Source organism: Streptomyces sp. MMG1121 (assembly GCF_001280015.1).
In the GTDB taxonomy this organism is placed as follows: Bacteria; Actinomycetota; Actinomycetes; order Streptomycetales; family Streptomycetaceae; genus Streptomyces.
This window is the reverse complement of the sequence record NZ_LGDV01000001.1, coordinates 343109-455756: the sequence shown is the minus strand read 5'-3', so window position 1 is coordinate 455756 and position 112648 is coordinate 343109. Positions and strand designations below refer to the sequence as shown.

At 72.1% G+C, this 112648-nt stretch carries 103 protein-coding genes, 1 tRNA gene, 1 other RNA gene and 6 pseudogenes (2 of these 111 cut by a window edge); 57 read left to right on the top strand and 54 right to left on the bottom strand.

The window, feature by feature from the left end:
- Positions 1-1466: the 3' portion of an MFS transporter gene (locus tag ADK64_RS02075; protein WP_053654270.1), read on the top strand. It extends 154 nt beyond the left edge of the window; the window shows 1466 of its 1620 coding nt (coding positions 155-1620); the start codon falls outside the window, past its left edge; its stop codon occupies positions 1464-1466.
- Between the two features lie 178 nt (positions 1467-1644).
- Here the strand turns inward: ADK64_RS02075 and ADK64_RS02070 are convergent, their stop codons facing one another.
- On the bottom strand, positions 1645-2466 hold the full coding sequence (locus ADK64_RS02070) for a potassium channel family protein (protein WP_078992440.1): 822 nt from the start codon (positions 2464-2466) through the stop codon (positions 1645-1647).
- A gap of 91 nt (positions 2467-2557) precedes the next feature.
- Entirely contained in the window at positions 2558-5305 is a 2748-nt protein-coding gene (gene aceE / locus ADK64_RS02065; RefSeq protein ID WP_053654268.1) for a pyruvate dehydrogenase (acetyl-transferring), homodimeric type, read from the bottom strand.
- A gap of 406 nt (positions 5306-5711) precedes the next feature.
- Between aceE and ADK64_RS02060 the strand changes: the two genes are divergently transcribed.
- The 6 genes from ADK64_RS02060 to ADK64_RS02035 all read left to right on the top strand — a co-directional run bounded on the left by ADK64_RS02060 (position 5712) and on the right by ADK64_RS02035 (position 10250).
- Positions 5712-6137, top strand: a complete 426-nt coding sequence (locus tag ADK64_RS02060) for a DUF3052 domain-containing protein (RefSeq protein WP_053654266.1) — start codon at positions 5712-5714, stop codon at positions 6135-6137.
- Between the two features lie 111 nt (positions 6138-6248).
- Entirely contained in the window at positions 6249-6707 is a 459-nt protein-coding gene (locus ADK64_RS02055) for a peroxiredoxin (RefSeq protein WP_053654264.1), read from the top strand.
- Positions 6708-6846: 139 nt separating this feature from the next.
- On the top strand, positions 6847-7422 hold the full coding sequence (locus ADK64_RS02050; protein ID WP_053654263.1) for a TerD family protein: 576 nt from the start codon (positions 6847-6849) through the stop codon (positions 7420-7422).
- Between the two features lie 115 nt (positions 7423-7537).
- Positions 7538-8116 (top strand): TerD family protein, encoded by a 579-nt coding sequence (locus ADK64_RS02045; RefSeq protein WP_053654261.1) that lies wholly within the window; start codon positions 7538-7540, stop codon positions 8114-8116.
- Positions 8117-8286: 170 nt separating this feature from the next.
- On the top strand, positions 8287-9426 hold the full coding sequence (locus ADK64_RS02040) for a DUF475 domain-containing protein (RefSeq protein WP_053654259.1): 1140 nt from the start codon (positions 8287-8289) through the stop codon (positions 9424-9426).
- Between the two features lie 89 nt (positions 9427-9515).
- Positions 9516-10250 carry a TerD family protein gene (locus ADK64_RS02035; protein ID WP_053654257.1) on the top strand — a complete coding sequence of 245 codons (735 nt, stop codon included), beginning with the start codon at positions 9516-9518 and terminating at the stop codon, positions 10248-10250.
- 18 nt (positions 10251-10268) lie between these two features.
- On the opposite strand, the gene ADK64_RS02030 is transcribed toward ADK64_RS02035, so the two are convergent.
- Positions 10269-11060, bottom strand: a complete 792-nt coding sequence (locus ADK64_RS02030; RefSeq protein WP_053654255.1) for a TerD family protein — start codon at positions 11058-11060, stop codon at positions 10269-10271.
- A gap of 185 nt (positions 11061-11245) precedes the next feature.
- Here ADK64_RS02030 and ADK64_RS02025 point away from each other — a divergent pair, with 185 nt between their 5' ends.
- The 3 genes and pseudogenes from ADK64_RS02025 to ADK64_RS46935 all read left to right on the top strand — a co-directional run bounded on the left by ADK64_RS02025 (position 11246) and on the right by ADK64_RS46935 (position 15660).
- Complete coding sequence (locus tag ADK64_RS02025; RefSeq protein ID WP_053654253.1) at positions 11246-12412, top strand: HpcH/HpaI aldolase/citrate lyase family protein; 1167 nt, start codon at positions 11246-11248, stop codon at positions 12410-12412.
- A gap of 26 nt (positions 12413-12438) precedes the next feature.
- Positions 12439-14851, top strand: a pseudogene (locus ADK64_RS02020) (phosphoribosyltransferase).
- Positions 14851-15660: a hypothetical protein gene (locus tag ADK64_RS46935; protein WP_053654251.1), complete on the top strand. Its 810-nt coding sequence runs from the start codon at positions 14851-14853 to the stop codon at positions 15658-15660. The pseudogene ADK64_RS02020 and the gene ADK64_RS46935 overlap by 1 nt, the downstream one beginning before the upstream one ends.
- On the opposite strand, the gene ADK64_RS02010 is transcribed toward ADK64_RS46935, so the two are convergent.
- Positions 15657-15866, bottom strand: a complete 210-nt coding sequence (locus ADK64_RS02010; RefSeq protein WP_053654249.1) for an FmdB family zinc ribbon protein — start codon at positions 15864-15866, stop codon at positions 15657-15659. The genes ADK64_RS46935 and ADK64_RS02010 overlap by 4 nt on opposite strands.
- Positions 15867-16159: 293 nt before the next feature.
- Here ADK64_RS02010 and ADK64_RS02005 point away from each other — a divergent pair, with 293 nt between their 5' ends.
- The 3 genes from ADK64_RS02005 to ADK64_RS01995 all read left to right on the top strand — a co-directional run bounded on the left by ADK64_RS02005 (position 16160) and on the right by ADK64_RS01995 (position 20888).
- Positions 16160-18262, top strand: a complete 2103-nt coding sequence (locus ADK64_RS02005; RefSeq protein WP_078992449.1) for a transglycosylase domain-containing protein — start codon at positions 16160-16162, stop codon at positions 18260-18262.
- 51 nt (positions 18263-18313) lie between these two features.
- Entirely contained in the window at positions 18314-19600 is a 1287-nt protein-coding gene (locus tag ADK64_RS02000) for a hypothetical protein (RefSeq protein WP_053654247.1), read from the top strand.
- Between the two features lie 175 nt (positions 19601-19775).
- A complete protein-coding gene (locus ADK64_RS01995; RefSeq protein WP_234384432.1) occupies positions 19776-20888 on the top strand; it encodes an amidase domain-containing protein in 1113 nt (370 codons plus the stop codon).
- On the opposite strand, the gene ADK64_RS01990 is transcribed toward ADK64_RS01995, so the two are convergent.
- The 3 genes from ADK64_RS01990 to ADK64_RS01980 form a co-directional block, all read right to left on the bottom strand.
- Positions 20876-21427, bottom strand: coding sequence for a DUF4383 domain-containing protein (locus ADK64_RS01990; protein ID WP_053654243.1), 552 nt, complete (start codon positions 21425-21427; stop codon positions 20876-20878). The two genes, ADK64_RS01995 and ADK64_RS01990, sit on opposite strands and share 13 nt — an antisense overlap.
- A gap of 86 nt (positions 21428-21513) precedes the next feature.
- Positions 21514-22905: a hypothetical protein gene (locus tag ADK64_RS01985; RefSeq protein WP_053654241.1), complete on the bottom strand. Its 1392-nt coding sequence runs from the start codon at positions 22903-22905 to the stop codon at positions 21514-21516.
- 72 nt (positions 22906-22977) lie between these two features.
- Positions 22978-23748, bottom strand: a complete 771-nt coding sequence (locus ADK64_RS01980; protein WP_053654239.1) for a DUF4097 family beta strand repeat-containing protein — start codon at positions 23746-23748, stop codon at positions 22978-22980.
- Between the two features lie 217 nt (positions 23749-23965).
- Between ADK64_RS01980 and ADK64_RS01975 the strand changes: the two genes are divergently transcribed.
- Positions 23966-24037: transfer RNA gene (locus ADK64_RS01975), tRNA-Val, on the top strand.
- A gap of 44 nt (positions 24038-24081) precedes the next feature.
- Here ADK64_RS01975 and ADK64_RS01970 read toward each other — a convergent pair.
- Both ADK64_RS01970 and ADK64_RS01965 read right to left on the bottom strand, forming a co-directional pair.
- Positions 24082-24417 carry a hypothetical protein gene (locus tag ADK64_RS01970; RefSeq protein ID WP_053654237.1) on the bottom strand — a complete coding sequence of 112 codons (336 nt, stop codon included), beginning with the start codon at positions 24415-24417 and terminating at the stop codon, positions 24082-24084.
- 62 nt (positions 24418-24479) lie between these two features.
- A complete protein-coding gene (locus ADK64_RS01965; protein WP_053654235.1) occupies positions 24480-25388 on the bottom strand; it encodes a ketopantoate reductase family protein in 909 nt (302 codons plus the stop codon).
- A 93-nt stretch (positions 25389-25481) separates the two neighbouring features.
- Here ADK64_RS01965 and ADK64_RS01960 point away from each other — a divergent pair, with 93 nt between their 5' ends.
- From ADK64_RS01960 to ADK64_RS01950, 3 genes are all read left to right on the top strand, one after another.
- Entirely contained in the window at positions 25482-25694 is a 213-nt protein-coding gene (locus ADK64_RS01960) for a DUF2277 domain-containing protein (RefSeq protein WP_078992448.1), read from the top strand.
- 179 nt (positions 25695-25873) lie between these two features.
- A complete protein-coding gene (locus ADK64_RS01955; protein WP_078992446.1) occupies positions 25874-27820 on the top strand; it encodes an FAD/NAD(P)-binding protein in 1947 nt (648 codons plus the stop codon).
- Between the two features lie 85 nt (positions 27821-27905).
- The gene (locus tag ADK64_RS01950; RefSeq protein ID WP_053654229.1) at positions 27906-28373 is read left to right on the top strand and encodes a DoxX family protein; all 468 of its coding nucleotides are present in this window, start codon (positions 27906-27908) and stop codon (positions 28371-28373) included.
- A gap of 81 nt (positions 28374-28454) precedes the next feature.
- Here ADK64_RS01950 and ADK64_RS01945 read toward each other — a convergent pair whose 3' ends face one another.
- Positions 28455-28982: a superoxide dismutase family protein gene (locus tag ADK64_RS01945; protein ID WP_053654227.1), complete on the bottom strand. Its 528-nt coding sequence runs from the start codon at positions 28980-28982 to the stop codon at positions 28455-28457.
- A gap of 227 nt (positions 28983-29209) precedes the next feature.
- On the opposite strand from ADK64_RS01945, the gene ADK64_RS01940 reads away from it, so the two are divergent.
- A complete protein-coding gene (locus ADK64_RS01940; RefSeq protein ID WP_053654422.1) occupies positions 29210-29824 on the top strand; it encodes a DedA family protein in 615 nt (204 codons plus the stop codon).
- A 60-nt stretch (positions 29825-29884) separates the two neighbouring features.
- Here the strand turns inward: ADK64_RS01940 and ADK64_RS01935 are convergent, their stop codons facing one another.
- Positions 29885-30529 carry an HNH endonuclease family protein gene (locus ADK64_RS01935; protein ID WP_053654224.1) on the bottom strand — a complete coding sequence of 215 codons (645 nt, stop codon included), beginning with the start codon at positions 30527-30529 and terminating at the stop codon, positions 29885-29887.
- A gap of 386 nt (positions 30530-30915) precedes the next feature.
- On the opposite strand from ADK64_RS01935, the gene ADK64_RS01930 reads away from it, so the two are divergent.
- Both ADK64_RS01930 and ADK64_RS01925 read left to right on the top strand, forming a co-directional pair.
- Positions 30916-31497 carry a TMEM165/GDT1 family protein gene (locus ADK64_RS01930; protein ID WP_053654221.1) on the top strand — a complete coding sequence of 194 codons (582 nt, stop codon included), beginning with the start codon at positions 30916-30918 and terminating at the stop codon, positions 31495-31497.
- A gap of 158 nt (positions 31498-31655) precedes the next feature.
- Positions 31656-32324, top strand: coding sequence for an HAD family hydrolase (locus ADK64_RS01925; RefSeq protein ID WP_053654220.1), 669 nt, complete (start codon positions 31656-31658; stop codon positions 32322-32324).
- A gap of 583 nt (positions 32325-32907) precedes the next feature.
- Here ADK64_RS01925 and ADK64_RS01920 read toward each other — a convergent pair.
- Positions 32908-33822 (bottom strand): peptidoglycan-binding domain-containing protein, encoded by a 915-nt coding sequence (locus ADK64_RS01920; protein ID WP_053654218.1) that lies wholly within the window; start codon positions 33820-33822, stop codon positions 32908-32910.
- Positions 33823-33975: 153 nt separating this feature from the next.
- On the opposite strand from ADK64_RS01920, the gene ADK64_RS01915 reads away from it, so the two are divergent.
- Positions 33976-36018, top strand: coding sequence for an MDR family MFS transporter (locus ADK64_RS01915; RefSeq protein WP_053654216.1), 2043 nt, complete (start codon positions 33976-33978; stop codon positions 36016-36018).
- Between the two features lie 3 nt (positions 36019-36021).
- Here the strand turns inward: ADK64_RS01915 and ADK64_RS01910 are convergent, their stop codons facing one another.
- The gene (locus ADK64_RS01910) at positions 36022-36519 is read right to left on the bottom strand and encodes a GNAT family N-acetyltransferase (RefSeq protein ID WP_053654419.1); all 498 of its coding nucleotides are present in this window, start codon (positions 36517-36519) and stop codon (positions 36022-36024) included.
- Positions 36516-36935 (bottom strand): DUF1992 domain-containing protein, encoded by a 420-nt coding sequence (locus ADK64_RS01905; RefSeq protein WP_053654215.1) that lies wholly within the window; start codon positions 36933-36935, stop codon positions 36516-36518. Before ADK64_RS01905 ends, ADK64_RS01910 begins: the two co-directional genes overlap by 4 nt.
- Positions 36936-37039: 104 nt before the next feature.
- Between ADK64_RS01905 and ADK64_RS01900 the strand changes: the two genes are divergently transcribed.
- Positions 37040-37432 (top strand): FHA domain-containing protein, encoded by a 393-nt coding sequence (locus tag ADK64_RS01900; RefSeq protein WP_053654212.1) that lies wholly within the window; start codon positions 37040-37042, stop codon positions 37430-37432.
- A gap of 18 nt (positions 37433-37450) precedes the next feature.
- On the opposite strand, the gene ADK64_RS01895 is transcribed toward ADK64_RS01900, so the two are convergent.
- The 6 genes from ADK64_RS01895 to proP all read right to left on the bottom strand — a co-directional run bounded on the left by ADK64_RS01895 (position 37451) and on the right by proP (position 46235).
- The gene (locus ADK64_RS01895) at positions 37451-38122 is read right to left on the bottom strand and encodes an O-methyltransferase (RefSeq protein ID WP_053654210.1); all 672 of its coding nucleotides are present in this window, start codon (positions 38120-38122) and stop codon (positions 37451-37453) included.
- A gap of 119 nt (positions 38123-38241) precedes the next feature.
- A complete protein-coding gene (locus tag ADK64_RS45760; protein ID WP_159046141.1) occupies positions 38242-38673 on the bottom strand; it encodes a hypothetical protein in 432 nt (143 codons plus the stop codon).
- Between the two features lie 74 nt (positions 38674-38747).
- Entirely contained in the window at positions 38748-42341 is a 3594-nt protein-coding gene (locus tag ADK64_RS01885) for an ALF repeat-containing protein (RefSeq protein WP_053654206.1), read from the bottom strand.
- A gap of 179 nt (positions 42342-42520) precedes the next feature.
- On the bottom strand, positions 42521-44080 hold the full coding sequence (locus ADK64_RS01880) for a S1 family peptidase (RefSeq protein WP_053654204.1): 1560 nt from the start codon (positions 44078-44080) through the stop codon (positions 42521-42523).
- A 49-nt stretch (positions 44081-44129) separates the two neighbouring features.
- Positions 44130-44654 (bottom strand): hypothetical protein, encoded by a 525-nt coding sequence (locus tag ADK64_RS01875; RefSeq protein ID WP_234384428.1) that lies wholly within the window; start codon positions 44652-44654, stop codon positions 44130-44132.
- Positions 44655-44858: 204 nt separating this feature from the next.
- The gene (gene proP, locus ADK64_RS01870; RefSeq protein WP_053654203.1) at positions 44859-46235 is read right to left on the bottom strand and encodes a glycine betaine/L-proline transporter ProP; all 1377 of its coding nucleotides are present in this window, start codon (positions 46233-46235) and stop codon (positions 44859-44861) included.
- A 391-nt stretch (positions 46236-46626) separates the two neighbouring features.
- Here proP and ADK64_RS01865 point away from each other — a divergent pair, with 391 nt between their 5' ends.
- Positions 46627-48663, top strand: coding sequence for a bifunctional glycosyltransferase 87/phosphatase PAP2 family protein (locus ADK64_RS01865; protein ID WP_053654200.1), 2037 nt, complete (start codon positions 46627-46629; stop codon positions 48661-48663).
- 71 nt (positions 48664-48734) lie between these two features.
- Here the strand turns inward: ADK64_RS01865 and ADK64_RS48875 are convergent.
- Positions 48735-48983, bottom strand: a pseudogene (locus tag ADK64_RS48875) (ATP-binding protein); the annotation flags it as partial.
- Positions 48984-49126: 143 nt separating this feature from the next.
- Between ADK64_RS48875 and ADK64_RS01855 the strand changes: the two are divergent.
- The gene (locus ADK64_RS01855) at positions 49127-49954 is read left to right on the top strand and encodes a helix-turn-helix domain-containing protein (protein WP_053654196.1); all 828 of its coding nucleotides are present in this window, start codon (positions 49127-49129) and stop codon (positions 49952-49954) included.
- Positions 49935-50060 (top strand): annotated as a pseudogene (locus ADK64_RS01850) (DUF397 domain-containing protein); the annotation flags it as partial. The gene ADK64_RS01855 and the pseudogene ADK64_RS01850, both read left to right, overlap by 20 nt.
- A gap of 34 nt (positions 50061-50094) precedes the next feature.
- Here ADK64_RS01850 and ADK64_RS01845 read toward each other — a convergent pair.
- Positions 50095-51264 carry a steroid 3-ketoacyl-CoA thiolase gene (locus ADK64_RS01845; RefSeq protein ID WP_053654193.1) on the bottom strand — a complete coding sequence of 390 codons (1170 nt, stop codon included), beginning with the start codon at positions 51262-51264 and terminating at the stop codon, positions 50095-50097.
- Positions 51265-51495: 231 nt separating this feature from the next.
- Here ADK64_RS01845 and ADK64_RS01840 point away from each other — a divergent pair, with 231 nt between their 5' ends.
- Entirely contained in the window at positions 51496-52731 is a 1236-nt protein-coding gene (locus ADK64_RS01840; RefSeq protein ID WP_053654191.1) for a cytochrome P450, read from the top strand.
- 38 nt (positions 52732-52769) lie between these two features.
- Here ADK64_RS01840 and ADK64_RS01835 read toward each other — a convergent pair whose 3' ends face one another.
- The 7 genes from ADK64_RS01835 to ADK64_RS01805 all read right to left on the bottom strand — a co-directional run bounded on the left by ADK64_RS01835 (position 52770) and on the right by ADK64_RS01805 (position 59967).
- The gene (locus ADK64_RS01835) at positions 52770-53465 is read right to left on the bottom strand and encodes a YoaK family protein (RefSeq protein ID WP_053654189.1); all 696 of its coding nucleotides are present in this window, start codon (positions 53463-53465) and stop codon (positions 52770-52772) included.
- Between the two features lie 207 nt (positions 53466-53672).
- Complete coding sequence (locus ADK64_RS01830) at positions 53673-54089, bottom strand: transglycosylase SLT domain-containing protein (RefSeq protein WP_053654187.1); 417 nt, start codon at positions 54087-54089, stop codon at positions 53673-53675.
- A gap of 291 nt (positions 54090-54380) precedes the next feature.
- Positions 54381-55280, bottom strand: a complete 900-nt coding sequence (locus ADK64_RS01825) for an ECF transporter S component (RefSeq protein WP_234384427.1) — start codon at positions 55278-55280, stop codon at positions 54381-54383.
- Positions 55277-56959 (bottom strand): ABC transporter ATP-binding protein, encoded by a 1683-nt coding sequence (locus ADK64_RS01820; protein ID WP_053654185.1) that lies wholly within the window; start codon positions 56957-56959, stop codon positions 55277-55279. The genes ADK64_RS01825 and ADK64_RS01820 overlap by 4 nt, the downstream gene beginning before the upstream one ends.
- Positions 56956-58107, bottom strand: coding sequence for an energy-coupling factor transporter transmembrane component T (locus ADK64_RS01815; RefSeq protein WP_107092895.1), 1152 nt, complete (start codon positions 58105-58107; stop codon positions 56956-56958). The genes ADK64_RS01820 and ADK64_RS01815 overlap by 4 nt, the downstream gene beginning before the upstream one ends.
- Entirely contained in the window at positions 58094-58756 is a 663-nt protein-coding gene (locus ADK64_RS01810; RefSeq protein WP_053654183.1) for an SCO2322 family protein, read from the bottom strand. The genes ADK64_RS01815 and ADK64_RS01810 overlap by 14 nt, the downstream gene beginning before the upstream one ends.
- Positions 58753-59967, bottom strand: a complete 1215-nt coding sequence (locus ADK64_RS01805; RefSeq protein ID WP_053654181.1) for a prenyltransferase/squalene oxidase repeat-containing protein — start codon at positions 59965-59967, stop codon at positions 58753-58755. Before ADK64_RS01805 ends, ADK64_RS01810 begins: the two co-directional genes overlap by 4 nt.
- Positions 59968-60311: 344 nt before the next feature.
- Here ADK64_RS01805 and ADK64_RS01800 point away from each other — a divergent pair, with 344 nt between their 5' ends.
- Positions 60312-60983 carry a phosphotransferase family protein gene (locus ADK64_RS01800; RefSeq protein ID WP_053654179.1) on the top strand — a complete coding sequence of 224 codons (672 nt, stop codon included), beginning with the start codon at positions 60312-60314 and terminating at the stop codon, positions 60981-60983.
- A gap of 99 nt (positions 60984-61082) precedes the next feature.
- On the opposite strand, the gene ADK64_RS44695 is transcribed toward ADK64_RS01800, so the two are convergent.
- Positions 61083-61967: a hypothetical protein gene (locus tag ADK64_RS44695; RefSeq protein ID WP_053654176.1), complete on the bottom strand. Its 885-nt coding sequence runs from the start codon at positions 61965-61967 to the stop codon at positions 61083-61085.
- A 253-nt stretch (positions 61968-62220) separates the two neighbouring features.
- Between ADK64_RS44695 and ADK64_RS01790 the strand changes: the two genes are divergently transcribed.
- Genes ADK64_RS01790 through ADK64_RS01775 form a run of 4 tightly spaced genes read left to right on the top strand, consistent with a single transcriptional unit; the run spans position 62221 to position 66086 of the window.
- Positions 62221-62823, top strand: coding sequence for a helix-turn-helix domain-containing protein (locus ADK64_RS01790; RefSeq protein ID WP_053654174.1), 603 nt, complete (start codon positions 62221-62223; stop codon positions 62821-62823).
- A complete protein-coding gene (locus tag ADK64_RS01785) occupies positions 62820-63467 on the top strand; it encodes a hypothetical protein (protein WP_234384426.1) in 648 nt (215 codons plus the stop codon). The genes ADK64_RS01790 and ADK64_RS01785 overlap by 4 nt, the downstream gene beginning before the upstream one ends.
- Positions 63467-64678, top strand: coding sequence for an MAB_1171c family putative transporter (locus tag ADK64_RS01780; protein ID WP_053654172.1), 1212 nt, complete (start codon positions 63467-63469; stop codon positions 64676-64678). Before ADK64_RS01785 ends, ADK64_RS01780 begins: the two co-directional genes overlap by 1 nt.
- Positions 64671-66086: an FAD-dependent oxidoreductase gene (locus ADK64_RS01775; protein WP_053654170.1), complete on the top strand. Its 1416-nt coding sequence runs from the start codon at positions 64671-64673 to the stop codon at positions 66084-66086. The genes ADK64_RS01780 and ADK64_RS01775 overlap by 8 nt, the downstream gene beginning before the upstream one ends.
- On the opposite strand, the pseudogene ADK64_RS01770 reads toward ADK64_RS01775, so the two are convergent.
- Positions 66079-66537: pseudogene (locus tag ADK64_RS01770) on the bottom strand (nuclear transport factor 2 family protein). The gene ADK64_RS01775 and the pseudogene ADK64_RS01770 sit on opposite strands and share 8 nt — an antisense overlap.
- 41 nt (positions 66538-66578) lie before the next feature.
- Positions 66579-67607: an MBL fold metallo-hydrolase gene (locus ADK64_RS01765; protein ID WP_053654412.1), complete on the bottom strand. Its 1029-nt coding sequence runs from the start codon at positions 67605-67607 to the stop codon at positions 66579-66581.
- A gap of 178 nt (positions 67608-67785) precedes the next feature.
- Between ADK64_RS01765 and ADK64_RS01760 the strand changes: the two genes are divergently transcribed.
- The gene (locus ADK64_RS01760; protein ID WP_053654168.1) at positions 67786-69237 is read left to right on the top strand and encodes an aldehyde dehydrogenase; all 1452 of its coding nucleotides are present in this window, start codon (positions 67786-67788) and stop codon (positions 69235-69237) included.
- 3 nt (positions 69238-69240) lie between these two features.
- Positions 69241-69474 (top strand): ferredoxin, encoded by a 234-nt coding sequence (locus ADK64_RS01755; RefSeq protein WP_053654165.1) that lies wholly within the window; start codon positions 69241-69243, stop codon positions 69472-69474.
- A 130-nt stretch (positions 69475-69604) separates the two neighbouring features.
- On the opposite strand, the gene ADK64_RS46510 is transcribed toward ADK64_RS01755, so the two are convergent.
- Positions 69605-70066, bottom strand: a complete 462-nt coding sequence (locus ADK64_RS46510) for a hypothetical protein (protein ID WP_199829453.1) — start codon at positions 70064-70066, stop codon at positions 69605-69607.
- Between the two features lie 142 nt (positions 70067-70208).
- A complete protein-coding gene (locus tag ADK64_RS01750) occupies positions 70209-70862 on the bottom strand; it encodes a TetR family transcriptional regulator (RefSeq protein WP_053654164.1) in 654 nt (217 codons plus the stop codon).
- Between the two features lie 220 nt (positions 70863-71082).
- Here ADK64_RS01750 and ADK64_RS01745 point away from each other — a divergent pair, with 220 nt between their 5' ends.
- The 4 genes from ADK64_RS01745 to ADK64_RS01730 all read left to right on the top strand — a co-directional run bounded on the left by ADK64_RS01745 (position 71083) and on the right by ADK64_RS01730 (position 75000).
- Entirely contained in the window at positions 71083-72510 is a 1428-nt protein-coding gene (locus ADK64_RS01745) for a glycosyltransferase family 4 protein (RefSeq protein ID WP_053654161.1), read from the top strand.
- A complete protein-coding gene (locus ADK64_RS01740; RefSeq protein WP_053654159.1) occupies positions 72504-73250 on the top strand; it encodes a class I SAM-dependent methyltransferase in 747 nt (248 codons plus the stop codon). Before ADK64_RS01745 ends, ADK64_RS01740 begins: the two co-directional genes overlap by 7 nt.
- Positions 73247-74317 (top strand): prenyltransferase, encoded by a 1071-nt coding sequence (locus tag ADK64_RS01735; RefSeq protein WP_053654158.1) that lies wholly within the window; start codon positions 73247-73249, stop codon positions 74315-74317. The genes ADK64_RS01740 and ADK64_RS01735 overlap by 4 nt, the downstream gene beginning before the upstream one ends.
- A gap of 110 nt (positions 74318-74427) precedes the next feature.
- Positions 74428-75000 carry a hypothetical protein gene (locus tag ADK64_RS01730; protein ID WP_053654156.1) on the top strand — a complete coding sequence of 191 codons (573 nt, stop codon included), beginning with the start codon at positions 74428-74430 and terminating at the stop codon, positions 74998-75000.
- Here the strand turns inward: ADK64_RS01730 and ADK64_RS01725 are convergent.
- The 5 genes from ADK64_RS01725 to ADK64_RS01705 all read right to left on the bottom strand — a co-directional run bounded on the left by ADK64_RS01725 (position 74997) and on the right by ADK64_RS01705 (position 80524).
- Positions 74997-76007: an LLM class F420-dependent oxidoreductase gene (locus ADK64_RS01725; RefSeq protein WP_053654154.1), complete on the bottom strand. Its 1011-nt coding sequence runs from the start codon at positions 76005-76007 to the stop codon at positions 74997-74999. The genes ADK64_RS01730 and ADK64_RS01725 overlap by 4 nt on opposite strands.
- A 105-nt stretch (positions 76008-76112) precedes the next feature.
- Positions 76113-76958 carry a hypothetical protein gene (locus ADK64_RS01720; protein ID WP_053654152.1) on the bottom strand — a complete coding sequence of 282 codons (846 nt, stop codon included), beginning with the start codon at positions 76956-76958 and terminating at the stop codon, positions 76113-76115.
- Between the two features lie 85 nt (positions 76959-77043).
- Positions 77044-77985: an N-acetylmuramoyl-L-alanine amidase gene (locus ADK64_RS01715; RefSeq protein ID WP_199829452.1), complete on the bottom strand. Its 942-nt coding sequence runs from the start codon at positions 77983-77985 to the stop codon at positions 77044-77046.
- A 22-nt stretch (positions 77986-78007) separates the two neighbouring features.
- The gene (locus tag ADK64_RS01710; RefSeq protein ID WP_053654150.1) at positions 78008-78661 is read right to left on the bottom strand and encodes a class I SAM-dependent methyltransferase; all 654 of its coding nucleotides are present in this window, start codon (positions 78659-78661) and stop codon (positions 78008-78010) included.
- Between the two features lie 108 nt (positions 78662-78769).
- A complete protein-coding gene (locus ADK64_RS01705) occupies positions 78770-80524 on the bottom strand; it encodes an MFS transporter (protein ID WP_053654148.1) in 1755 nt (584 codons plus the stop codon).
- A 161-nt stretch (positions 80525-80685) separates the two neighbouring features.
- Here ADK64_RS01705 and ADK64_RS01700 point away from each other — a divergent pair, with 161 nt between their 5' ends.
- Positions 80686-81870 (top strand): thiolase C-terminal domain-containing protein, encoded by a 1185-nt coding sequence (locus ADK64_RS01700; protein ID WP_053654146.1) that lies wholly within the window; start codon positions 80686-80688, stop codon positions 81868-81870.
- A 47-nt stretch (positions 81871-81917) separates the two neighbouring features.
- Here the strand turns inward: ADK64_RS01700 and ADK64_RS01695 are convergent, their stop codons facing one another.
- The gene (locus ADK64_RS01695) at positions 81918-82550 is read right to left on the bottom strand and encodes a response regulator transcription factor (protein WP_053654408.1); all 633 of its coding nucleotides are present in this window, start codon (positions 82548-82550) and stop codon (positions 81918-81920) included.
- Positions 82551-83195: 645 nt separating this feature from the next.
- On the opposite strand from ADK64_RS01695, the gene ADK64_RS01690 reads away from it, so the two are divergent.
- Positions 83196-84707 (top strand): alpha-L-arabinofuranosidase B, encoded by a 1512-nt coding sequence (locus ADK64_RS01690; RefSeq protein WP_234384425.1) that lies wholly within the window; start codon positions 83196-83198, stop codon positions 84705-84707.
- On the opposite strand, the gene ADK64_RS01685 is transcribed toward ADK64_RS01690, so the two are convergent.
- Entirely contained in the window at positions 84685-85959 is a 1275-nt protein-coding gene (locus ADK64_RS01685; protein ID WP_053654144.1) for a sensor histidine kinase, read from the bottom strand. The genes ADK64_RS01690 and ADK64_RS01685 overlap by 23 nt on opposite strands.
- Positions 85960-86283: 324 nt before the next feature.
- On the opposite strand from ADK64_RS01685, the gene ADK64_RS01680 reads away from it, so the two are divergent.
- Genes ADK64_RS01680 through ADK64_RS01670 form a run of 3 tightly spaced genes read left to right on the top strand, consistent with a single transcriptional unit; the run spans position 86284 to position 89268 of the window.
- Positions 86284-87198, top strand: a complete 915-nt coding sequence (locus ADK64_RS01680; RefSeq protein WP_053654404.1) for a MaoC/PaaZ C-terminal domain-containing protein — start codon at positions 86284-86286, stop codon at positions 87196-87198.
- A gap of 43 nt (positions 87199-87241) precedes the next feature.
- A complete protein-coding gene (locus ADK64_RS01675) occupies positions 87242-88318 on the top strand; it encodes a Zn-dependent alcohol dehydrogenase (protein WP_053654142.1) in 1077 nt (358 codons plus the stop codon).
- 11 nt (positions 88319-88329) lie between these two features.
- Complete coding sequence (locus tag ADK64_RS01670) at positions 88330-89268, top strand: 3-oxoacyl-ACP reductase (protein ID WP_053654140.1); 939 nt, start codon at positions 88330-88332, stop codon at positions 89266-89268.
- Between the two features lie 69 nt (positions 89269-89337).
- Here ADK64_RS01670 and ADK64_RS46505 read toward each other — a convergent pair whose 3' ends face one another.
- Together ADK64_RS46505 and ADK64_RS01665 are read right to left on the bottom strand one after the other, a co-directional pair.
- Positions 89338-89496 carry a hypothetical protein gene (locus ADK64_RS46505; RefSeq protein ID WP_199829451.1) on the bottom strand — a complete coding sequence of 53 codons (159 nt, stop codon included), beginning with the start codon at positions 89494-89496 and terminating at the stop codon, positions 89338-89340.
- Positions 89497-89592: 96 nt separating this feature from the next.
- Positions 89593-90837: a hypothetical protein gene (locus tag ADK64_RS01665; protein WP_053654138.1), complete on the bottom strand. Its 1245-nt coding sequence runs from the start codon at positions 90835-90837 to the stop codon at positions 89593-89595.
- 188 nt (positions 90838-91025) lie between these two features.
- Here ADK64_RS01665 and ADK64_RS01660 point away from each other — a divergent pair, with 188 nt between their 5' ends.
- The 3 genes from ADK64_RS01660 to ADK64_RS01650 are packed head-to-tail and all read left to right on the top strand — an operon-like array spanning position 91026 to position 93990.
- On the top strand, positions 91026-91862 hold the full coding sequence (locus ADK64_RS01660) for a Nif3-like dinuclear metal center hexameric protein (RefSeq protein ID WP_053654137.1): 837 nt from the start codon (positions 91026-91028) through the stop codon (positions 91860-91862).
- Between the two features lie 18 nt (positions 91863-91880).
- Complete coding sequence (locus ADK64_RS01655; RefSeq protein ID WP_078992437.1) at positions 91881-92624, top strand: zinc ribbon domain-containing protein; 744 nt, start codon at positions 91881-91883, stop codon at positions 92622-92624.
- 19 nt (positions 92625-92643) lie between these two features.
- Complete coding sequence (locus ADK64_RS01650) at positions 92644-93990, top strand: bifunctional RNase H/acid phosphatase (RefSeq protein WP_053654133.1); 1347 nt, start codon at positions 92644-92646, stop codon at positions 93988-93990.
- Here the strand turns inward: ADK64_RS01650 and eda are convergent.
- Positions 93962-94642 carry a bifunctional 4-hydroxy-2-oxoglutarate aldolase/2-dehydro-3-deoxy-phosphogluconate aldolase gene (gene eda, locus ADK64_RS01645; RefSeq protein ID WP_053654131.1) on the bottom strand — a complete coding sequence of 227 codons (681 nt, stop codon included), beginning with the start codon at positions 94640-94642 and terminating at the stop codon, positions 93962-93964. The two genes, ADK64_RS01650 and eda, sit on opposite strands and share 29 nt — an antisense overlap.
- An 81-nt stretch (positions 94643-94723) precedes the next feature.
- Positions 94724-95506, bottom strand: coding sequence for a peroxide stress protein YaaA (gene yaaA / locus ADK64_RS01640; RefSeq protein WP_053654129.1), 783 nt, complete (start codon positions 95504-95506; stop codon positions 94724-94726).
- A 74-nt stretch (positions 95507-95580) separates the two neighbouring features.
- Here yaaA and ADK64_RS01635 point away from each other — a divergent pair, with 74 nt between their 5' ends.
- A complete protein-coding gene (locus tag ADK64_RS01635) occupies positions 95581-97014 on the top strand; it encodes an RNB domain-containing ribonuclease (RefSeq protein ID WP_053654127.1) in 1434 nt (477 codons plus the stop codon).
- Positions 97015-97199: 185 nt separating this feature from the next.
- On the opposite strand, the pseudogene ADK64_RS48870 reads toward ADK64_RS01635, so the two are convergent.
- Together ADK64_RS48870 and ADK64_RS01630 are read right to left on the bottom strand one after the other, a co-directional pair.
- Positions 97200-97298: pseudogene (locus ADK64_RS48870) on the bottom strand (MerR family DNA-binding transcriptional regulator); the annotation flags it as partial.
- A 33-nt stretch (positions 97299-97331) separates the two neighbouring features.
- Positions 97332-98909 (bottom strand): FAD-dependent monooxygenase, encoded by a 1578-nt coding sequence (locus ADK64_RS01630; RefSeq protein WP_053654126.1) that lies wholly within the window; start codon positions 98907-98909, stop codon positions 97332-97334.
- 47 nt (positions 98910-98956) lie between these two features.
- Here ADK64_RS01630 and ADK64_RS01625 point away from each other — a divergent pair, with 47 nt between their 5' ends.
- The 4 genes and pseudogenes from ADK64_RS01625 (at position 98957) to rnpB (ending at position 101812) form a co-directional block, all read left to right on the top strand.
- Positions 98957-99580 (top strand): TetR/AcrR family transcriptional regulator, encoded by a 624-nt coding sequence (locus tag ADK64_RS01625; RefSeq protein ID WP_053654124.1) that lies wholly within the window; start codon positions 98957-98959, stop codon positions 99578-99580.
- An 85-nt stretch (positions 99581-99665) separates the two neighbouring features.
- Entirely contained in the window at positions 99666-100490 is an 825-nt protein-coding gene (locus tag ADK64_RS01620; RefSeq protein ID WP_053654122.1) for a helix-turn-helix domain-containing protein, read from the top strand.
- A gap of 22 nt (positions 100491-100512) precedes the next feature.
- A pseudogene (locus ADK64_RS48865) lies at positions 100513-101292 on the top strand (DMT family transporter); the annotation flags it as partial.
- A gap of 118 nt (positions 101293-101410) precedes the next feature.
- An RNA gene (gene rnpB / locus ADK64_RS02240) (RNase P RNA component class A) lies at positions 101411-101812 on the top strand.
- Between the two features lie 34 nt (positions 101813-101846).
- On the opposite strand, the gene ADK64_RS01610 is transcribed toward rnpB, so the two are convergent.
- From ADK64_RS01610 to ADK64_RS01595, 5 genes are all read right to left on the bottom strand, one after another.
- On the bottom strand, positions 101847-102092 hold the full coding sequence (locus ADK64_RS01610) for a hypothetical protein (RefSeq protein ID WP_053654119.1): 246 nt from the start codon (positions 102090-102092) through the stop codon (positions 101847-101849).
- 7 nt (positions 102093-102099) lie between these two features.
- On the bottom strand, positions 102100-102399 hold the full coding sequence (locus ADK64_RS01605) for a hypothetical protein (RefSeq protein WP_078992435.1): 300 nt from the start codon (positions 102397-102399) through the stop codon (positions 102100-102102).
- A gap of 43 nt (positions 102400-102442) precedes the next feature.
- Entirely contained in the window at positions 102443-102724 is a 282-nt protein-coding gene (locus ADK64_RS48585; RefSeq protein WP_324614354.1) for a thioesterase domain-containing protein, read from the bottom strand.
- 211 nt (positions 102725-102935) lie between these two features.
- Complete coding sequence (locus ADK64_RS01600; protein ID WP_053654117.1) at positions 102936-103274, bottom strand: MazG-like family protein; 339 nt, start codon at positions 103272-103274, stop codon at positions 102936-102938.
- Between the two features lie 39 nt (positions 103275-103313).
- Positions 103314-103859, bottom strand: coding sequence for a DoxX family membrane protein (locus ADK64_RS01595; protein ID WP_053654402.1), 546 nt, complete (start codon positions 103857-103859; stop codon positions 103314-103316).
- A 177-nt stretch (positions 103860-104036) separates the two neighbouring features.
- Here ADK64_RS01595 and ADK64_RS01590 point away from each other — a divergent pair, with 177 nt between their 5' ends.
- Both ADK64_RS01590 and ADK64_RS01585 read left to right on the top strand, forming a co-directional pair.
- Positions 104037-104363, top strand: a complete 327-nt coding sequence (locus tag ADK64_RS01590; protein WP_053654115.1) for a nuclear transport factor 2 family protein — start codon at positions 104037-104039, stop codon at positions 104361-104363.
- Between the two features lie 361 nt (positions 104364-104724).
- Positions 104725-105948 carry a D-alanyl-D-alanine carboxypeptidase family protein gene (locus ADK64_RS01585; protein ID WP_199829450.1) on the top strand — a complete coding sequence of 408 codons (1224 nt, stop codon included), beginning with the start codon at positions 104725-104727 and terminating at the stop codon, positions 105946-105948.
- A gap of 218 nt (positions 105949-106166) precedes the next feature.
- On the opposite strand, the gene ADK64_RS01580 is transcribed toward ADK64_RS01585, so the two are convergent.
- Positions 106167-106925: an SDR family oxidoreductase gene (locus tag ADK64_RS01580; RefSeq protein WP_053654111.1), complete on the bottom strand. Its 759-nt coding sequence runs from the start codon at positions 106923-106925 to the stop codon at positions 106167-106169.
- A 155-nt stretch (positions 106926-107080) separates the two neighbouring features.
- On the opposite strand from ADK64_RS01580, the gene ADK64_RS01575 reads away from it, so the two are divergent.
- The 5 genes from ADK64_RS01575 to ADK64_RS01555 all read left to right on the top strand — a co-directional run bounded on the left by ADK64_RS01575 (position 107081) and on the right by ADK64_RS01555 (position 112240).
- Complete coding sequence (locus ADK64_RS01575; RefSeq protein WP_053654109.1) at positions 107081-108400, top strand: multidrug effflux MFS transporter; 1320 nt, start codon at positions 107081-107083, stop codon at positions 108398-108400.
- Positions 108340-109521, top strand: a complete 1182-nt coding sequence (locus ADK64_RS01570) for a serine hydrolase domain-containing protein (RefSeq protein WP_199829449.1) — start codon at positions 108340-108342, stop codon at positions 109519-109521. The genes ADK64_RS01575 and ADK64_RS01570 overlap by 61 nt, the downstream gene beginning before the upstream one ends.
- A gap of 274 nt (positions 109522-109795) precedes the next feature.
- Positions 109796-110791, top strand: a complete 996-nt coding sequence (locus tag ADK64_RS01565) for a small ribosomal subunit Rsm22 family protein (RefSeq protein ID WP_053654107.1) — start codon at positions 109796-109798, stop codon at positions 110789-110791.
- A gap of 26 nt (positions 110792-110817) precedes the next feature.
- A complete protein-coding gene (locus ADK64_RS01560) occupies positions 110818-111447 on the top strand; it encodes a TetR/AcrR family transcriptional regulator (protein ID WP_053654105.1) in 630 nt (209 codons plus the stop codon).
- 64 nt (positions 111448-111511) lie between these two features.
- On the top strand, positions 111512-112240 hold the full coding sequence (locus ADK64_RS01555) for a bifunctional DNA primase/polymerase (RefSeq protein WP_053654103.1): 729 nt from the start codon (positions 111512-111514) through the stop codon (positions 112238-112240).
- 7 nt (positions 112241-112247) lie between these two features.
- On the opposite strand, the gene ADK64_RS01550 is transcribed toward ADK64_RS01555, so the two are convergent.
- Positions 112248-112648, bottom strand: the end of a protein-coding gene (locus ADK64_RS01550) for a hypothetical protein (RefSeq protein ID WP_078992433.1). Its footprint extends 592 nt past the window's final position; the window shows 401 of its 993 coding nt (coding positions 593-993); its start codon lies off the right edge, out of view; it ends in the stop codon at positions 112248-112250.

The window sequence follows — 112648 nt, the reverse complement described above, 5'->3', positions numbered from 1 at the left end:
CCATCGTGGCCATCGCGAACCCCGCGATCCAAAAGGACCTCAAGGCGAGCTTCGCCGACGTCCAGTGGATCACCAACGGGTACTTCCTCGCCCTCGCGGTCTCCCTGATCACCGCGGGCAAGCTCGGTGACCGCTTCGGGCACCGGCAGACCTTCCTGATAGGCGTGACCGGCTTCGCCGCCGCCTCCGGCGCCATCGGGCTGTCGAACAGCATCGCCGCGGTCGTCACCTTCCGCGTCTTCCAGGGCCTGTTCGGCGCGCTGCTGATGCCGGCCGCGCTCGGCCTGCTGCGGGCCACCTTCCCGGCCGAGAAGCTCAACATGGCGATCGGCATCTGGGGCATGGTGATCGGCGCGTCCACCGCGGGCGGCCCGATCCTCGGCGGTGTCCTCGTCGAGCGCGTCAGCTGGCAGTCGGTGTTCTTCATCAACGTGCCGGTCGGTGCCCTCGCCCTCATCCTGGGCCTGCTGATCCTGCGCGACCACCGCGCCGAGAACGCCCCGCGCTCCTTCGACATCCTCGGCATCGCGCTGCTCTCCGGCGCGATGTTCTGCCTGGTCTGGGCGCTCATCAAGGCCCCGGCGTGGGGCTGGGGCGACGGCAAGACCTGGACCTTCATCGCCGTCTCGGTGCTGCTCTTCGTGGTCTTCGCCGTCTGGGAGAAGCGGGTCGCCGAGCCGCTGATCCCGCTGAGCCTGTTCCGCTCCGTGCCGCTGTCGGCGGGCGTGGTCCTGATGGTCCTGATGGCCATCGCCTTCATGGGCGGCCTGTTCTTCGTGACGTTCTACCTCCAGAACGTGCACGGCCAGAGCCCGATCGAGGCCGGTCTGCATCTGCTGCCGCTCACCGGCATGATGATCGTCGGCTCGCCGCTGGCCGGCGCGGCGATCACCAGGTTCGGCCCGCGCATCCCGCTGGCCGGCGGCATGGCCGCGACCGCCGTCGCGATGTACGGCATGTCGACGCTCACGGCCGACACCGGCAGCGCCGTGATGTCGATCTGGTTCGCGCTGCTCGGCCTCGGTCTCGCGCCGGTCATGGTCGGCGCCACCGAGGTGATCGTCGGCAACGCCCCCATGGAGCTGTCCGGGGTCGCGGGCGGCCTCCAGCAGGCGGGCATGCAGATCGGCGGCAGTCTCGGTACGGCCGTGCTGGGCGCGGTGATGGCCTCCAAGGTCGACAGCGACCTGGCGGGCAACTGGACGGGGGCGGGGCTGCCGAAGCTGACCCCGGAGCAGCTGGGCAAGGCCTCCGAGGCGGTCCAGGTCGGCGTGGCTCCGGTGGCCAAGGGCACGCCGGAACCGGTCGCCGCGAAGATCACCGAGGTCGCGCACCACACGTTCATCTCCGGTATGAGCCTCGCCTCCCTGGTCGCGGCGGGCGTGGCGGCGGTCGCCATCCTCGTCGCGCTGCTCACCAAGCGGGGCGCGAACGCCGAGGCCGGTGCGGGCGTGGGCCACATCTGAGGCCTCTGTGCGGCGGAGTTCCCCTATCAGGGTGACTCCGCTCAAGATCCCTCGCTCCGAGCGTGCGCCGCAGGTCACAGTGGGTCAAGTCCTCCGCAGGACATGGGGGATGGCCGGTCTGCGGCGCGCGCTGCGGAGGGGGCAGCGCGCGTCTGCCGGCGGCGCTTCGGCCGGGCGGCTACGGGGGTGGGGCCGCGGTTTCGCTGCCGGGTGCGCCGTGGCCTGTCGCGCCCACGTGGCGGAGCCGCACGTCGGCACAGCCCCGCGCCCCTTCCGGCACGGTGGCCAACCGGGCCACCTCCGCCCGCAGCAGGCGGACTTCCTCGGTCAGGACCGCGATCGCCTCCGTCTGGCGGCGTTCCTCCACGTCGTCCTTCTCGAACCGCGAGATGAACCACGCGGCGATGTTCGCGGTCACCACACCCAGCAGCGCGATCCCGGACAGCATCAGGCCGACGGCGATCATCCGGCCCAGACCGGTCGTCGGCGCGTGGTCGCCGTATCCGACCGTCGTCATCGTCGTGAAGGACCACCACACCGCGTCACCCAGCGTGCGGATGTTCCCCTTCGGCGAGTCCCGCTCCACGGACAGCACCGCCAGCGAGCCGAACATCAGCAGCCCGATCACCGACCCGCCGACGTACGTCGTCAGCCGGATCTGCGAGGCCATCCGCGCCCGCCGCCCCACCAGGAGCAGCGTCGACACCATCCGCAGCAGACGCAGCGGCTGCAGCAGCGGCAGCACCACCGCGCACAGGTCTATCCAGTGTGTGCGGACGAACTGCCGGCGCCGCCGGGTGAGCGCGAGGCGTATCAGGTAGTCCACCGCGAACACCCCCCACACCGCCCACTCCGTGGCGGTGCAGACCAGGGTCAGCGGCGGACTCGCGGGGTTGTCCACGATCGGCACGGCGTAGGCGACGGCGAACACCACCGCCAGCGCCAGCAACGGCCGTTGGGTACGCCGTTCCCAACGCGCCTGCGCCGACTGATCGTTCATGCCCGCATCGTAAACGCGCCCCGAACGGGCGCGGGGGCCGTGCGACCGGCCCCACGCGCCCGCAGCCGACTACCGGCCTACCCGCGGAGCACTACGCGTCGCCGCCCGCCGCCCCCGGATGCGCCGCCGTGACGTCCAGCAGCTGGTACCGGTCGATGGCCTGCTTCAGTACGGAGCGGTCGACCTTGCCCTCGCGTGCCAGCTCGGTCAGTACCGCGACGACGATCGACTGCGCGTCGATGTGGAAGAAGCGACGCGCCGCGCCCCGGGTGTCGGCGAAGCCGAAGCCGTCCGCGCCCAGCGACTGGTACGTGCCCGGCACCCACCGCGCGATCTGGTCCGGAACCGATCGCATCCAGTCGGACACGGCCACGAACGGACCCTCGGCGCCGCTGAGTTTCCGCGTCACGTACGGCACCCGCTGCTCCTCCTCCGGATGCAGCAGATTGTGCTCCTCGCACGCCACCGCCTCGCGGCGCAGCTCGTTCCAGGAGGTCGCCGACCAGACGTCGGCGCGCACGTTCCACTCCTCGGCGAGGATCTGCTGCGCCTGAAGCGCCCAGGGGACCGCCACGCCCGACGCCATGATCTGCGCCGGGATCGTGCCCGCCGTGCCCTCGCCGATCCTGTGAACGCCCCTGAGGATGCCCTCGACGTCCACGTCCGCCGGCTCGGCCGGGTGCTGGATGGGCTCGTTGTAGACGGTCAGGTAGTAGAAGACGTCCTCGCCGTGGGGGTGCTCGGCGTCGCCGCCGTACATCCGGCGCAGGCCGTCCTGCACGATGTGCGCGATCTCGTACGCGTACGCCGGGTCGTAGGCCACGCACGCCGGGTTGGTCGAGGCGAGCAGCTGCGAGTGGCCGTCGGCGTGCTGGAGACCCTCACCGGTCAGGGTCGTACGGCCGGCGGTCGCGCCCAGGACGAAACCGCGCGCCAGCTGGTCGGCCATCTGCCAGAACTGGTCGCCGGTGCGCTGGAAACCGAACATCGAGTAGAAGACGTACACCGGGATCAGCGGCTCGCCGTGCGTGGCGTAGGCCGAGCCCGCCGCGATCAGCGAGGCCGTGCAGCCCGCCTCGGAGATGCCGTCGTGCAGCATCTGGCCGGTCGGCGACTCCTTGTAGGCGAGCAGCAGCTCGCGGTCCACCGACTCGTACTGCTGGCCCAGCGGGTTGTAGATCTTCGCGCTCGGGAAGAAGGAGTCCATGCCGAACGTGCGGTACTCGTCCGGCGCGATCAGTACGAAGCGCCTGCCGATCTCCTTGTCCCGCATGAGGTCCTTGAGGAGCCGGACGAACGCCATCGTCGTGGCGATGGACTGCTGACCCGAGCCCTTCTTCACGCCCGCGTACGTCTTGTCGTCCGGCAGCGCGAGCGGCTGGGAGCGCACCACGCGCGTGGGGACGTACCCGCCGCACTGCTTGCGCATGTCGTGCATGTACTGGATCTCGTCCGTGTCCCGGCCCGGGTGGTAGTACGGCGGCGCGCCGGACTCCAGTTCCTTGTCGGAGATCGGCAGGTGCAGACGGTCCCGGAAGCGCTTGAGGTCGTCGACCGTCAGCTTCTTCATCTGGTGCGTGGCGTTGCGGCTCTCGAAGTTGGGGCCCAGGGTCCAGCCCTTGATCGTCTTGGCCAGGATGACCGTGGGCTGGCCCTTGTGCTCCTTGGCCGCCTGGAACGCCGCGTAGATCTTGCGGTGGTCGTGACCGCCGCGGCCCAGGTGCAGGATCTGGTCGTCGGTCATGTTCTCGACCATCGCGCGCAGCCGGTGGTCGTCGCCGAAGAAGTGGTCGCGGATGTACGCGCCGGACTCCGTGGCGTACGTCTGGAACTGGCCGTCCGGGGTCGTGTTCATCCTGTTGACCAGGATGCCGTCGCGGTCCTGGGCGAGCAGCGGGTCCCAGGTGCGGTCCCAGATCAGCTTGATCACGTTCCAGCCGGCACCCCGGAAGATCGACTCCAGCTCCTGGATGATCTTGCCGTTGCCGCGCACCGGGCCGTCGAGCCGCTGGAGGTTGCAGTTGACGACGAAGGTCAGGTTGTCCAGGCCCTCGCGGGCGGCGATGGACAGCTGGCCGAGCGACTCCGGCTCGTCCATCTCGCCGTCGCCGAGGAACGCCCAGACGTGGGACTTGGAGGTGTCCGCGATACCGCGCGCCTCCATGTAGCGGTTCATCCGCGCCTGGAAGATCGCGCCGAGCGGGCCGAGGCCCATGGAGACGGTCGGGAACTCCCAGAAGTCCGGCATGGAGCGCGGATGGGGGTAGCTGGACAGGCCGTTCGGGTACTTCGACTTCTCCTGGCGGAAGCCGTCGAGCTGGTCCTCGGTGAGCCGGTCGAGCAGGTACGCGCGTGCGTAGATGCCGGGGGAGGCGTGGCCCTGGAAGAAGACCTGGTCGCCGCCGTCGCCCTCGTCCTTGCCGCGGAAGAAGTGGTTGAAGCCGACGTCGTAGAGCGAGGCGGAGGAGGCGAAGGTGGCGATGTGGCCGCCGACGCCGATGCCGGGGCGCTGGGCGCGCGAGACCATCACGGCCGCGTTCCAGCGGGTCGCGTTGAGGATCTTGCGCTCGATCTCCTCGTTGCCCGGGAAGAACGGCTCGCTCTTGGTCGGGATCGTGTTGACGTAGTCCGTGCTGCGCATCTCGGGCACGGCCACGCGCTTCTCGCGGGCCCGCTCGATCAGCCGGAGCATGAGATAGCGGGCCCGCTCCCGGCCGCGTTCGTCCACGGCGGCGTCGAGGGAGTCGAGCCACTCCTGGGTCTCTTCGGGATCGAAGTCAGGAACCTGACTCGGAAGGCCGCCAATGATGATCGGGTTGCGATCGGATCCGGAAGCCACGCTGTTCCTTACCTGTCAGAGGGCCAGTTTCTGCACCTGCCTACACCGTCCCCATCGTGTACCTCGGGGCGGCGCACGTCATCTCCACCGGTAGCTCCATCAGTCAAAACGCAACGATACGCCCGGGGTGTGACATGTTTGGCAAGGGCGTTCGAGAGACGTATCGCCGGATGATTCAGAGATGATTCCAAGCGTTACAAATCGGGCAAACTGGTGTGATGTGGGCAACGCTGGATCGCGATACGGTGCCGGGAGTTGCGGTGACAAGGTCGGGATCGTCACCGTTTCGGCGGTCCGGAGGGCCGGGTACTTGCGCGATCCGCCCCGCCCGTGTGGACTACGGCCAAGCACCACGCGCACGCGCGTGGCTGAGTTATTCCCTAAAGACATGATCAGGAGGCAGACCGTGAGCGCGACCGCGGACCACGCGGAGACGAGCCTGGCCGTCAGGCTGGGTTTCCAGCCCGACCAGGTGGTCCAGGAGATCGGCTACGACGACGACGTCGACCAGGAACTCCGTGAGTCCATCGAGCAGGCCACCGGCACCGAGCTGGTGGACGAGGACTACGACGACGTGGCCGATGCCGTGTTGCTGTGGTTCCGTGACGAAGACGGCGACCTGACGGACGCGCTGGTCGATGCCATCGGGTTCCTCGAGGAGGACGGCCACATCGTCCTGCTGACGCCGAAGACCGGGCGGGACGGGTACGTCGAGCCCAGCGACGTCAACGACGCGACGCAGACGGCCGGCCTGTCGCAGACCAAGAGCATCAGCGCGGGCAAGGACTGGAACGGCAGCAAGCTGTCGACTCCGAAGAGCGCCAAGCGCTGACGGTCTTCCGCAGGTGAGCGAGGCGGGGACGGCGGTCCCTCCGGGTGACCGCCGGCCCCGTCGCCGTAGGCTGTTCTCCTCCGAACAGCCCACCGAAAGGGAGATATCGCGATGGCGATCCAGGTCGGCGACAAGGCCCCCGACTTCGAGCTCAAGGACAACCACGGCAGGACCGTGAAGCTCTCGGACTTCCGGGGCGAGAAGAAGGTCGTCCTGCTCTTCTACCCGTTCGCCTTCACCGGCGTGTGCACCGGCGAGCTGTGCGAGCTGCGCGACAACCTGCCGAAGTTCGCCGACCGCGACACCCAGGTGCTCGCCGTCTCCAACGACTCCATCCACACCCTGCGCGTCTTCGCCGAGCAGGAGGGCCTGGAGTACCCGTTGCTCAGCGACTTCTGGCCGCACGGCAACGTCTCGCGCGCGTACGGCGTCTTCGACGAGGACAAGGGATGCGCCGTCCGGGGCACCTTCATCATCGACAAGGAGGGCGTCGTGCGCTGGACCGTGGTCAACGGCCTGCCGGACGCCCGTGACCTGGACGAGTACGTGAAGGCGCTCGACACCCTGTAGGCCGACCGTGGCCGACACCTGTGCGTCTTCGGGTCCAGGGTCTGCGGGGTGCGGGAACCCGTCACTAGGATCGGCACGTTGATCCCGTATCCGAAGCACGACGGGGGCGCCCCGCCCCTGGACACCACATGGAGGACCCGTGGGAGTCAGCCTCAGCAAGGGCGGCAACGTATCGCTGACGAAGGAGGCCCCAGGCCTGACCGCCGTCATCGTCGGTCTGGGCTGGGACGTGCGCACCACGACCGGCACCGACTTCGACCTCGACGCCAGCGCGCTGCTGCTGAACAGCTCCGGCAAGGTCGCGAGCGACCAGCACTTCGTCTTCTTCAACAACCTCAAGAGCCCCGACGGCTCCGTCGAGCACACCGGCGACAACGTCACCGGTGAGGGCGAGGGGGACGACGAACAGATCAAGGTCAACCTGGCCGGCGTCCCGGCCGACGTCGACAAGATCGTCTTCCCGGTGTCGATCTACGACGCCGAGAACCGCCAGCAGTCCTTCGGTCAGGTCCGCAACGCCTTCATCCGCGTCGTGAACCAGGCGGGTGAGCAGGAGATCGCCCGCTACGACCTGAGCGAGGACGCCTCCACCGAGACCGCCATGGTCTTCGGCGAGCTGTACCGCAACGGACCGGAGTGGAAGTTCCGGGCCATCGGCCAGGGCTACGCCTCGGGCCTGCGCGGTATCGCCCAGGACTTCGGCGTCAACGTCTGAGGGCCGGCGACCGGCCTTCGGGCAGTCCCCGCATCTGTCCGGCGCCGCACCGTTTACGGGCGGCGCCGGACGCGCAGGACAACCAGAGAAGCACCACTAGGGGAGGACCAGCATCATGGGCGTCACGCTCGCCAAGGGAGGCAACGTCTCCCTCTCCAAGGCCGCACCGAACCTCACGAACGTCATGATCGGGCTCGGCTGGGACGCGCGCTCGACCACCGGCGCCCCCTTCGACCTGGACGCCAGCGCGCTGCTCTGCGGCGCCGGCAACCGCGTGCTGGGCGACGAGTGGTTCGTCTTCTACAACCAGCTCAAGAGCCCCGACGGCTCGGTCGAGCACACCGGTGACAACCTCACCGGTGAGGGCGAGGGCGACGACGAGTCGATCCTCGTGGACCTCGCCAAGGTGCCGGCGCACTGCGAGAAGATCGCCTTCCCGGTCTCCATCCACCTGGCCGACGAGCGCGGCCAGACCTTCGGCCAGGTCTCCAACGCCTTCATCCGCGTGGTCAACCAGGCCGACGGCCAGGAACTGGCGCGCTACGACCTGAGCGAGGACGCCTCCACCGAGACCGCCATGATCTTCGGCGAGCTGTACCGCTACCACGGCGAGTGGAAGTTCCGCGCGGTCGGCCAGGGGTACGCGTCGGGACTGCGCGGCATCGCACTGGACTTCGGGGTGAACGTCTCGTAACGAAGCACCTCCCCATAGGCCTGAGCTGTGGCTTTTGCGTGAGGGTTGCCCTGAGCGGTACGGCGGGCAGGGTGCCCCTCTACACTCGTGGTCAACGTTTAGCAAAGCCGAGTACGGCGCGGGGGAGACCCTCCTCTGGGAGGTGCCCCCAGAACACGATTGGGTAGCCAGTGCTTCTGAAAACCTTCGGCTGGTCGTTCGCGGTCACCGCGCTCGGCCTCGTAGCCGCCGTCTTCTACGGAGGGTGGGAAGGCTTCGGGGTCGTGGCGATCCTCGCCGTCCTCGAGATCTCGCTGTCGTTCGACAACGCCGTGGTCAACGCCGGAATCCTGAAGAAGATGAATGCCTTCTGGCAGAAGATCTTCCTCACCGTCGGCGTCCTGATCGCCGTCTTCGGCATGCGGCTGGTCTTCCCCGTCGTCATCGTCGCCATCACCGCCAAGCTCAACCCGTACGACGCCGTCCACCTGGCCCTGACCGACAAGGACCAGTACCAGCAGCTGGTCACCGACGCCCACCCGGCGATCGCCGCCTTCGGCGGGATGTTCCTGCTGATGATCTTCCTGGACTTCATCTTCGAGGACCGGGACATCCAGTGGCTGCGCTGGATCGAGCGGCCGCTGGCCAAGCTCGGCAAGGTCGACATGCTGTCGGTCTGCATCGCGCTGATCGTCCTGCTGATCACCTCCTTCACCTTCGCCACCCACGCCCACCAGCACGGCGGCGCCCACATCGACAAGGCGCAGACGGTCCTGATCTCCGGCATCGCCGGCCTGATCACGTACATGATCGTCGGTGGTCTGTCCGGCTACTTCGAGGACAAGCTGGAGGAAGAGGAGGAGCGCGAGCACGAGGAGGAGGAAGAGGCCGCCCGCACCGGCAAGAAGAAGTCGGCCGTGCTGCTGGCCGGCCAGGCCGCGTTCTTCATGTTCCTCTACCTGGAGGTCCTGGACGCCTCCTTCTCCTTCGACGGCGTGATCGGCGCCTTCGCCATCACCAACGACATCGTCATGATGGCCCTCGGCCTCGGCATCGGCGCGATGTACGTCCGGTCGCTCACGGTCTATCTGGTCCGCCAGGGCACCCTCGACGACTACGTCTACCTGGAGCACGGCGCCCACTACGCCATCGGCGCCCTGGCCGTGATCCTCATGGTCACCATCCAGTACGAGATCAACGAGGTCATCACCGGCCTGGTCGGCGTCGTCCTGATCGGCTTGTCCTTCTGGTCCTCCGTCCGCCGCAACCGCGCGCTCGCGGCCACCGGCGAGGGCACCGACGAGATGGCCGAGATCTCCTCCGGGGTGTGACACCCCGGCCGGTGAGGAACGCTCTGAGCGGGGCGGCCGACAGGGTCGGCCGCCCCGACGGCGTTCACAAGAGCTACCTGGGGGCGGGAATGGGCTTCTTCGACGGGCTACGGGGCGCCAGCGCTGCCGATTTCGACTCGGGCAGCGCGTCGAGCAACGCCATCGAACTCACCAAGCGGCACCAGGCGGTGTCGCTCACCAAACAGGGCGCGTCCACCGGAAACCTGCGCGTCAACCTGACCTGGCGGATGCGCACCTCCGACTTCGACACCACCCAGCGCACCAGTCTCTTCCGCCATCCCTTCAAGGCCCTCAAGCCGCCGGAGGTGCTCGGCCACGGCCAGAGCATGGTCAACGTCGACCTCGACCTCGGCTGTCTGTACGAGCTGGCCGACGGCACGAAGGGCGTGGTCCAGCCGCTCGGCGGCTACCTCGGCGACGTCAACGCCCCGCCGTACATCAAGCTCAGCGGCGACGACCGGTTCGGCTCGGCGTCCGGCGAGACGATGTACGTCAATCTCGACCACCGCGACGCCATCAAACGCCTGCTGGTCTTCGTCTACATCTACGACCAGACCCCGGCGTTCGACCGTACCCACGCCGTCGTGACGCTGTACCCCAGCAACGGCCCCCGCATCGAGATAGGCCTCGACGAACGCCATCCCCAGGCCCGCTCCTGCGCGGTGGTCATGATCGAGAACGTGAAGGGCGAACTGGTGGTGCGCCGCGAGGTGAAGTTCGTCTACGGCTTCCAGGGCGAACTTGACCGCCTCTACGGGTGGGGACTGCAGTGGGGCAGGGGCTACAAGACCGTCGACCGGTGACCGGCCTCGTGTCCGGCCTCAGCGCCCGATGAACTGCGGACCCTGCGGCGGCAGCCGAAAACCCGGGTCCATGGGCCCCACGGACACCGGCACGGGCTGCGGGTACCCGTAGGCGGGCTGCCCCGACGCCGGCTGCGGATAGCCGTAGGCGGGCTGCCCCGAGGTCGGCTGCGGATAGCCGTAGGCGGGCGGCTGCTGCGGTACGGCGGCCGTCGGCTGCTCGGGCGGCAGCGGCTGGGACTGCCAGGGTTCCTGCGGCTCCGCCGCCTCCGACTCGTCCACCGAGATACCGAAGTCCGTCGCGAGCCCCCTCAGTCCGTCCTGGTACCCCTCGCCCAGTGCGCGGAACTTCCAGCCCTCCCCGCGCCGGTACAGCTCACCGCAGATCAGCGCCGTCTCCGCGCCGGTCTCCGGCTTGATGTCGAAACGGGCGAGCGGCTCCCCGTCGGCGGCCGCGTCGTACAGCAGGATGCACAGCGCCGGGACCTGGTCGAACGTGGTGCCGTCCGCCGAGGCGACCAGCAGGATGCGGCCGACACCGGGCTCGACGCCGGGAAGATCTGTCTGGATCGTGTCGGTCAGCCCCTCGGTGACCCGCTTCTTGCCGAGCCGCCACACCTTTCCGGACGGATGCCGGGGCTGGTTGTAGAAGACGAAGTCCTCGTCGGAGCGCACACGGCCGGCGGGGCCCAGCAGCAGCGCCGAGGCGTCCACGTCCGGGACCCCCTGCCCCGGAGTCCAGCGCAGCACGGCGCGGACCGTGGTGGCTTCCAGCGGGACGTTCGACCCCTTCGACATCGCGTGCGTCATGCGGTCATCCTGCCTTCTCGGTCCTGGTCACGACAATGCGGGGTGGTGCCGTCGAGGGCCGTCGACACAAGCGAGTTACCGGAAATTCATGCCCGTCGGGAACCCCGGACATGGATCCCTACGTACTATTACCGGCCACCTTTTACCGAACACACAGACTCGGGCCCGCGCCCATAGGGAGTCCTATGCGTCATTTCGGGCACATCGCCCCCGAGATGCGGCAGCGTCTTTTCCACCGGGAGCCCGGCGCGTTCACCGCCGGCTCTCCGGCCCGGCTGCTCGCCGCCGCCCTCGGTGCCACCCTGTACAGCCCGGCCACCCGGCCGAGGCTCGCCGACGACATCGTCAAACAGGCCGGGAACGGCGTGGTCTCGATGGTGCTGTGCCTGGAGGACTCGATCGACGACGCGGACGTCGCGGCCGGCGAGGACAACCTCGTCCGCCAGTTCGCCGACCTCGCCGCCCGACCCGGCCTCGAACCGCCGCTGCTCTTCGTCCGGGTGCGCGCCCCCGAGCAGATCCCCGACCTCGTGCGCCGGCTCGGCCCGTCCGTACGGCTGCTGTCGGGATTCGTGCTGCCCAAGTTCACCGAGGAGCGCGGCATCCCGTTCCTGGAGGCCCTGACGGCCGCCGAGGCCGGGAGCGGCCGCCGGCTGTTCGCCATGCCCGTCCTGGAATCCCCCGAGCTGCTCTACCGCGAGTCCCGCGTGGACACCCTGGAGGGCATCGCCCGCGCCGTCGACAAGTTCCGCGACCGCGTGCTCGCCCTCCGCCTCGGCGTCACCGACTTCTGCTCCTCGTACGGCCTGCGCCGCGCCCCCGACATGACCGCCTACGACGTCCAGGTCGTCGCCTCCGTGATCGCCGATGTCGTGAACATGCTGGGGCGGGCGGACGGCACCGGGTTCACCGTGACCGGCCCCGTGTGGGAGTACTTCCGGGTCTCCGAGCGCATGTTCAAGCCGCAGCTCAGGCAGAGCCCCTTCCTGGAGGTGCAGGCCGTCGAGCTGCGCGAGAAGCTGATCGAGCACGCCATGGACGGACTGCTGAGGGAGATCTCCCTCGACCAGGCCAACGGCCTGCTCGGCAAGACCTGCATCCACCCCTCCCATGTGCTGCCCGTGCACGCGCTGTCCGTGGTCAGCCACGAGGAGTACAGCGACGCCCAGGACATCCTGCGCCCGGAGCGGGGCGGCGGGGGTGTACTCCGGTCGGCCTACACGAACAAGATGAACGAAGTGAAGCCGCATCGCGCCTGGGCCGAGCGGACCCTGCTGCGTGCCGAGGCGTTCGGCGTGGCCCACGAGGACGTCGGCTTCGTGGAGCTGCTGGCCGCCGGTATCCGCGGTTGATCCTTCCCATTTCGTCCAAGGAACGCATGAAGAACGCAGTGAACGACGGGGTCTGGTCCGGCACCTGGGTCGCGGAGCGGCTCGGGGTCGAACTCGTGGGTGACGACGGGCTTCGGGCCATGCTCGGGCTCGCGCTGCGGCGCAACCCCAAGCGGGCCCACCTGCTCGTCTCGAACGTGCTCGGCAAGCACGTACCGCAGTCGCCGTCCGTGGTCTACGGACACGGGTTCCGGCTGGGCCGTAAGGTCGCCGAGCTGCTGGGCGAGGAGGCGGCCACCGCTGTCGTCCTCGGCTATGCGGAGACCGCGACGGGGCTCGGCCACGCGGTCGCCGACGGGCTCGGTGCCGCGCCGTACCTGCACTCCACGCGCCGGCCGGTGGCCGGGGTCGCCCGGGCGGGCGGGTTCGAGGAGTCGCACTCCCACGCCACGTCGCACCTGCTGCTGCCGGAGGATCCCTCGCTGCTGGCGGGCGAGGGCCCGCTGGTGCTGGTCGACGACGAGTTCTCCACCGGCAACACCGTGCTGAACACCATTCGCGACCTGCACGGACGGCATCCGCGCGGGCGGTACGTGGTGGTCGCGCTGGTCGATATGCGCTCCCCGGAGGACGTTGCGCGGATGAAGCGGTTCGCCGAAGAGACCGGCGCGCGGGTGGATCTCGTCGCCGCCGCGTCCGGGGCCGTACGACTGCCGGAGGGCGTGCTGGAGAAGGGGCAGGAACTGGTCGCACGGCATGACACGGCCCAGGAACCGTACGAGCGGTCGTGCGGAAACGGCCGCGTCACCCGCGTCGGCCTCCACTGGCCCCACCGCCTTCCCGACGGCGGCCGGCACGGATTCACCCCCGCCCACCGCGCCCGCCTCGAAGCGGCGCTCCCTGCCCGCCGATGCCCACCGCGTCCTCGTCCTCGGCTTCGAGGAGCTGATGTACGCCCCGCTGCGGATCGCCCGTGAGCTGGAGCAGGTGAGCCGGGCCGAGGTGCGGTTCTCCACCACGACCCGTTCGCCCGTTCTCGCGCTGGACGATCCCGGCTACGCGATACGCACCCGCCTGGTCTTTCCCGCCCACGACGACCCGGCCGACGGACCGGGCGAGCGGTACGCCTACAACGTCGCCGGCGCCGGTTTCGACGCCGTCGTCGCCGTGGTCGACTCCGTCGCCGACACCCCGGCCCTGCACGCGCCCGGCGGACTGCTGGCCGGCCTCGCCGCACACGCCCCGCACGTCCTGCTCGCGGTCATCCCGTCGTACGTCCCGCACGCTCCCGAAAGGCCGGTCATGCTGCCCGAGCCCCTCCGCGGCCCCGCATTCTCCTCGTACGCGCCCGAGGAGGTCGGCTGGCTGCTCCAGGACCTCTCCGAGGTCACCCTGGAGGCGCCGACCGAGGAGCGGGAGGAGGCCATCCAGAGCGGCGGGGCGCACTACGCCGAGTCGCTGCCGGTGGAGTACCAGCCCAGCGAGCAGTACCAGGAGCTGTTCCACACGGCCCTCGACGCGTCCGCCGGACGGATCGCGCAGGCCGTCGGGGTGGTGACCGAGACGGTGCTCGCCGAGCGGTCGCCGCGTCCGGTGCTGGTGTCGCTGGCCCGGGCCGGTACCCCGGTCGGCGTCCTGATGCGCCGCTGGGCGCAGTTCCGGCACGGTCTCGACCTTCCGCACTACGCCGTCTCGATCGTGCGCGGCCGGGGCATCGACGCCAACGCGCTGCGCTGGCTGGCCGCGCACCACGACCCCCGGGACGTCGTCTTCGTGGACGGCTGGACCGGCAAGGGCGCGATCACCCGTGAACTCGCCCAGGCGGTCGAGGAGTTCGAGAAGAGCGAGGGGGTCACCGGGTTCGATCCGGAGATCGCCGTCCTCGCCGACCCGGGTTCCTGTGTGCGCACCTACGGCACCCGCGAGGACTTCCTCATACCCTCGGCCTGCCTCAACTCCACGGTCTCCGGCCTGGTCTCGCGGACCGTCCTGCGCGCAGACCTGGTCGGTCCGGACGACTTCCACGGCGCCAAGTTCTACCGCGAACTCGCCGGCTCCGACGTCTCCGCGGCCTTCCTCGACGCGGTCTGCGCCCGCTTCCCCGAGGTCGCCGACACCGTCGCCGCCGCCGTCAAGGAGCTGATGGGCGAGGACCGTACCCCGACCTGGGCGGGCTGGCGGGCGGTCGAGCGGATCAGTGAGGAGTACGGCATCCACGACGTGAACCTCGTCAAGCCCGGCGTCGGCGAGACCACCCGGGTGCTGCTGCGCCGGGTGCCGTGGAAGATCCTCGCGCGCCAGGGGGCCGGTGCCGACCTGGACCACGTGCGACTGCTCGCCGAGCAGCGCGGGGTGCCCGTCGAGGAGGTCGGCGAACTGCCGTACACCTGCGTCGGGTTGATCCACCCCCAGTACACCCGGGGTGCGACGGGCGCCGACGGCCGGGCGGTGAACGTCTGATGCCGGTGCTGGTGGCGAGCGACCTCGACCGCACGCTGATCTACTCCTCGGCGGCCCTCGCGCTGACCATGCCGGATGCCCGGGCGCCCCGGCTGCTGTGCGTGGAGGTGCACGAGGCCAGGCCGCTGTCGTACATGACGGAGACGGCCGCGCAGCTGCTGACCGACCTCGGCGACGCGACCGTGTTCGTGCCGACCACGACCCGGACCCGCAAGCAGTACCAGCGGATCAACCTGCCGGGGCCGCCGCCCAAGTACGCGATCTGTGCCAACGGCGGCCATCTGCTGGTCGACGGGGTCACCGACGCCGACTGGCACACGGGGGTGCAGGCGCGCCTGGCGGACGAGTGCGCGCCGCTGGCACAGGTGCGTGAGCATCTGGAGCGTTCCGCCGACCCGGCGTGGGTGCGCAAGCACCGGGTCGCGGAGGATCTGTTCGCCTACCTCGTCGTCGAGCGCGAGCTGCTGCCCGAGGACTGGGTCAAGGAGCTGGCGGTGTGGGCGGAGGACCGGGGCTGGACGGTCTCGCTCCAGGGCCGCAAGATCTACGCCGTCCCGCAGCCGCTCACCAAGAGCGCGGCCGTCCGCGAGGTCGCCCGCCGCACCGGCGCGGAACTGACCCTGGCCGCCGGTGACTCCCTGCTGGACGCCGACCTCCTCCTGGCCGCCGACCGGGGCTGGCGCCCGGGACACGGCGAGCTGGCGGACACGGACTGGACGGCCCCGGCGATCAGCGCCCTGCCGGAACGGGGGGTCATGGCGGGGGAGCGGATCGCACGGGAGTTCCTGAGGGCGGCACGGCAGGGCTAGCCGCAGCACCCTCCACCGCAGCACCCGCCCCCGCCGCCCCCACCCGCGGCGGGGGCGGCCGTTCCGCCCACGGCGACGGCCGACAGCAGCTTCACCGTGTCGGCGTGTCCCGCGGGGCAGTTCGCGGGGTCGGCGGACTGCGCCATGGGGCGGCTGAGTTCGAAGGTGGCGCCGCAGGTCCGGCAGCGGTACTCGTAGCGAGGCATGGGCCCAGGTTAACCGTCGTGGCCGGGAATCCGGTGCGCCAATCCCTGTCGAACGACCATCCTCACAGACACATGTGTGAGGGTTTCGAAAATGCGGCTGATAGCTTGTTTCCGCCGTTGTGAGAACGCTCAGCTCACCGCGCGAGCAAGAGCGAGTGCGGAGGGGAGACGCCGTCTTGAGTGACGCGTCGGGGGGACAGGACCGTTCCCAAGAGGGAGACCGTGGCGAGGAGTTGCCCGATGCCGAGGAGACCCTGCATCTGAGGGTCGGTGACGTCCGGCCGGACGAGACCATGCAGCTGCGGGTGCCCGCGCCGCCGGAGCCGCGGCCCGGGCAGGGCGGACGGGCCGAGCGGCGGCGCGATGCGCGCCCCTCCGGGCGGCAGCGTGCCGTGGAAACGGCCCGCCGGCTGCTCGCGCCGCTCGCCCCCCTGGCGCCCTACGCGCGCCGCCTCGCGCCCTACGCACGCCGGCTGAAGCCCGTCTATCCCCGTCCGGGCCGCACGGGCTGGCGGCGCTGGATGCCCTCCTGGCGCCAGTGGATCGGCGGTGTCCTCGCCTCGTTCGGTCTGCTCGGCGCCTTCCTCGTGACCGCGTACGCGATGACCGACATACCGAGCAACCTGAACTCGTACGCCACCCAGCAGGACAACGTCTTCTTCTGGTCCGACGGCACGCCCATGGCCCGTACGGGCTGGGTGCAGCGGCAGGCCATGCCGCTGAAGGACATACCCGTCAACGTCCGTTGGGCCGTCCTGGCCGCCGAGAACGAGAGCTTCTACTCGGATCCCGGCATATCCGTCAAAGGCATCACCCGGGCGCTGTACCGGACCGTGGGCGAGGGGGACACCGAGGGCGGTTCCACCATCACCCAGCAGTACGTCAAGAACGTCTATCTCACCCAGAACCAGACCGTCAGCCGCAAGTTCACCGAGGCGATGATCGCCCTCAAGCTCGACAACAAGATGAGCAAGGACAAGATCCTCGAGGGCTATCTCAACACCAGCTGGTTCGGCCGGGGCACCTACGGCATCCAGCGCGCCGCCCAGGCCTACTACGGCAAGGACGTCAGCAAGCTCAACGTCTCCCAGGCGGCCATGCTCGCGGGCCTGCTCAAGGGCGCCGGCCTGTACGACCCCACCCTCGGCAAGGCCAACCACCAGCGGGCCGTGGCGCGCTGGAAGTGGATCCTCGACCGCATGGTCAAGATCGGCAAGCTGTCGCCGCAGGAGCGGGCCAAGTACACGACCTTCCCGGAGCCGCTGAAGACCAACCCGCTGTACAACACGGGTGAGCAGAGCGACTACCTGGTGGAGCTGGCGTCGAGCTACGCCAAGAAGGCCGGGCATCTGACCGACAAGCAGTTCGACCTGGGCGGCTACCAGATCTACACGACCTTCGACCGCAAGCGCGAGAAGGACCTCACCGACGCCGTCGCCAAGGCCCGCAAGCAGGCCGCGCACAGCACCCCGGACGCGGCGAAGAACGCCCACTACGGCGCCTCCTCGGTGGCCGCCGACGGCCGGATCCTCGCGGTCTACGGCGGCCCGGACCACCGTACGCAGGGCTACAACGAGTCCAACGCGGCCACCGTCCCGGCCGGCACCGCCTTCCTGCCGTTCGTCTACGCCGCCGGGCTGGAGCACGGCGTCCACACGACCCGCGGCGGGCCCGCCACCCCGGTGACCCCGCAGAGCGTCTACGACGGCGACGACAACATTCCCGTCACCACCCCCGAGGGGCCGTACTGGGACCGCAGCGGCAAGAAGGTCGCCGCGCGCAACGACGGCGGCAAGTCGTACGGGAAGATCACCCTGCGCCAGGCGCTCGCCCGGTCGGTCAACACCCCGTTCATGCAGCTCGGCATGGACACCGGCCTGGACCAGGTGCGACAGACCGCCGAGGCCTCCGGGCTGCTGTCCGACAGCATCGGCCCACAGGTGCCCGCGCTGTCGATGGGCAACTCGACGCCCAGCGCGATCCGGATGGCGAGCGGGTACGCCACGTTCGCCGCCGGCGGCAACCACACCGAGCCGTACTCGGTGGGCCGGATCACCCGCAACGGCGCGCCGGTCGCCCTGGCCACTCCGCACCCAAGGCGCGCGGTCGGCGCCCAGGTGGCCCAGGAGGTCACCGACGCGCTCACCGACTCCTTCCGCGCCGCCCACCCGACCACCGCCGCCGGCCGGCCCGGGGTGGCGGGGAAGGCCGGCACCACCGCGGACGACACCGCCGCCTGGTACGCCGGTACGGACGACTCCGTGTCCACCGCGGTCGTCGTCTACCGGATGGACCTGGCGAAGTCCCTGGAGCCGCTGCCGCTCCAGGGGCTGGCCGGAACGTCCGCCGACAGCGTGCCGTACCGCCTCTGGTCGGCCGCCATGGGACTGGGCTGACCCGGCCCACCGCACCCGCACCCGCCGCCCCCTTCGCAGATTGAGCCGCGCATGTCCCGCAAGAAGTCGCCGCGCCGCCGACAAGCACCCGCCCCGGCCCTCATACGCCGGCCGCAGGTCCTGACGCTGGCCGCCTTTCTCGTCGTCGCCTCACTGGTGGCCGGGTACCTGGCCCTGACCCGCACGGACCGCACCAGCCCGACCGCCTCCGCCGACCCGCAGCCGAAGCAGACCGCTTCCCCGGGGCCCAGCCCGAGCGCCTCCTGGGACGGCAGGACGAAGATCCTCGGGGACGGTTCCACCTCCTACACCGGCCCGCAGAAGGGCACGTTGAAGCCGGTGCCGCTCAAGCCCGGCGAGAAGCCGCCCCAGTTCGTCGTCTTCTCCTGGGACGGCGCCCTGGAGGGCGACGACCATCTCTTCTCGCACTACCGGGAGATGGCCCAGCGGTACAACGCCCACATGACCTTCTTCCTCACCGGCATCTACCTGCTGCCCAAGAGCAAGAAGGACCTGTACCACGGCCCGATGCACAACCCCGGTGACGCCGCCATCGACTACCCCACCGACGAGCACATCCGCACCACGCTGGAGCAGCTGCGCCTCGCCTACGAGCAGGGCAACGACATCGGCACCCACTTCAACGGCCACTTCTGCGGCGCCAAGGGCGGCGGCGACTGGAGCGTCGAGCAGTGGAAGAGCGAGATCGACCAGTTCTACTCCTTCGTGGAGAACTGGAAGACCAACACCGGCTACAAGGACATCCCCGCCCTGCCCTTCGACTTCAAGCAGGAGGTCACCGGCGGCCGCGCCCCCTGTCTGGAGGGCCAGCCCAACCTGCTGAAGGCCATCAAGAGCTACGGCTGGCGCTACGACGCCAGCTCCCCGGGCGACTTCCAGATCTGGCCCGCCAAGAAGAACGGTGTCTGGGACTTCCCGCTCCAGATGCTCCCGTACGAGAACGGCAAGTTCCAGGGCCTCTCGATGGACTTCAACTTCCTCTACAACCAGTCGAACGGCGAGACCGACGGCGACCCGGCCAAGTACTCCCAGTGGGAACAGCAGACCGTCGACTCGTACATGGCCGGCTTCAACCGGGTCTACTACGGCAGCCGCGCCCCGCTGTTCATCGGCAATCACTTCGAGCACTGGAACGGCAGCATCTACATGAAGGCCATCGACCAGATCATCCCGAAGATCTGCACCAAGAAGGGCGTCAAGTGCGTGTCCTTCAAGGAGCTGGCCGACTGGATGGACGTACAGAAGCCGGCGACGCTCGCCGCGCTGCGCGGCCTCGACCCGGCCCAGTCGCCGGACTGGTCGACGGTCGTCAAGTGACAAGCGGATAACAGCGGTTCCACTTGTGCAGCCCCCTTCACACCCGTCACACGTTTCATGCGAGGATGCCTAACCCCCGGTAGGTGTACCGGCATAGAGGGGAACATCATTGAGATCGAGAAAACTGAGCCGTAAGCGGCGCCGCGCCACCATAGTCGGCGCCGCGGCAGCCTCGCTGGTCGCCGGCGTGGCCCTGGTGCCCAACTGGAGCGCGGGCGCCGCCGTCACCGACGACCCGACGGTGGACGCGGCCACCAAGGCGACCTTCCAGCGGCTGGCGGACGCGGTGTTCACCGACCGTACGCAGGCCCTCGTGGACGGCGCCGGAAGCGCGGGCACGCGGCACACGTCCGGCTTCTCCGGGTCGGTGCGCCTGTCCGGCGGGCAGACGCACGAGCAGACCTCCGCCCTGACCACGCTGCGCGCCCGCAAGAGCCTGCTCGCCAAGCTCGGCGAGAAGTACAAGGCCGGCAGCACGAAGGTCACGCTGGACGCCACGCACGTGGCCGGCCGGCGCGCCCAGGTCGCCGTCACCGAGACGACGACGCTGACCTACGACAAGGCGACGGCCAAGGGGCCGAAGACCACCGGCTTCCAGGCCCACCACGAGCTGACCTTCAAGGCGGACCGCCAGGGCGACTGGCAGCTGACCGGCATCAAGGACACCGACGACGGCTACCTCGCCGTGAACCAGGTGGCCACGCCGTCGGTCGCCAAGGCGAAGACGACCGCCGACGACGGGCCGCCGGACGCGCCCCGCGCCTCCACCAGCCGATTCGGTGCGGCCAACCCCAAGAACTTCTCCGCCTCCGGCTACGACTACCAGGCCATGGTCGCGTACGCGCAGGAGTACTGGAACAACTACAACCCGGCCTACCCGGACTACAACGGGCAGGGCGACGGCGGCGACTGCACCAACTTCGTCAGCCAGGTGCTGAAGGCGGGTGGTTGGAAGCACGTCCCGGGCTACACGAACGACTTCCACAAGTGGTTCGGCACCGCCGACATCCAGTCGGACTCGTTCGTCGGCGTCAACGAGTTCTCCTGGTTCGCGCTGTCCTCCAAGCGGGTCACGCCCCTCGCCAACGTCTACCAGCTGGACGTCGGTGACGTGCTCCAGATGGACTTCAACCGGGACGGGTCCAAGGACCACTCGATGATCGTCACCTACCGCGACCGCTACGGCGTGCCGTACGTGACGTACCACTCGACCAACACCTACAACCGGTCGGTGGCCAGCCTCGTGGCGTCCTACCCGAACGCGTACTACTACGCCTACCGCACCTGATCGCCCTGGTCGGGCTCGCCCTGTCCCACCCGCTGCCCCGCCTCGGGGTGCCGGTAGCGCCAGTACGGGTTGTCGTGGGGCAGGGTCGAGCCGACCCGGCCGTACATGCCGAAGGTCATCAGCAGCAGGCCCACGACGAAGCTGAAGAACACGTTCTGGATCTTGAACGCCAGGAAGTTGTGCGTGGTGTCCAGCAGACCGAGGAACAGGAAGCCGGCCAGCAGGAACAGCACCCCGAACACCATGTTCAGCGTGGACGCGACGTTTCCGCCGACGGCCATGCCCGCGATGAGGATCGCGCCGACGACGATCGACAGCACGCTCAGCGAGCCGTTGGCGTTCAGCCCCGCGACGGTCGCCCCGCCGGTGTTGAAGAAGCCGATGTGGTCGAGCAGGCCCAGGATCCCGAAGACGACGAGGAACGCGCCGATCAGACCCGCGCCGATCCGGTAGACCGTGTTCAGCCGGTGGTCGACGGGCAGATGCTGATCGAACCTCATCCGCTCCCGCGGCTTCGTGTGCACTGCGTGTGTGGCCATGTCCGCCTCCCTCAGGCGTGTAGCGGAGGCCGTGCGCTCCCCTCAATATCCGCCCGCCCCAGCGGATCCGGCAACAGCAGCGCCCCTCAGTGCCCCCCGCCCCGCTGCTCCCGGATCCCGGTCACCACCCGCGCCACCGCCTGCCGGACGGCGTCCGTCTCGGTCAGGAAGTGCCAGTAGTCGGGGTGGCGCCCCTGAAGCGTGCCGATCGCCCGTTCCAGCCGGGCCACCGCGTCGTCCAGGGGCCGGGCGTGCCGTGGGTCGGGGGTCGTGCGGCCCGTCATGGCCAGCCGCTGGGCGTCCCGGATCGCGAACCGGGTCCGCTCGATCTCCGCCTGCGGATCCTTCTGTACGGCGTTGAGCCTGGCCAGCCGGTCGCCCGCGGCCGACACGGCCTCGTCGGTGGTGTTCAGCAGCGCCCGTACGGTCGACAGCAGCGACGTGGCGTCCGGCCAGCGCTGGGCCTCCCGGGCGGACTGCGCCTCGCGGAGCTTCAGCTCGGCCTGCTCCACGTTCCTGGCGGCCTGCTCGGGCACGTGCTGGAGGTCCTGCCAGCAGGCCGCCGCGAACCGGCGCCGCAGCTCGCTCAGCACCGGGTCCACCTGTCCGGCCCGTGTGGTCAGCGCCTGCGCCCTGGTCCGCAGCGAGACCAGCCGGTGGTCGATCTCGGCTGCCAGCTCCGGCAGCCGCTCGGCCTCGGCCCGGATCGCCCCGGCCTCCCGCTGCACCCGCTCGGCCCGCTCCAACGTCGCCGCGACCCCGTGCTGCCCGGCGCCCTGGTTCAGCCGCGTCAGCTCCGGGGACAGCGCGGCGAGCCGGCCGGCCAGGTCATCGGCCCTGAGCCCGCGCTCGCGTACGGAGTCCAGGCCGTTACTCGCGGCCAGCAGCGCCTGCCGGGCCCGCTCCACGGCGGGTGCCAGCCGGGCCAGCTGGGTCTCGGCCGTGCCGAGCAGCGGCCCGAGCGAGCTGCCGAACCGGTCCAGCTCCTGCTTGGCGCGCAGCAGCTCGTCCTTGGCGGCGGTCAGCTCGGAGCGCGCGCGGGACGCGGCCGAGGCCTCCAGGTCGTCCCGGTCGAGGTCGTGGGCGTCGACGGCCTGGATGTAGCGCTGGCTGACCTCGTCGATCCGCCGGCCCAGCGCCTCGAAGTCGCTCGCGGCACGCCGGGCGGCGGGGGAGTCGTCCACGGCCGTGATGGTCTCGACGGAGATCCTCAAGTCCCGCTGGGCGCTGTCCAGTTCGTAGAACGCGGCCGCCGCGGCGTCCTTCGCGGCCTGCGCCTCGGCCCGCTGGCTCTCCGCCCGGCCGCCGAACCAGCGCCGGGTGCCGCCGCCGGCGAACGCGGCGGGCAGCGCGAGCGCGGCCAGCACCGGCAGGGTCAGCAGGGTAAGGGTGTCGCGCAGCGCAGCGGACCCGTTCCGGGCCCCTGCGGTCGACGGCGGGTACGTCCGCGTCGCTGGCGTGCCCGGTGTCGCCGTCACATCCCTCTCCCGTACTGGTCCGCCGTGGGTGGTCTCATTCTCCCACCCGTGGAGGACGAACACACGGGCCGGTCAGTTCGCCGTACGGACCGTGACCTTCCCGTTCGAGGACCCGGCCGACACGGTGTGCGGGCTCCTGTCGTCCCGGGGCACGGACACCGAGACGGCTCCGTTGTCCGAGTGGGCCTTCACGTGGTACGTGGCGCGGGGCAACGCGATGGTCACCGCGCCGTTGTAGCTGGTGGCGTCCACCTGATCCGGTACGCGGCCGAGGGTGAGGCCGACGGCGCCGTTGGCGGCCTCGGCGTGCACCCGCTGCGCGGAGACCTCCGCGCGGAGCGAGCCGTTGTCGGAGCGCAGGTCCAGCGGACCGGTGGAGTCGGTGACGTGCACGGCACCGTTGCTGGTGTGGATGCCCAGGGCGTCGGCGAACCCGCGCGCCCGCACGCTCCCGTTCCCGTCGTCGACGTTGACCGCGACCCCCTGGGGCACCTCGACGCGGTACTTGGCCGCGCAGTCGGCGATGAACCCGTTGCAGTGCATGCGCAGCTTCAGCCGGTCGCCCTGGAAGGACCAGCTCACCCCGGGGCTGCCCCCGACGACGACCCTCCCCTTGAACCACCGCGTGACCTGGACCGTCCCCGCCTTGTTCCCCCGCGCGGCGACGATCTCCAGTGCCGCGTCGTCGGAGTCGACGGTGAGCGTGCGGCCGTGCAGTGCGAAGGACCGGTGGTCGGGGTGCTTGTCGTCGTCGGCGGAGGCGCCGCAGGCGCTCACCCCCGCGACGAGTACCCCGGTGACCACGGTCATGGCGGCGGCGCGGGCAGGAACGGAACGGGCCATGCGATCTTTCTCCCCCTGGGCCGGACCGCCGGCTGCGGCGGCCCGAGTGTGTCGGTCGGCGACGACGCTAATTGATCTTCGCGCTGCCGGGAATCCGGAAGGCTCCCGGCCCGGGGGTGGGGTTAGCCCCCCTGTGGCCCGCCGGAACGGGTTTGCGATACACCGGCCCCGGCAAGGTAGGCTGTCGACTCGTCCTGGGCGTGAGCCCGGGTGTTCGGGGTGCGTAGCTCAGGGGTAGAGCGCCTGCCTTACAAGCAGGATGTCGGCGGTTCGAAACCGTCCGCGCCCACCGGCGAGAAGCCCCCGGCCGCACGGCCGGGGGCTTCTCCTTTTCTACTCCTTCGTCCGTTCGCGGGCGTGCTTCAGCCGGGTGCGGGTCTCCACCCGGTCCGCCGCCGCGACCTCGGCCCAGAAGCGGTGGGTGCTGACGAACACCGCCAGCTCGTGCTCGCGTCGGCGCAGCTTCTCCACCTCGGCCTGCTCGTCCTCCGTCCAGCCCGGGGACGCGGGCCGCTCCACCTGGCGCCAGCCGGTGTCGTCGCTGAACCCGTCCATCGGCTCGACCGACCAGGGCAGCCGCTTGAGCAGGGCCGACAGCTCTGCCCTGACCTGATGCAGCTCCTCCTGCCCGGCGAGGAGGTCACTGGGGAATTCATGGGTCGTAGCCACGCGGCAATGCTACGCCTGTTCGATTTTGGGAGGCGAGCTCCTTCGGGGGGTCCGGGGGAGGTTCAGCCGAACGGGTGGCCGGCCGCCCGCAGCTCGTCGATCAGGCGGGCCGCCACCGGTGCCGGGACCCCGTGCCGGCCGGCGGCGCGCAGCAGCGCCCCGCCGATGGCGTCGAGTTCCAGCGGGCGGCCCGCCTCGGCGTCACGCTGCATGGACGACTTGGCGCCGGGCGGGAAGGCGTCGTACCGGGCCAGCGCCTGGGCCGGGTCGGCGGGGGCACCGCAGGCGCGGCTGACCGCGGCGGTCTCGGCGACCAGGGCCTCCAGTTCCGCGCGGTGCCGGGTGCGGACCTCGCCGAGCGGAAGGCCGTACCGGGTGGTGAGCAGTGCGAACGGGGCCAGGAACGCCATCTTGGCCCACAGTGCCGCCGTCTCGTCCTCGACCACGCGGGCGGTCGTACCGGCGGCGGTCAGGTCGGCGGCGAAGGCGTCCAGACGGGCGCGGGGTACGCCGTCCCCGGCGAGGTCGATCTCCGTGAACGGGCTGCCGTGCTCGATCACACCGGGGCAGACCCGGGTGGACTCCACGCGGATCACCGCCGGGGCGACCCGGTCGGGGCGGTAGCGCTCGCGCAGCGCGGCGGGGTGTTCGACGCCGTTCAGCAGCGGTACGACCAGGGCGTCGCCGAGCACGGCCGGCGGCACCCGCGTGAGGGCCGCGTCGAGCGCGGTGTGCTTGACGGCGATCACGCAGGCGTCCACCGGTTCGCGCAGCTCGGTGTCCGCCCCGACGGACGCGGTGAACTCGCCGAACTGCGCGCTGCGGACGGTGATTCCGGTACGGCGCAGGGTGTCGGCCGTGGAGTCCTGCGCCAGGCAGACGACGCGGTGGCCGCAGCGGGAGAGAAGGGCGGCGAGGAGACCCCCCGTGCCGCCCGGGCCGAGGATGGCCACGGTGCTCTTGGTTGCCATGAGGCTGTTCCTTTCGACGGTCGGCCCCGGGAGTCGGTGGCCGCCTTCACCGTGATCATCGCAGGCGTGCGCCGGGTGCGGGAGACTGAGGACATGTGCCGGAGTATCAAGACGCTGCGCCCACCCGTCCTGCCCGGCGAGGCCACGGACGAGGACATCCACGCCGCCGCGCTGCAGTACGTACGCAAGGTCTCGGGCTTCCGGGCCCCCGCCGCCCACAACCGCGAGGTCTTCGACAGGGCGGTGGCGGCGGTGGCGCAGGCGACGGCGGAGCTGCTCGGGGGCTTGGAGGTCCGGGGCAGGTAGCGCCTTGAAGGGCCGCGGGGCTGTACCGATATGCGGCTCCGCCGCGTGATCGATGTGCGGCTCCACCGCGTGGGCGCGAGCGACCACAATGCACCCGCAGCCCGACAAATCCGCGCACCACCTCCCACACTCCGCATCACTCGGTCCACAGCCAGGGCCGTTCGACCACACCGGGCATGATGAGGCGCCCCGTCCGCTTGACCGGCGGACGCCAACCGCCCGGGAGTCAGTCCTTGTCTGCACCGACCCAGGAATCCCCCACGGTCTCCGTCGCCCTGGTCGGAGCCGGTCCGCGCGGAACCAGCGTGCTGGAACGCCTCTGCGCCTCCGCGCCGGAGCTGCTCCTGCCCGGTGTCCGGCTGACGGTCCACGTGATCGACCCGGCACCGCCCGGACCCGGCCGGGTCTGGCGCACCGCGCAGCCGGCCGAGCTGCTGATGAACACCGTGGCGAGCCAGGTGACGCTGTTCACCGATGCCAGCGTGGACTGCGCGGGCCCCGTCCGGCCCGGCCCCAGCCTGCACGAGTGGGCGGACGGCGAGTTGGGTCCGGACGCGTATCCGAGCCGCGCGCACTACGGCCGTTATCTGGAGTGGGTGTTCGCCAGGACCGTCCGCGAGGCCCCGGACCCGGTGGACGTCCGCGTCCACCGGGCCCGTGCCGTTCGCCTGGACGACGCCGAGGACGGCCGCCAGGTGCTCACCCTCGACGACGGCCGGGTCCTGTCCGGTCTGGCCGCGGTGGTGCTGGCGCAGGGGCATCTGCCCGCCGCCGGCACCGAGGAGGAGCGCCGCACCGCCGCGTACGCCGCCCGGCACGGCCTCACCCATGTCCCGCCCGCCAACCCGGCCGACGTGGACCTCGACGCCGTCCGGCCGGGCGAGGCCGTGCTGCTGCGCGGTCTGGGGCTCAATTTCTTCGACCACCTGGCCCTGTTCACCAGCGGCCGCGGCGGCCGCTTCGTCCGGCGCCCGTCCGGCGGGCTGCGCTATCTGCCCTCCGGCCGTGAACCCCGCCTCTACGCCGGCTCGCGGCGCGGGGTGCCGTACCAGGCGCGCGGCGACAACGCCAAGGGCCCGTACGGCCGGCACACCCCGCTGCTGCTCACCCCGGAGGTGATCGAGGGCTTCCGCGAACGCGCCGACTCCGGCGAGGCGCCCGACTTCCTCGCCGAGATATGGCCGCTGGTCGCCAAGGAGGTGGAGACGGTGTACTACGGCGCGCTGACCGGCCGTACCGACCTCGTCGAGCGCTTTCTGGCCGTACCGCACGGTGACCCCCGGGAGGTGGCGCTGCTCGACGAGTTCGGGGTCGGCGCGGGCGAGCGGTGGTGCTGGGACCGGATCGCCCGGCCGTACGGGGAGCGGGAGTTCGCGGATCCGGGGCAGTGGCGGGCGTGGCTGCTGGAGTACCTGCACGAGGACGCCGAGCAGGCCGCCCTGGGCAATGTGCGCGGCCCGCTCAAGGCGGCCCTCGACGTGCTGCGCGACCTGCGCAACGAGATACGGCTGGTGGTCGACCACGGCGGGCTGAGCGGTGCCTCCCGGCGTGCGCATCTGGACCGCTGGTACACCCCGCTCAACGCCTTCCTGTCCATCGGGCCGCCCCGGCGCCGTATCGAGGAACTGACCGCCCTGCTGGAGGCGGGCGTGATGGAGGTGCTCGGCCCGCGGCTCGACGTGCGCGACGGGCCCGCGGCCTGGGTGGCGTCCTCGCCGGACGTGCCGGGCTCCGACGTGCGTGTGACGACCCTCATAGAGGCGCGGCTTCCGGAACCCGATCTGCGGTGCACGGCCGACCAGTTGCTCGCGCGGCTCCTCGCGGAGGGCGGCTGCCGGCCGCACACGGTGGACGGTTACGAGACCGGCGGGGTGGACGTGACGCGGCGGCCCTACCGGCTGATCGACCGTCAAGGAGCCGTCCATGCAAGGAGGTTCGCGTTCGGGGTGCCCACGGAGGGCGTGCACTGGGTGACGGCGGCGGGCGCCCGGCCGGGGGTGGACTCGGTGACGCTGTCGGACGCCGACGCGGTCGCCCGGGCCGTTCTGCGGGTGGCCGGCGCCGAAGCGGAACCGTCGGCGGACGCGGAGGAGCGGCCTTATGTTGAACTTGCAAGCATTGATTAGGTTCGCCTAACCTGGACCCCTCGTTCGGTATGACACCCCCCCCACGACCGGCCCGTCCCCGGCCGGCACCGAAGAGGAGAACCCCATGTCCGCTCGCCTCAACTCCGCCCAGCCCTACGCCCTCGGGCTCTTCCGGATCGTCGTAGGCCTGCTCTTCGCCGTGCACGGCGCCGCGTCCCTCTTCGGCGTACTCGGCGGCGCCGCGGGCACCAACGGCGGCACGATCCCGTCCGGCACCTGGCCCGGCTGGTACGCGGCCGTGATCCAGCTGGTCGCCGGCGCTCTGGTGCTTCTCGGCCTCGGCACCCGCGGCGCCGCGCTGATCGCCTCGGGCTCGATGGCGTTCGCCTACTTCGACGTGCACCAGCAGGCCGCGCTGTGGCCCATCCAGAACGGCGGCGAGCTGTCGGTCCTGTTCTGCTGGGCGTTCTTCCTGCTCGTCTTCACCGGCTCCGGCGCCTTCGGCCTCGACCGGCTGGTCGGCCGGGCCGCCGGCCGGGGAACGGCCGAGGGCGCCGAGCCCGTCGCCGAGCAGACCCCGATAGCGGCCTGATCCGCACGCGCCCGGCACAGGGCGGCGCCCTTCCCCGCCACGAGGGGGAAGGGCGCCGCCCTGTGTCCGGCCGGCCGCTGCCTACGACGCGCTGTCGAACGGCACGGTGAAGCAGGCCGCCCTGCTGCCCTTGGTGCCCTGCACGCTGTGGATGACGACCGAGCCGGCCTCGCCCTTGCGGAAGGCCCAGCTGTGCTGTGCCTTCACGCTGGCGTTGCCGTCCGCGTCGGCCTTGAAGTCCAGCCAGACCTCGTTCTTGTCGTTGACGTGGGCGGCGTCCATGCCGGGCTCGTTCTGGTAGTGCATGCCGGCGTCCTTGGGGTTGGCGCCGCAGGCCTTCTGGTGGATGTGGACCCCGTAGGCGTGACCGGCCTTGACGCCCGCGACCCGCAGTTCGACCGTCGTGGCGCCACCCGCCTCGGTCCGCTGCCGGACGTGGATGGAGGAGCCCGTCGGAACGAGGTTCTGGTCGTACGTCACGGCCTGCGACGCGGCGATACCGGCCGGCGCGAACACGCCGTCGGTGTTCCGCGAGAAGACGTCCGTGCTTCCGCATCCGGTCGCGAACAGGGCTGCGGCCAGTGCGCCCGCGTATACGGCTGACACCATGATGTGCACCTTTTTCCGCGCATATGCGCTGCTTCGTTCGAATGTGGGTCGGATGTCCGTGGACAGGCCTCTCTCCGTTGCTACGACACCCGGGGCGGCTTCGCCGCACAGGACGCGCCGCACGGGTGAACGAGCGCCCGAACAGCCCCATCGGCCCCCCTGGAACCTGCTGTCACACCCCCGGCGTACGCTGTATGGCTGTCAACGGGGGAGCAACGGGAGTCGTGGTGTTCGAGAGTGTGGGGTCACTGGCCGACGGGCCGTGGATCTACGCCGTGGTGGCCCTGTCCGTGCTGCTCGACGTGTTCGTCCCGGTGCTGCCGAGCGGTGTGCTCGTCATCGCGGCGGGTACGGCCGCGGCGGCGGGCTCGGGCGCGGCGGCCGGCCGGGTCCCGCACGACGTGCCGGACCTCCTGGTCCTGATCCTCTGCGCGGCGGCCGCCTCGGTCCTCGGCGATCTGGTCGCCTACCGCCTGGCCTGGCGGGGCGGGGAGCGGCTGGACCGGGCGATAGCCCGCTCCCGGCGGCTGACCAGCGCACAGGAACGGCTGGGCGACGCCCTGGCCCGGGGCGGCGGCGCGCTCGTCGTGCTGGCCCGCTTCGCCCCCGCCGGCCGCTCGGTCGTCTCCTTCTGCGCCGGTACCGCCCACCGGCGCGCCCGTGACTTCGTTCCCTGGTCCGCGCTGGCGGGCCTGTCCTGGGCCGCGTACAGCGTCGCCCTCGGCTACTACGGCGCCCAGTGGCTCGGCGCGACCTGGCTCGCCACGGCCGTCTCCCTGGCCGCCCTCTTCGGCGCGGGCGCGGCGGCGGGGTATCTGATGCGGCGCAGGCCCGCTTCCTGAGGCGTCGCCCGGCCGGCCGGGAAGCGGCCGGCCGAGCGGATCAGCGGCCCGAGCGGCCGGTCAGCACTTCGCCAGGTCGTTCGTCAGTGCCGTCTTCTCGGCGGAGTCGACCGAGAGGTTGTAGTAGTACTTCACCTGCACCCAGGCGCGGACGTAGGTGCACACGTAGGCGGACCGGGAGGGGACCCAGGTCGCCGGGTCCTGGTCGCCCTTGGACTGGTTCACGTTGTCCGTGACGGCGAGGAGCTGCGGGCGGGTGACGTCGTTGGCGAAGGCCTGCCGCTGGGCGGTGGTCCACTTGCTCGCGCCGGAGTCCCAGGCCTCGGCCAGCGGGACGAGGTGGTCGATGTCGACGTCGGAGGGGGAGGCCCAGGTCGCGCCGTCGTACGGGGAGTACCAGCTGCCGCTGGTCGCGGTGCAGGCGGAGTTGGTGACGACGTTCTCCCCGTCCCGCTTGAGGATCCACTCGCGGGTGTTGCAGGTCCCTTCGATGGTGATCCAGGTCGGGAACTTGTCGCGGCTGTAGCCGGTGCGGTCCTCGGTGGCGACGGTGAGCTGGGACAGGTAGCCGCGGGCGGTGGCGGCGCTGACCGGGGTGGGCAGGGCGGCGGAGGCGCTCGGGGAGTTGAACAGGGCGGCGGAGGTCATGACGCCCGTGAGGGCGGCGAGTATGCTCAGCCGTCGACGCGCGTAGAACTTCGGCATGCGAACTCCCTTGTGGGGTGGGGGTGGTGGAGCGCGAGCGAGGGAATGCTCGCGGTGCCGTGTTGCCGGAGGGTGAGCGCTCGGTAAGAAGCTAATGACGCGTTCATGACACGACAAGGTTCGCGGCTGAACTTTCACATCCCGTACGATGGGGAGCGCAGAAGGGGAGTAGCTCTTCGCCGGACCGTCGACATACTGCTCAGCGAGCCTGAGCCGGCGCCCGGAGGCGGACCGACGCATCTCGTCGAGGCCCGCCAGCGAGACCTTCGGCAAGCAGTGCACGCCCGTGCCCACCGGCGCGGGCGCCCAGTGTGCTGCCATGCCGAGGTGTCAGCGCGTGACGTACCACACACTCTCGGCGGGGCGGCCCGACCGATTGAGGAACCTTGATCAGCATCACCGTGACGGCGCTCGTCTTCGGCGTCATCTTCCTCGCCGAACTGCCGGACAAGACCGCGCTCGCCGGCCTCGTCCTCGGCACCCGCTACCGGGCGAGCTACGTCTTCGCGGGCGTCGCCGCCGCCTTCCTGCTGCACGTCGTGCTCGCCGTCGCGGCCGGCAGCGTGCTGACCCTGCTGCCCCAGCAGATCGTGCACGCGATCACCGGTGTCCTCTTCCTCGGCGGCGCGGCCATGCTGCTGCTGCAGAAGGGCGAGGACGAGGAGGAGATCAAGAAGCCCGCCGACCAGTCCTTCTGGAAGGTCGCGGGTACGGGCTTCATGCTCATCCTCGTCGCCGAGTTCGGCGACCTGACCCAGATCATGACCGCCAACCTCGCCGCCCGCTACGACGACCCGATCTCCGTCGGCCTCGGCGCGACCCTCGGTCTGTGGGCCGTCGCCGGGCTCGGCATCGTCGGCGGAAAGGCCCTGATGAAGCGGGTGCCGCTGCGGCTGATCACGCAGATCGCGGCGCTGCTGATGCTGGGGCTCGGCGTATGGAGCCTGTACGAGGCGGTGGCGGGCTGAGCTGAACGGCGGGTGAAGCCTCGGCGGTGGCGCTGGCGGGATGGCGACCGGTTTTGTACCGTGGAGGAACAAAGTGGCTCCCGTCCGTTCACCCTGACCGGCGGGCGGGGCCACCTTGTCCCTTCCGACCTCGGGGTCTTTCGCCTTTGGAGCTGCCGATGACGGCCACCGCCGCGCCCACCGTCCTCACCGCCCGTGCCCTCCTGCTCGACATGGACGGCACCCTCGTCAACTCGGACGCCGTGGTCGAGCGCATCTGGCGGCGCTGGGCCGAGCGGCACGGGCTGGTGGGCGACGAGGTGATGAAGGTCGTCCACGGCCGCCAGGGGCACGCCTCCATGGCCGTCCTGCTGCCCGCCCGGCCCGTCGAGCAGAACCTCGCCGACAACGCCCGCATGCTCGCCGAGGAGACCGCCGACACCGACGGAGTGGTGGAGATCCCCGGCGCGGCCGCCTTCCTCGCCTCCCTCCGCGACCTCCCGCACGCCCTGGTGACCTCCGCCGACGTCGCGCTGTCCACCGCCCGCATGAACGCCGCCGGGCTGCCGCTGCCGGAGGTCCGCGTCACCGCCGAGTCGGTGGGCGCGAGCAAGCCCGACCCCGAGGGCTTCCTGAAGGGCGCCGCCGAGCTGGGTGTGGACCCGGCCGACTGCGTGGTCTTCGAGGACTCCGGGGCCGGCATCGCGGCGGGGCGCTCCGCGGGGATGACCGTGGTGGGAGTGGGCCCGCGCGCCGGCCGGCACGAACCTGACGTGGTCGTGCCGGACCTCACGCACGTACGGGTCGAGGCGACGGCGGACGGGACGGTTCGGTTGTACGTCGGCTGACGGGGCGGCCCGGCCGCACATCGGCCGACGGGGGCGGACCGGCTCCACATCGGCCGACGGGGGCGGACCGGCTGCACATCGGCTGACGCGGGGGCTCCGCCTCCCGGTCCCCGGGGCTTCGGCCCGCGCGACGCGCGCCGCGCGGCGCGGTCGGTCGAGGGGCTACGTGTCACCCGGGCGGGTCGGTCGGAAGCAGGTCCGGGTGTCGGCTCCGGTGGCTGCGCCTCCCAGGCCCGGGGGCCTTGCCCACGCGCCGGCCGCCGCCTGGCTCGGCCCTCGGGAGCCCACGTGCCAGCCGGGCGGGTCGGTCGCCAGGGGGTGCGGGGCATGGCTTCGACGTCTGCGCCCCCTGGTCCCCGGGGCCTTGCCCACGTGCCGGCCGCCGCCTGGCTCGGCCGGTCGAGAGACTGCGGGTCGGCCGCGCGGGCGGGTCGGGTTCCACGCCAGCCGGGGGCGGGCCGGTCGGAAGCAGGTCCGGGTGGCTGCGCCTCCCGGCCCGCAGGGCCTCGCCGCCGCCTGCCACACCCGGTCGGTCGAGCGCCCATGTGTCACACGACCGGGGCCGGCGAGAAGCGGGGCCGGCTCACGGTGCTGTCGTTTCCGTCTCCAGGCTCTTCCGGGTCGTCGGGCCGTACTCCCCGTACGGGTCGCCGATGAGGCCCCGGGCCAGTTGGTACGTGCGTACCGCGTCCTCCACGGAGCGGGTGAAGACGCCGTTGATCTCGTCGCTGTAGAGGTTCAACTGCCTTAGCCGCTCCTGGAGTTCGGTGACCTCCGGGCCCTTGTCGCCGCGGCGCAGCACCGGCACCGCTGCGGGTGTGGTGCGTGGGCCGGCCGAGACGGTCGAGGAGGGGGAGGCGGTGGCCGGGCGGGACGGGCGGGGGGACGGTGTCGCAAGGGACGGGGAGGGTGCGGTCGATGCGGTCGGGCTCGGCGGGGTCGAGGGGGAGCGCGTCAGCGACCGGGACACGGGGGCAGAGCCCGCTGTCGTCGGGGGCGCCGATTCCGGTGTGCTCACGTCCGGGACGCTCGCCCTGACCTCCTGGGCGGACCGGTCCCGGGAGGACGGGGCGTCGTAGGAGAACAGCCCGCCGGCGAACCCGGCCGCCGCCACGACCGCCGCTCCCACGCCCGCGACGGACAGCAGGACGGCACGCCCGGAACGTCGTCGCCGTCGTCGCGGCACCTCGTCGCCACCCACGGGCTCCGCCGCCCCGGCCCCCTCGGGCATCCGCGGGCCGGCCGTGCTCGGCCCCGGGACCGGGCGCAGCGGCAGGGTGGCCTCGACGGGCGGCACCGGACGGGTCTCCTCGGCTCCCTCGATCTCCACATAGGGCCGTATCCGCAGCGGATCGAAGTCCTCCGCCGCTGCCGCCTCCGCCGTACGCGTCTCGCGCAGGGCCTCGGCCGCCCGCTCGGTGCAGTCGCAGGACGGGCTGCGGTCCGGGCCCCTCGGCGCCCCGCACTCGGGGCAGGTACGGCCCTCGGATCCGCTCACGTGTGCGCTCCCTCCCCTCGTGTCTCCTCACGAACTACCGAGACTATGCGCATCTTCTCCGCATCCGCTCCCGGAAACGCGGGACTCGACAGGCCATAAACGGCCACACCGACGACGATGGAAGAGGTGCACGCGAGTCTCCGGGAGGTCTCCATGGCCGTCGACACGCACGGTACGGAGAAGGACGTGAAGGACGGCGAACACGTCCCCGGCAATGTGTTCGTCCCGATCGGCGCCCTGCTCCTCGGGCTGCTGCTCGCCGCGCTCGACCAGACCATCGTGTCGACCGCGTTGCCGACGATCGTGAGCGAACTCGGCGGTCTCGAGCATCTGTCCTGGGTGGTCACCGCCTATCTGCTGGCCTCGACCGCGGCGACCCCGCTGTGGGGCAAGCTCGGCGACCAGTACGGCCGGAAACGGCTGTTCCAGACGGCCATCGTGATCTTCCTGATCGGCTCGGCGCTGTGCGGCATGGCGCAGAACATGGGCGAGCTGATCGGGTTCCGGGCCCTGCAGGGCCTGGGCGGCGGCGGGCTGATGGTGCTGTCGATGGCGATCGTCGGCGACATCGTGCCACCGCGTGAACGCGGGCGCTACCAGGGGCTGTTCGGCGCCGTCTTCGGTGCGACCAGCGTGCTGGGCCCGCTGCTCGGCGGGGTGTTCACCGAGCAGCTGAGCTGGCGCTGGGTGTTCTACGTCAACCTGCCCGTCGGCGTCGTCGCGCTCGCCGTGATCGCCACCGCCCTGCACATCCCGCGCCGCGCCGCCCGCCACGTCATCGACTATCTCGGCACCTTCCTGATCGCCGCCGTCGCCACCTGCCTGGTCCTGGTCGCCTCCCTCGGCGGTTCGACCTGGGCGTGGGGCTCGGCGCAGATCATCGGGCTCGCCGTGCTGGGCGTCGTGCTGGCCGTGGCCTTCGTGGCCGTCGAACGCCGGGCCGCCGAACCGGTCCTGCCGCTGAAGCTGTTCCGCATCCGCACCTTCACCCTCGCCGCCCTGATCAGCTTTATCGTCGGCTTCGCCATGTTCGGCGCGATGACGTATCTGCCGACCTTCCTCCAGGTCGTGCACGGCGTCTCGCCGACCATGTCCGGCGTGCACATGCTGCCGATGGTGTTCGGGCTGCTGCTGTCCTCCACGATCTCCGGGCAGATCGTCAGCCGCACCGGCCGCTGGAAGGTCTTCCCGGTCACCGGCACCGCCGTCACCGCCATCGGCCTGCTCCTCCTGCACCGGCTCGACGAACACAGCTCGACCGCCGAGATGAGCGTCTACTTCTTCGTGTTCGGCCTCGGCCTGGGCCTGGTCATGCAGGTCCTGGTGCTCATCGTGCAGAACGCGGTCTCGTACGAGGACCTGGGCGTGGCCACCTCCGGCGCGACCTTCTTCCGCTCCATCGGCGCCTCCTTCGGCGTGGCCATCTTCGGCACCGTCTTCTCCAGCCGTCTCGGCGACCAACTGGCCGCCGCCTTCCGGGGCCTGAGCCTGCCGCCGGGCGCCTCCGCGAACGCCCTGAAGTCCGACCCCCGGGGCATCGCCGCCCTGCCGCCCGCCCTGCGTCCCGCGGCCCTGCACGCGTACGCGTCCTCCATCACGGACGTCTTCCTGTACGCCGCCCCGGTCGCCGTCCTCGGCTTCCTGCTGGCCTGGTTCCTGAAGGAGGACCGGCTGCGCGGCTCGGTCACCGCACCGGACGCCTCCGAGACCATCCCGCCCAACCCGGTCCAGCGCTCCTCCTACGACGAGGTGTGCCGCGCGCTGTCCGTGCTCGGCACCCGCGAGGGGCGCCGGCAGATCTACCGGGAGATCACCGAACGCGCCGGCTACGACCTGCAGCCCGGCGCCAGCTGGCTGCTGCTGCGCATCCGCAGATACGGCTCGGTCGAGCCGGGCGTGCTCGCCGAGGGCGGCCCCGTCCCCTTCGAGGTCGTCCTCGCCGCCGCCCGCCAGGTCGAGGAACGGCGCCTCGCCGAACGCCGGGGTCTGGACCTGTACTTGACCGACTCGGGCCGCGAGACCGCCGAACGGCTCGCGACGGCCCGCGAGGAGTCCCTCGCCGAACTCCTCGGCGACTGGTGGCAGCTGGGCCGCTCGACCGATCTGACGCAGCTGGTGAAGGAGCTGACCGGCGAACTGTGCGGCTCGGAGCGGGAACAGCCCCGCGACGTCGCGGCGGCGACGCGGTTCGCCTGAAGGTCAGCTCACGGCCAGCTCCTTGCGGAACCAGTGGTCGGCGTAGACGCCGTCGTTGTGCGGGCCGGTCTCGCGGTAGCCGAGGCGGGCGTACAGGGCGCGGGCCTCGACGAGGTCGCTGCGGGTGTCGAGGACGAGCCGCCGGGCACCGAGGGCGCGGGCGGCCTCTTCGGCGGCGGCCACGAGGAGCGGGGCCCCGCCCCTGCCGCGCAGCTCCTCGCTGACGAACACCCGGGTGAGTTCGGCCGTGTCCGCGTCGAGCAGCCGCACGCCCGCCGAACCGCCCGGCGTGCCGGCGTACCGGCCGATGAGCAACTGGCCTGTGGGCGAGGCGAGTTCGGCGCCGATCTGGGCCGCGATCTCCCGCTCCAGCTCATCGGGGTCGGTGCGGTGCCCCTCGTGCAGCACGTACCAGCGGTCGCTGACCTCCGTGTAGTACGCCCGCCACAGCGCGGCGGCGACCGGGGAGTCGTGCGGTTCCGGGGCGATGGTCCACGTCATGCGGGCCCACCGCGGCCCGCTCCGCGCCGACGCCACTCCCGGACGACCTCCTCGACGTCGTACGGCTTCTTGCCCAGCGGGGGACCGGGCGGCGGCTTGAACATCATGTCCTTGATCTTGACGTTGACGTCCTCGATGATCTTCCGGGCGATCCGCTCCGAAGGGGCCGCGTACGCCGCCGCGAGCGCGTCCTCGGCCTCCTTGCGCAGGGCGAGGGCGGGCGGCAGCACGGACAGCCCCTCGCGCGCCATCTTCCGCTTGATCCACCACAGTTCGTCGTAGGTGGCGTCGACCTCGGCGGGCAACGGCTCGCCCGCGCCCGGCAGTTGCGCGAACTCACCGCGCCCCTCCGCGTCGCGGATCTGCTTGTCGACCCAGTTCTCGAACGGCACACCCGGTGGCTTTCGCTCGGTCATGGCTCCATTGTGCCGGACGCGGCCTCGCGGGGCGTTTTATCATGCGGCGGCGGCCCGGCAACCCGGCTGCCGTGCGGACATCACACGTCACAGGGGGAACGCGCGTGCTCGAACTCACCATGGCCACCGTCGCCGGGGCCGACTCGGGATCCACGGCCGGCATGACGATGGCCGACGCGCCGAGCGAGCCGGGCGCCGTGCTCCGGGTCGGCCGGGACGCGTCCGTGTGCCGGCTGGTCACCCCGGAGGACTGGCTGTTCGTCTCCCGGGTGCACCTGGAGTTCCTCTGCGGCCCGGACGGCGGCTGGCAGGTGACGTGGCTGCGCGGTTCGCAGAACGAGCCGTCCGCCGAAGTACGCCTGACGGCAGGGGAGTACGCGCAGCCGCTCGCCTACGGCACGACGGTGCGGCTGCGACACGGCGGGTCCGGCGAGATCGTCGTCCAGGACCGCACCGCGCCGCGCAGCGTCAACGTGGGCTTCTACCACGAGGTGTGAGCCCCGCGCCGGGGCCGGTCAGCCGAGCACGCGGGCCAGTGCGAAGCCGTCGTACCCCTTGGCGCCGACCGTCTGGATCGCCGTACCGGTCAGTCGCGGGTGGGTGGCGATCAGCTCGATCGCGGCACGCGTGCCGACCACGTCCGGCTCGGCGCTCTTCGCGTCGGCGACCCGGCCCTCGCGGACCACGTTGTCGAGCACGATCAGGCTGCCCGCGCGGGTGAGCCGCAGCGCCCACTCCACGTAGTGCGGGTTGTTGACCTTGTCGGCGTCGATGAAGACCAGGTCGAAGGGGGCCGGGTTCTCGTCGGCGAGCTTGGGCAGCGATTCCAGGGCAGGCCCGACCCGCACCTCCGCGATCCGGTCAAGACCGGCCCGGGCGATGTTCCGTACGGCGACCTCGGCGTGCCTGGCGCTGTACTCCAGCGAGATCACCCGGCCGTCCTCGGGGACGGCACGGGCCAGCCAGATCGTGCTGTACCCGCCGAGGGTGCCGATCTCCAGGATGTTCCGCGCGCCCTGTACCTGGGCGAGCAGCTGGAGGAACTTGCCCTGGGCGGCCGTCACGGCGATGTGCGGCAGCCCGGCGGCCTCACTTTCCCGCAGCGCCGCCTGCAGCGCCTCGTCGTCGGGCGATAGCCGGCTGATGAAGTAGTCGTCGACGTCGTCCCAGAGCTGCGACCCGCTCATGCTGCTGCCTTTCCCGAGTGCCGTTCGGTGCCTGCCGGGGCTACTCTCGCATGATGTCCACCGCCCGGACGACGACCTCTCGTGGACCGGGCGGCAGAGTGGGCGGGCGGTGCCCGTGATCAGTCCGAGGCGTCCTCGTCCGCCTCGGAGTGGGCGATGATCCGCGCACGTTCCGCTTCCCACGCGGCCTCTTCCTCGGAGTCCAGGAAGGGGGTGCGCCGCCAGCGGTCGTGGTCGTAGCCGTCGTGGAGCCCGTTCCAGCGGCCGGCCAGGCTCGCCAGCCGGTTCCACTCACGCCGGACGCCGCGGCGGTGAACCAGCGATTCGGGGTGCTTTTCCCGCAGATTCAGTTCGATTTCAAGGGACATGTTGATATCGCTCACCAGGCTCATGAGACCGTAGGCCGCCGCCCACTTGTCCTGATTTCCTTCGGCATCATCCACATGGGGCTGCAATCGAGCGTCGATGAATTGACGGATCGAGTTTTGGTCGGCGCGGGTGATCTCGTCGGCATAGCGCAAAGTGCGGTCACTGGTCGGATCTGCGATCATTGGTCTTTCCTGTTCCGCTTCGGGGCGGGGGACCGCTCGAAAGGCGAGCGGTCCCCCTGGGCTCTCGGCTCAGGTCACTTCCAACCGGCGTCGGGGAAGTGCGGAGCGGTGAACTTTTTGATCGTGTCGTAGTGGTCGGTGGTCCACCCCATGACCGTCCTGCCGTCGGGCAGGAACTTCATGAGGATACGTGTCTTGGTCGGGTCCTTCGAACCCGGCACTTCGAATTCCAGAGAACCGGCCCATTGCTTTTCCCAAGGCCTCTTCGGGTTGTCGCCCCTGAAAATCTTCTGCACACCGTTGTCGTCGAGCCGCGGCTGGCCCTGGCCCATCTTGATGTCGTCGTACGCCTTGAGGAACGGCTTCGACAGTTGCTTGTCCGGAAGCGGGTCCGACAGGCGGCCGCTGCCGCCCGAGGTGGCCCGTTCGGCGCGGGCCTCGCGCAGGGCGTTCTCGATACCGTCGCTGAAGCGGCTCGCGCCGTCGCCGATGCCGTAGATACCCGCCCCGACCATGGCCGTGCCGCTGACCACGGCGCCTCCGGCGGCCAGGCAGCCCAGCCCCCCGGTCTCGGGACACAGGAGCAGTCCCGCGCCCCCGCCGACGATGCCGTCGAGCAACCCCATGTCGGTGAGCCAGCCACTGCCGATGCTCTCGACGAGACCGGACAGGATCTGCGGGCTGTTGTCCCAGAACGCGTTGGCGTAGGTGCCGACCGTGTCGAGGCCGTTCTGCAGCCAGTCGGGCACCCAGCTGTCGTCGTCGTCCTTGGTGTTCTGCTCCTGCCAGGCCTCGTAGGCCTTCCAGCGGTCGGCCATCTCCCTCTGCTGTTTGGCGATGGTGACCTGGTAGGCGACGGTCTCGGCCTGGGCCGCCGCGGTGGCGTCCTTGCCCGCCGCGGTGGCCGAGGCGCGGGCCTGCTTGGCGGAGGTCCACGCACCGGCGGCGGACGTCGATGCCCAGTTCGCCGAGTCGTGGGCGGCGGTGGCCGAGTTGAGGGCGTCGGCGGCGGCCTGCTGGGCCTGGGCGTCCGCCTGGCGGGCGGCCTTCGCGGACTGCGCCGCACGGGCGGCGGAGGCGTCGGCGTCCTTGGCGTAGCCGGCGGCCTGGGCGGCGTAGTTCTTGGCGTCGGCGGCGTGCTGCTTGGCCTGCTGGGCGTAGCCGGCTGCCTCGGTGGCCGCCTTGGCCGCGAGGGCGGCGGCCCCGGCTGCCTCGGCCGCGTCCTGCTGGGCGGTGGCGGCGACATTCGCGGCCTGCGCGATGAGCTGCTGTACCTGGGAGACGTGCGTGGCGTCGAGCAGGTCCTTGCGCTGGGCCTGGTACTGGCCGACCTGGATGAAGCTGTGCAGCAGGTCCGACGGGCCCTCGAGCGCGATACGGGCGGCGGACTTCAGCTCCGGCCCGCCGCTGTCGGCCAGCTGCGCGGCGCGGACGCGTTCGTCCTGGATCCGGGCCTGGGACTGGCCGGCGGTGATGAACCGGCTCATCGTCTGGGGCGAGTCGGAGTCGAGGGCCTTCCTGCCCTCCTGCTGCACCACGGGGCCGCCGCCGCTGATGATCTGGGCGATGGAGACCCGCATCCGCTGGGACACGGCCTGGTACTGGCCGGTGGACAGGAAGGCGCTGATCGCCGCGGCGTCGCCGCTGAGAGCGTCGCCCGCAGCCTTGCGGACGTCCGCCGAACCGGCCGTCAGGGCCAGCTTGTCGACCTGGGCGCGGTCGTCCTGCTGGGCGGAGAGCTTCCAGGCGGTGCGGATGTAGGCGAGCGTGTCGTCGTCGGAGCCGGCCAGCGCTTCCTCGGCGGCGGCACGGCTCCAGGGCCTGCCGGTCTTGAGGATGCCCAGCGCCACCTTGCGGATCTGGGGAGCGAGGGTCTTCGCGTCCGCGTCCGCCGTGGCCTGTTCGCTGAGGTGCTGGGCCTGCGCGTCGAGATCCTTGGCCTGCTGGACGGCGGCTGCCCGGTCGGCGTCGTGCTGCTCTTCCTGCCCCTTGAGATCCAGGGCGTGCGCGATGCCCGCGTTGGTGCGTGCCGTCAGCTCCTCCGCGTCGACGCGGCGGGCCAGATCGAAGACCTTCTTGGCCTGGTTCACCGCCGTGGTGGCGGCGTCGGCGTCGTGCTGGGCGGCTTGGGCGTGGACCTTGGACTGGGCCGCGGCCTTCGCCGCCTCTCCCGCGTGCTCGGCCGCGTCGTCGGCAGCCTTGGCGGCGTTCTCCGCGTGGTCGGCAGCGGCCTCGGCGGCGTCGTGGGCGTCGTTCGCCGCGGACGCGGCCTCGCGGGCCAGTGAGTCGGCGGCGTTCGAGGCGCGGGTCGCCTCACGGGCGTGGCGATGCGCCGCGGCCGCAGCGCTCGCCGCCGCGTCGGAGTGGGCGTGGGCCTGGTCGGCGTAGGTGTTGGCCTGGTCCGCCGCGTCGGCCGCGGCGTCGGCGTCGGCACCGGCCTTCGAGGCGTCGCGTGCGGCCGCCGACGCGTCGGTGGCGGCCGCGCCCGCCGCGGCGGCCGCATCGGCCGCGGCGCGGGCACCCTTGGCGGCGTCCCGTGCGTCCTGCGCCGCCTTGCGGGCCGCGCCGGCCTGGTCGGAGTGGATGGCGGCGTCCGCGGCGGCCTTGCCCGCGCGGGAAGCCGCTTGCGACGCCGCGACGGCGGCGCTCGCAGCCTGCGAGGCGGCACTGGCGGCGACACGGGCCGCGGAGTCGGCCGCCTGCGCCGCGGCGATGGCGGTCTGCGCGGCCGTGGCCGCCTGGCTGGCGGCGCTCGCGGCCCGGGCCGCGTCGGCGGCGGCGGTCTGCGAGTCCGACTTCGACTTCTGAGTCTCCTCGGCGGCCTTCTCCGCCGCCGCCTTGGCCAGTTGGGCCGCGTTCACCGCACGCTTCGACGCGTCCTTGGCGGCCTCGGTCTGCTGCCGGGCCATTCTGCCCGCCCGCTGCGCCTGGTCGGCCAGTTGCGCGATGGTGGCGTGTTCCTGGTCGTGGGCGCGGGCCACGTACTGGCCGACCTGGAGGAACTCGTGGATCTCGGCGGCGGTGCCGTTCAGGGCCAGACGGCCGGCCGCCTGCACGTTGGATCCGCCGACGGAGATGATCTGCGCGACTTCGACCCGCTCGTCCTGCTCGCGGGTGTCGAACTGACCGTTGGCGAGGAAGTTCCGGATGTCGTCGGGCGTGCCGTCGAGCGCGGCGCGGCCCGCCTTCTGGACCTCGGGGCCGCCCGCGTCGATGATCTGGGCGACCCGGACCCGCTGGTCCTGTGCCAGCGGTGCCTCCCAGCCGTCCTTCAGGAACGCCTTCAGGACGTCGGGCGAATCGCTGTCGAGGGCCTTGCGGGCGGCATCCTGGAGACTGAGGCCGCCGACGTCGGCGACCTGGGCGGCGGCGACGCGGTCGTCCTGGAACTGGAGGCCCGAGGCCTGGTCCAGGAACTTCTTGACGTCGTCGTCACCGCTGACGAGTGCGACTTCGGCGGCGGCTTTCACGCCGGGTCCGCCGGTCTCCCACAGTCGTACGACCTTGGCGCGGTCGGTGTCGGGAAGAGTGGTGCCGATGCCGGTGGTGTCCGTCGGTGCCGGGTCGTCGGCCCGGGCGGGGGTGGGTCCCAGCAGGCCCAGGACGAGCGCGCCGGGCAGCAGGCCCAGACACAGCGCGCGGATCGCGTGCCGTGTGCCTGCCACCACGCGCCGTGGGCGTCGTGGATGTGTCACTGCGGACTCTATTCGTGTGTGATGGTTCTAAGGTGTGCGCCGGCCGGGCCGCGAGCCTGGTCAGGGGCCGGGCGGGCGCGGTGGGATGCCCGAGGGGCGGCCCGCCGGGGTGTCCCGGGGCGGGCCGCTCCTCAAGGGCTGTGCCGGACCGGTCAGTTGGCCGGAGCGAGTTGGATCTCGTCGTGCAGACCCTTGGCGTCGACGCCGGTGAAGTAGCTGAGGTGGCCGTCGTTCCAGCGGACGAGGATGTCGTTGGCGGTGGTGTTGGTGGTGAAGGCGCCGATGGTGAGTGCGGCCGCGTTGGTCCAGTACGACTTGGCGGGCCGGACCTTGATCTCGCCGGGCAGGGCTTTGCCGGTCATGCCGGGGTAGATGGTCGTCTCGCCGTCGGTCCAGCGCACCAGCAGGTCGTCGGTGTCCTTGCCGGTGAAGGAGCCGGTGGCGAGTTTCTCGGCGTAGGGCCAGGTGTTGTTCTTGGCGACGGTCTGGGTCTGCTTCTTCAGCCCGTTGACCGCCAGGTCGCTGAAGACGGAGACGTGGCCGTCCTTCCAGGTCACCAGCAGGTCGTCACGCCGGCCGTTCGCGGTGAAGCGGCCGCCGGTCAGCTGCTGGGCGTCGTCCTTCCACACGGCGGTGTTCGGCGCGGCGAGCTGCTTCTCGCCGTGGAAGCCCTTGGCATCGACCGTGGTGTAGAGGGTCATCTCGCCGTCGGACCAGCGGACCACCACGCCGTCGGTGCCGCCGCCGGTGTTGACGCCGGTCACGTCGACGGCGTGGGTCCAGATGCTCTTGCCCGGCATGAGCTGGTGTTCCGCGGCGAAGGGGCGGGCGGGGTCGTTGCCGTAGCCGCCCTGGTAGAGGGTGACCTCGCCGTCGTCCCAGACGACGATCAGGTCCATGTGGCGGGTACCGCCGGCGGAGTCGCCCGCGTAGTAGCCGGCCGTCAGCTGCACGGCGTGCTTCCACGGGGCGGCCGCGAAGACGGGGGCGTAGGCGACCTGCTGGACCCAGGAGGCGAGGTCGTCGACCCGGGCGGCCACCGCGCCGGTGCGGGTCTCGGCCGGGTCGCTGCCCAGGCAACCGCCCTGCCAGGACAGGCTGCTGACACCCACGACCGCTCCGGTGGCGGTGAGGACGGGACCGCCGGTGTCGCCCTTGCAGATCGCCGCGCCGTCCGCTTTGGCGGCCAGATCGAGGGTGGTGGCGGCGGTGTTCTGGACGGTGAAGGCGGCCGCGTGGACCTGGTCGGGCACCCACTCGTCGTGGGTGCGCCCGTACCCGGCGGCCTGGACCTCGTCCCCGGCACCAGGCGCGGCGGCCGCTACCGGGACGGGGGTGATACCGGTGACGGGTTTGGCGAGTTGGGCCATCACCACGTCGCGGTCCGTGCGCGGCACCAGGTTCACCACCTGCTGGGCGCTGCCACCGAGGGCGGCCGTCGTCTTCGATTTCGGTGCGCCGGGCGTGAGCGTGGCGCCGGGGGTGTCGGTGAAGCAGCTGGCGGCGGTCAGCAGCCACTGCGGGGCCACCAGGGTGGCCGAACAGCCGCGCTGTCCGCCGATGTCGAGCCGGGCGGTGGCGGCGGACACGGTGTCGGGGGCCTGCGGGCCCGATACGGCGGTCGCGGGGGCGGCGGTCAGGGCGGCGGCGGCCAACGACGTGGCGGCGAGAAGGCCGCCGGTCCACGCGGTGCGCGGACGTGAGCCGGACATGAAGTTCCTCATGGTCGTGCGAGAACGGGAAGAGTCGGGGCGGGCGGGGTCAGCCGGTGACGCGCAGCTGGAGCAGGACGCTCGGTGCGCCACCGGCGGCCCCCTCACCCACGCTCTGGTAGCCGTTCTTGTCCACGGTGACTGTCTTGGCGGGCGCCGTGGGGTCGGCCTGCGGCCGAAGGTCGGCGCTGATGGGGTGGTCGGCGGTCTCCAGGGCGAAGATCCGCGAGAGTTCGAGCGTGAGATAGCCGCTCTTGCCGCTCGCCCTGAAGCAGTAGGCGCCCTGCGGGTTGCCGCTGGGGCCCTGCACGGTCATGACCTTGATCTGCGAGCCCGAGTCGTCGCACGCGGCGAGGGTGATGTGCCCGTCGCCCTTGATCAGCTTGATGCCCTGAGCCTTCTGGATCTGATCCGCGTCCGGATAGGCGTAGTCCTCCACCGCGGACGGCGGCGTGGCCCCTGCGGTTCCCCCGGTCGGCTGCGGGTCGGCGCTCGCGAGCACCGGAGTGCCCGCGAGCGCGACGATGGCAGCGATCCCCGCGACGGGAAGCATCCTGCGTATGCCAGGAGTCACCCGAATTCCTTTCCCGGCACGGGTGACGGCATGACGAAAGAACATCTGCAGTCCCCCATGCACAGATGTAAAGCAAAAATAAGTGGTCGGGCGCGAGGCTAGCGCGACATCAGAAACGAAGACAACGTGATCATCTTCATCGGCCGTTCACGGAACCTCCGTGACTGAAACACAGTCACATGTGCACAGACGGCACACAGCCGCTTACCGCTGCTCCACCGCCGGCGCCGAACCGGGCAGCGGCCGCCCGGCCGACTCCGACATCCGCCACACCGCGAACCCGCCCACGACAGCCGCGGCCATCATGTAGTACGCGGGCATCATCATGTTCCCGGTCGCCCCGATCAGCGCGGTCACGACCAGCGGAGTCGTCCCGCCGAACAGGGACACCGACACGTTGAAGCCGATGGACAGGGAGCCGTACCGCACCCGGGTCGGGAAGAGCGCGGGCAGCGCGGCCGGCATGGCCGCCGTGAAGCAGACCAGCAGCAGGCCCAGCGCGCCCATGCCCAGCGCGACGGCGAGCAGGCTGCCCTGGCGAATGAGCAGCAGGGCGGGGACCGACAGGAACAGGAAGCCCGCGCAGCCCGCCGCGATCACCGGACGCCGGCCCACCCGGTCGGTCAGTGCGCCCGCGAACGGCTGGACGATCATCATCAGGGCCATCACGCCCAGCACGACCAGCAGCCCGTGCGTCTCGTCGTACTTCAGCTCGCTGGTCAGATAGCTCGGCATGTACGACAGCAGCATGTAGTCGGTGACGTTGAAGACCAGCACCAGGCCCATGCACAGCAGCAGTGCCTTCCACTGGCCTGCCACCATCTCGCGCAGCGGCACCTTCGGCCGTTCCGCCTCGGCCTTCTCGACCTCCGCCGCGAACGCCGGGGTCTCCTCCAGCCGCATCCGCAGATACAGGCCGATGATGCCCATCGGGCCCGCGATCAGGAACGGGATCCGCCAGCCCCAGGACAGCAGGTCCTCGGACGAGAGCAGCGCGGTCATCAGGGTGACCAGGCCCGCGCCGCCGATGTAACCCGCCAGCGTGCCGAACTCCAGCCAGCTGCCGAAGAAGCCCCGGCGCTTGTCGGGCGCGTACTCGGCGATGAACGTCGACGCGCCCGCGTACTCACCACCGGTCGAGAAGCCCTGCACCAGCCGGGCGGCCAGCAGCAGCAGCGGCGCGCCCACGCCGATCGAGGCGTACGACGGGATCAGGCCGATCGCGAACGTGCCCGCCGCCATCATGATCATCGTGACGGCGAGGACCTTCTGCCGGCCCACGCGGTCGCCCAGCGGACCGAAGACCATGCCGCCCAGCGGACGGACCAGGAACGCCGCCGCGAAGGCGCCGAACGTCGACAGCAACTGCGCGGTCGGGTTTCCGGACGGGAAGAAGACCTTGCCCAGGGTGACCGCGATGTAGCTGTAGACGCCGAAGTCGAACCACTCCATCGCGTTGCCGAGCGCCGCCGCCTTCACGGCGCGCTTGACGAGCGCGGGGTCGGTGACGGTGGCGTCGGTGGGGGCCTTCGCGGCCCGCGGGGTCTTCAGGTGCGGGGTGACAGCTGTGGCGCTCGCCAAAACGGGGCTCGCCTACCTCTCGACGGGAACGGGGACGCGGTCCGTCCGGCGGCGCTGCCGGGAAACGGGCCGAAAAACGACCATAGGTGGGTTTCAGTCCCTTACGTACCGTACGCGCATCGTTGCACAGTGCAGCTAAATGGTGCGTACGCAGGGACGTCTGCCCGCTCGGGGCCGTTCATGCCACCCCGCCGCTGTGATCCTTCTCGCGCCCCGCCCGCGGAACCGCATGGACCCCGGACTAACGTCATCCGGACAAAAGTAGGACGGACGTCAGGTGAATCGGGGGTTGCCCGCGTCTCTGTCCGAGGGGTCTGCGAGCCTCATAGGGTTCACAGAAGAACGTGGCGTATACGGCGCCGGTACGAACGGGGCGGGAGGCCGACGAGGCGTGGCGAACGTGGAGCACAGCGGGCGACCGACGGATGCCTTCGGGCAGGCCACGACCGGAGCACGGCTGCGCGCCGCCCGGCTGGGACTGTGGGCGGTGGCCGCGATCCTCGCGGTACGGCAGGTGGCCGTGGTCCTCAGCACCCCGAGCGGAGAGCGGCTCACCGACCTGGAGACCTGGGTCGGCCCGCACGGCGTCCTGCATGTGAACGGCTCGATCTACGACTCCACGCGGTTCACCGGCACCCCCTTCGGAGGGCTGGTCCTCAAGCCCCTGACCCGCTCCGCGCAGGCCGCGCTCGGCTGGGGCTGGACCTTCGGCACCCTGCTGCTGGTCGTCGCCCTCGGCCTGCTCGCCGCCCGCGCGCTGCCCCAGCCGGTCAGCCGCCGTACGTCCCTGCTGGCCGCGCCGGTCGCGGTCAGCCTGCTCATGCTGTCGCTGCCGGTCCGCAACGCCCTGTGGCTCGGCCAGACCAGCATCATTCCGGTGCTGCTGGTCCTGCTCGGCCTGTTCGCCGTGCGCGGGGAGCGCGCCAGCGGCCTGTGCATAGGCCTGGCGGCGGCCCTCCAGCCGACGATGCTGCTGTTCGCCCCGCTGGTGTGGTTCACCGGCCGGCGCCGGGCCGCGCTCAGCTCGGCCGGCACCTTCGCCGCCTGCACCGCGCTCGCCTGGGCCGCGCTGCCGCACGACTCGTACGCGTACTGGGTGCACCACATGGCCGGGGTGGGCCTCGGCGGCAAGGCCGACGCCCTCGGCAACCAGTCGCTGCACGGTGCCCTGCTCCGCCTCGACCTCACCGGTCCCCTGGAGATCGCGGTCTTCTTCCTCCTGAGCGCCGCCGTCGCGGCCCTCGCCATGCGCCGCGCGGTCCACTACGCGGCCGACGGCCAGCTGCTGCTCGCCGTCGCGATCACCGGCTGTGCCGCCATCGCCGTCTCGCCCACCGCCTGGCAGTACCAGCTGCTGTGGGTGCTGCTCGCGGTGGTCGGCCGGGTCGGCAAGCGGGTCTCGGACCGTTATGTCTGGCCGGTCGCGGTCGTCCTGGTGACCACGCTCCCGGCGAAGATGATGCTGCCGAACATGTCGGTGGTGTACCCGCTGCGGGACAACCTGGTCCTGCTCGCGGCCCTGGCCGCCGCGACGGCCGTCCCCTTCCTGTCCCGGACGTCCCCCTACTACCAGACCGCGATCCCGACGGAGTACGCGCAGCGGGTGCCCACCCGTTTCCGGCGCGTCCCGCTGATCCCCGTCCTGCGCCGGGTCCTGACCCGGCCGAACCTGCTGCTGGAACTGCTGCTCATCCGAGTCGTCTACGCCGCCTACCAGCAGGTCCGGCTCGCCGCGACCGGCGGCACCATCTCCGGGGGCCGGGCGCGGGCCGAGCACCACGGGCGCATCGTCCTCGACGTCGAACGCTTCCTGCACATCGACATCGAGCACTGGGCCAACCACGCCGTCGTGAAGATCGGCTGGCTGAAGGACTTCTTCAACTTCTACTACGAGTCCTTCCACTTCGTGGTGCCGCTGACGGTCCTCGCCGTCCTGTACTGGCGCCGCCCCGTCGACTACCGCTGGGCCCGCGCCTCCCTCGGCTTCGCCACCTTCCTCGCCCTGATCGGCTTCTGGCTCTTCCCGCTGGCCCCGCCGCGCCTGATGCCCACCCTCGGCATGATCGACACGGTCCACGGCGTCCAGGACTTCTCCAAGCCGAACTACGGCACCCTGACCGCGCTGACCAACCAGTACGCGGCGATGCCCTCGCTCCACTTCGGCTGGGCCCTGTGGTGCGGCGTGGTCATCGCGATCATCGCCCCGAAGTGGTGGATGAAGGCCCTCGGCCTCCTGCACCCCCTCTTCACCGTCTCGGCCATCATCGCCACCGGCAACCACTGGGTCCTCGACGCGGTGGGCGGCGCGGCGGTGGTGAGCGCGGGGTTCGGGCTGTCGTATCTGCTGCAGGGGCCGCGGGCGAAGATGGTCACAGCGGTGACAGGCGCCCAGGAGGAGGCAGAGAAGGTGAGCGTCGGCAGCACGTGACCGCACTCGAACCACACCGTCTTATGGCCCAGCACCCACGGGGTCACGCCCCACTTGCCGACCACGGCATCCAGCAGCGCGAGACCCCGGCCGCCCTCCGAATCGAGGTCCAACTGGAGTAGCTGTTCCGGCAGTTGGGGGAACCCGTCGGCCACCTCGACCCGGACACCGGCGGTCTGCCGTACGAGCAGCACGGTGCAGCGCCGGTCGGGAACGTGCCGTACGACGTTGGTGACCAGCTCACTCCGGCCCAGCTCCACGGCGAACGTCAGCTCCGCCAGCCCCCATTCGTGGAGCAGCGAGCGGGCGATGCGGCGGATGTGGCGTACCGAGTGGTCGCCGACGGTGAGGCGCAGGCGGTACTGGGGAGTGCGGGGAATATTGAGGTCACAGGGCGAGGCTGACCTGGTGTCACTACGCTGGGCAACCGGACGAACACAACAGGTCCGGGAGGGGACTTGGCATGGTGAACATCAACGCCCTCGACCCCAGCGCCTCACCGCTCGACTACTACGGCTTCGAGCTGCGCCGGTACCGGGAAGCGGCGGGGCTGACTCAGCGGCAGTTCGGGGACGTCATCAACTACACGGGGTCGATGGTCGGCCAGGTGGAGACGGCCAGAAAGCTGCCGACGCTGGACTTCAGCCAGCGGGCGGACGCGGCGCTGTGCACGGGCGGGTTACTGACGCGGCTCCATCCGCTGGTGATGCGAAGCCAGCTTCCGGCGTGGTTCCAGCAGGTGGCGGAGTTGGAGGTGCGGGCGGCGGAGATCTGTTCCTTCCAGACGCACATGATCCTCGGTCTGCTCCAGACTCCGGCTTACGCCCGTGCGGTGCTCGGAGCGGTGGACCGAGATGAACTCGACGACCGCACGGCCGTCCGGCTGGCGCGCCAGAACGTCTTCGAGAAGAAGGTACCGCCGGTCTTCTGGGCGGTCCTCAGCGAGGCTGCCCTGTACTTGGAGATCGGAGGTCGGGAGACTATGCGAGGTCAACTGGCTCACTTGTTGAGTTTTGAGGACAACCCCCGGCTCAATATTCAGGTGCTGCCCCTTTCTGCCGGAGCGCACGCGGGGCTGACCGGCTCGTTCGACCTCTACCGGTTCGGTGATGATCTGACCATCCTCTACACCGAGAGCTTCCGAAGTGGGCATCCCACGGCGAACCCGGAAACGGTCAATGAGTGCTCGCTCCGTTGCGATCACCTGCAAGCCTCCGCACTCTCCCTCAAGGACTCGGCGGAGTTGATCCGGCGCGTGATGGAGGACCGCTATGGAGAGCAAGTGGCGTAAGTCCAGCTACAGCGGCGACCAGGGCGGGCAGTGCGTCGAGTGCGCTCCGCTCGGCCCGCTCGCGTGGCGCAAGTCGTCGTACAGCAGCGACCAGGGCGGCCAGTGCGCCACCTTCACCACCTTCGTCAACTGGAGCTCGTCTACAGCCGCTGAATGATCGTCCCGGTGGCCAGGCCACCGCCCGCGCACATCGTGATCAGTGCGAACTCCTTGTCCGTGCGCTCCAGTTCGTGCAGGGCGGTGGTGATCAGGCGGGCGCCCGTCGCTCCGACCGGGTGGCCCAGGGCGATCGCACCGCCGTTGACGTTGACCTTCTCCAGGTTCTGCTCGAAGACCTGGGCCCAGCTCAACACCACCGACGCGAAAGCCTCGTTGATCTCGACCAGATCGATGTCCTTCAAGGACATGCCCGCCTTGCCCAGCACCGCGCGCGTCGCGTCCACGGGTCCGTCCAGGTGGAAGTGCGGGTCGGCGCCGACCAGGGCCTGGGCGACGATACGGGCCCTCGGCTTCAGCTTCAGGGCGCGGGCCATCCGCTTCGACGCCCACATGATGGCCGCCGCGCCGTCGGAGATCTGGGACGAGTTGCCCGCCGTGTGCACCGCCGAAGGCATCACCGCCTTCAGGCCCGCCAGGGCTTCCGGGGAGGTGTCCCGCAGGCCCTCGTCCTTGTCCACCAGGCGCCACATGCCCTGCCCGGCGAACTGCTCCTCCTCGGTCGTCGGCACCTGCACGGCGAACGTCTCCCGCTTGAAACGTTCCTCCGCCCAGGCGAGGGCCGCCCGTTCCTGGGAGCGCAGGCCGAGTGCGTCGACGTCCTCGCGGGTCAACCCCCGGTGGCGGGCGATGCGTTCGGCCGCCTCGAACTGGTTGGGCAGGTCGACGTTCCACTCGTCGGGGAACGGTTTGCCGGGGCCGTGCTTGGAGCCGGAGCCGAGGGGGACGCGGGACATCGCCTCGACACCGCAGCTGATGCCGACGTCGATGACGCCGCCCGCGACCATGTTGGCCACCATGTGCGAGGCCTGCTGCGAGGAGCCGCACTGGCAGTCGACGGTCGTCGCGGCCGTCTCGTACGGCAGGCCCATGGCCAGCCAGGCGGTCCGCGCGGGGTTCATGGACTGTTCGCCGGCGTGGGTGACCGTGCCGCCGACGATCTGCTCGACGGCGTCGGCGGGGATGCCGGTGCGGCCGAGGAGTTCACGGTAGGTCTCGCCCAGCAGATAGGCGGGATGCAGGTTGGCGAGCGCGCCGCCGCGCTTGCCGATCGGGGTGCGGACGGCTTCGACGATCACGGGTTCGGCGGCCATGGGTGCGGGTCCTCTCCGAGAGGGCTCTCCTCCAGAACTAGTACGCGTTCTAGTTCTGTTGAGCAGTCTGCTGACGTGATGTCCATCACCGCAAGGGTCTTGCAGGCGCCGAGGGCTCGATCTGCACGACTTCCGCACCGATTGGGGCTGCCGTACCCCTTGCGACTTGTAGAACCCGTTACTACGTTCACGACACTCGCTGATGGTCCGTCAGATGGCTGGGAGTCACCGATGCCCTGTCCAGCGCTGCCCGACGGGTTCGACTTCACCGACCCCGACCTGCTCCACCACCGCGTGCCCCTCCCGGAGTTCGCCGAGCTGCGCCGTGCCGAACCGGTCCGCTGGATCCCGCAGCCGCACGGCGTCGCGGGCTTCGCCGACACCGGCTACTGGGCCGTGACCCGGCACGCGGACGTCAAGTACGTCTCCACGCACCCCGAACTCTTCTCCTCCACCCTCAACACCGCGATCATCCGCTTCAACGAGCACATCCAGCGCGACGCGATCGACGCACAGCGCCTCATCCTGCTCAACATGGATCCTCCGGAACATACGCGGGTCCGGCAGATCGTGCAGCGGGGCTTCACGCCACGTTCCATCCGTGCCCTGGAGGAGCGGCTCCGGGCGCGTGCCGAGGCGATCGTCACCGCCGCCCGTGACCGCTCCGGATCCTTCGACTTCGTCACCGAGGTCGCCTGCGAACTGCCGCTGCAGGCCATCGCCGAGCTGATCGGCGTCCCCCAGGAGGACCGGTCCAAGATCTTCGACTGGTCCAACAAGATGATCGCCTACGACGACCCCGAGTACGCCATCACGGAGGAGGTCGGCGCCCAGTCGGCCGTCGAGATCATCGCCTACGCGATGAACATGGCCGCCGAGCGCAAGCAGTGCCCGGCGCACGACATCGTGACGACCCTGGTGGCGGCGGAGGACGAGGGCAACCTGAACTCCGACGAGTTCGGCTTCTTCGTGCTGATGCTCGCCGTGGCCGGGAACGAGACCACCCGTAACGCCATCACGCACGGGATGCACGCCTTCCTCACCCATCCCGGGCAGTGGGACCTCTTCAAGCGGGAGCGGCCGGCGACGACCGCCGAGGAGATCGTGCGGTGGGCGACCCCGGTCAACGCCTTCCAGCGCACGGCCACCCAGGACACCGAGATGGGCGGCGTACGGATCAAGAAGGGGGACCGGGTCGGGCTGTTCTACGCCTCCGCCAACCACGACCCGGAGGTCTTCGCCGACCCGGACGCCTTCGACATCACCCGCGACCCCAACCCCCACCTCGGGTTCGGTGGTGGCGGCCCCCACTTCTGCCTCGGCAAGTCCCTCGCGATCCTGGAGATCGACCTGATCTTCAACGCCCTCGCCGAGGCCATGCCCGGCCTGCGGCTGACGGAGGAGCCCCGGCGGCTGCGCTCGGCCTGGATCAACGGCGTCAAGGAACTCCGGGTCGCCTCCGGCTGAGAAGAGGCATCACCCACGGTCGGCGTCCGTGGCCGTCCTCACTCCCGGCCGGACGCCACCGCTGCCAGTACGGCCGATGCCGCCGCCGCGATCAGCAGGGGGATGCCGAGGCCGTGGTGGAGGACGAGCCACGCGCCCAGGCAGGCGCCGGCGAGCATGGCGATCACCGCTGCCGTGCGGCGCGGTGAGCGGTGGCCGGTGGCGTCGCCGAGCCGGGACTCGGAGGCCAGGCCGGTCAGGGTCATCGTCAGCACGGTGGTCGTCAGATCGGGGATGCCCAGTTTGCGGACCGTGGCGTTGCGCAGGCCCATCGCGAACGCGGTGAGGGCGATCAGGGCGTAGACCTTGCCGGTGGCGTGCGGCCAGGCGAAGGCGACCGCCGCCGACATGGCCACCAGGACCGCCTCCGCCGTGAGGGTGAGGCGGGTCCGGCGGCGGCGCGAGCCCTTGCCGACGCGGGCCGTGAGCCGGCCGCCGGTCACCGCGCCCAGCAGGAAGCAGCCCAGCGAGGTGGCCGTGTGCGGGACCGAGAAGTCGGGCGCACCGGCCGCCGCGAAGCCGAGGACGACCACGTTGCCGGTCATGTTGGCCGTGAAGACCCGGCCCAGGCCCAGATAGCTGACGGCGTCGATCAGCCCGCTGACCACCGTCAGGACCAGGAGCACGACCACGAGCCGCAGCCCGTGCAGCTCCGGGTCCGGTGCGGGCAGCGGCGCTGTCGGTGCCGTCGTCATGCTTCCTCCGGGCGGCCGGACGGGCAGGGTGGTGACCACTCCACCACGGGCATACGACACGACACGATGAATTCGTGCGTCTGCGGCGTCCCGGCGGGGATCGGCGATGCCCGGACATACGCGCGCACCCTCGCCCGGCAGGGGCGAGGGTGCGGTTGCTCGGATCGCGCGCCGGCTCGGCGGCGGGAGCCTCGACGGAGGGTCGGCTCAGTACCAGCCGTTCGCCTGCCAGAAGCTCCAGGCCTTGACCGGGCTGCCGTAGCGGGAGTTCATGTAGTCCAGGCCCCACTTGATCTGGGTGGCCGGGTTGGTCTTCCAGTCGGCACCGGCGGAGGCCATCTTCGAGCCGGGCAGGGCCTGGACCAGGCCGTAGGCGCCGGAGGAGCCGTTGGTGGCGGAGGGGTTCCAGCCGCTCTCGTGCGAGACGATCTTGCTGAACGCGTTGAACTGCGCGGCGTCCGGAATCATCTTGTGCGCGATCGCCTGGGCGGAGGAGGCCGAGGCAGGGGTCGCGGCCTGGGCGGGCGCCGCGGTCAGAGCCAGACCGGCGGTGGCGGCGGCCACGGCGGCGGTCGTGAGGGCCTTCTTCGGGGAAGCGATGCGGCGGATGAAGGAGACGGACACGGAGCACCTCTTGCGTCGGGGACAGGGGATCGCCCGCATGTCGTGGACCACTTGTTCGTGCCTGGTCCCATACGTCGGCGCCGCGGCCCGGGTGGGCTCGAGGCGCCTGGCGACGTGCTCCAGAGAAACAGGCTCGAGGGCTGGCCGCAATGACCCCTTTTACTAGTTGTGGCCGGATCGATGAGGAAAGGTGCCTCTGTGGTGCGGGTCTCCATGCGCAGGTCAGTGGGGGTGCCCGAGGGGACGTATCGGACATTTAGCACTACTGGCCCGGATCGTAGGTGATCTGGGTCATGTGGGGTGCTTCACCGCTGTCGTGCCGCTGTGTGAGGCGCCGTGTCCGTCGTGTGAGTGTTCCTGGGCGCCGAATGTGACCGCGGTCTCGAACGCGGCCCGCCGGGTGGCCCGGCGCAGCGCGCGCAGCACGGCCGGGCCGAGGGCCAGGGTCAGCACCGTCGTGCAGAGCGCCCGGCCCAGGTCCCAGCCCAGCGAGGTGGCCAGGCAGTACGCGAGGAAACGGGCCAGGTTGGCGGGGACGGAGGCATGGGCGTCGAAGGAGATGTTCGAGGCGGCGGCGGACAGGAAGGGCCAGCCGGCCAGGTTCATGACCGTGCCGTAGGCGAGGGCGGCGAGGAAGCCGTAGACCGCCAGCAGCAGCAGTTCGGCACGGCCGCGCAGCCGGACCGGGCCCGGCAGCAGCCCGGCGCCCATCGTGAACCAGCCCATCGACAGCATCTGGAACGGCAGCCACGGCCCGACCCCGCCCGTGAGCAGGGCGGACGCGAACATCGTCACCGAGCCCAGGGTGAAGCCGAAGCCGGGGCCCAGTACCCGGCCGCTGAGCACCATCAGGAAGAACATCGGCTCGATCCCGGCCGTTCCCGCCCCGATCGGCCGCAGCGCGGCCCCGGTCGCGGCCAGCACGCCCAGCATGGCCACGGCCTTCGGCCCGAGGTCCGACTCGGAGATCGTCGCCGCCACGACCGCGACCAGCAGCACCAGCAGGCCCGCGAAGAGCCAGGGCGCGTCCTGGGCGTGGGCGCTCAGCTGTGAGGCGGGCGGAGCGAGGAAGGGCCAGCCGAAGCCGACCACGCCGACGGCGCTGACCAGCGCCAGCGCGGCGAGCGAGCGGGGGCGCAGCCGGACGGCGTGCGGCCGGGGTGTCGGGGATGTACCGGTGGCGGGCGTCATCCCAGTGCCTCCCGCACCTCGGCCACCGTCAGCCACTGCTGCGGGGCGAGGATCTTCGTCACCTGGGGTGCGAAGGACGGCGAGGAGACGACGATGTGCGCCGTCGGTCCGTCGGCGATCACCTCGCCCTCGGCGAGCAGCACCACCCGGTGCGCGATCTCGGCCGCCAGCTCCACGTCATGCGTGGCCAGCACGATCGCGTGCCCCTCGGCGGCGAGGCCGCGCAGCACGGTCACCAGGCGGGCCTTGGCCGCGTAGTCCAGGCCGCGCGTCGGCTCGTCGAGCAGCAGCAGGGGCGGCCGGGCGGTCAGGACGACGGCCAGGGCGAGCGCCAGACACTGCCCCTCGGACAGATCGCGCGGATGCGTGTCGTCCGTGATCCCCGGCAGCAGTTCGGACACCAGCGCCCGGCACGTCCCCGGCTCGGCGCGGGCGTCCCGGTCGGCCGCCGCGCACTCGTCGGCGACCGTGTCGGCGTACAGCAGGTCACGCGGCTCCTGGGGGACCAGGCCGACGCGGCGTACGAGGGCGGGGGGCGCGGTGCGGTGGGGTACGGCTCCGCCGACGCGGACACTTCCGGCACCGGGGGCCACCAGTCCGACCAGCGAACCGAGCAGGGTGGACTTGCCGGCGCCGTTGCGGCCCATGAGGGCGATCGTCTCGCCGGGGGCGACGGTCAGGTCCACCTGGCGCAGCGCGTCGATGCGGTCGCGGCGGACGGAGAGGGAGCGGACCTCGGCGATGTGCGGCTGCGCGGTCTCCGGGAGCGGGGAGGGGCGGCGCCGGAAGAGACGCCGGGGTGCGGCGGGGGCGGGGGGGGTCCCCTCGGGGGCGGGTGCCGCCCCCGCGTCCGCCGCCGCCGAGCCGGCCAGGCGTTCTCGCAGGTCACCGGCGCGGCGGCGGGCGTCCCGGACGGTCAGCGGGAGGGGGGACCAGTCGGCCAGACGGCCCAGGCCCACCACCGGGGGATAGACGGGGGACACCGCCATCACCTCGGCCGGGGAGCCGACGACCGGCGCGGCACCGGGGGAAGGGAGGAGGACGACGCGGTCGGCGTACTGGATCACGCGCTCCAGCCGGTGCTCGGCCAGCAGGATCGTCGTGCCGAGATCGTGCACCAGGCGCTGGAGCACCGCCAGCACCTCCTCCGCCGCGGCCGGGTCCAGCGCCGAGGTCGGTTCGTCCAGGACCAGCACCTGGGGGTGCGGGGTGAGGACCGAGCCGATCGCGACGCGCTGGCGCTGGCCGCCGGAGAGGGTGGCGATGGGGCGGTCCCGCAGTCCCGCGAGGCCGAGCAGGTCCAGGGTCTCCTCCACGCGGCGCCGCATCACCTCCGGGGCGAGCCCCAACGACTCCATGCCGTAGGCGAGTTCGTCCTCCACGACGTCGGTGACGAAGTGGGCGAGCGGGTCCTGGCCCACCGTGCCGACCACGTCGGCGAGTTCGCGCGGCTTGTGGGTCCGGGTGTCGCGGCCGGCGACGGTGACGCGTCCGCGCAGCGTGCCGCCGGTGAAGTGCGGCACCAGCCCGCTCACGGCGCCGAGCACGGTCGACTTGCCGACCCCGGACGGGCCGACGAGCAGCGTCAGTTCACCTTCCGGCACTTCGAAGTCGACGCCCCGGACAGTGGGTTGGGCCGCGCCGTCGTACGTCACGCTGACCTCCTCGAAGCGGATCACGCGTGCTCCCTGGGGACGATGAAGGCGGGCAGGAGGGCGAGCAGCACGGCCGCGGCCGGCCAGAGCGGGAGCGTGGGCGCGACGAGGGGGACGACACCGGGGTGCAGGGCCTCGGGATCGCGGGCGGCGCCGAGCGTCAGCAGCGCGGCGACGGCCGCGCCGGAACCGGCCACCAGCCAGGCCCGCGCGTCCCACGGGTCCGGGCGGTACCGGGTGCGCAGTGAGCGCCGGCCGCCCAGCTTCAGCCCCGCGAGCGCGGCGGCCACCCCGGCGAGCAGCACCGGCAGCCCGTACGTACCGCCCTCCGCGGTGAGCAGCCCGTACGTCCCCGCGCACACGCCCAGCAGGCCGCCGAGGGTGAGCGCAGCCGTCGTACGGCGGACCCGGGCGGGCACCTCGGCGCTGCGGCCGTAGCCCCGGGCCTCCATCGCGGCGGCGAGCGCGACCGAACGCTCCAACGCGCCCTCCAGGACCGGCAGTCCGACCTGGAGCAGCCCGCGCAGGCCCCGGTCCGGACGCCCCCGCAGCCGGCGCGCGGCGCGCAGCCGCTGGACGTCGGCGACGAGGTGCGGCGCGAAGGTGAGGGCGACGACCACGGCCACGCCGGTCTCGTACAGCGCGCCCGGCAGGGACTTGAGCAGCCGGCCCGGACTGGCGAGGGCGTTCGCCGCGCCGACGCAGATCAGCAGCGTGGCGAGCTTCAGCCCGTCGTACGCGGCGAAGACCAGCGCCTCGGCGGTGACCCTGCCGCCCAGACGGATGCCCTGCGCCCAGTGGGGGAGCGGGACCTCGGGGAGGTTCAGGAGGGTGTGGGTGCCGGGGATGGGGGAGCCCAGCGCCACCGCGAACAGCAGGCGGATGAGGAGGACGGCGAGGGCGAGTCTGGCGAAGGCGGTGTAGGAGCGGGCGGTGGGGGTGGGCGAGCGGTGCGTCGCGACGACGTAGGCGGACGCGGATATGAGGAGGGCGAGCAGGAGCGGATTGGTGGTGCGGGTGGCCGCGGTGCCGAGCCCGAGGGCCCAGAGCCACCAGGCCCCGGGGTGCAGGGTGGTCCGGCGCCTCGAAGGGGCGGGGGCCCACGTCTGGTGTGCGGCCACCGCCGCCGGGGCGCGACCGGCCACGGACGGCCCGGGGTCAGCCGGAGGCATTGCGCCGCCGTCGCGACTGCCACACCGCCGCGCCCGCCAGCAGAGCCACCGCACCCGCGCCGATCGGCAGGCCCAGCGAGGGCCCGCTGTCCGAGCCGCCGCTCTTCTCCTTGCCGCCGCCGCCCTTCTGGCCGGCGGCCACCTGCTCACCGCACCCCTTGTGCGGATACCCGGCGATGGCGCACAGCAGGGCGTTGGTGTCGTAGCGCAGCGGCTTGGCGACGGCGGCCAGGGCGTCCGCCGTCGTCGCGTCGTCGGCCACGCGGGCGCAGGCCGTGCGCCCGGCCGGCGGACTCTCGCCGGACGGGGCGTCCGCCGGGGTGCCGAAGTCGAGGACCAGCGCCACCCGCTTCGTCCCGGACCTGGCCGGGGTGGCCGAGCAGATGGTGCCGAAGTCCGCCGTGCCGCGCGGCCGGCTCGCGTCGGCCGAGTCGGCGCTGACCGCGAACCGGAAGCCCTGGACCGTGCCGTCGTCGGGACGGACGATCGAGGGGCCCTGCGTGGCGTAGTCCCAGCGGCCGTCGGTCCGCTCCCAGAAGGACCAGTAGCGGTACCCGGCGGCGTGCGCCTGGGCCGCGCCGGCCACCGCGCCGGCCAGCAGGACGAACGCGGCCAGCAGCAGGCTCGTGGCGCGGCGGACCGCGGTCACGGCTGCCGCTTCTTCCGGCCGCTCAGCAGGAAGCCGATGCCGATGCCCGCGACGAGACCGACCCCGACGATCCACCAGACGCCCGTGTGCGAGCTGTCGTCGGACTTCTCGGTCCGCTGCGTGGCGGAGTCCATGCTCGGCGCCGGTCCCAGCGCGTTGAGGGAGCGGACCAGGCTGGTCCCGCCGAAGTCACCGGGCTGCGCGCCGACGGCGTGCGCGGAGAGGATCAGCTGGGCGTACGCCGCGGGGCCGCTCTGCGCCGCCCACTGGTCGGCGTTCTTCTCCAGCCAGTCGTACGCCTTCTTCGCCTGCTCGGTGCGGCCGTCCGCGGCGAGCGCGACGACCGTGTCCGCCGTGTTGCCGAAGTCCGGCTGGCTCCCGGCTCCCGGCAGCACGGACTGCAGATGCCCGGTCTTGGCGACGGCCGCCGCCAGATACGCGCCCGCGTTGTCCGCGACCTGCGCCGGAGTGGGGCGAGCGGCCTTGGCGCACGCCTCCTGCGCGGGCGCCTTGGCCGCCTCGACGACGAACCCCTTGCCGAGCGCGCCCAGTACGCCGGCGGCCGTCGCGTCCGCGTTGGCGGCCAGCTTGCCCTTCTTGTCCGGCTGGAAGGCGAGGGCGCCGCCGCCGTCCTGGTCGCAGGGGATGGACCAGGCGGCCAGCAGGTCGTAGGGGGACTTCCCGGACTTGCGGACGGACGCCGGGTCCAGGCCGGCCGCGGCCAGCGCGCCGACGACGACGGAGGTGGAGTTGGTGTCGCTGGCCGTGCCCGGGTAGTAGCTCCAGCCACCGTCCTTGTTCTGCACGGACTTCAGCCAGTCGACCGCCTTGCCGACCGCGGCGCCGTGCCCGCCGACCGCCTTCAGCGCCTGTACGGCGACGGCCGTGCTGTTGGAGTCCACCGTGGCCTTGCTGTCACAGGCCTGGGCCGGGGTGGCGCGGAAGGCGGCGAAGGAGCCGTCGGCGCACTGCTGGCCGGCGAGCCAGTCGACGGCCTTCGCGGCCGGCCGGTAGCCGAGCGTGCGCTGCGCGATCAGCGTCAGCGACTGGCGCCAGACGCCGTCGTACTTCGGGTCGGACGTGCCGTACAGGCCGGCCGGAACGCTCGCCTTGGGGGAGGCCGACGGGGACGGGCCGGCGGCCGTGGCGGGCGCGGCGGCGGCCAGCACGCCTACGGCGGCGAGAGCCGCGGCACTGCTGCGGACGTTCATGGTCGGCGACTGCCTCTCCTGCGGGGAGCCGGGCAGCGCGCGAGGACACCCCCCGGGCGGCTCGACTCCGTCAACCTCGACGGTGCGGTGCGCGGCGGGCCGCCGGCGCACGTGAGCCGGTCAACGTTCCGTCCGGGGCGATCCGGCTCACCGTCGTCGCGACGGCTCACGGATGGGGGTCCCCCAGCTCGAGCGAAGTCGAGAGCTGGGGGGAGGGTCAGCGCCGGAATTGCACCGGCTTCCCCCTGTACGGGTGTGATGACGACGCCGCTACTTTACCGGCAGCCCTGCGCGGGCCGAGGAGTGGCTGTGGGCACAGGGTGCCGGTGACTAGGGTCACGCCCATGACGACAACGGGGAGACTGCTCGGCTCGGGCCGCTCGGCCGACGTGTACGAGATCGACGAGGCGTGGGTGCTGCGCCGGGACCGGGACGGCTGGGGCGACGCGGCCGCCGAGGGCGCGGTGATGACGTACGTACGACAGCACGGCTACCCGGTACCCCGGGTCCGGCCCACTGCCTCACCCACCGACCTGATCATGGAGCGCCTGTCCGGACCGACCCTGCTGAGCGCCCTCGCCGAGGGCCGGACCGGCGCCGAGGAGGCGGGCACCCTGCTCGCCTCCCTGCTGCGGCGCCTGCACGCGGTACCGGGCCGTGACCCGGGCGACCCGCACTCCCGCGTCCTCCACCTCGACCTCCACCCCGACAACGTGATGCTCACCCCGTCCGGTCCCCGGGTCATCGACTGGTCCAACACCGAGTCCGGCCCGCCGGCCCTGGACTGGGCGATGTCCGCACTGATCCTGGCCCAGGTCGCCGTGGCCGGCACCCCGCTCGCCGCACCGGCACACACGATGCTCAGGTCCCTGCTGTGCGACCCGTCGGAGCTGACGGAGCAGGCCCTGTCGCAGGCGCGGCGCAGGAGGGCGGCGAACCCGACGATGACGTCCAGGGAGGTGGAACTCATCGGAGACGCCGAGCACTTGATACGAGCTGTGGGACAACTCCCTTAGCGGAGCGGGGCTGTAGGGATATGCGGCTCCGCCGCGTGGGCGCGAGCAACCGCGACGCACCCGCAGTCCGAACGCGACCGCAGCCCCACGGCGAATCCGCTACGCCGCCGCTTCCCCGAGCGCCCGGTCGCACGCCGCCACATCGTCTCCCTCCACCCCCCAGTACATCCTCCGCGAACGTGCACTGCCGGCATCCGCCGAATCCGCGAAGCGAACCGCCGCGGCCCGCTGCCGCGTAGGCGTCAGGTCCACCGCCGTCCCGCACGCCATCCCCAGCGCCACCTCCGCCAGATCCACCCCGGTCGCCCGCTCCACCAGCCAGGGGATCAGGTCACCCGGCAGATACGGCGCGACCCCGGTCACCCGCGGCCCCCGACCGGTCAGCCGGAGATCCACATGCGCGACGGTGTGGGTGAGACCCAGCGCCCGGACCGCCCGTTCCACCATCTGCCGCAGGAACCGGTTGTGCAGCAACCCGTCGTGCGCGTGGACCGAGTGCCGCAGCGGTGAGCGCCCCGGCGCACCCGGCGTCGTGCGGGTGAGCGCGGCGATGCGGACCTCGTCGTCCAGGACGACCGTCTCGGCGGACACCGGTGACCCCTCGGCGTCCTCGGGCCCCTCCGGTACCACCCGGTGCCGGACGAGCAGGTCCCGTAACGCCACCGGGTCGGCGCAGACCGCGGCCGTCTCGTAGGGCAGGCCCGGCAGGCCCAGATGCCGGGTGATCCGCGCGGCGCCGGGCAGGTGCTCCCTGGTCCAGGTCAGCACGCCCGCGATCCGCTGCCGGTCCGCGTACCGCGCGACCCGCTCGGCCGTCTCCGCCTCCCGCTCCGGGTCGGCCCCGAGATGGCCGGACAGGAAGGGCCGCGCCCAGCCGGGCACGGCGGTGTCGACCAGGATCACGGGGCGGACCTCGGCGATCCGCTCCAGCGGCAACCCGTACGCGGCCGGGCCGGCCCCGAGCAGAAGGACGGGCTGCGGCATCGGCGCATCACCTTCGCGGGTCGGGCGGGACAGAGAGACACCCCGGGTGCCGCTCCCCCATAGGCGGCACCCGGGGTGGGTTTCGAAAGTTCGCTCTCTGTGTCGTGATCCTCACCCGACGCACCCTCAACTGTCAACTATTCCTGCCTCATTGGGCAGGGAGCGTTGTCACGTCTGGTCGGCGACCGGACGACCGGGTAGCCTCGCGTCCGTCCCGTCACCGAACGGACGACACACACTCAGGGGGGCCTCGGTGAGTGACACCTACACCTCGCTGGCCGGTGTCCTGGCCCGGCTGGGAGAGTTGACCGGCCGGCCCGGCCGGCTGCCGGAGGCCGTCGACGTGGCAGGCCTCTCCCATCGCACCGGCATCCCCGTCGGCGTCGTCGTCGAACTGCTCCGCGGTGGACGGGCGCCCGAGGCCGGTCTGGCCCAACGGGTGCGCCAGCGCCTGGACTTCATACGGGAGACCAGGCGCCGGCCCGACGGAAAGCGGTACTCGCTGGACGAGCTGGCCAGGATCGCCGGCACCAGCCGGCAATGGCTGAGCGAGTGGCGCAAGAGCGGGATGCCGAGCCTGGAGCACACCGACCGGCTGCGCCGGTTCTTCGGACTGCCGGCCGGCTTCTTCACGGCCGACGAGCCGGAGGCGCTGCACGAGGCGTTGCAGCCGGTGCTGCAAGGGCTGGAGGCCGAGGCGGACCCGCTGTTGCGGCTGCGCGAGAGCGGACTGGTCCGGCTCGCGGCACGGGCCCCGCAGATGAACGCCCACCAGCTCGCCACGCTCGCCGACCTGGCCGAGATGATCATCTCCTCGGAGCGGGCGTCGCAAGGGGCGGGGGACACCGGCCGGTGAAGTCCCCGAAGCCCCCCAAGCCGGCCCAGTCCGCCAAGCCCGCCAAGTCGCCGAAGCGCTTCCTCGACCGGCTGGTGCGCGACACCGTCCGCACCCTCACCGCGCCGACCGGGGCCGAGGCCTTCCTGCACGCGCTGTGCGCCACGCTCAGCCCGGAGCTGGACCGCCCGGTCCGGCTGAAGTTCGTCACCTTCCCGCCCGGGCTGGACGTCTCCGGAGTCACGCTCGCGATGGACGAGCAGTACATCGTCGTGGTCGAGAACCGCGCCCCCGACCCGCACAAGTTCGTCATCGCCGGGCACGAGATCGGCCACATCCACTACGGCACGCTCGACGTGCACTATCCGGCCGGGCCGCCCGCCGCGGCCCGCCGGCTGCTGTCCCGCCACTCCGCGGACGCGGACGTCGGGGACCGCGCCGACGACGAGGAGATCCCCTGGGGCCAGGTGGTCGCCATGGCCACCCGCTCGCCGGCCGCCGCGGCGGCAGCGGCCGCGGCCGAGTGGGAGGCCGAGGAGTGCGGGCTGCGCCTCGCCGCGAAGTTCTCCAAGGTCGTCGGGCCCGGCGCGGCCGCCGGCCGGACCACCCAGGACACCCTCACCGGCCGGCTGTCGTCCTCGCTGGGCAACATCGGCGGACCTTGATGCGCTGGGACATCTCCGGCACCTTCGCCGCCTACGCGGTCCCGGGCGCGCTGCTCGCCGTGGCGTTCGTGATCAAACTGCCACTGCTGCGCCGCGCCTGGCAGGACCCCATCCTGCGGGCCACCGCGCTGCTGCTCGGCATCGGCGCGATCGTCTTCGCCTCGCTGCCGCCGGCCAACCTGCACCGCATCAACCAGGTCACCGGCATCCCCAACTTCGCGGGCGTGTGGGTCTATTCGCTGCTCACCGCCTACTGCGGCGCCTGCCTGTGGCTCATCATCACCTGGCGCGAGCCCCCGTCCGCCGCCCGTCGCCGGCGCACCCGGCTGGTGTGGGTGGCGTACACGGCCATCATCGCGGGCCTGTGGACGACGTTCCTGCTCGGTGACCACCACGTGGAGCGGCTGCGCGACCTCGACACCTACTACGCCAACACGCCCTGGATGCGCGAGTTCGGGATGCTGTACCTGGTCGCGCACCTGGTGTCCGCGCTGGTCGCGGCCGGCATGCTGTGGGCGTGGTACAAGGAGCTGGAGGAGACCTGGCTGCGCCGGGGCGTGATCTTCCTCCAGGTCGCCTACGCCCTCGGGCTCGTCTTCGACGTCTCCAAGCTCGCCGCGATCGGCGCCCGGTGGAGCGGCCGCGACTGGGACTGGCTGTCGACGTACGTCGCCCCGCCGTTCGCCATCGCCGAGGCGGGCCTGGTCGCCGTGGGCTTCATCGTCGCGCAGGCCGGGCCGGTGGTCGAGGAGCGCAGGCGGCTGGTGCGCACCCACCGACGGCTGCGGCCGCTGTGGCAGACCATGGTGACGGTCACCGCGGCTGCGGCCCCCGCGACCGGCCGGGTCAGCGGCGCCGCCCTCCGCCTCGAACTGCGCCGGGCCGCCGTCAACGACGGCCTGCTCAGACTGGCCCCGCACCTCAGCGCGGCCCGGCGCGAGCGGGTCCGTACGGCGGCCGTGGCGGCGGGCCACCCGGACACCGAGGCGCGGGGCATCGCCGGGGCGGTGGACATCCTGATCGCGGCCGACGTGCTGCACGGTCCGGCCGGCGGGGGCGAACCGCCCGCGGCGGGGCAGTCCGGTGCGGCCGGTGACGTCTCCGACAGCGAGCTGGAGACCATCGCGTACGCGCTGCGCTGTCATGCACCGGCCATCGACAGGTTCCGCCGGCAGGCGGCCGCCACGGAAGGTCTCACCGCACATGCCTGACACACCCGCCGCCGTCCGCCGCAGAGCGGTCGTCATCGGCGGCAGCACGGCCGGCATGCTCGCCGCGTCCGTCCTCGCCACCCGCTTCGACGAGGTGATCGTCGTGGAGGCCGACCGGCTGCCGGCGGGCCCCGCGCCCCGCAAGGGCCTGCCCCAGGCCCGCCACGCCCATCTGCTGTGGTCCAGCGGGGTGGCCGCGCTGGAGGAGCTGCTGCCGGGCGTCACCGGAGAGCTGACCGGCCAGGGCGCCGGGCTCATGGACGTGATGACCGACCTGGTCAGCAAGGCGCCCTCCGGGCAGTGGTTCCGGCGGTTCACCGACTCCCGGCACCAGCTGATCGTGTGCAGCCGGGACCTGCTGGACGCGGTGGTCCGCGCGAACGTCCTCGCCCGGTCCCGGATCACCCTGCTGGACGGCACCCGGGCGGCGGGCCTGACCGGCCACCGCGACCGCGTCACCGGCGTCCGCGTGCCCGACGGCCCCGGCGACGGGGAGACGGTGCTGGAGGCCGACCTGGTCATCGACGCGAGCGGGCGCGGCTCGCAGGCGTCCGCATGGCTGCGGGAACTGGGCCACGGCCCGTTCGAGGAGCGCGTGGTCGACGCGGGGGTCGCCTACGCCAGCCGCCTCTACGCGGCCCCCGAGGGCACGCTCGGCCGGCGCTACCCGGTGATCAACGTCCAGGCGGACCCGCGCGACGCACCGGGCCGCGGCGGGGTCGTCGTACCGATCGAGGGCGACCGCTGGCTCGTCACGCTCTCCGGCACCCGGGGCGGCCGGCCGACCGCCGACCCGGACGCCTTCGAGCACTTCGCGCTCACCGGCCTGAAGGACCCGATCATCGGCCGGCTCCTGGCCCGGGCGAAGCCGCTGACCGACCCGGTGACCACGCGCAGCACCGCCAACCGCCGCCGCTACTACGAGAAGTCCGCGACCTGGCCGGAGGGCTTCGCCGTCCTCGGCGACGCCGTCGCCGGCTACAACCCGGTCTACGGGCACGGCCTGTCCGTCGCCGGGCAGAGCGCGATCGTCCTCGGCCGGGTCCTCGACCGGTACGGCCCCGCCGCCCCCGGCACCGCCCGCCGCGTCCAGCGCGCCGTCGCCCGCCCGGTCGGCAACGCCTGGAACCTCGCGGTGGGCCAGGACGCCTCCTACCCCGGCGCCGCGCCCAACCCGCCCACCCTCGTCGAACGGCTGCTCAGTGCATACGTCGACCAGGCCGTGGCCGCGGGCTCGGAGAACCCGCGGGCCCTGCGCGGCCTGCTGGACGTGATGAGTCTGAAGGCCCCGGCGACCCGGCTGTTCGCCCCCGACATGCTCTGGAACATCGCCGTCGGCCCCCGCAAGGGCCCGCTGCCCGGACCGCCCCTGAGCAGGGCGGAACGGGAGGCGGTGGGTCTCAACTGACCATCGTCGCCCGGGGAGTCGGCCCGGCGAAGGGGAGATGCAGCACCCGGTGGGCCAGCAGCCACCGCCCGTCGACCCGGCGCAGGGAATCCTCGTAGTGGCCGACCTGGACGGGCGGGCCCGCCGGCGCCATGCCACCCTCGTACCCGTCGACGCGGTACGTCGAGAAGTACGAGACGGCGTCGGCGGTGTCCGGGCCGGTCAGGGTGACGAGGACGTTGGACATGAACCGGCGGGACAGCCGGTCGGCGGGACGGGAACCGAAGTGCTCCCGCAGCGCCTGACGCCCCCGCACCCGGCGCCCGTCTCCCGACGGGGGCCACTCCCAGACGCCGTCCTCGGTGAACAGCTAGGCCACGGTGGCTGGTTCACCGAGGTCGAGGCGGTGGACGAAGTGCAGGACGACCCGCTCGCAGGCGTGCTGGGCGAGGAGTTGCTCGACGGGGTTCATGGGAGGGGTGTAGCAGCCGCGCCGCGTACGGGGCGAACCCTCTACACCGCCACGTACACCACCGGCTCGCTGCCCGCCACCGGCTCCGCCCGGCCCTGCTTCACGAGCCGCCGCAGATGGGCCTCGGCCTCGGAGACGGCGATGTTCCGCGAACCGTGGGGAATGTCCCCCCACGGACGGTTCCACTCCATCCGCTCGGCGAGCTGCCAGGGGGTGAGCGGCTCGGCGAGGAGGGCCAGCAGACCGACGAGCCGTTCCTCGTGGTGGGCCAGCAACTCCCGTACGCGGCCGGGTGCGTCGGTGAAGGTGTGCTGGTGGGCGGGGAGGACCTCGGCGGGCGTGAGCCGCCCGATCCGCTCCAGCGAGTCGAGGTAGTCGCCGAGGGGGTCGGTGACGGTCGCGTTGTCGGGATCCTCGTACAGACCGATGTGCGGGGTGATCTCCGGCAGCAGATGGTCTCCGCTGAACAGCCTTCCCTGACCGGCCAGTTGGGCCGGATGCTCCTCCTCCAGGTGCAGGCACACATGCCCGGGGGTGTGTCCCGGCGTCCAGATGGCGCGCAGTCGCCGCCCGGGCAGATCGAGGAGTTCACCGGGGACGATCTCCCGGTCCGGGAGGGCGGGGGAGAGGCCGGGCAGGGTGCGCCGGCGGCGCGCGACGCGCAGCGGGGCCACGTGCTCCTCGGGCGCCCCGGCCGCCGTCAGCTTGGCCGCCATGTACGTGAACCACCGCTCGGGCCGCGTCTCGCGTGCCCGGCGCACGATCGCGGCGTCGGCCGCGTGCAGCGCCACCCAGGCCCCGGAGGCCTCACGCACCCGCGCCGACAGTCCGTGGTGGTCCGGGTGATGGTGCGTGACGACGACGCCGTACACGTCACCCACCGCCGCACCGCAGGCCGCCAGCCCCGCCACGAGCGTGTCCCAGGACCCGGGATCGTCCCACCCGGTGTCGACGAGGACGGGCCCCCGGCCGGTGTCCACGACATACACCAGGGTGTGGCCCAGGGGATTGTCAGGGATGGGCACACGAACGGACCGCACGCCCCCGCCGTGGTCGGACACAGTCACCATCAGGCCCTCCACCCCTCCGCCCTCCGCCCCTCCACCCTGCGGCCGGGGCCCACTATAACGGGAACTGATGGAACGTCAGATAGATGTGCGGGGGGCGTCGCGTCCGCCATGGCGACCCATTGCCCCCGATAACTAGAACTGGTATCAGTTCTGAAACAGTGTCAGAAAGGGTGCGGCCATGACCGAGCTCGTGGAACACGGACAGCTGTTCATCGGCGGGGAGTTGACCGACCCCGTGGGCAAGGACGTCATCGAGGTGATCTCGCCGCACACCGAGCAGGTCATCGGCCGCGTGCCGCACGCCTCCCGGGCGGACGTCGACCGGGCGGTGGCCGTGGCGCGCCGCGCCTTCGACGAAGGGCCCTGGCCGCGAGCGACGCAGGCGGAGCGGATCGAGGTCGTCACCCGCATCAAGGACGGCATCGCCGCCCGGCACGAGGAGATCGCGCGGGTGATCTCCTCGGAGAACGGCTCCCCTTACTCCTGGAGCGTCCTCGCCCAGGCGCTCGGCGCGATGATGGTGTGGGACGCGGCGATCAAGGTGGCACAGGGCTACACGTACGAGGAGCGCCGCGACGGCGTGCTCGGCCCGATCCTCGTCAGGCGCGAGCCGGTCGGCGTCGTCGCGGCCGTGGTCCCCTGGAACGTCCCGCAGTTCGTGGCCGCCGCCAAGCTCGCGCCCGCACTGCTGGCCGGCTGCACGGTCGTACTGAAGCCGTCCCCGGAGTCCCCGCTCGACGCGTACCTCCTCGGCGAGATCGCGCGTGAGGCAGGCCTCCCCGAGGGCGTGCTCTCCATCCTCCCCGCCGACCGCGAGGTCAGCGAGTACCTGGTCGGGCACCCCGGCGTCGACAAGGTCTCCTTCACCGGCTCGGTCGCGGCCGGCAAGCGCGTGATGGAGGTCGCCGCCCGCAACCTCACCCGGGTCACGCTGGAACTGGGCGGCAAGTCGGCGGCGGTCGTCCTGCCGGACGCGGACGTGCGGACGGCGGTGTCCGGGATCGTGCCGGCGGCCTGGATGAACAACGGGCAGGCCTGTGTGGCCCAGACCCGCATCCTCGTCCCGCGCGCCCGCTACGACGAGTTCGCCGACGCCCTCGCCCAGGCCGCGAGCGCGCTCACGGTCGGCGATCCGCTGGACCCGGCGACCCAGGTCGGCCCGCTGGTCGCCCGCCGTCAGCAGCAGCGCAACCTCGACTACATCCGGATCGGCCAGGAGGAGGGCGCCAAGATCCTCACCGGCGGGGGCCGTCCGGCGGGTCTGGACCAGGGCTGGTACGTCGAGCCGACCCTCTTCGGCGACGTCCACAACTCCATGCGGATCGCCCGCGAGGAGATCTTCGGCCCGGTGATCTGCCTGCTCCCGTACGGCGACGAGACCGAGGCCGTGAAGATCGCCAACGACTCCGACTACGGCCTGTCCGGCAGCGTGTGGACGTCCGACGTCGAGCACGGCATCGACATCGCCCGCCAGGTCCGCACCGGCACCTACTCGGTCAACACCTTCAGCCTGGACATGCTCGGCCCGTTCGGCGGCTACAAGAACTCCGGTCTGGGGCGGGAGTTCGGCCCGGAGGGGTACGGCGAGTACCTGGAGCACAAGATGATCCACCTCCCGGCGGGGGCGTAGACCATGGGCGACCGCTGGCACATCGAGGTCGACCGGTCGGTGTGCATCGGCTCGGCCCAGTGCCTCCACCACGCCCCGACCGCCTTCCGCCTCGACTCCGCCCGCCAGTCCCACCCGACGGACCCGGACACGGACGCGAACGAACCGATCCTGAAGGCGGCCGAGAGCTGCCCGGTGGAGGCGATCCTGATCACGCTGCTGGAGAGCGGGGAGGCGGTGTTTCCGCCGGAGGAGTAGGGGGAGGAGGCGGGCCGGAGGCGCGGGGGAGCGGGTGGCGCCGGCACCGGGCGCCACCCGGACCGGCCCCGACTCCCGCCCGGCGACCGTACACAGGGCACCCGGATCGCCCCGGCCCACCGCCGGCGCGCTACGGCCGACTCGTCGCGCGCGCCCGCGGCCCGATGCGCCCGGTGCCGAACGGGGCCGCCTTCCCACGCGGATCGGCCTCCTCGCTGCCGCTGCCGCTGCCGCTGCCGCTGCCGCTGCCGCTGCCGCTGCCGCTGCCGCTGCCGCTGCCGCTGCCGCTGCCGCTGCCGCTGCCGCTGCCGCGCTGCGCGGGACCGGGCCCGTCTCGCCGCGGCCGTCCTGCCGGGCGTGCCTGCGCGGGGCGCGCCCGTGCGGCCTGCCTGAGCGGCGAGCCCTGCCCGAGCGGACGAACCTGTCGGCGTGCCCGTCCGCGCCCGGCCGTACCGATCTGGCCGGGCCCGGCGCGTGACCGGCCGCCGTACCGCACCGGGAGTCCCGCTTCGCCCTGCCCGACCGGGTGCCGCGGGTCGGCCCTGCTGCCGGCCGGAGCCGTCGCCACCCGGGCCGCCGTCCCCGGCTGCACGCCGGGTCGGCCTCGAAGCGTGCGGTGTGGGCGGGCCACCGCGGCCGGCGCCACCGCGACCGGAGGTTCGGGGCGGGGAGCCCGGATGCCGGCCCCCGATCACGGGCGCCCCGCTGCCCCGGTGCGGGCCGTGCGGCACCGGTCAGGCGCGGTCGTCCGGCTCCGTCAGGTCGATCAGGCGGCACACCGTCTCGATGTCGATCTTCACCTGGGCGATGGAGGCGCGGCCGGAGAGCCAGGTGATGAGGGCCGAGTGCCAGGTGTGCTCGATGACGCGGACCGCGGAGAGCTGCTCGGGGGTGGGGCGTTCCAGGCCCATCGCGTCCAGGATGATCACCGTCGTCTGGCGGGAGACCTGGTCGACCTCCGGGGAGACGCTGCGGTCGGCGAAGGTCAGGGCGCGGACCATCGCGTCGGCCAGGTGCGGCTCGCGCTGCAGGGCGCGGAAGGCGCGCATCAGGGTCTCGGCGACGCGCTCGGCCGACGTCTCGCCCGCCGGAGGCTTCTTGCGCAGGGTGCCGTGCATGTGTTCCAGCTGGTCCTGCATCGTCGCGACCAGCAGGTGGACCTTGGAGGGGAAGTAGCGGTAGAGCGTGCCCAATGCGACCTGGGAGGACTCCGCCACCTCACGCATCTGTACGGCGTCGAAACCGCCCCGGCTGGCCAGCTGGGCGCTCGCGTGCAGGATCCTGCGGCGGCGGGCCTCCTGCCGCTCGGTGAGCGGAGACGAGGGAGGCGACGAGGGCCGGACCGTGGTGGCTTCCGCCTTGGCTTCCGCAGGCAATTCCGCAGGCATGGGTCCCGTTCCGTGACAGTCGGTGAGGGCGTCTGTAGGGCACGTGATCAGACAGCATGGCAGGGCGGCCCGCCGTGGCGTGAATCACCTGATCCACTGCTCACAGCACCCCTACCTGCCGGTAGATTCAGAGCTTCTTGAACGATCAAGTCTGAAACTTGTTCTAGATTAGCGTCCCGGCGTAGTCTCGCGGGACAGCGCAGGCAGAAGGGGGCACGGAGTGACCGCTGAGGCCCGGGTGGCGGGCGCCGACCAGGACCCCGCTGCTGGTGGGGGCCCCTCCCGCTCGAGCGCAGCCGAGAGCGGGGGAGAGCGACCGCTCGACATCGCGCTCCTCACCTACAAAGGGAACCCGTTCTGCGGCGGCCAGGGTGTCTACGTACGGCATCTCTCGCGTGAGCTGGCCCGCCTCGGACACCGCGTCGAGGTCATCGGCTCGCAGCCGTACCCCGTCCTCGACGAGGGGTATCCCGGACTCACCCTCACCGAGCTGCCGAGCCTCGATCTGTACCGCCAGCCCGACCCCTTCCGGACCCCCAAACGGGACGAGTACCGGGACTGGGTCGACGCCCTGGAAGTCGCGACGATGTGGACCGGCGGCTTCCCCGAGCCGCTGACCTTCTCCCTGCGCGCCCGCCGTCATCTGCTGGCCCGCAGCGGCGAGTTCGACGTCGTGCACGACAACCAGACGCTCGGATACGGGCTGCTGGGCGACATCGGCGCGCCCCTGGTCACCACGATCCACCATCCCATCACCGTCGACCGGCAGTTGGAGCTGGACGCCGCCGAGGGCTGGCAGCGGCGGTACTCGGTGCGCCGCTGGTACGGCTTCACCCGGATGCAGAAGCGCGTCGCCCGCCGGCTGCCCTCGGTCCTCACCGTCTCCGGCACCTCCCGGCAGGAGATCGTCGACCACCTCGGAGTGCGCGACGACCGCATACACGTCGTCCACATCGGCGCCGACACCGACCTCTTCTCGCCGAATCCGGCCGTGGCCGAGGTGCCGGGCCGGATCGTCACCACCTCCAGCGCCGACGTGCCGCTGAAAGGCCTGGTGTTCCTCGTGGAGGCGTTGGCCAAGGTGCGCACCGAGCACCCGGCCGCCCATCTCGTCGTCGTCGGCAAGCGCCCCGAGGAAGGGCCGGTCGCGGCGGCGATCGAGCGCTACGGCCTCACCGGCGCCGTCGAGTTCGTCAAGGGCATCTCCGACGCCGAACTCGTCGACCTGATCCGCTCCGCCGAGGTCGCCTGCGTGCCCTCGCTCTACGAGGGCTTCTCGCTGCCCGCCGCCGAGGCCATGGCCACCGGCACCCCGCTGGTCGCCACGACCGGCGGCGCCATCCCCGAGGTCGCGGGCCGCGACGGCGAGACCTGTCTGGCCGTACCGCCCGGCGACCCGGGCGCGCTCGCCGCCGGGCTCGTACGACTGCTCGGCGACCCGGAACTGCGTGCCCGGCTCGGCCGGGCCGGGCGGGAGCGGGTGCTCGCGCACTTCACCTGGGCCCGGGCGGCCGAGGGCACCGTGGCCCGCTACCGCGAGGCCATCGCCCGTAGCGGCGGCCCGCGCCGCGCGCCGCACACCGAGCAGACCGAGGGCCGCCCCGCGGCCGCAACAGGCGTCTACACCGAAAGCAGGGCCACGTGCTGACCGTCGACTTCTCCCGGTTCCCGCTCGCCCCCGGCGACCGTGTCCTGGACCTCGGCTGCGGGGCCGGCCGGCACGCCTTCGAGTGTTACCGGCGCGGCGCCCAGGTCGTGGCCCTGGACCAGAACGGCGAGGAGATCCGCGAGGTCGCCAAGTGGTTCGCGGCGATGAAGGAGGCCGGCGAGGCCCCCGAGGGCGCCACCGCCACGGCGATGGAAGGCGACGCGCTGGCCCTGCCCTTCCCCGACGAGTCCTTCGACGTCGTCATCATCTCCGAGGTGATGGAGCACATCCCCGACGACAAGGGCGTACTGGCGGAGATGGTGCGCGTGCTCAGGCCGGGCGGCCGCATCGCGATCACCGTGCCGCGCTACGGCCCCGAGAAGGTCTGCTGGACGCTGTCCGACGCCTACCACGAGGTCGAGGGCGGCCACATCCGCATCTACAAGGCCGACGAACTGGTGGCCAGGGTCCGCGAGGCCGGCCTCAGGCCGTACGGCAGCCACCACGCGCACGCCCTGCACTCGCCGTACTGGTGGCTGAAGTGCGCGTTCGGCGTCGACAACGACAAGGCGCTGCCGGTGCGGGCGTACCACAAGCTGCTGGTCTGGGACATCATGAAGAAACCGCTCGCCACCCGGGTCGCCGAGCAGGCGCTCAACCCGCTGATCGGCAAGAGCTTCGTGGTCTACGCGACCAAGCCGCACCTGCCTCGCCTGTCCGACGAGGCGGCCGCCCGGTGACCACCCCCCGGACAGAACACCTCGTCCTGCCCGGGGTCCTCACCGCCGAGCAGGCCGCCGCGACCGTTCGCGGCATCCTCGCCGTGCAGCGGGAGGACGGCGCGATCCCGTGGTTCCGCGGGCACCACCTGGACCCCTGGGACCACACCGAGGCCGCGATGGCCCTGGACGCGGCCGGCGAGCACGCGGCCGCCGAGCGGGCGTACGGCTGGCTGGCCCGGCATCAGAACGAGGACGGCTCCTGGTACGCCGCCTACGCCGACGGCGCCCACGACGACGTCACCGACCGCGGCCGCGAGTCGAACTTCGTCGCCTACATAGCCGTCGGCGTCTGGCACCACTACCTGTCCACCGGCGACGACACGTTCCTGGACCGCATGTGGCCGTGCGTCTACGCCGCTGTCGAGTGGGTGCTGCGGCTCCAGCGCCCCGGCGGCCAGATAGGCTGGCGCCGCGACGACGACGGCACGCCCACCGCGGACGCCCTGCTCACCGGCAGTTCCTCGATCCACCATGCCCTGCGCTGCGCGCTCGCGATCGCCGACCAGCGTGAAGAGCCGCAGCCGGACTGGGAGTTGGCGGCCGGCGCACTGCGCCACGCGATCCGCCGCCACCCGGAGCGCTTCCTCGACAAGGACCGCTACTCGATGGACTGGTACTACCCGGTCCTCGGCGGCGCCCTGACCGGCGAGGAGGCCAAGGCCCGGATCGCGCAGTCCTGGGACCGGTTCGTCGTACCGGACGTCGGCGTGCGCTGCGTGGTCCCCAACCCCTGGGTGACCGGCGGCGAGTCCAGCGAACTCGCCCTGGCCCTGTGGGCGGTGGGCGAGTCGGACCGCGCGCTGGAGATCCTCCAGTCCATCCAGCACCTGCGCGATCCGGACAGCGGCCTGTACTGGACGGGCTACGTCTACGAGGACGACGCGATCTGGCCCCGCGAACTCACCACGTGGACGGCGGGCTCCCTGCTGCTCGCGGTGGCGGCGCTGGGCGGGCACGAGGCCACGTGCGCGATCTTCGGCGGCGAACACCTGCCGACGGGCCTGGACCCGGACTGCTGCGGCTGAGCGCCCCGTAAGGGGCACCTGAACGGCGTCCCCCAAGTGGCGCAGCCGAGCGGAGCAGGAGAGGCTGCCTGAGGAAGCAAACCGCTCGGGGAAAACGTCCGGAGGACCCCGTGCCCGTACCGATACGGCGCCTCTTCGTGGCGCTCACGCTCTCTACCACCCTGCTGGCCGGGACCACGGCCTGCGGCACCGGCGAGAAGACCAGTACGAAGGACACCGCGGCGGTCCAGGCCGTCCCCGCCGCCGCCACCCCCAAACCGACGACATCCGCGGAACGCCAGAAGTTCGCCAAGACCCGGTTCGTGACGAACGCGGGACTCGCGGCGGGCGCGACCTACCAATGGATCGTGAAGCCCTGGAAGGCGGGCAAGTTCAAGAAGGGCGCCCATGGCCGCAAGCGGGCCCTGGTGAAGGCCGCTCTGGCCGGTGCCTTCACCTACAACCGCCTCAAGGCCGCCGAGCGCAACGCCCAGGGCGACCCGACGCTCGCCAAGGCGCTCGCACCGCTCTCCTCGGGCATCGACGGGCTGAAGAACCTGCCGTCGAAGCTCCGCAGCGGTGACGACAGCGCGGTCAGCTCCTTCAACGACACGATCAACAAGGTCAAGGGAGCGGGCGCCGGCGCCGGCGCCCCGGTCAAGGACAAGGTGCCCTCGGCCTCCCAGCTCACCAGCGGCGGCTAGGAGTTCAGCTCCGCCAGCACTCTGAGCGAGTGCGGGTCCGGTGACACGGCCAGCAGGTCCGTCACCGGGCCCGTGCGCCATGCCGCGAGCCGCTCCGCGATGCGCTCACGGGGCCCGACCAGCGAGATCTCGTCGGCGAAGGCGTCCGGCACGGCCAGTACGGCCTCCTCCCGCCGCCCCGCCAGGAACAGTTCCTGGATCCGCCGGGCCTGCCCCTCGTACCCCATGCGGGCCATCAGGTCGGCGTGGAAGTTGCGGGCCGCGTGCCCCATTCCGCCGATGTAGAAGCCGAGCATGGCCTTGACGGGCAGCAGCCCTTCGGTCACGTCGTCGCACACCCGCACCTGGGCCAGCGGAGCCACCATGAACCCCTCGGGCAGCTTGCCCACCGCCTCCCCGTACACCTCGGGCCGGCTGGGCGCCCAGTACAGCGGCAGCCAGCCGTCGGCGATCCGGATGGTCTGGGCGACGTTCCCCGGCCCCTCGGCGCCGAGCAGCACCGGCAGGTCGGGCCGCAGCGGATGCGTGATCGACTTCAGCGGCCGGCCGAGCCCGGTGCCGTCCGGCCCCCGGTAGGGCAGAGGATGGAACCGCCCGTCGACCTCCACCGGCGCCTCGCGCCGCAGCACCTGCCGTACGACGTCCACGTACTCCCGGGTCGCGGTCAGCGGCGACTTGGGGAACGGACGGCCGTACCAGCCCTCCACCACCTGTGGCCCCGACAGACCGAGCCCGAGCAGCATGCGCCCGCCGGAGAGGTGGTCCAGGGTGAGGGCGTGCATCGCGGTGGCGGTCGGGGTGCGGGCGGCCATCTGGGCAACACCCGTACCCAGCTTGATCGTTGACGTTCGGGCCGCGATCCAGGTGAGTGGTGTGAAGGCGTCCGAGCCCCAGGACTCCGCCGTCCACACCGAGTGGTACCCGAGCCGTTCCGCCGCGACGGCCAGCGGCACATGCCCGGCGTCCGGACCGCGTCCCCAGTAGCCGAGTGCGAGACCGAGCCGCATACGCCTGCCTCCTGACGATTCGTCAGATCACCGTCGGGAGGCGAGAGTACGACAACGGCCCCCCGCCCGGAAGGGCGAGGGGCCGTGCGCCGTGCCGCGTGGGGCTCAGCCGCGCTGGATGCCCGAGGTGTCCTGGAGGACGCCCCGGCGGCCGTCCTGGGTCTGTGCGACCAACTGGGCACCACGCTGCTCGACGGCCAGGTACCAGGTGCCCGGCGCCAGTTCGGCGATCGGGGTCGGCGCGCCGTCCTCGCCGAACAGCGGACGCGTCACCGGCACGGCGAACCAGAACGGCGAGAAGTCCGCGGGAGCCGGCTGAGCGGCCGCCGGAGCCGGAGCCGGGGCCCCCTGCGTGGCGGCCGGCGGCTGCTGCCCGAACGGCTGACCGGGCTGCGGCTGCGCACCGTACGGCTGCGGGGCCGGGGCGCCCGGGTAGCCGTAACCACCGGGGGGCTGGGCGCCGTAGGGCAGCGGGGTGACCGGCTTCGGCGCCGGGACCAGCGTGGCCTGCAGCGCCGGGACGAGGGGGGTGGCGATGGCCGCGGCGGCCATGACCAGCGTGGCGATGAGGGCGAGGATCAGGCCGGTGCCGGCGCTGAACCCGCTGCCCGAGCCGCCGTTGCCGATGTTGTCCAGGCCGCCCGCCGGGTCGAAGATGTTCCCGAGCGCGCTCCATGCCGCGAAGACGGTGAACGCGACACCGAACTGACCGAGGTCGAGACCGGCCACCTTGGGCACCTGCGGCAGCCCGCGAGCGACGACGATCAGCGCGGCCCCGATGATGCCCGCGAGGATGACGCCCAGCATCACCGGACCGCTGCTCCAGGCGCTGGGGATCTGGGAGCTGCTGACTCCGTCGATCGAGTAGAGGCCGAGGAACGACGCGATCAACAGCACCACCGCTGCTCCGATCACCACGCCGTCGCCTCTAGTGAGGGAGCGGATATTCACTTCAGGTCCTTCGTAGGTCGTCTCTCGTCGTCGGTAGACACTACCGTCCGCAAGATCCGGCCGTCCGGCCGTATCCACCCGCCGGTCACGACCGGCGCAGGAAACTCACGATTCCCTCAGAGATCCCTCGCGCAGCCTTCTGCCGCCAGGCTCCGCTGGTCAGCAGTGCCGCGTCCTTGCTATCGCGCATGTTGCCGCACTCGATGAACACCTTGGGAACCGTTGACAGATTGAGACCACCCAGGTCCGTGCGCGTGACGAGACCGGTACCTTTGCCGACGTAGTTGGACGGCGGCTCGCCGGTGTCGCGGAGGAAGTCTCCCGCGACGCGTGTGCCGAGGTCGCGGGAGGGGCCGACGATCTTGCGGGTGTCGGCGGCGCCCGCGTGCACGGTCCCCGGCAGGATGACGTGGAAGCCGCGGTCGCCCTCGGCGGCGCCGTCGGCGTGGATGGAGATCGCCGCGTCGGCGTGGGCGGTGTTGCCGATCCGGGCCCGCTCGTCCACGCACGGTCCCCAGGCCGGGCTGTCTCCGTCACGGGTGAACTTCACCGTGGCGCCCTGCTTCTCCAGCAGCGTGCGCAGCCGGTGGGCGACGTCGAGGGTGAACCGGGCCTCGGTGTAACCGGCGTTGGTGGACGTCCCGGTGGTGTCGCACTCCTTCCGGTTCGTCCCGATGTCGACCTGGCGGTTGATCTCGGTGGCGTGCTGGAAGTTGCCCTGGTTGTGCCCCGGGTCGATGACGACGACCTTGCCCTTGAGCGCGCTGGGCCCGCCGGCCGCTCCCTTGGCGTCGGCGGCGGAGGTACCGGACGGGGAGGGCGAGCCTGCCGACGCGGTGGCGGAGTGGGCGGAAGCAGCGGACGTGGCGGACGCCGTACGGTCCGAGCCTCCGCCACCCCCCACCGCCTCGTACACCACCCAGCCGAGCAGCGCGCCCGGCACCAGTGCGGCGAGCGCCACGGTCAGCGGACCGCGCCGGGGCCGGCGCGGCTGCGGAGGTTCGAATTCCGGGCCTGTGTACGACACGTCTGCGACTCTAACCGGGCCTTCAGATCCCCGCCCGCGTTCGCCGCAGGACACGCAGCGAACCGGTGACGGACACCTCCTCGAACGCCCCGGACGCAAGGGCTCGCAGGTACACGCGGTACGGCGCCTGTCCGGTGAACTCGTCCTCCGGATGGGGGAAGACGTCGTGGATGACGAGCAGCCCGCCCTCGGCCACGTGCGGCGCCCAGCCCTCGTAGTCGGCGCCGGCGTGCTCGTCGGTGTGGCCGCCGTCGACGAAGACGAGGCCGAGCGGGGAGTTCCAGAGCGCGGCGATCTGCGGGGAGCGGCCGACGAGCGCGACCACGTGCTCCTCCAGGCCCGCCTTGAACAGCGTGCGGCGGAAGGCGGGCAGCGTGTCCATGACTCCGACCTCGGGGTCGACCGTCTCCGGGTCGTGGTAGTCCCAGCCGGGCTGCTGTTCCTCGCTGCCCCGGTGATGGTCGACGGTCAGCACGCTGACCCCGGCCGCCCGGGCGGCATCGGCGAGCAGCACGGTGGAGCGCCCGCAGTACGTCCCGACCTCCAGCAACGGCAACCCCAGCCGCCCGGCCTCCCCGGCCGCCGCGTACAGGGCCAGCCCCTCGTCCACGGGCATGAACCCCTTGGCCGCCTCGAACGCGGCGAGGATCTCGGGCTGGGGGGCGGTGGCGGACATGGGGGCCTTCCCGTCGTACGGCGTTTCCGACCGCCCATGCTGCCGCACCCCCTGTCACTCGTGGACAGGGGGTGCGGTGAGAAGGGGCGCGGGGAACTGCGCGAGAAACTACTGGGCGCTCACGACTTCCCCGGGCAGCGAAAGATCCAGATCGACAGCGGACTCGTCCCCGGAGTGCGTGGCGGAAGAAGCACGCGGCCCATGGCCGGCGGCCTTCGCGGCGAGCACGTACGCACCCCCACCGGGCACGGCGAGCGTGTAGGAGCCGTCCTCCGCGGACACGGTGGCACCGGCCTGCCGTCCCCGCCGGTCGATCAGGGTGACCTTGGCGCGTGCGACGGGAGCCCCGTCCGGGCCGAGGACCCGGCCGCGGAAGCCCCGCAGCACCTCTTCCGCCTGCTCCAGGACGTCGTCCTCCTCGCTGCTGGCCCGCAACTGCGTGTGCTGGACCTGCTGGGCCGGACGGGGGGCCTTCGGCAGGAACAGCGCGAGCAGCAGGCCCACCGCGACGGCGGCCGTGGCGATGAGGAAGGAGACCCGGAAACCGTGCATGGTCGGGACGGCGATGCCGCCCACGTTGTTCGCCGTGTTCGCCAGCACCATGCCGATGACGGCGCTCGACACCGACGTACCGATGGACCGCATCAGCGTGTTCAGGCCGTTGGCCGCGCCGGTCTCCGAGGCGGGCACGGCACCCACGATCAGCGCCGGCAGGGACGAGTACGCGAGACCGATGCCCGCGCCGAGGATGACGGACGTGACGATGGTCTGCCAGGCCGCGTGCATCAGGCCGAGGCCGCCGCCGTAGCCGATCGCGATGATCAGCAGGCCGAGGATGAGGGTGGTCTTGGGGCCGTAGCGGGCGGACAGGCGGGCGTAGACCGGGGCGGTGAACATCATCGTCAGGCCCAGCGGGGCCACGCACAGACCCGCGACGACCATGGACTGGCCGAGGCCGTAGCCGGTCGCCTTCGGCAGCTGGAGCAGCTGGGGCAGGACGAGCGAGACGACGTAGAACGCGACGCCGACCATGATCGACGCGAGGTTGGTGAAGAGGACGGCGGGGCGTGCGGTGGTGCGAAGGTCGACCAGGGGCGCCTTGCTGCGCAGCTCGAACATGCCCCACAGGAGGAGGACGACGACGGAGGCGGCGAACAGGCCGAGCGTGGTGCCGGAGGACCAGCCCCAGTCGCTGCCCTTGGTGACCGGCAGCAGGAGCAGTACCAGACCGGCGGACAGACCGAGGGCGCCCACCAGGTCGAAGGTGCCCTCGGCGCGCATCGGCGACTCGGGCACGGTGAGCAGGGTGAGGGCGATGGCGAGCACGCCGAGGCCGGCGGCGCCGTAGAAGAGGGCGTGCCAGTCCATGTGCTGCGCGACCAGGGCGGCGGCGGGCAGCGCGAGGCCGCCGCCCACGCCTATGGAGGAGCTCATCAGGGCCATGGCCGAGCCGAGCTTCTCGCGCGGCAGCATGTCGCGCATGAGGCCGATGCCGAGCGGGATCGCGCCCATGGCGAAGCCCTGGAGCGTACGGCCGGCGATCATGATGAGCAGCTGGCTGGTGAACGCGCTGATCAGGGCGCCGACCACCATGATGGCGAGGCTGAGGATCAGCATCCGCCGCTTGCCGTACAGGTCGCCGAGGCGGCCCATGATCGGGGTGGCGACGGCGCCGGACAGCAGGGTCGAGGTCAGTACCCAGGTGGCGTTGCTGGGGGCGGTGCTCAGCAGCTGCGGCAGGTCCTTGATGACCGGCACGAGCAGGGTCTGCATCACCGCGACCGTGATGCCCGCGAAGGCGAGCACCGGGACAACGGCCCCGCTGGCCCGCCGGGGCGGCTGGTCGGTCGTCGTGTGGGTCATTGAGTGAGGCCTCCCGTGGACATAAGTGCTCGGTAAACCTCGTATGCACAGGCAACTATTCCGTTGCTTCGGCCCCCTAACGGATCCTTGACCCGCTCATGGGTTTCTGATGCATCGTCAGCTCTGGTGTGTCATTGCAACACGTTCTAATCTGACGTGCCATGAAGGCCTATGTCGCCGGGGTCGGGATGACCAGGTTCGAGAAGCCCGAGACCCGTTCATGGCAGTACTGGGACATGGTGCGGGAAGCGGGCGGGGCGGCCCTCGCGGACGCCGGGATCGCCTACACGGATGTGGAACAGGTTCCCGTCGGCTACTGCTTCCAGCCCTCCACCGCCGGCCAGCGCGCCGCCTACGAGCTGGGGCTCACCGGGATCCCCGTCTACAACGTCAACAACAACTGCGCGACCGGCTCGACCGCCCTGATGCTGGCCCGGCAGCTCGTCGAGGGCGGTGCGGCCGACTGCGTCCTGGCGTTGGGCTTCGAGAAGATGAAGAAGGGCGCGCTGGGCGGGGGAGCCGACGGCGGCGACTTCGCGACGTCCCCGGTGGCCCGGCACTACGGCGTCATGGCCGCCCGGCACGGCTTCGAACCGGCCCCGCCGACCGCGCAGATCTTCGGCGACGCCGCCCGCGAGCACATGGAGCGGTACGGCACCACCGAGGCGCAGCTCGCCGCCGTCGCCGCCAAGAACCACCGGCACTCCGCGCACAACCCGTACGCGCAGTTCCGGGACGTGTACGAGGTGGCCGACATCCTCTCCGCGCGGACGGTGCACCGGCCGCTGACCAAGCTCCAGTGCTCGCCGACCTCGGACGGCGCTGCGGCCGTGGTGGTGGTGTCGCGACGGTTCGCCGACGAGCGCGGGCTCCGCGGGCTCGTGGAGATAGCCGGACAGGCCATGGCCACGGACACCGAGGAGTCCTTCGCGTCCGGCTCCTGCATCGACGTCGTCGGGCAGCCGATGTCCCGCGAGGCGGCCCGCCAGGCCTACGAGCGGGCCGGGATCGGCATCGAGGACGTCGACGTGATCGAGCTGCACGACTGCTTCTCGGTCAACGAGCTGCTGACGTACGAGGCGCTCGGCATGTGCGGGACCGGCGCGTCCGGCAAGCTCGTGGAGTGCGGCGCGACGACGTACGGCGGCCGCTGGGTGGTGAACCCGTCGGGCGGACTGATCTCCAAGGGGCACCCGCTGGGCGCGACCGGCCTCGCGCAGACCGCCGAACTGGTCTGGCAGTTGCGCGGCGAGGCGGGGGAGCGGCAGGTGCCCGGAGCGCGGGTGGGGCTCGCGCACAACATCGGGCTGGGCGGGGCGGCGGTGGTGACGCTGCTGCGGGCGTAGGGTTCGCGCTGGCCGGAGCGCGGCGGGGCCGGGTGGGGGCGCGTGGTTCAGAGCCACCCCTGCTGCCGGGCCTCCCGTACCGCCTCCGCCCGGTTCCGGGTGCCCGTCTTGCCGATCGCCGAGGACAGGTAGTTCCGGACGGTGGACTCGGACAGCTGCAGCCGGCCGGCGATGTCGGCGACGGTCGCCCCGTCCACCGACGCCTTCAGTACGTCGCACTCGCGGGCCGTCAGCGGGTTCGGCCCGGCGCTGAGCGCGGCGGCGGCCAGCGCCGGATCGACCACGGTCTCGCCGCTGAGCACGCGCCGGATGGCCGCGGCCAGGTCCTCCACGGGCCCGTCCTTGACGAGGAACCCGGCCGCCCCGGCCTCCATGGCACGGCGCAGATAGCCGGGCCGGCCGAAGGTGGTGAGGATCAGCACCCGGCAGTCGGGCGCCTGCTCGCGCAGCTCGGCCGCCGCGTCCAGCCCGCTGGCGCCCGGGAGTTCGATGTCCAGCAGGGCCACGTCCGGCCGGTGCAGCAGCGCCTCCTCGGCGATCGTGTCCCCACGGGAGACCTGGGCGACGACCTCGATGTCGTCCTCCATGCCGAGCAGCAGCGCGAGGGCCCCGCGCATCATCCCCTGGTCCTCGGCGAGCAGAACCCGGATGCACTTGGCGGGCCTGCCGTCCCGGGGCATCTCGTCCATGGGCCCAGCCTACGGCCGAAGAGTCCGGCCACATCCGCTGACGGTGGTCCCGTCACCCGTACCGGGAGGTTCCGGTGCGCCGTACCCGAGCCCCGCGCTCGTGGGACGCCGGACGCTGCGTCGACGTCCCGGTGCTACGCCGAGCCGGACGTGCGGGCCGCGCTCGCGCAGGTGCACGCGTCCGCCGGCGGCACCGGGCGGACGGTCACCTTCGGCTGTGGCACTGGCGCGGGCCTGCCGGGCGCTCGGGCGGGAGCCGCTCGCCGGATTCGCCGCTGCCGAGGGATGCGCGGACATCGTCTGGCTGATGCCCGAAGAGACGGGTTTCTCCCAGCCGTTGCTCGTGGCGCGGGCAGCCGCGGCCGATTAAAGAGATCGCATTTTCCCGTGCGGCGGGGCTTGACGTCATCCGGTGCCGCCCAAACAATCGCCTCTGCATTTCCATAAATCCAAGGCAATTCCGCGGCTGAATAGGTTCGGTATTTCGATCGAACGGCGTTCGGGATATCGGACGGAGCTGGACGTCCCGCGAACCCGCACTTCCCTACGACGAACCCGAGGTGCATCGTGCTCCTGAGTTCCCCCCACGGATCCCCCCGCACCCGCCCGCGGCGCCTCAGGGGCGCCGTCCTCTGCGTGCTCGCCGTCTGCGCCACCGTCGCCGCGCTGCTCCTCGGCACCGGCGCACCCCAGGCGGCCGCCGCCGGCTCGCTGCCCTGCGACGTCTACGCCGCCGCGGGCACCCCGTGCGTCGCCGCGCACAGCCTGGTCCGGGCGCTGTACTCCTCGTACGACGGCTCGCTGTACCAGGTGCGGCGGGCCTCGGACGGCGCCACGAAGGACATCGGGCTGCTGGCCGCCGGCGGATACGCGAACGCGGCGGCCCAGGACTCCTTCTGCTCCGGCACGACCTGCATCATCACCAAGATCTACGACCAGTCCGCCCGCCACAACGACCTCACCGTCGAGGGCGCGGGCGGGGCCGGCAAGGCCGACGTCGGGGCGCCCGCGGACGCGCTGGCGGTGACCGTCGGCGGCCACCAGGTCTACGGCCTGGAGATCTCCGCCGGCATGGGCTACCGGAACGACTCCACCTCGGGCGTCGCCACGAACGGCGCCGCCGAGGGGATGTACATGGTGACGTCCGGCACCCACGTCAACGGCTCCTGCTGCTTCGACTACGGCAACGCCGAGACCAACAACAAGGACACCGGCAACGGGCACATGGACGCCATCAACTTCGGCACCGAGTGCTGGTTCTCGCCGTGCTACGGACAGGGGCCGTGGGTACAGGCCGACCTGGAGAACGGGCTGTTCCAGTCCGACGCCGGATACAGCAAGAACACCTCGAACACCGGGACCGGGGCCATGCCGTTCGTGACGGCTCTGCTCAAGAACAACGGGCAGGACCATTTCGCGCTGAAATACGGAAATGCCCAATCCGGCGGGCTGACCACCACGTATTCCGGGGGTGAGCCGACCGCCGGCGGGTACTCGCCGATGCACCAGGAGGGCGCGATCGTCCTCGGCACCGGTGGCGACAACAGCAACGGCTCGATCGGGTCCTTCTTCGAGGGCGTGATGACCTCCGGCATCCCGACCGACGCCGCCGACAACGCCGTCCAGGCCGACATCGTCTCCGCCGGCTACGGCGGCGCGACCGGCAGCACGGGCACGCTGAACGCGGGCTCGGAGATCTCGCTGCGCGCGACCACCTCCTGCTGCACCAGCGACTACGTCCGGCACCAGGCCAACGCGGGTGTCCTGTCCTCCATCACCTCCAGCAGTTCCTCCCTCGACAAGAACGACGCCACCTGGATCGTCCGCAAGGGCCTCGCCGACAGCTCCTGCGTCTCCTTCGAATCGCGCAACTACCCCGGCGACTACCTGCGCCACTACGACTACAAGCTCTACCGGCAGGCCATGGACGGCACCGCCCAGTTCCGGGCCGACGCCACCTTCTGCCCGCAGACCGGCAAGAGCGGCACCGGTACCTCGTTCGCCTCGTACAACTACCCGACGAGATACCTGCGCCACTACGACTACAACCTCTACATGGCGAGCGACGGCGGGTCCAACGACTTCGACAGCGCCACGTCCTGGACCGACGACGTGAGCTGGGCGGTCAGCTCGCCCTGGGCGCCGTAGCCACCACGTCCGCGAACTGCGCCGACTCCACCGGGAGTTCGGCGGTGACCGTGAAACCGCCGCGCGGCGACGGGCCGGCCGTGAGGGAGCCGCCCGCCGCCGCGAGGCGCTCGGTCAGCCCCTTCAGACCCGTGCCGCCGATGCCCTCGCAGGGGCGGCTGACCGGCTCGCCGGTGCCGTTGTCGGTGACGGCGAGCCGGGTCCGCCCGACGCCGCTCTCGATGGTGATCTCGCAGCGGCTCGCGTCGCTGTGCCGGACCACGTTGGTGACCGCCTCGCGCACCACCCAGCCGAGCAGCGCCTCGGTCTGCGGGGCGAGCGGCGTGCCGGACTGCCGTACCACCGGCTCCACGCTCGCCGCGGACAGCGCAGAGCGGGCCCGGGTCAGCTCGGTGGCGAGGCTCCCCTCGCGGTAGCCGGTCACCGCCTCCCGGATCTCGGTGAGGGCCTGCCGGCCCACCGACTCGATGTCCGCGATCTGCCCCAGTGCCGCGTCCATGTCGCGCGGGGCCAGCCGCCGGGCCGCCTCCGACTTCACCACGATCACCGACAGCGTGTGGCCCAGCAGGTCGTGCAGGTCCCGCGAGAAGCGCAGCCGCTCCTTCTCCACCGCGCGCCGGGCCAGCTCCTCGCGGGCGGCCCGCAGCTCCCGCACCGCCTCGGACAGGCCGAGGATGGCGGCGGTCACCATGCTGGACAGGAACGTGGCATAGCCGATGTTCGTGGCGGTGCCCCAGTCGTCGCGCACGGCGGAGACGCAGGCCGCGTACACCGTCAGCAGCAGGCCGGTCCGGCCCAGCCACGGCCCGCGCAGGGCGGCGCCGACGGCGAGGCCCAGCAACGGGAAGAACATCAGCCAGTTGCCGCCGTAGCCGAGGGCCAGGCCCGTGGTCAGCAGGCCCATGAGCCCCAGTGCCAGCCGGGTGGAGAGCGCCTCGCGCTTCTCACGGTCGAAGGAGCGGAACGTGACGTAGACGTACAGGGAGTTGAAGGCGAGCAGACCCAGGCCGCCGACCCAGGGGTTCGGGGTCTTGCCCTGCAGGAGGTTGGAGAAGGACCCCATCCCCATCAGCAGCCAGGGCAGCAGCGCGAAGCCGGTGGGCGGCGGACCCGGATGGTCGACGGCCGGGGCCTCACCCTTCCTCCGGGCGGCCCGCAGTGCCGCCTTGAACCGCTCGTGCTCCGCCTTCCACTCGAGCCGCGCCGCCTGCCAGGTCCGCGCCTGGCACTGCACTCTGCGCCACACCGTCATGTCCGTGCTCCCCCGATCAGCTGGTCCCCGCCCCACGGCGGTACGACAGCACAGCGTACGAACCCGGCAGCGCCGTCCGCGCCGTGTCCACGACGCTAGAGGGCGCGGAGCCGGTCCGGCAGATGCGCATGTACGGACTCGGGCAGTACAAATGTCACGGCCGACGACACCTGACGCAGTGTCAGGAGCCTTCACAAGTGCGGAGCGCTCGGCTATACAGGGGGCGCCGGACTGGAACGCGTTCTAGATCCGCCCGTGGACGACCTCGGTGCGGCCGACGGTGCGGACGTCCGCACCGAGGTCTTGAGACCCGTCAGGAGCCCCATGCCCATCGACGCAGCGAAGGCCGTCGCCGCCGAACCCCGGACCGGTGAGATCAGCTGGACCACGAAGGACGTCCAGCTCTACCACCTCGGCATCGGCGCCGGCTCCGACCCGGACAAGGACAGCCCCGCCACCGACCCCGACGAGCTGCGCTACACCCTGGAGTCCCGGCTGCACGTCCTGCCGAGCTTCGCCACAGTCGCGGGCGCCGGCTCGCCCGGCGTGATCAGCGGACTGTCCATGCCCGGTGTCGACGTCGATCTGGCCAAGGTGCTGCACGGCGGCCAGAGCCTGCAGATCCACCGGCCCATCCCGGTCGCGGGCACCGCCACCGCCACCGGCCGGATCGCCGCCGTGTACGACAAGGGCAAGGCCGCCGTCCTGGTCATGCGCACCGAAGTCGCCGACGCCGAGGGCCCGTTGTGGACCAACGACGCGCAGATCTTCGTACGCGGCGAAGGCGGCTGGGGCGGCGACCGCGGCCCCGCCACCCGCCTGGAGCCACCGGCCGGCGAGCCCGACCGGACCGTCGAGCGGCCGGTCCGCCCCGACCAGGCCCTCCTCTACCGCTTGTCCGGCGACTGGAACCCGCTGCACGCCGACCCCGAGTTCGCCAAGCTCGCCGGCTTCGACCGGCCCATCCTGCACGGGCTGTGCACCTACGGCATCACGCTCAAGGCGGTCGTGGACACGCTGCTCGGCGGGGACGTGAGCCGGGTGCGGTCGTACACCACCCGGTTCGCCGGAGTCGTGTTCCCCGGCGAGACCCTGCGCATCCGTATGTGGCGCGAGGGGGAGGGGCGGGTGCGGGTCGCGGTGGGCGCGGTGATGGGGGTCCCCCCGCTCGAGCGAAGCCGAGAGTGGGGGAGGGCCGGCGCGCCGGTCCTCGCCGACACCGTCGTCCAGCACTCCTGACAACACTCCTGATCCAGCCAGCAGTCGAGGGGAGAGCCGCACCATGCGCGCAGCCGTACTGCACGAGATCGGCCAGGAAAAGCTCGAGGTCCACGACGACGTCGAAGCCGTGGGCTTCGGCCCCGGCAAGGTCAGGGTCCGGGTGCGCGCCACCGGGCTGTGCCACTCGGATCTGTCCGCGATGAGCGGCGTACTGCCGCAGCCCGGGCCGTTCGTGCCCGGCCACGAGGGCGCGGGCGAGATCCTCGAGGTCGGCGACGGGGTGCGCCAGGTGAAGCCCGGTGACCGGGTCGTCCTGTGCTGGCTGCCCGCCTGCGGCGCCTGTCCGGCCTGCAAGCGTGGCCAGACCCAGCTGTGTCTGGCCGGGTTCATGAACGCCGGCACCCCGAACTTCAAGCGCCTCGGCGCAGACGTCTTCGGCTTCGCGGGCACCGGCACCTTCGCCGAGGAGGTCGTGGTCGACGCAGGCTGCGCCGTGCCCCTCCCGGAGGACGTGCCCTTCGACGTCGCGGCCCTGATCGGCTGCGGGGTCACGACCGGGCTCGGCGCCGCCCTCAACACCGCCGATGTGGAGGCCGGTTCGTCGGTCGCCGTGATCGGCTGCGGAGGCGTCGGCATCTCGGCGGTGCAGGGGGCGCGGCTGAAGGGCGCCGCGGAGATCGTCGCCGTGGACCCCGTCGCCTCCCGCCGCGAGGCCGCCCTGAGGTTCGGCGCCACGAAGGCCGTCTCGCCCGAGGAACTGGCCGACGCCAAGCAGCAGGTCACCGGCGGCGAGGGCTTCGACTACGTCTTCGAGGTCGTCGGCAGGTCCGCCACCGCCCGCACCGCCTACGAGAACACCCGGCGCGGCGGCACCCTCGTCGTGGTCGGCGCGGGCGCCCTGGACGACTTCCTCCAGCTCAACATGTTCGAGCTGTTCTTCGACGAGAAGCGCATCCTGCCGTCCATGTACGGCGGCGGGGACGTGCTGCGCTCCTACGAGCGCGCGATCGCCCTGTGGCGGGCCGGCCGGATCGACCTGGCGGGCCTGATCACCCACCGGGTGCCGCTGGCGGAGATCAACGAGGCACTGGACCAGATGCGTACCGGGACCGCCCTGCGTACGTGCATCGAGATCTGAGGACTCCACCGATGTCACTGCCACTGGAAGGGCTGTCCGCCGTCGTCACCGGCGCCGGGCGCGGACTCGGCCGGGCCGAGGCCCTCGAACTCGCCCGGCTCGGCGCGGCCGTCGTCGTCAACGACTACGGACAGCCGGGCCGGGACGGTTCCGGCGCGGCCTCCGCGGGCCCCGCCGAGCAGGTCGTCGCCGAGATCCGGGCGGCCGGCGGCACGGCCCGCGCCCACACCGGGGACGTAGCCGACTTCGAACAGGCCGGGGAACTCGTCGAGCTGGCCGTCGCCGAGTACGGCAGACTCGACATCCTCGTCAACAACGCGGGCATCCTGCGCGACCGCATGGTCTTCTCCATGACCGAGGACGAGTGGGACTCGGTGGTCCGGGTCCACCTCAAGGGCCACTTCAACACCACCCACTTCGCCGCCGCACACTGGCGGGAGCGGTCCAAGGCGGCCGGGGGACCGGTGTACGGGCGGATCGTGAACACCTCCTCGGAGGCGTTCCTCGCGGGCTCCGCCGGCCAGCCCAACTACGCGGCGGCCAAGGGCGGCATCGTCGGCCTGACCACCTCCAGCGCCCTCGCCCTCGCCCGGTACGGCGTCACGGCCAACGCGATCTGCCCGCGCGCCCGGACCCGGATGACCGAGGACGTCTTCGCGGGCTTCGGGCAACCGGAGGAGGGCCTGGACCCGCTGGCCCCCGAGCACGTCGCCCCGCTCGTCGGCTATCTGGCCGCACCGGCCGCCGCCCGGGTCAACGGCCAGCTCCTGGTCGTACACGGCGGCATGGTCGCGATCATCGAACGGCCGCGGGTGCAGGCGAAGTTCGACAGCAAGCAGGAGACGTTCACACACGACGAACTCGACGCGCTGCTCACCCCGCACTACGCGGACCGGCCGCCGGGGGAGACGTTCGCGGCGGCGGAGGTGCTGGGGCTCAAGCGGGGCTGAGGCACAGAAAGGCCCGGGACGCAGAAAAGAGGGGGTGCCCAGCGGGCACCCCCTCTTCCGTTACGACCGTCAGGCCGCCGCCTCGACGGTCTCCGCGCCCGGCTTGCGGTGCTTGCCGTGCGGAGCCGCCTCACTCTCCTGGGCCGCGATCGGGCCCCGGTGCCGGCCGTGGCCGGCATCCTCGGAGGAGTCGGCAGACAACTGGTCCGTGGTGCTGGTCTCGTTCATCGGAAGAATTCACCCCGTCAACATCATCTTTCGTACAGCCGGGCGAGTGTAACCGGCACACCACGGGCCGAATCCAGGCGCACACGCCAACCGGCACTAGTTCGTTACAAGACGCCCCAGGGGTGCTTGCTGCAACGGCACCGGACGTGTCACCACAGGTTCCGGAGGATCCGGTTCCGGCGGTTTCCGTGACGCCTCGGGCGCCCCGGCAGCCGTGCCGTCCCGGGCCGGACCCTCCGGACCCGCGCCCCCCGATCCCCCCGCTTCCCCCGCTTCCCCCGGTCCTCCCGGGTCCGCGGCGACCCTGCCCCCCGCGGTCCCCGTCTCCCCGGTGGGCGCCGTCAGCTCCGCCACGCCGCACGGGGTCTCCTCCGTGGCGTACGGCAGCCGCAGCACCCCGTCCCGTGTCCACAGGCCGGCGCCGGTCAGCCACCCCTCGGGTGCCGGGAGATGGCTCACCTGCCGCCCGGCCGGCCGCCAGGTCCCCACCCAGCTGCCGAACGGCCCGTCGACGCGCAGCGCCACCGCGCAGTCCTCCGGCATCAGCACCTGCCCCGGCTGGATCGCGAACGGCGTCACCGGGCAGTCCGGCACCCGCAGGCACTCCGGGAAACGCACCGGCAGCGTGCTGCCGAGCACGCCCCAGCCCAATCGTTCCTGCCCCGGCGAGGGCGCGTCCGACGAGATGAGCAGCAGCCCGCTGTCGGGGTCGGCCAGCAGCAGCCGGTCGTCGCTGTCGGCCGCGATCTGGAGCAGTGGCGAGACCTCGGCGCGCGCCAGGTCCACCACGACCGTCTTGACCGGCCCGCCCAGCTCCCGGTCCAGCGCCAGCAGCCGCCCGGCGCGGTCCAGCCACACCCCGCCCGAACAGCGCCCCGGCACCTCGGCGAGCCGCTCCGGACCGAACGCGCCGCCCGCCACCAGCCAGACCACGCTGGAGCGCGGGCCGACGGCGAGGGCGTACGCCCGTGTGCCCCCCGGCGCGGGCGGCAGCAGCGTGAGCCGGGCGCCGGGCTCGGCGCACTCCACCGCGCCCAGCGGCAGCTCGCCGGTGCCGGGCCCGGTCGGGTAGAGCAGCGAGAAGGCGTGCCGGCGCTCGACCAGCCGGTGGATGAGCACCCGGCCGTCGGCCAGCGGCTGCACCTCGGTACCGGGCTCCTCCGGCTGGTTGCCGGGCAGCGGCACCGCGTACGGCTCGGGGCCGTCCAGCGTCCAGCGCTCCGGGAACCAGCAGTCGCCGGCCGGCGCGAGCCGGGCGGCGTACGCCCCGTCTGCCGTGAGGACGCAGGCCACCCGGGGCCTCTCGTCCGTGGCCGGCGGTTCGGTCGCACAGGCCGTCATCGTTCGGTCACCTCCGGCGACGAAGCTAGTTTTCGCACGCACAGACGTGGGACCCGCAGATGGCCGCTTCACACATACGGGTGGCGCAGAAGCGATTCACCTGAGGAAACCGGGGCCCCTGTGCTGAGCGGGACCGGAGCGTGCGGATGCGGTACGGCCCCGCAGACCAGGCAGGTAGCCTTTGCTTCGTGCCCCGTCTGTCTGAAGTCATCGCCGCGCTGGAGAACCTGTGGCCCGCCGAGCGGGCCGAGTCCTGGGACGCGGTCGGCACGGTGGTCGGCGACCCGGACCAGGAGGTCACCCGGGTCCTGTTCGCCGTGGACCCCGTGCGGGAGATCGTCGACGAGGCGGTGAAACTCAGCGCCGACCTGCTGGTCACCCACCACCCGCTCTATCTGCGCGGTACGACGACGGTCGCGGCCACGCACTTCAAGGGCAGGGTGGTCCACACCCTGATCAAGAACGACATCGCCCTGCACGTCGCCCACACCAACGCCGACACGGCGGACCCGGGTGTCTCGGACGCGCTCGCGGGCGCCCTGGACCTCCGTGTCGTACGCCCCCTCGTGCCGGACCCGGCCGATCCGGCGGGCCGCCGGGGCCTGGGCCGGGTCTGCGAGCTGGACCACCCGCTGACCGCCCGCGAGCTGGCCGCCCGGGCCGCCGAGCGGCTGCCCGCCACCGCGCAGGGCATCCGGCTGGCCGGCGACCCCGAGGCCGTCGTCCGCACGGTCGCCGTCAGCGGCGGCTCCGGCGACAGCCTCTTCGACCAGGTCCGCGCGGCCGGCGTCGACGCCTTCCTCACCGCCGACCTGCGCCACCACCCCGTCTCCGAGGCCGTGGCCACCAGCCCCCTCGCGCTGCTGGACGCGGCGCACTGGGCCACCGAGTGGCCCTGGTGCGAGCTGGCCGCGAGCCAGCTCGACGAGATCTCCGACCGCCACGGCTGGGACCTGCGCGTCCATGTCTCCACGACGGTCACCGACCCCTGGACCGCCCACGCGGCGTCCACCACCTCTCATTAACCCAACAGGAGCCCCCAACTGAACGCCGCGCCCGCCGACCAGATCCGACTCCTCGACGTCCAGGCCCTCGACGTCCGTCTCCAGCAGCTCGCGCACAAGCGCAAGTCGCTGCCCGAGCACGCCGAGATCGACTCGCTCACCAAGGACCTCACCCAGCTGCGCGACCTGCTGGTGGCCGCGCAGACCGAGGAGAGCGACACCGCCCGCGAGCAGACGAAGGCCGAGCAGGACGTGGACCAGGTGCGCCAGCGTGCCGTCCGCGACCAGCAGCGCCTGGACTCCGGCGCGGTCACCTCGCCGAAGGACCTGGCCAACCTCCAGCACGAGATCGCCTCCCTCGCCAAGCGACAGGGCGACCTGGAGGACGTGGTCCTGGAGGTCATGGAGCGCCGTGAGAGCGCGCAGGAGCGGGTGCGCGAGCTGACCGAGCGGGTCGGTTCGGTGCAGTCGAAGATCGACGACGCGACCAGCCGCCGGGACGGCGTGTCCGAGGAGATCGACGGCGAGGCCGCCACGGTGACGAAGGAACGCGAGGTGGTCGCCGCCTCCGTCCCCGCCGACCTGCTCAAGCTCTACGACAAGCTGCGCGGGCAGCAGGGCGGCATCGGCGCGGCCAAGCTGTACGCCCGCACCTGCCAGGGCTGCCGCCAGGAGCTGGCGATCACCGAGCTGAACGAGATCCGCTCGGCGGCGCCGGACACCGTCGTGCGCTGCGAGAACTGCAGCCGCATCCTGGTGCGCACGGCCGAGTCGGGTCTGTAAGAGGCAAGGGGCCTGTGGGGTGAGGGAGTTCATCGTCGAGGCCGACGGCGGCTCGCGGGGCAACCCGGGGCCGGCCGGTTACGGCGCCGTGGTGTGCGACGCGGCGACGGGGGAGACGCTGGCGGAGGCGGCCGAGTACCTCGGCGTCGTCACCAACAACGTGGCCGAGTACCGCGGCCTCCTCGCCGGCCTGCGCGCCGCCCACGCCCTCGACCCGGGCGCGTCGGTGCACGTGCGCATGGACTCCAAGCTGGTCGTCGAGCAGATGTCGGGCCGCTGGAAGATCAAGCACCCGGACATGAAGCCCCTGGCGACACAGGCCCGGTCGGTCTTCCCGCCCGACCGGGTCACCTACGAGTGGATCCCGCGCGAACGGAACAAACACGCGGACCGCCTGGCGAACGAGGCGATGGACGCGGGCGCGAAGGGCGAACAGTGGTCGCCTTCGGCGTCCCGGGCCGCCCTGGCCACCGCGCCGGCCGCCCCGGAGCCGTCGGGCCCGCCCGGCGACGCCGTCGCGGGCGCGGCGAGGGCACGTGCGGCCCTGGCGCAGGGCCGGGGGAACGGCGCGGCCGACGTGGCGGACGCGGGCAGGAACGCCGTGGCCGCGGGCGGCGGTACGGCCGACGCGGGGAGCGACGCCGCGGCTGCGGGCGGTCGTGTCGCCGACGAGCAGCACCGGTCGGCCCCGGACCAGCAGCGCACCTCGGCGCCCGGCTGGAGCAGTGCTCCCGACCTCGGCGCCCCCGCCACCTTCGTCCTGCTCCGCCACGGCGAAACCCCCCTGACCCCCCAGAAGCGCTTCTCCGGCAGCGGTGGCACCGATCCCTCCCTGTCCGAGGCCGGGCGTGAACAGGCGCGCCGCGCCGCGGAGGCCCTCGCCCGGCGCGGCACCGTGCAGGCCATCGTCGCCTCGCCGCTCGCCCGTACCCGTGAGACCGCCGGGATCGTCGCCGACCGGCTCGGTCTGGACGTGCTGATCGAAGACGGCCTGCGCGAGACGGACTTCGGTGTCTGGGAGGGCCTCACCTTCGGCGAGGCCCGCGAGCGCCACCCGGACGATCTGAACGCCTGGCTCGCCGACCCGGAGGCCCACCCCACCGGCGGCGGCGAGAGCTTCGCCGAGACGGCCACCCGGATCGCCGCCACCCGGGACAAGCTGGTCGCCGCCTACGCGGGCCGTACGGTCCTGCTGGTCAGCCATGTGACCCCGATCAAGACGTTCGTCCGCCTCGCCCTCGGCGCCCCGCCCGCGTCCCTGTTCCGCATGGAGCTCTCGGCGGCCTCCCTGTCGGCGGTGGCGTACTACGCGGACGGCAACGCCAGCGTCCGGCTCTTCAACGACACGTCCCACCTGCGTCCCTGAGCCCGGCGAGCCCGGCCGCCTCCCGCGCCAGCTGCTCGATCCGGGCCCAGTCCCCGGCGGCCACCGCGTCCGCCGGGACCATCCAACTCCCGCCCACACAGCCGACGTTGGGCAGGGCGAGGTACTCCGGCGCGTTCGCCGGGCCGATCCCGCCGGTCGGACAGAAGCGGGCCTGCGGCAACGGCCCGGAGAGCGACCTGAGGTACGCCGTACCGCCCGCCGCCTGCGCCGGGAAGAACTTCATCTCCCGCACCCCGCGCTCCAGCAGCGCGACGACCTCCGAGGTGGTCGACACCCCGGGCAGGAACGGCACCCCCGACCCGCGCATCGCCGCCAGCAGCGCGTCCGTCCATCCGGGGCTGACCAGGAACCGCGCCCCGGCGGCCACGCACGCGCTCACCTGCTCCGGCGTGATCACCGTGCCCGCGCCGACCACCGCCGCGGGCAGCTCGGCGGCGATCGCGCGGATCGCGTCCAGCGCCGCCGGTGTCCGCAGCGTGACCTCGATCGCGGGCAGCCCGCCCGCCACCAGCGCCCGCGCGAGCGGTACGGCGTCGGCGGCGTCGGAGACGACCACCACGGGCACGACGGGGGCGATATCCATGAGATCCGGAACGGAGGCAGCCGAGGGCGAGGGCAGCGGTGAGGTCATGCCCTCATCGTGCCCAGCAGACGCATTACACGCAATGCATGTTGCGCATGTTGCAATGCAATCGGTTCAGTGGGGCGCCCCTCAGTGGATCTCCTCCACCAGCACGTCCAGCGACCACGCCTTGCCCGTCTTCCCCGGCGCCTCCGCCTCCACGACGTATCCCAGCTCGCGCAGCACCTCCACCAGCTCGGCGGGGTCCTTCGGCGCGGCGCCGGCCGTCAGCAGGCTGCGTACCATCCGGCCCTTGGTCGCCTTGTTGAAGTGGCTGACCACCTTCCGGGTCGGCGCGTGCAGCACCCGTACGGTCGCCGTCCGCCCGGCGACCTCGCCCTTCGGCTTCCAGGCCGCCGCGTACGCCGCCGAGCGCAGATCCAGGACCAGGCCGGCCCCGGCCGCCTCGGGCAGCACCTCGGCCATCGGCGCCCGCCAGTGCGCGCCCAGCGCACCGAGTCCGGGCAGCTTCACACCCATCGAGCAGCGGTACGACGGGATCCGGTCCGTCACCCGCACCGCGCCCCACAGCCCCGAGAACACCAGCAGCGAGCGCGCCGCGCGCTTCTTCGCCGCCGTGTCCAGCGTGGCCAGGCCGAGGGCGTCGTAGAGCACGCCGGTGTAGATCTCCCCGGCCGGGCGGGCGCCGGCGGTCGGCAGGCCGGCGTTCTTCGCGACCTCGCCGCGCAGCCCCTCGCTCAGCCCCAGCACCTCGCGTGCCTTGTCCTCGTCACCGGCGCACAGCTCGACCAGTTCGCCGAGCACCGCCTCCCGTGCGGCGGTCAGCCCGGGCAGGGACAACGACTCCAGCTCCAGCGGGGCACCCGCGCCCGAGTTCGCCTTGCCCTCCGACGGCGGCAACAGGACCAGCACCACGTACTCCTCACGTAGACCTCCGCGACAGCGTACGGCGTGCCACCCACCCCGCCCCGACCTACGCTCGCTGTATGCCCCGCCGCAAGATCCGTGTGACCGGCGCCCCCGAGGCGCCGCTCCGGGCCGCGCTCGCCGCGCTGCGCACCGAGCTGGGCGTCCCGGAGGACTTCCCGCCACCGGCCCGGGCCGAGGCCGAGCGGGTGGCGAAGGCGCCGGCCCGGCCGGCGTACGACGCCACGGACATCCCCTTCTTCACCCTCGACCCGCCCGCCTCCACCGACCTCGACCAGGCCACCCATCTGTCCCGGCGGGGCGCCGGCTACCGGGTCCGGTACGCCATCGCCGACGTCGCCGCCTTCGTCGCACCCGGCGGCGCGCTGGACGCCGAGGCGCACCAGCGGGTCAACACCCTGTACTTCCCCGACGAGAAGGTCCCGCTGCACCCGGTCGTGCTCAGCGAGGGCGCCGCCAGCCTGCTGCCGGACCAGGTCCGCCCGGCCGCGCTGTGGACGCTCGACCTGGACGCGGACGGCCGGACCACCGCCGTCGACGTGCGCCGCGCCCTGGTCCGCAGCCGCGCCAAGCTCCACTACGCGGGCGTGCAGAAGCAGATCGACACCGGGACGGCCGAGGAGCCCGTCGCGCTGCTCAAGGAGATCGGCGAGGCCCGGGAGCGGCTGGAGGTGGAGCGCGGCGGCATCTCCCTCAACGTGCCCGAGCAGGAGATCACCGCACAGAACCACACCTACGTCCTCGGCTACCGCGCCCCGCTGCCCGCCGACGGCTGGAACGCCCAGCTCTCCCTGCTCACCGGCATGGCCGCCGCCGAGCTGATGCTCGCCCACGGCACCGGCGTGCTGCGCACCCTCCCGGCCGCCCCCGACGGCGCCGTGGCCCGGCTGCGGCGTACCGCGACCGCGCTCCGCATCGACTGGCCGCACCATGTGTCGTACGCGGCCCTGATCCGTTCCCTCGACCCGTCCGACCCGCGCCACGCGGCCTTCCTCCAGGAGTGCACGACCCTGCTGCGCGGCGCCGGCTACACGGTCTTCCGGGGCGGCGTCCTGCCCGCGATCACCACGCACGCCGCCGTCGCCGCCCCCTACACCCACTGCACCGCCCCGCTGCGCCGCCTCGCCGACCGCTACGCCGCCGAGATCTGCCTCGCCGCTGTCGCCGGCCAGGCCCCGCCCGACTGGGTGCTCGCCGCACTCGACGCCCTGCCCCGGCAGATGGCCGAGGGCTCCCGCGTCGCCGGCACGGTCGAGCGCGCGTGCGTGGACATCGTGGAGGCGGCCCTGCTGAAGGACCGGGTCGGGGACGTCTTCGACGCCTGTGTGGTGGACGTCGAGGAGCGTCAACCGACCGTCGGCACCGTGCAGTTGATCTCCCCGGCGGTCATCGGCCGTATCGAGGGCGACCACCTCCCGCTGGGCGAGCGCCTGCGCGTACGGCTCACCCGGGCCGACCCGGGCACGTCGAAGATCCTGTTCACGGCCGTGTGAGCGCCCGGACGAGGCCGCCGGGATCGTCGGCGTGCAGCCGTACGACGCTGACCTCCCTCCGTTTGCCGAGCAGCGTCAAGTGCGTCACGGGCCCGGCGAGTTCGAGGGTGACGGAGGTCCGGGAGCCGACCGCCGGGTCCAGTCGGCCGGCGGCGCGCTCGTGGGGTGCAGTGCCGGTAGCCGTTCGAACGGGCTTCAGGCTCGGGCAGCAGGCCCAGGCGGTGGTGGTGCCGCACGGTGCGCGTCGTGACCCCGACGGCGGCGGCGAGTTCTCCGATCCGCATGGGACCAGTGCAGACGTTGACGTCGCGGCAGGGTCAAACGGTGACGGAAGCGGAGGAGGGGACGGCCCCGGCCTTCTTGGGCGCGGGGGCGCCGAGCCAGTCTTCCAGTGCCTGGGGCAGCCCCTTGGCGTCCTCCGTCTCCGCGTCGGCGGCCCACGCCACGAAGCCGTCCGGGCGTATGAACAGCGCCCCGAGGCCGGGCCGGTCCGGGCAGGCGAGGGTGCGGATCTGCAGCCGGTCGCCGTAGCCCCCGGCCCGTTCGCGCAGTGCGGGGTCGTCCGCGAGGTCGAGGAGCAGGGCGCGGCCGGTGTGCAGGTGGTCGCCGAGCCGGGTGCCGTCGGAGAGTACGAGGTCGGGCGCGCTCGCGCCGGTCAGCGGGTGGTCGCCGGGCAGGTCGTAGCGCTGCCAGACGCCGGAGATCTTCGTGACGAGGTATGTCGTGCCGGTGGTGGTCAGTGCCAGGTCGCTCATCACCCGGCGCAGGGCGCGGGCGTGCCGGTCGGGGCGCATGACCGCGATCTGGGCCCGGGTCCAGTCGAGCACCCAGGCGCCGAGCGGGTGCCGTTCGGCGGTGTAGGTGTCCAGCAGGGACTCGGGCGCGCGGCCGCGTACGACGGCGGCGAGCTTCCAGCCCAGGTTCATCGCGTCCCCGAGGCCGAGGTTGAGCCCCTGCCCGCCGAACGGCGAGTGCACGTGCGCCGCGTCACCCGCGAGCAGCACCCGGCCCTTGCGGTAGTCGGTGGCCTGGCGGGCGTTGTCCGTGAACCGGGTGACGCTGTGCACCTGGGTGATGGTGACCTCGGGCACCCCGGACACCCGGCGCAGGCTGGTCTGCAACTCCTCCTTGGTGACGGGTGCCGTGCGGTCCGCCGGGGGTCCGTCGAACTCCACGGTGAGGATCCGGCCCGGGAACGGCCCGTGGACGTACGTCCCGGTGTCCGTCGTGTTCCAGCCCTCGCGCAGCCGCTCGTCACCGGTCAGCTCCACGATCGCCTGATAGCCGGTGATCTCCGGGGCGGTGCCGGGGAAATCGAACCCGGCGGCCTTGCGGACCGTACTGCGCCCGCCGTCACAGCCGACCAGCCAGCCGGCGTGGATCGTTCCCTCGCTGGTGTGTACCGCGACCCCGTCCGCGTCCGCGTCGAAGCCGGTCAGCTCCACGCCCCGGCGCACCTGAACCCCGAGCCGTTCGGCGCGCCGGGCCAGGATCCGCTCCAGCGCGGCCTGCGGCACGCCGAGCCCCGTGTCGCCGGCGGGGCCGACCTCGGCCCAGGCGGGGTCGGAGCCGTCGAACAGGTCCTTGGTCATCATGATCCCGGCGAAGTGCCCGGCGAACTTGGGCGGCAGCTTGGCCTCGCCGTCCTCGCCCCTGAAGGCACGGATCCGCTCGCGCGCCGCTTCCCACACCGCCGTCAGTTCGGGCAGCAGCCCGCGCCGGTACAGGGCGACCGCGCTCGGGACGTTGATCGCGCCCGCCTTGATCGTCTCGTCCACCTCGGGCAGTCGTTCCACGACCAGCACCCGCGCTCCGCCGAGCCGCAGTTCGCAGGCGAGGAACAGTCCGACGGGCCCAGCGCCCGCCACCACCACGTCGTAATCGATCGTCGTCATGGACCTAACTGTAGTCACTAAAAGTTTTGAGTGGCTATAGTTTTCCCATGGATGAGGAACTTTCGCTCAGGGAGCGCAAGAAACGGGCCACGCGGCAGCGGATCTCGGACATCGCCACGGAGCTGTTCGCCGAGCGCGGCTTCGACGCGGTGACGGTCGCCGAGGTCGCGCGCGCGGCGGGCGTCTCCGCCATGACGGTCTTCAACTACTTCCCGCGCAAGGAGGACCTGTTCCTCGACCGCATCCCGCAGGCCGCCGAACTCTTCGCCGGAGCCGTGCACGACCGCGCCCCCGACGAGTCCCCGCTCGCCGCCCTGCGCCGCCTCGCGCTCCGTCTCCTCGACGAACGGCACCCGCTGAGCGGGGTGGGGGAGCGCTACCCGCGCTTCTACCGGATCGTCGTCGCCTCCCCGGCCCTGCGCTCCCGGGCCCGGGAGGGTGTGGAGGAGGTGGAGCGGGCACTCGCGACCGCCCTCGCGCAGGCGGACACGGCCGACCCGGACCTCCTGGCGGCCGTGACCGTCGCGGCCTACCGCACGGTCTTCGTCGCCTCCGCCCGCCGTCTGCTGGCCGGCGACCCGGTGGCCGAGGTGGCCCGGGACCACCGGGCCCGGCTGCAGACGGCGTTCGCGTCGCTGGAGCGGGCGAGCGCCGAGGACGGGCCCCGGTAGCGGGAGCCGCGTCCGGCGGGCATGGAAGCGCACCCCGGAGGCGTTGCACCCATGGGCGCGGGACGACAAGGCAAGGGGGTGCCCGATGGCGGCGGAGCAGGCGCTGTGGACCAGGGCGCGGCTGGGCCGCTGTGGACCCCCGCTGGACCTGCTGACCGCCAACTTCCGGCAGCACGTCTACGCCCCGCACGCCCACGAGGAGTACACCGTCGGCGTCTGCGTAGGCGGCTTCGAGGTGATCGACTATCGGGGCGGCCGCATCCACACCGGACCGGGCACGATCGTCGTCCTCGACCCCGGCGAGATGCACACCGGCGGCCCCGGCAACCCCACCGACGGCTACGCCTACCGTGCCCTGTACGCCGAGCCGTCGCTGCTGGCCGACGGAATCCTCGGCGGCCTGCCGTACTTCCGCGAACCCCTTCTCGAAGACCCCCAACTCGCCGCCGCGCTCCGCCTCGCCCACACCGAACTCAGCGTCTGCCCCGACCCCTTGGAGGCGGAGTCCCGCGTGCCCTGGCTGCTGACGGCGCTGGCCCGCCGCCACTCCACGGCCCGATCCGGGCCCGGCCTGGTCCCCGGCGCGGCCACCGTCGCCCTGACCGTCCGCGACCGCCTGGCCGACGAGCTCACCGCCCCGCCGACGCTCGCCTCCCTCGCCGCCGACCTGGGCCTGTCCCGCTACCAGCTCCTGCGGGCCTTCCGTACGACGATGGGCATACCCCCGTACGCCTGGCTCGCCCAGTACCGGGTGACCCGGGCCCGTGCGCTGCTCGCCGCCGGACTGCGCCCGGCCGAGGTGGCGGGACTGGTGGGCTTCGCCGACCAGGCGCATCTGACCCGCTGGTTCCGCCGGGTGCTCGGGGTGACCCCGGCGGCGTACCGCAACAGCGTTCAAGACGCGCCCTGAGGGTGTGGCCGAAACTCGGCGCATGACTGCACGCGGCTGGTTCCTGTTCTCCCTGATGGGAGTGGTCTGGGGCATCCCCTATCTGATGATCAAGGTGGCGGTGGACGAGGTGTCGCCGCCGGTCGTGGTGTTCACGCGCTGCGCGCTCGGCGCGGTCCTGCTGCTCCCCGTAGCCCTGCGCCAGGGCGGCCTGCCCGGGACGGTACGGGCCCACTGGCGCCCCCTGCTGGCCTTCGCGGTGCTGGAGATCATCGTCCCCTGGTTCACCCTCACCGACGCCGAACGGCACCTGTCCAGCTCGACGGCCGGTCTGCTGATCGCGGGCGTGCCGATCGTGGGCGTGGTCGTGGCCCGCGTACTCGGCGACACGGAACACCTGGGGCCCCGCCGCCTCACGGGCCTGGCCCTGGGCCTGGGTGGCGTGACGACCCTGACCCTTCCCCATCTGACCGGCGGTGACGCCCGCTCCCTGGCCGAGGTGCTGGTGACGGTCCTGGGCTACGCGACCGCGCCCCTGATCGCCGCGCGCCGCCTCAAGGACGTCCCGACCCGGCACCTGACGGCGGCCTGTCTGACCCTGGCGGCCGTCGCCTACGCCCCCGTGGCCGCCATGACGTACCCCTCCTCCGTCCCCTCCGCCCAGGTGCTGGCGGCCCTCGCCGGCCTGGGCGTGATCTGCACGGCCGTGGCCTTCGTGGCGTTCCTGGAGCTGATCAAGGAGGCCGGTCCGACCAGGGCGACTGTGATCACGTACGTCAACCCGGCGGTAGCGGTGGCGGCGGGCGCGATCTTCCTGAGCGAACCGCTGACGCCGACGGTCCTCGTCGCGTTCTCCCTGATCCTGGCGGGCTCGGTGCTGGCCACGGCCGCTGCCGGTCCACGGCACGGTCGGCGCCCGGTACCATGGTCGACACGGCAGACGAGCCGGGCGGGCGGCCGCGTGGAGTCCCCCTAGGGGCTTCCCGAGGAACGTCCGGGCTCCACAGGGCAGGGTGATGGCTAACGGCCACCCGGGGTGACCCGCGGGACAGTGCCACAGAAAACAGACCGCCCGGCGCTCAGGCGCTGGGTAAGGGTGAAACGGTGGTGTAAGAGACCACCAGTGCCCAGGGCGACCTGGGCAGCTAGGTAAACCCCACCCGGAGCAAGGTCAAAAGGAAACACCCCGGTGTTTCTGCGCGGACGTTCGAGGGCTGCCCGCCCGAGTCCGCGGGTAGACCGCACGAGGCCGGCGGCAACGCCGGCCCTAGATGGATGGCCGTCGCCCCGGGCTCCGCGAGGAACCCGGGGAACAGAACCCGGCGTATAGCCCGACTCGTCTGTCCGCTCAGGCCGCGCCCCGGCCCACTGGGGCGATCACCTGCTTCCGCTCTTCCTGCCAGCCGTCCTCGTCATCCGGGACAGACAGGACCACCGGGCGAGCCCACCCACGGCAAGAGCGGCGAGGACGGCGCCCCAGTCGATGACGTGGGGCAACCCGGGAAAGAAGGCGAAGAAGCCGAGCGTGGCGACGAGTCCCACGAGGAACGCGACGACCCCGGCACGCTGCCGCCGGGCTTCCGCAGCCTGGTCCGCGTCCTGCCTTTGTTGCTGCTCGACCATGAAGGACTCACTTCGTGACGTGGTGGCACTGACTCACGCGGCGCACTCCGTTGACGTAGAGGTGGGCGCACGCCTTGCCGTAACGAGGTAGCGACTGCGGGGAGTTGTTCCGCATCGGGTCGATCTTGCACTTGTTGTGCGTCTTCCCGCGTGACGTTCGGTATGTCCGATTGTTGGTGTCGGCGTAGGTGAAGTCGATGCGCCAGTTGCAGAATCCGCTGCTGAGGGCTGCGACGAAGGCGCAGTCCACGCCCGCGTTCTGGTACGTGATCCGCCTGCCGCTGCCGCGGATGATGTGCGTGAACATGCATCCTGTCGGAACCTTCACCGTCGCACCGCCCACGCTGTACTCAGAGGAGAGCGGGCTGACGTGTAGAAGCAACAGCTCGGGCAGCCCCCGAGTGGGGGACACAGTGGGGGCGGAAGAGGGGGCCCAGTGCGACCAGGCCTTTGAAGGAGTTGCCGCCCCGGCGGGAGGGCGCCGGGCACCCGGACACGAACCGTCCGCTCGGGCCGCCCGGCCAGCCCGCCAGGCACAGGGCCACCTCGTACGCGAGCGTGGCGCCCATGCTGTGGCCGAGGAACAGCCTCCGCCCGGCGTGGGGAGGGTCCTCGAGCGCCTGGGCGATCAACGCCGCGGACAGCGGGTTCCCGTAGCCGGCGCAGCCGCCCGCATGCGGGAAACAGGCCAGTTCGCGTCGGCGTGGCCCGCGGCCGTATGGAAGCGGCGCACCCAGACGTCCGGCCGTTCACGTGCCATCCCGCGGTCGCCCCGTTCCCGCCGTCGGACGGCACTCCGGCCGGATCCCGACCCCGATACCGCTCCCGCGACCCCGGCGCCGGTCACGCCGGCGGTGACAGCGGGCGCTCCCGCACCCCCTTCAGGTGCTGCTCGAACACCTCCTGCGCCTGCGGTGTCAGGGACCGCAGGGCCACGAGCGCGGTGATGGCCACGTCGCACAGCTCCCGCTGCACGTCCTCCCAGGTGTGGGAGAAGCCCTTGCGGGGGTTGTCGCCGGTCGCGCCTATGACCGCCTCGGCCACCTCGCCGACCTCCTCCGACAGTTTGAGGACGCGCAGCAGGGCGCCCTGTGTGCCGGTGTTCGTGCGGTTCGCTTCCAGCCGGGTGAGGAGTTCGTCGATGACCGGCCAGAGGGCGGCGGCGGTGTCCTGATCGTCCATGCCCCGCAGCCTGCCACGCCGGGCAGGAGAAACCCTCGGCTACTCCTCGAACAGCGTCTCCTGCTTGCCCTCGGCCTTCGCCCGGACCCGGCAGTTCCGTGCCCCCACCACCGCCGCCGTGACCGCAGCCGTGGCTCCCAGGGCCACCGGGACCATCCACCCCCGGTCGAAGACATGGCCGAGGGCATGGTCCAGGGAGAGGCGGCCGGGGCCGGTGACACCGAGGCCGGCCGCCGCCAGGCCCAGGCTCGCCGCGTACTCGTAGCCGCCCGACTGGGCGAAGAAGCCGTTGGGTACGTGGACCGCCGCCGCTCCCGCCATCGCGCCGGCCGCCGCCGCGCCCGCCGCCGGGGTCGCCAGGCCCAGGGCGAGAAGGGCGCCACCGCCGGCCTCCGCGAGACCCGCCGCCGTAGCGCTCGCCTTGCCCGGCGTGTAACCGACGGACTCCATGAACTGGCCGGTGCCCTCCAGACCGTGCCCGCCGAACCAGCCGAACAGCTTCTGCGCGCCGTGCGCGGCGAGCACCCCGCCGGTCCCCAGCCGGAGCAGCAGCAGGCCCAGATCACGTCGGTCGAAACAGCTCACGGCGACTCCCATGCAGACTCGCGGGCGGAGAGGAGAGGATGAGGAGAGAACAGGGGAGGGGCGGACGCATGTGTACGGGGCCTCCCGTGCCTCCACCGTCGCAGGTCTCACTCCTATGGGCCCGCTGGGAAGGGCGTTCGGGTGGCGGGTCCGGCGCGGCGGTGTGAGCCTGGCGCCATGACGATCAAGCCAGCCAACCTCAGCGACCCGGCCGTCCGGGCCTTCGTCAACGCCGTCAACGCCCACGACCGCGAGGGCTTCATGCAGCTCCTCGCGCCCGGCGCGACCATGTCCGACGACGGTTCCGACCGCGACCTCGCCGACTGGATCGACCGGGAGATCTTCTCCTCCAACGGCCACCTGGACGTCGAGCGGGAGTCCGACGGCGGCCGGTCACTGGTCGCCCGCTACCGCAACGACACCTGGGGCGAGATGCGCACCGCGTGGCGCTTCACCGTTGAGAGCGACGAGCGGATCTCGCGCTTCGAGACCGGGCAGGCGTAGGCGTAAGCGGTCCCGCCGAGGCTCTCGTACTCGGTCCCGCCCGGCCTCTTGTCTTCGCGTGCGCTTCAACTCCTGGCGTCCTCAGGCATGGAGACCACCAGGACACCGGGACGCAGCGGGATCGACGTGCGCGCGCTCGGCTTCGGATGCCGGGCCATCGGTGGATGGGGTCGGAGGTTCTGGGCGCCCGCTGTGGGCGCGGCCACAAGCTGGGGAGGAACCTTTGAGCCACCCTGAGTAAAGGATGTGTTAGGCCTAGGAAACCGGGGTAACTCATCGGATTTTCATAACGCGGCAAATTCCAGGCCGTCATGGCCGTCGGTCAGGGAAGTCGCTGCTGGGCGCGGTGTACGGTCCCGGAGTGCGTGAATGTTCCCGGCTCAGTCGGCGTGCCGTCCTCGGTCTGACGGCCGCCGCCCTTCCCCTGTCCACGGCCGCCGAGGCCGCGGCCGCCCCGTCCACCGTCATCGGGGGTGAGCGGCTGGCCCGCACCGGCGTCCAGGTGCGCGGTGCCTCCAGGCTGCCCGCGAAACTCACCGCCCGCTCCTGGCTGATCGCCGACGCCGACAGCGGCGAGGTGCTCGCCGCCAGCAACGCCCATCGGCGGCTCGCACCCGCGTCCACGCTGAAGATGCTGTTCGCGGACGCGGTGCTGCAGCAGTTCGGCCGCACCGAGCGGTACACGGTCAAGGACGCCGACCTCGCCGACATCCCGGCCGGCTCCAGCCTGGTCGGCATCAAGCCCGGTATCACCTACACCGTCGAGCAGCTGTGGCAGGGCGTGTTCCTGCGCTCCGGCAACGACGCCGTGCACGTGCTGTCCCACATGAACGGCGGGATCGCCAAAACCGTCGCCGAGATGCAGGCCAAGGCCGAGGACCTGCAGGCCCTGGACACCCATGTGGTCAGCCCCGACGGCTTCGACCACCCGGGCCAGATCTCCTCGGCGTACGACCTCACGCTCTTCGCCCGCCACGGCCTCAAGAACGCCGACTTCCGCGGCTACTGCGGCACCAGGACCGCCGACTTCCCGGCGGGCGGCAAGAAGACCTTCCAGATCCAGAACACCGACCGCCTGTTGACCGGGGCATGGGGTCTGAAGACATACGACGGCCTGATCGGTGTCAAGAACGGCTACACCAGCAATGCCGGCAACACCTTCACCGGCGCCGCCACCCGGGGCGGACGCACCCTGCTGGTGACGGTCATGCATCCCGCCGAGGGCAGCAACGCCGTCTACGAGCAGACGGCCGCGCTGCTCGACTGGGGCTTCGGGTACGGGCGTACGGCGCAGGCCGTGGGCATGCTGGTCGATCCGCTCAGCGAGGGCGGCGCGAAGGCGGGCCCGGCACCGGGCTCCAAGGCGACCCGGGCGGCGGGCGACTCCGGCTCGTCGTCCGACGGCGGCCCGTCCGCCGGGCGGCTGGTGGAGGGCGCCGGAGGTACGGTGCTACTGCTGGCGGCGGCGGGGGCCTGGGCGGCGAAGCGGCGCCGCAGGGCAGTCGCGGCCGCGGCGCCGGCCGAGGCGGAGGCGGAGACGGGCGGCGAGCCGACGGAGACCGGCAGCGGCAGACACCGGCGCTGAACGTACGGCGGCCGTTCCAGCGACCGGTGCGTACCCCGCGTCCCGCGCGAGGTCCACCCCCAACTCCGGCCCGGTGGAACGGCCGCCGCCTCCCCCCTCGGTATGGCCTGCGGAATCCACGCGCTCCAACTGTGAAGCTCTCGTGGAGGAAAGTTGAGCACAGGTGCTCGACCGGCCGCAATACCGCGGATGCTTGAACTCCGTTTGTGGTAAAGGGTTCAGCCGCGCCCGATGTAGGGCATCGCCGTCGCCAGTACCGTCGCGAACTGCACGTTCGCCGCCGGCGGCAGCTCGGCCATGTGCCGCACGGTCCGCGCCACGTCGGCCACGTCCATCACCGGCTCCGGGGCCACCTCCCCGTTCGCCTGGAGCGCGCCGGTCTGCATCCGGGCCGTCATGTCGGTCGCCGCGTTGCCGATGTCGATCTGCCCGACCGCGATGCCGTACGGCCGCCCGTCAAGCGACAGCGACTTGGTCAGCCCGGTCAGCGCGTGCTTGGTCGCCGTGTAGGCCACCGAGTGCGGACGGGGCGTGTGGGCCGAGATCGAGCCGTTGTTGATGATCCGGCCGCCCTGCGGATCCTGCTCCTTCATCTGCCGGTACGCCGCCTGCGCGCACAGGAACGCACCGTTGAGGTTGGTGTCCACCACGTGCCGCCAGGCGTCGTAGGAGAGTTCCTCGACCGGCACCCCGCCGGGTCCGAAGGTCCCCGCGTTGTTGAACAGCAGGTCCACCCGGCCGAACCGGTCCACCGTCTTCGCGAACAGCGCCGCCACGTCCTCGGGCCGGGACACGTCGGTGCGCACGGCGAGCGAGGCGCCCTGCGGGGACAGCGCTGCCGTCTCCTCCAGCGTCTCGGGGTGCCGGCCGGCCAGCGCGACCGACCAGCCGGCGTTCAGCAGCTCCGCGGCGACGGCCCGCCCGATGCCGGAACCGGCACCCGTGACCACCGCGATCTTCGATTCCCTGTCAGTCATGGCTCCGCAGCGTAGGCGGCAGGTCCGCCATGCGGAATGGCGTGTCCGCCATACGGCGACCGGCGCGACCTCGCTCGTCCGTTCCCCGGTGGTGCGTGCGAGCTGAGAGCATGGGTGCCGGTTCTGTACGACGGGGGAGGACAGGGGAGGGACACATGCCCGAGCACGCGACGGCACCGACACCGGAGCGGGAGCGGGAGCGCCGCGGAGGCATCCCCGCAGCCCCCTCGCCGGCCGCCGCCACCCGCCGCACCGGTCTGCTCGTCACGTTCGTGCTCGGCGGCCTCACCGCGACACCCCCGCTCGCGATGGACATGTACCTGCCGTCGCTGCCCGAGGTCACCACGTCCCTGCACGCCCCCGCCGCCACGGTCCAGCTCACCCTCACCGCATGCCTGGCCGGCATGGCGCTCGGACAGCTGGTCGTGGGCCCGATGAGCGACCGCTGGGGCCGCCGCCGGCCGCTGCTCGCGGGCCTCGCGGTCTACGTCCTCGCGACCGCCCTGTGCGCGTTCGCGCCGAACGTCGAGACGCTGGTCGCCTTCCGGCTCGAGCAGGGTCTCGCGGGCGCGGCCGGGATCGTCATCGCCCGCGCCGTCGTCCGCGACCTGTACGACGGCGTCGCCATGGCCCGCTTCTTCTCCACCCTGATGCTGATCTCCGGTGCCGCGCCCGTCGTGGCGCCGCTGATCGGCGGGCAGATCCTGCGGGTAACCGACTGGCGGGGCGTGTTCCTGCTGCTCACCGCGGTCGGCGCGGTGCTCGCCGCGCTCGTCTGGCTGCGCCTGCCGGAGACACTGGCGCCGGCCGACCGGCACCGCGGGGGAGCGAAGGAAGCCCTGCGCACGATGCTCACCCTCCTCGCCGACCTGCCCTTCACCGGCTACACCCTGGCCGGCGGCTTCGCCTTCGCCGCGCTGTTCGCCTACATATCCGCGTCCCCCTTCGTCATCCAGGAGATCTACGGCGCCTCCCCGCAGACCTTCAGCCTGCTCTTCGGCCTCAACTCGGTCGGTCTGGTGGCCGCCGGGCAGGTCAACGGCAAGGTGCTGGTCGGCCGGGTCGCCCTGGAGAAGGTGCTGGCCTGCGGCCTGACGGTGATCGTGCTCGCCGCGACGGCCCTGCTGCTGATGGCCACGGGAGCCTTCGGCGCGGTGGGCCTGCCCCCCATCGCGGCCGCCCTCTTCGTCCTCATGTCGGCGATGGGCATCACCCTCCCCAACACCCAGTCCCTCGCCCTGCTGCGCACCCCGCACGCCGCCGGCTCCGCATCGGCGCTGCTCGGCACCACCTCCTTCCTCGTCGGCGCGGTCGCCTCACCCCTCGTCGGCGTCGCCGGCGAGCGCACCGCCGTACCCATGGCGCTCGTCCAACTGGCCGGGGCACTGGTCGCGGCGGCCTGCTTCGTGGGAATGTGCCGTCCCTGGAACACACGGGGGAACACCCGTGCGGGGTCGGAGGGAGACGAGAACTGAGCGCACCCAGACTGCGCGCCGACACACCGCAACGGGCCGGGCTCGACCCGGCCGCCGTCGAGCACCTGGTCGGCGAGGTGCACGCCCTCACCGCCGGCGACCACCCCTGGGCGGCCGGCGCCGTCGCCCTGGCCGGCCGCGGACCCGTGATCGCCGTGGCCGAGGCCGCGGGCTGGGCGGTGCGCTACGCCGCCTACGACCCCGAGACCGACAGCGGCGTCGAACTGCCGCCCGAGGCCCGGGTCCCGGCCACCGTGCACACGCCCTTCGACCTGGCCTCCCTGACCAAGCTGTTCACGTCCGTGGCGGCGGTGCAGCAGATCGAGCGCGGCACCCTCGGCATGGACGCCCGGGTCGGTGACTACCTGCCCGACTTCCACGCGGCGGCCGCGCACGGCATCACCGTCCGCCAACTCCTCACCCACACCTCCGGGCTGCGCCCCGAACTCCCGCTGTACGACTGCCCGGACGACGCCACGCGGCTGTCCCTGCTCCGGGCCGAGTCCCCGACGGCCGAGCCGGGCACGTACACGTACTCCGACCTGAACATGCTCCTGCTCCAGTTCGCGCTGGAACGCATCACCGGCCGCACCCTCGACGTCCTGATCGAGGACGGCATCACCCGCCCCCTCGGCATGACCGCGACCCGTTTCGGGCCCTGTCCCGGCGCGGCGGCCACCGAGGACCAGCGGCGGCCGTGGGCCAAGGCGGACCGCGGGATGCTGCGGGGCGTGGTCCACGACGAGAACGCCTGGGCGTTGGGCGGGGTGGCCGGCCACGCGGGCCTGTTCTCCTCGGCCCCCGATCTGGCTGTCTTCTGCCGCACCCTGCTGGCCGGCGGCTCCTACGGCCCCGCCCGCATCCTCGGCCCCGACTTCGTCGAACTGCTCCTGACCCCACCGGGCCTGGGCTTCGCCGTGGACCAGCCCTGGTTCATGGGCGCCCTGGCGGGCAACGGCGCGGCGGGCCACACGGGCTTCACCGGCACGTCATTGGTCCTGGACCCGGCGACGGACACCTTCCTCATCCTGCTGGCCAACACGGTCCACCCGAACCGCCGCCCGCCGAACAGCGCCCCGAGGGCGGCACTGGCGACACGACTGGCGAGGGCGGCGATCTGACCCCGCCGTCCCCTCGCCCCGCTCCGCCCCGGAGGCCGGTGCCCTGCGCGCCCGGGACGGCCCCGAGCCACCACCGACGGTCCGTTCCCAGCGGCCGGAGCGCCCCCCCAGCCCGTGCAACGGTGCGAGCCTCCTCGCCGAAGCGGCGCCCGGGCCGGACCCCGGGCCGGACCCCGTGGCTGCCCTTTCAGCCGAGCGAGTCGGGTGGCGGGCGGGCCTGGGGGCGGAGCCCCCAGGGGGGTCGCGTCGGTGCCGGGCGCCTTAGAATCACCGGGTGAACGCCCCCGTACCACCGGCCGACGCCCTCCGCAGGAGCCTCGCCGATCTGCTCGACGGACTCCCGCCCAAGCAAGCCGCCGCAGCCGTGGAGCGGCTCATCGCCAACTACCGGGGCGACACCCCCACCACCGCGCCGATCCTCCGCGACCGCGCCGACGTCGCCGCCTACGCCGCCTACCGCATGCCGGCCACCTTCGAGGCCGTCCGCCACGCACTGGGCGCCTTCGCCGACGCCGCCCCCGACTGGGCGCCCGGCAGCCATCTGGACGTCGGCGGCGGCACAGGAGCCGCGACCTGGGCCGTCACCGCGACCTGGCCCGGCGAGCGCAGCGTCACCGTGCTGGACTGGGCCGAACCCGCCCTCGCCCTCGGCCGGGAGATCGCCGCCGCCAACCCGGCCCTCGCGGGCGCCCGCTGGCAGCGCGCCCGGATCGGCGCCGGTCTCACCCTGGACGACGCCGACCTGGTCACGGTGTCGTACGTCCTCAACGAACTCTCCGAGCCCGACCGTGCCGCACTCGTCGACGCCGCTGCCGCCGCCGCGCCGGTCGTGGTGATCGTGGAGGCCGGCACCCCGGCCGGCTACGCCCGCGTCATCGAGGCCCGCGACCGGCTGATCCGCGCCGGGCTGCACATCGTCGCCCCCTGCCCGCACAGCGCCGCCTGCCCCATCGAGCCTGGCAAGGACTGGTGCCACTTCTCCGCTCGGGTGAGCCGCTCCTCCCTGCACCGCCAGATCAAGGGCGGCACCCTGCCCTACGAGGACGAGAAGTTCTCCTACGTCGTCGCCAGCCGCCTGCCCGCCGAGCCGGCCCCCGCCCGGGTGGTCCGGCGCCCGCAGATCCGCAAGGGCCAGGTGCTCCTCGACCTGTGCGAGGCCGACGAGCGACTGGCCCGCACGACGGTCACCAAGCGCCACGGCGACCTCTACAAGGCGGCCCGGGACGCCGACTGGGGGGACCCGTGGCCACCGCCGGACGTGGACGCGTAGCCCGCCGGGCTTGTTAGCGTCGCCCCATGGTCAAGAAGCCTGCCCCCGACGCCGGCCGCCGCAGCGAGAAGTCCCGCCGGGCGATCTACGACGCCGCCCTCGCCCTGGTCGGCGAGGTCGGCTACCCCAAGACCACCATCGAGGGGATCGCCGCCCGGGCCGGGGTCGGCAAGCAGACGATCTACCGCTGGTGGCCCTCCAAGGCGGCCGTCCTGCTGGAGGCGTTCCTCGACCTGTCCACGCAGGCGGCACAGGCGGCGGGGCAGGTGCCGTACACCATCCCGGACACCGGCGACCTGGCCGCCGACCTCAAGGCCGTGCTGCGGATCACGGTGGACCAGCTCCTCGACCCGCGCTTCGAGGCGCCGTCCCGGGCGCTGGCCGCCGAGGGCGTGGTCAACGAGCCCCTCGGCCGCGAGTTCGTCACCAAGCTGCTCGAACCCCAGCTCCAGCTGTACGTCGACCGGCTGCGGGCCGCGCAGCACACCGGAGCGGTGCGGGCGGACGTCGATCCCCGGATCGCCCTGGAGCTGTTCGTGTCCCCCCTCGCCCAGCGCTGGCTCCAGCACACGGCCCCGATCTCGTACGCCTACACGGACACCCTGGTCGACTACGCCCTGCACGGAATCGGACCCCAGACGCCCCGAAGCACGTGAAGATGGGACGATAAGGCATGCTGTCCGCACACCCAGCGAGGCGAGTACCGAGGCGAGGCGATAGATGAGCGCGACGTTCGGCGACCGGTCAGGCCGGCAGGGCAGACTCTCCCAGTGGCTGCGTGGCCGCCGCCCGAAGGAAGCCGCCGGCACCGACGGCCGTGAGGCCCTGCTGCTCGCCGCCGCGGCGGCGGACCTGCCGCTCGCCCCCGCCGCGTACCCCGCCCCCGGCTACCGCTGTTCCTGCGACCGCGTCGGCTGTCCCACCCCGGCCCGGCACCCGGTGTCGTTCGCCTGGCAGACGCAGTCCACCACCGACCGCGCCCAGATCGAGCGCTGGGCCCGGCACCAGCCGCAGGCCAACTTCATCACCGCCACCGGCATGACCCACGACGTCCTCGACGTGCCCCTGCAGGCCGGCCGGGAGGCCCTGGAGCGGCTGCTCGGCGCCGATGTCGAGGTCGGTCCGGTCGCCGAGAGCGACGACGGCCGCATGCTGTTCTTCACCCTCACCCGCGGCACCCCCGAGGACGAGGACGAGTGGTGGCCCTGTGAGCTGGACTGCCACCCCGAGACCATGGACGAGCACCCGGGCCTGCGCTGGCACTGCCGGGGGTCGTACGTCCTCGTACCGCCCGCCCGGCTCCCGGGCGACGACCAGCAGGTCCGCTGGGTACGCGGCCCGGAGCACCCGCTGCCGGACCCGCTCAGCCTCCTGGAGACCCTGACCGACGCCTGCGCCCGGTACACGGGCGCCGAGCACCAGGGCGCGGCCTGGCCCCTCAGGCACTGAGGCCCGGCTACGCGCCCTGCGCCGACGTCAGCCCCGGCACCCGGCCCAGCATGGACACCGCGCCGCTGCCCGCCGGGTCCAGGGCGACCTCGTTCGACATGAACTCCAGGGTCAGGGACTGCTTCACCTCGCCCTCGGTCAGGGCCTGCACGTCCTTGTTCTGGGCCGGCATCGTGGTGCCCGCGGCGACGGTCCGCTTCTCGTAGTGGTGCGTGGTGAAGAACACCAGCGCCCCGCCGTCCGCCGTGCGCAGGGCCAGCGGCGCGTAGTCGCCGCTCGTCAGCGGCTTGTCGATGAACTGCGTGACCAGACCCGGCTTGTGCGCCCGCTGGGCGCGGTTCGCGCGCTCGACGCTCGTGTACGAGCCGTCGGCGAAGGACTTCCCGCCCTTCTGCAGGTACGTCACAT

Coding starts and splice junctions, on each gene's coding strand:
- ADK64_RS02070 (WP_078992440.1), bottom strand. CDS start 2,466: ATGAACGATCAGTCGGCGCAGGCGCGTTGGGAACGGCGTACCCAACGG.
- ADK64_RS02055 (WP_053654264.1), top strand. CDS start 6,249: ATGGCGATCCAGGTCGGCGACAAGGCCCCCGACTTCGAGCTCAAGGAC.
- ADK64_RS02045 (WP_053654261.1), top strand. CDS start 7,538: ATGGGCGTCACGCTCGCCAAGGGAGGCAACGTCTCCCTCTCCAAGGCC.
- ADK64_RS02035 (WP_053654257.1), top strand. CDS start 9,516: ATGGGCTTCTTCGACGGGCTACGGGGCGCCAGCGCTGCCGATTTCGAC.
- ADK64_RS02030 (WP_053654255.1), bottom strand. CDS start 11,060: ATGACGCACGCGATGTCGAAGGGGTCGAACGTCCCGCTGGAAGCCACC.
- ADK64_RS02025 (WP_053654253.1), top strand. CDS start 11,246: ATGCGTCATTTCGGGCACATCGCCCCCGAGATGCGGCAGCGTCTTTTC.
- ADK64_RS46935 (WP_053654251.1), top strand. CDS start 14,851: ATGCCGGTGCTGGTGGCGAGCGACCTCGACCGCACGCTGATCTACTCC.
- ADK64_RS02010 (WP_053654249.1), bottom strand. CDS start 15,866: ATGCCTCGCTACGAGTACCGCTGCCGGACCTGCGGCGCCACCTTCGAA.
- ADK64_RS02005 (WP_078992449.1), top strand. CDS start 16,160: ATGCAGCTGCGGGTGCCCGCGCCGCCGGAGCCGCGGCCCGGGCAGGGC.
- ADK64_RS02000 (WP_053654247.1), top strand. CDS start 18,314: ATGTCCCGCAAGAAGTCGCCGCGCCGCCGACAAGCACCCGCCCCGGCC.
- ADK64_RS01990 (WP_053654243.1), bottom strand. CDS start 21,427: ATGGCCACACACGCAGTGCACACGAAGCCGCGGGAGCGGATGAGGTTC.
- ADK64_RS01980 (WP_053654239.1), bottom strand. CDS start 23,748: ATGGCCCGTTCCGTTCCTGCCCGCGCCGCCGCCATGACCGTGGTCACC.
- ADK64_RS01965 (WP_053654235.1), bottom strand. CDS start 25,388: ATGGCAACCAAGAGCACCGTGGCCATCCTCGGCCCGGGCGGCACGGGG.
- ADK64_RS01960 (WP_078992448.1), top strand. CDS start 25,482: ATGTGCCGGAGTATCAAGACGCTGCGCCCACCCGTCCTGCCCGGCGAG.
- ADK64_RS01955 (WP_078992446.1), top strand. CDS start 25,874: ATGAGGCGCCCCGTCCGCTTGACCGGCGGACGCCAACCGCCCGGGAGT.
- ADK64_RS01950 (WP_053654229.1), top strand. CDS start 27,906: ATGTCCGCTCGCCTCAACTCCGCCCAGCCCTACGCCCTCGGGCTCTTC.
- ADK64_RS01945 (WP_053654227.1), bottom strand. CDS start 28,982: ATGGTGTCAGCCGTATACGCGGGCGCACTGGCCGCAGCCCTGTTCGCG.
- ADK64_RS01935 (WP_053654224.1), bottom strand. CDS start 30,529: ATGCCGAAGTTCTACGCGCGTCGACGGCTGAGCATACTCGCCGCCCTC.
- ADK64_RS01925 (WP_053654220.1), top strand. CDS start 31,656: ATGACGGCCACCGCCGCGCCCACCGTCCTCACCGCCCGTGCCCTCCTG.
- ADK64_RS01915 (WP_053654216.1), top strand. CDS start 33,976: ATGGCCGTCGACACGCACGGTACGGAGAAGGACGTGAAGGACGGCGAA.
- ADK64_RS01910 (WP_053654419.1), bottom strand. CDS start 36,519: ATGACGTGGACCATCGCCCCGGAACCGCACGACTCCCCGGTCGCCGCC.
- ADK64_RS01905 (WP_053654215.1), bottom strand. CDS start 36,935: ATGACCGAGCGAAAGCCACCGGGTGTGCCGTTCGAGAACTGGGTCGAC.
- ADK64_RS01895 (WP_053654210.1), bottom strand. CDS start 38,122: ATGAGCGGGTCGCAGCTCTGGGACGACGTCGACGACTACTTCATCAGC.
- ADK64_RS45760 (WP_159046141.1), bottom strand. CDS start 38,673: ATGATCGCAGATCCGACCAGTGACCGCACTTTGCGCTATGCCGACGAG.
- ADK64_RS01880 (WP_053654204.1), bottom strand. CDS start 44,080: ATGTCCGGCTCACGTCCGCGCACCGCGTGGACCGGCGGCCTTCTCGCC.
- ADK64_RS01855 (WP_053654196.1), top strand. CDS start 49,127: ATGGTGAACATCAACGCCCTCGACCCCAGCGCCTCACCGCTCGACTAC.
- ADK64_RS01845 (WP_053654193.1), bottom strand. CDS start 51,264: ATGGCCGCCGAACCCGTGATCGTCGAAGCCGTCCGCACCCCGATCGGC.
- ADK64_RS01840 (WP_053654191.1), top strand. CDS start 51,496: ATGCCCTGTCCAGCGCTGCCCGACGGGTTCGACTTCACCGACCCCGAC.
- ADK64_RS01835 (WP_053654189.1), bottom strand. CDS start 53,465: ATGACGACGGCACCGACAGCGCCGCTGCCCGCACCGGACCCGGAGCTG.
- ADK64_RS01825 (WP_234384427.1), bottom strand. CDS start 55,280: ATGACGCCCGCCACCGGTACATCCCCGACACCCCGGCCGCACGCCGTC.
- ADK64_RS01815 (WP_107092895.1), bottom strand. CDS start 58,107: ATGCCTCCGGCTGACCCCGGGCCGTCCGTGGCCGGTCGCGCCCCGGCG.
- ADK64_RS01805 (WP_053654181.1), bottom strand. CDS start 59,967: ATGAACGTCCGCAGCAGTGCCGCGGCTCTCGCCGCCGTAGGCGTGCTG.
- ADK64_RS01800 (WP_053654179.1), top strand. CDS start 60,312: ATGACGACAACGGGGAGACTGCTCGGCTCGGGCCGCTCGGCCGACGTG.
- ADK64_RS44695 (WP_053654176.1), bottom strand. CDS start 61,967: ATGCCGCAGCCCGTCCTTCTGCTCGGGGCCGGCCCGGCCGCGTACGGG.
- ADK64_RS01780 (WP_053654172.1), top strand. CDS start 63,467: ATGCGCTGGGACATCTCCGGCACCTTCGCCGCCTACGCGGTCCCGGGC.
- ADK64_RS01775 (WP_053654170.1), top strand. CDS start 64,671: ATGCCTGACACACCCGCCGCCGTCCGCCGCAGAGCGGTCGTCATCGGC.
- ADK64_RS01765 (WP_053654412.1), bottom strand. CDS start 67,607: ATGGTGACTGTGTCCGACCACGGCGGGGGCGTGCGGTCCGTTCGTGTG.
- ADK64_RS01760 (WP_053654168.1), top strand. CDS start 67,786: ATGACCGAGCTCGTGGAACACGGACAGCTGTTCATCGGCGGGGAGTTG.
- ADK64_RS01755 (WP_053654165.1), top strand. CDS start 69,241: ATGGGCGACCGCTGGCACATCGAGGTCGACCGGTCGGTGTGCATCGGC.
- ADK64_RS01750 (WP_053654164.1), bottom strand. CDS start 70,862: ATGCCTGCGGAATTGCCTGCGGAAGCCAAGGCGGAAGCCACCACGGTC.
- ADK64_RS01725 (WP_053654154.1), bottom strand. CDS start 76,007: ATGCGGCTCGGTCTCGCACTCGGCTACTGGGGACGCGGTCCGGACGCC.
- ADK64_RS01710 (WP_053654150.1), bottom strand. CDS start 78,661: ATGTCCGCCACCGCCCCCCAGCCCGAGATCCTCGCCGCGTTCGAGGCG.
- ADK64_RS01705 (WP_053654148.1), bottom strand. CDS start 80,524: ATGACCCACACGACGACCGACCAGCCGCCCCGGCGGGCCAGCGGGGCC.
- ADK64_RS01700 (WP_053654146.1), top strand. CDS start 80,686: ATGAAGGCCTATGTCGCCGGGGTCGGGATGACCAGGTTCGAGAAGCCC.
- ADK64_RS01695 (WP_053654408.1), bottom strand. CDS start 82,550: ATGCCCCGGGACGGCAGGCCCGCCAAGTGCATCCGGGTTCTGCTCGCC.
- ADK64_RS01685 (WP_053654144.1), bottom strand. CDS start 85,959: ATGACGGTGTGGCGCAGAGTGCAGTGCCAGGCGCGGACCTGGCAGGCG.
- ADK64_RS01680 (WP_053654404.1), top strand. CDS start 86,284: ATGCCCATCGACGCAGCGAAGGCCGTCGCCGCCGAACCCCGGACCGGT.
- ADK64_RS01675 (WP_053654142.1), top strand. CDS start 87,242: ATGCGCGCAGCCGTACTGCACGAGATCGGCCAGGAAAAGCTCGAGGTC.
- ADK64_RS01670 (WP_053654140.1), top strand. CDS start 88,330: ATGTCACTGCCACTGGAAGGGCTGTCCGCCGTCGTCACCGGCGCCGGG.
- ADK64_RS46505 (WP_199829451.1), bottom strand. CDS start 89,496: ATGAACGAGACCAGCACCACGGACCAGTTGTCTGCCGACTCCTCCGAG.
- ADK64_RS01665 (WP_053654138.1), bottom strand. CDS start 90,837: ATGACGGCCTGTGCGACCGAACCGCCGGCCACGGACGAGAGGCCCCGG.
- eda (WP_053654131.1), bottom strand. CDS start 94,642: ATGACCTCACCGCTGCCCTCGCCCTCGGCTGCCTCCGTTCCGGATCTC.
- ADK64_RS01635 (WP_053654127.1), top strand. CDS start 95,581: ATGCCCCGCCGCAAGATCCGTGTGACCGGCGCCCCCGAGGCGCCGCTC.
- ADK64_RS01630 (WP_053654126.1), bottom strand. CDS start 98,909: ATGACGACGATCGATTACGACGTGGTGGTGGCGGGCGCTGGGCCCGTC.
- ADK64_RS01625 (WP_053654124.1), top strand. CDS start 98,957: ATGGATGAGGAACTTTCGCTCAGGGAGCGCAAGAAACGGGCCACGCGG.
- ADK64_RS01620 (WP_053654122.1), top strand. CDS start 99,666: ATGGCGGCGGAGCAGGCGCTGTGGACCAGGGCGCGGCTGGGCCGCTGT.
- ADK64_RS01610 (WP_053654119.1), bottom strand. CDS start 102,092: ATGGTCGAGCAGCAACAAAGGCAGGACGCGGACCAGGCTGCGGAAGCC.
- ADK64_RS01605 (WP_078992435.1), bottom strand. CDS start 102,399: ATGTTCACGCACATCATCCGCGGCAGCGGCAGGCGGATCACGTACCAG.
- ADK64_RS01600 (WP_053654117.1), bottom strand. CDS start 103,274: ATGGACGATCAGGACACCGCCGCCGCCCTCTGGCCGGTCATCGACGAA.
- ADK64_RS01590 (WP_053654115.1), top strand. CDS start 104,037: ATGACGATCAAGCCAGCCAACCTCAGCGACCCGGCCGTCCGGGCCTTC.
- ADK64_RS01580 (WP_053654111.1), bottom strand. CDS start 106,925: ATGACTGACAGGGAATCGAAGATCGCGGTGGTCACGGGTGCCGGTTCC.
- ADK64_RS01575 (WP_053654109.1), top strand. CDS start 107,081: ATGCCCGAGCACGCGACGGCACCGACACCGGAGCGGGAGCGGGAGCGC.
- ADK64_RS01560 (WP_053654105.1), top strand. CDS start 110,818: ATGGTCAAGAAGCCTGCCCCCGACGCCGGCCGCCGCAGCGAGAAGTCC.
- ADK64_RS01555 (WP_053654103.1), top strand. CDS start 111,512: ATGAGCGCGACGTTCGGCGACCGGTCAGGCCGGCAGGGCAGACTCTCC.